The sequence below is a fragment of the Streptomyces spiramyceticus genome, from assembly GCF_028807635.1.
In the GTDB taxonomy this organism is placed as follows: domain Bacteria; phylum Actinomycetota; class Actinomycetes; order Streptomycetales; family Streptomycetaceae; genus Streptomyces; species Streptomyces spiramyceticus.
Window position 1 is genome coordinate 4,047,630 of the sequence record NZ_JARBAX010000001.1, and the last position, 114,576, is coordinate 4,162,205.

General features: G+C 68.8%; 106 protein-coding genes, 4 pseudogenes and 1 riboswitch (2 of these 111 running past the window's edge). Of the genes and pseudogenes, 65 read left to right on the plus strand and 45 right to left on the minus strand.

What is annotated here, in order from left to right; all coding sequences use genetic code 11:
- On the plus strand, positions 1–770 hold the 3' portion of the coding sequence (locus PXH83_RS18580; protein WP_274561501.1) for a ScbA/BarX family gamma-butyrolactone biosynthesis protein. The gene continues 229 nt to the left of window position 1, outside the view; only the last 770 of its 999 coding nucleotides appear in the window; the start codon falls outside the window, past its left edge; it ends in the stop codon at positions 768–770.
- A gap of 177 nt (positions 771–947) precedes the next feature.
- Here PXH83_RS18580 and rocD read toward each other — a convergent pair whose 3' ends face one another.
- Positions 948–2,159, minus strand: a complete 1,212-nt coding sequence (gene rocD, locus PXH83_RS18585; RefSeq protein ID WP_274561502.1) for an ornithine--oxo-acid transaminase — start codon at positions 2,157–2,159, stop codon at positions 948–950.
- A gap of 117 nt (positions 2,160–2,276) precedes the next feature.
- Positions 2,277–2,366: riboswitch (ZMP/ZTP riboswitch) on the plus strand.
- A gap of 41 nt (positions 2,367–2,407) precedes the next feature.
- Between rocD and PXH83_RS18590 the strand changes: the two genes are divergently transcribed.
- Positions 2,408–3,694 (plus strand): serine hydroxymethyltransferase, encoded by a 1,287-nt coding sequence (locus PXH83_RS18590; protein WP_274561503.1) that lies wholly within the window; start codon positions 2,408–2,410, stop codon positions 3,692–3,694.
- Between the two features lie 30 nt (positions 3,695–3,724).
- Here PXH83_RS18590 and PXH83_RS18595 read toward each other — a convergent pair whose 3' ends face one another.
- From PXH83_RS18595 to PXH83_RS18605, 3 genes and pseudogenes are all read right to left on the minus strand, one after another.
- Positions 3,725–4,414, minus strand: coding sequence for a hypothetical protein (locus tag PXH83_RS18595; protein ID WP_274561504.1), 690 nt, complete (start codon positions 4,412–4,414; stop codon positions 3,725–3,727).
- Between the two features lie 85 nt (positions 4,415–4,499).
- Complete coding sequence (locus tag PXH83_RS18600) at positions 4,500–5,399, minus strand: hypothetical protein (RefSeq protein ID WP_274561505.1); 900 nt, start codon at positions 5,397–5,399, stop codon at positions 4,500–4,502.
- Positions 5,386–6,033, minus strand: a pseudogene (locus PXH83_RS18605) (RNA polymerase sigma factor). The gene PXH83_RS18600 and the pseudogene PXH83_RS18605 overlap by 14 nt, the downstream one beginning before the upstream one ends.
- A 54-nt stretch (positions 6,034–6,087) precedes the next feature.
- Between PXH83_RS18605 and trpS the strand changes: the two are divergent.
- Entirely contained in the window at positions 6,088–7,101 is a 1,014-nt protein-coding gene (gene trpS, locus PXH83_RS18610; RefSeq protein WP_214921222.1) for a tryptophan--tRNA ligase, read from the plus strand.
- Positions 7,102–7,254: 153 nt separating this feature from the next.
- Positions 7,255–7,848, plus strand: a complete 594-nt coding sequence (locus tag PXH83_RS18615; protein WP_274561506.1) for a 2'-5' RNA ligase family protein — start codon at positions 7,255–7,257, stop codon at positions 7,846–7,848.
- A 29-nt stretch (positions 7,849–7,877) separates the two neighbouring features.
- Here the strand turns inward: PXH83_RS18615 and PXH83_RS18620 are convergent, their stop codons facing one another.
- Together PXH83_RS18620 and PXH83_RS18625 are read right to left on the minus strand one after the other, a co-directional pair.
- Positions 7,878–8,636, minus strand: a complete 759-nt coding sequence (locus tag PXH83_RS18620) for a decaprenylphospho-beta-D-erythro-pentofuranosid-2-ulose 2-reductase (protein WP_274561507.1) — start codon at positions 8,634–8,636, stop codon at positions 7,878–7,880.
- Between the two features lie 18 nt (positions 8,637–8,654).
- The gene (locus PXH83_RS18625; RefSeq protein ID WP_274561508.1) at positions 8,655–10,031 is read right to left on the minus strand and encodes a decaprenylphosphoryl-beta-D-ribose oxidase; all 1,377 of its coding nucleotides are present in this window, start codon (positions 10,029–10,031) and stop codon (positions 8,655–8,657) included.
- 122 nt (positions 10,032–10,153) lie between these two features.
- On the opposite strand from PXH83_RS18625, the gene PXH83_RS18630 reads away from it, so the two are divergent.
- Genes PXH83_RS18630 through PXH83_RS18640 form a run of 3 tightly spaced genes read left to right on the plus strand, consistent with a single transcriptional unit; the run spans position 10,154 to position 12,574 of the window.
- Complete coding sequence (locus PXH83_RS18630; RefSeq protein WP_274561509.1) at positions 10,154–10,693, plus strand: phosphatase PAP2 family protein; 540 nt, start codon at positions 10,154–10,156, stop codon at positions 10,691–10,693.
- Entirely contained in the window at positions 10,686–11,621 is a 936-nt protein-coding gene (locus tag PXH83_RS18635; protein WP_420803183.1) for a decaprenyl-phosphate phosphoribosyltransferase, read from the plus strand. The genes PXH83_RS18630 and PXH83_RS18635 overlap by 8 nt, the downstream gene beginning before the upstream one ends.
- Complete coding sequence (locus PXH83_RS18640; RefSeq protein ID WP_274561510.1) at positions 11,609–12,574, plus strand: YihY/virulence factor BrkB family protein; 966 nt, start codon at positions 11,609–11,611, stop codon at positions 12,572–12,574. Before PXH83_RS18635 ends, PXH83_RS18640 begins: the two co-directional genes overlap by 13 nt.
- On the opposite strand, the gene PXH83_RS18645 is transcribed toward PXH83_RS18640, so the two are convergent.
- A complete protein-coding gene (locus PXH83_RS18645; RefSeq protein WP_274561511.1) occupies positions 12,522–13,793 on the minus strand; it encodes a D-alanyl-D-alanine carboxypeptidase family protein in 1,272 nt (423 codons plus the stop codon). The two genes, PXH83_RS18640 and PXH83_RS18645, sit on opposite strands and share 53 nt — an antisense overlap.
- 124 nt (positions 13,794–13,917) lie before the next feature.
- Here PXH83_RS18645 and PXH83_RS18650 point away from each other — a divergent pair, with 124 nt between their 5' ends.
- A complete protein-coding gene (locus tag PXH83_RS18650) occupies positions 13,918–14,169 on the plus strand; it encodes an SCO4848 family membrane protein (RefSeq protein WP_274561512.1) in 252 nt (83 codons plus the stop codon).
- An 8-nt stretch (positions 14,170–14,177) separates the two neighbouring features.
- Complete coding sequence (locus PXH83_RS18655) at positions 14,178–15,500, plus strand: metallophosphoesterase (RefSeq protein ID WP_274561513.1); 1,323 nt, start codon at positions 14,178–14,180, stop codon at positions 15,498–15,500.
- A gap of 95 nt (positions 15,501–15,595) precedes the next feature.
- On the opposite strand, the gene PXH83_RS18660 is transcribed toward PXH83_RS18655, so the two are convergent.
- The 9 genes from PXH83_RS18660 to PXH83_RS18705 form a co-directional block, all read right to left on the minus strand.
- Positions 15,596–16,330: a TetR/AcrR family transcriptional regulator gene (locus PXH83_RS18660; protein WP_420803184.1), complete on the minus strand. Its 735-nt coding sequence runs from the start codon at positions 16,328–16,330 to the stop codon at positions 15,596–15,598.
- Positions 16,312–16,722 carry a thiol-disulfide oxidoreductase DCC family protein gene (locus PXH83_RS18665; RefSeq protein ID WP_274561514.1) on the minus strand — a complete coding sequence of 137 codons (411 nt, stop codon included), beginning with the start codon at positions 16,720–16,722 and terminating at the stop codon, positions 16,312–16,314. Before PXH83_RS18665 ends, PXH83_RS18660 begins: the two co-directional genes overlap by 19 nt.
- A gap of 5 nt (positions 16,723–16,727) precedes the next feature.
- Positions 16,728–17,171 carry a hypothetical protein gene (locus tag PXH83_RS18670; protein WP_274561515.1) on the minus strand — a complete coding sequence of 148 codons (444 nt, stop codon included), beginning with the start codon at positions 17,169–17,171 and terminating at the stop codon, positions 16,728–16,730.
- Positions 17,172–17,524: 353 nt separating this feature from the next.
- The gene (locus tag PXH83_RS18680; protein WP_274561516.1) at positions 17,525–18,052 is read right to left on the minus strand and encodes a hypothetical protein; all 528 of its coding nucleotides are present in this window, start codon (positions 18,050–18,052) and stop codon (positions 17,525–17,527) included.
- Between the two features lie 125 nt (positions 18,053–18,177).
- Positions 18,178–18,945: a succinate dehydrogenase iron-sulfur subunit gene (locus PXH83_RS18685; protein WP_274561517.1), complete on the minus strand. Its 768-nt coding sequence runs from the start codon at positions 18,943–18,945 to the stop codon at positions 18,178–18,180.
- Entirely contained in the window at positions 18,945–20,699 is a 1,755-nt protein-coding gene (gene sdhA, locus PXH83_RS18690; RefSeq protein ID WP_274561518.1) for a succinate dehydrogenase flavoprotein subunit, read from the minus strand. The genes PXH83_RS18685 and sdhA overlap by 1 nt, the downstream gene beginning before the upstream one ends.
- A gap of 22 nt (positions 20,700–20,721) precedes the next feature.
- A complete protein-coding gene (locus PXH83_RS18695; protein WP_274561519.1) occupies positions 20,722–21,204 on the minus strand; it encodes a succinate dehydrogenase hydrophobic membrane anchor subunit in 483 nt (160 codons plus the stop codon).
- Positions 21,205–21,211: 7 nt separating this feature from the next.
- A complete protein-coding gene (gene sdhC, locus PXH83_RS18700) occupies positions 21,212–21,592 on the minus strand; it encodes a succinate dehydrogenase, cytochrome b556 subunit (protein ID WP_214921237.1) in 381 nt (126 codons plus the stop codon).
- Between the two features lie 167 nt (positions 21,593–21,759).
- Positions 21,760–22,338: a 2-oxo-4-hydroxy-4-carboxy-5-ureidoimidazoline decarboxylase gene (locus tag PXH83_RS18705; protein ID WP_274562894.1), complete on the minus strand. Its 579-nt coding sequence runs from the start codon at positions 22,336–22,338 to the stop codon at positions 21,760–21,762.
- Between the two features lie 167 nt (positions 22,339–22,505).
- On the opposite strand from PXH83_RS18705, the gene PXH83_RS18710 reads away from it, so the two are divergent.
- Together PXH83_RS18710 and PXH83_RS18715 are read left to right on the plus strand one after the other, a co-directional pair.
- Entirely contained in the window at positions 22,506–24,149 is a 1,644-nt protein-coding gene (locus PXH83_RS18710; protein WP_420803231.1) for a beta-N-acetylhexosaminidase, read from the plus strand.
- A gap of 217 nt (positions 24,150–24,366) precedes the next feature.
- On the plus strand, positions 24,367–24,957 hold the full coding sequence (locus tag PXH83_RS18715; protein ID WP_274561521.1) for a hypothetical protein: 591 nt from the start codon (positions 24,367–24,369) through the stop codon (positions 24,955–24,957).
- 11 nt (positions 24,958–24,968) lie between these two features.
- On the opposite strand, the gene PXH83_RS18720 is transcribed toward PXH83_RS18715, so the two are convergent.
- From PXH83_RS18720 to PXH83_RS18735, 4 genes are all read right to left on the minus strand, one after another.
- On the minus strand, positions 24,969–25,421 hold the full coding sequence (locus PXH83_RS18720; protein ID WP_274561522.1) for a DUF1877 family protein: 453 nt from the start codon (positions 25,419–25,421) through the stop codon (positions 24,969–24,971).
- A gap of 38 nt (positions 25,422–25,459) precedes the next feature.
- Positions 25,460–26,188, minus strand: coding sequence for a hypothetical protein (locus PXH83_RS18725; RefSeq protein ID WP_274561523.1), 729 nt, complete (start codon positions 26,186–26,188; stop codon positions 25,460–25,462).
- Between the two features lie 80 nt (positions 26,189–26,268).
- Positions 26,269–29,034, minus strand: coding sequence for an FG-GAP-like repeat-containing protein (locus PXH83_RS18730; protein WP_274561524.1), 2,766 nt, complete (start codon positions 29,032–29,034; stop codon positions 26,269–26,271).
- Between the two features lie 221 nt (positions 29,035–29,255).
- Positions 29,256–29,666, minus strand: a complete 411-nt coding sequence (locus PXH83_RS18735) for an MmpS family transport accessory protein (protein ID WP_274561525.1) — start codon at positions 29,664–29,666, stop codon at positions 29,256–29,258.
- 490 nt (positions 29,667–30,156) lie between these two features.
- Between PXH83_RS18735 and PXH83_RS18740 the strand changes: the two genes are divergently transcribed.
- Positions 30,157–39,153 (plus strand): golvesin C-terminal-like domain-containing protein, encoded by an 8,997-nt coding sequence (locus tag PXH83_RS18740; protein ID WP_338054719.1) that lies wholly within the window; start codon positions 30,157–30,159, stop codon positions 39,151–39,153.
- Positions 39,154–39,244: 91 nt separating this feature from the next.
- Positions 39,245–39,637, plus strand: coding sequence for a hypothetical protein (locus tag PXH83_RS18745; RefSeq protein WP_274561526.1), 393 nt, complete (start codon positions 39,245–39,247; stop codon positions 39,635–39,637).
- A 640-nt stretch (positions 39,638–40,277) separates the two neighbouring features.
- Here PXH83_RS18745 and PXH83_RS18750 read toward each other — a convergent pair.
- Entirely contained in the window at positions 40,278–40,751 is a 474-nt protein-coding gene (locus PXH83_RS18750; protein ID WP_274561527.1) for an ATP-binding protein, read from the minus strand.
- 276 nt (positions 40,752–41,027) lie between these two features.
- Between PXH83_RS18750 and PXH83_RS18755 the strand changes: the two genes are divergently transcribed.
- The 5 genes from PXH83_RS18755 (at position 41,028) to PXH83_RS18775 (ending at position 43,243) form a co-directional block, all read left to right on the plus strand.
- Entirely contained in the window at positions 41,028–41,882 is an 855-nt protein-coding gene (locus tag PXH83_RS18755; protein WP_420803232.1) for a helix-turn-helix domain-containing protein, read from the plus strand.
- 12 nt (positions 41,883–41,894) lie between these two features.
- A complete protein-coding gene (locus PXH83_RS18760; protein WP_274561529.1) occupies positions 41,895–42,095 on the plus strand; it encodes a DUF397 domain-containing protein in 201 nt (66 codons plus the stop codon).
- A 143-nt stretch (positions 42,096–42,238) separates the two neighbouring features.
- Positions 42,239–42,484 (plus strand): Scr1 family TA system antitoxin-like transcriptional regulator, encoded by a 246-nt coding sequence (locus tag PXH83_RS18765; protein ID WP_274561530.1) that lies wholly within the window; start codon positions 42,239–42,241, stop codon positions 42,482–42,484.
- 14 nt (positions 42,485–42,498) lie between these two features.
- A complete protein-coding gene (locus tag PXH83_RS18770) occupies positions 42,499–42,720 on the plus strand; it encodes a DUF397 domain-containing protein (protein ID WP_274561531.1) in 222 nt (73 codons plus the stop codon).
- Positions 42,707–43,243 (plus strand): hypothetical protein, encoded by a 537-nt coding sequence (locus tag PXH83_RS18775; RefSeq protein WP_274561532.1) that lies wholly within the window; start codon positions 42,707–42,709, stop codon positions 43,241–43,243. The genes PXH83_RS18770 and PXH83_RS18775 overlap by 14 nt, the downstream gene beginning before the upstream one ends.
- 539 nt (positions 43,244–43,782) lie before the next feature.
- On the opposite strand, the gene PXH83_RS18780 is transcribed toward PXH83_RS18775, so the two are convergent.
- On the minus strand, positions 43,783–44,064 hold the full coding sequence (locus PXH83_RS18780; protein WP_274561533.1) for a hypothetical protein: 282 nt from the start codon (positions 44,062–44,064) through the stop codon (positions 43,783–43,785).
- Here PXH83_RS18780 and PXH83_RS18785 point away from each other — a divergent pair.
- A complete protein-coding gene (locus PXH83_RS18785) occupies positions 44,039–44,617 on the plus strand; it encodes a L,D-transpeptidase family protein (RefSeq protein WP_274561534.1) in 579 nt (192 codons plus the stop codon). The two genes, PXH83_RS18780 and PXH83_RS18785, sit on opposite strands and share 26 nt — an antisense overlap.
- A gap of 403 nt (positions 44,618–45,020) precedes the next feature.
- Entirely contained in the window at positions 45,021–45,302 is a 282-nt protein-coding gene (locus tag PXH83_RS18790; RefSeq protein WP_274561535.1) for a hypothetical protein, read from the plus strand.
- A 240-nt stretch (positions 45,303–45,542) separates the two neighbouring features.
- On the opposite strand, the gene PXH83_RS18795 is transcribed toward PXH83_RS18790, so the two are convergent.
- Positions 45,543–45,959, minus strand: coding sequence for a hypothetical protein (locus tag PXH83_RS18795; RefSeq protein WP_274561536.1), 417 nt, complete (start codon positions 45,957–45,959; stop codon positions 45,543–45,545).
- A gap of 103 nt (positions 45,960–46,062) precedes the next feature.
- Here PXH83_RS18795 and PXH83_RS18800 point away from each other — a divergent pair, with 103 nt between their 5' ends.
- Positions 46,063–46,626, plus strand: a complete 564-nt coding sequence (locus PXH83_RS18800; RefSeq protein ID WP_274561537.1) for a TetR/AcrR family transcriptional regulator — start codon at positions 46,063–46,065, stop codon at positions 46,624–46,626.
- Between the two features lie 51 nt (positions 46,627–46,677).
- On the opposite strand, the gene PXH83_RS18805 is transcribed toward PXH83_RS18800, so the two are convergent.
- The 3 genes from PXH83_RS18805 to PXH83_RS18815 form a co-directional block, all read right to left on the minus strand.
- Positions 46,678–47,202 (minus strand): hypothetical protein, encoded by a 525-nt coding sequence (locus PXH83_RS18805; protein ID WP_274561538.1) that lies wholly within the window; start codon positions 47,200–47,202, stop codon positions 46,678–46,680.
- Between the two features lie 178 nt (positions 47,203–47,380).
- Positions 47,381–48,004, minus strand: coding sequence for a hypothetical protein (locus PXH83_RS18810; protein WP_274561539.1), 624 nt, complete (start codon positions 48,002–48,004; stop codon positions 47,381–47,383).
- A gap of 482 nt (positions 48,005–48,486) precedes the next feature.
- Complete coding sequence (locus PXH83_RS18815) at positions 48,487–49,290, minus strand: bestrophin-like domain (RefSeq protein WP_274561540.1); 804 nt, start codon at positions 49,288–49,290, stop codon at positions 48,487–48,489.
- A 211-nt stretch (positions 49,291–49,501) separates the two neighbouring features.
- Between PXH83_RS18815 and PXH83_RS18820 the strand changes: the two genes are divergently transcribed.
- The 6 genes from PXH83_RS18820 (at position 49,502) to PXH83_RS18845 (ending at position 54,541) form a co-directional block, all read left to right on the plus strand.
- Positions 49,502–50,026 carry a GNAT family N-acetyltransferase gene (locus tag PXH83_RS18820; protein ID WP_274561541.1) on the plus strand — a complete coding sequence of 175 codons (525 nt, stop codon included), beginning with the start codon at positions 49,502–49,504 and terminating at the stop codon, positions 50,024–50,026.
- 148 nt (positions 50,027–50,174) lie between these two features.
- Entirely contained in the window at positions 50,175–50,618 is a 444-nt protein-coding gene (locus tag PXH83_RS18825; RefSeq protein ID WP_274561542.1) for a hypothetical protein, read from the plus strand.
- 161 nt (positions 50,619–50,779) lie between these two features.
- Positions 50,780–51,406, plus strand: a complete 627-nt coding sequence (locus tag PXH83_RS18830; RefSeq protein WP_274562897.1) for an RNA polymerase sigma factor — start codon at positions 50,780–50,782, stop codon at positions 51,404–51,406.
- Entirely contained in the window at positions 51,403–52,257 is an 855-nt protein-coding gene (locus PXH83_RS18835; RefSeq protein ID WP_274561543.1) for a hypothetical protein, read from the plus strand. The genes PXH83_RS18830 and PXH83_RS18835 overlap by 4 nt, the downstream gene beginning before the upstream one ends.
- A gap of 416 nt (positions 52,258–52,673) precedes the next feature.
- A complete protein-coding gene (locus PXH83_RS18840; protein ID WP_274561544.1) occupies positions 52,674–53,435 on the plus strand; it encodes an RNA polymerase sigma factor in 762 nt (253 codons plus the stop codon).
- Entirely contained in the window at positions 53,435–54,541 is a 1,107-nt protein-coding gene (locus PXH83_RS18845) for a hypothetical protein (protein ID WP_274561545.1), read from the plus strand. The genes PXH83_RS18840 and PXH83_RS18845 overlap by 1 nt, the downstream gene beginning before the upstream one ends.
- Before the next feature lie 210 nt (positions 54,542–54,751).
- On the opposite strand, the gene PXH83_RS18850 is transcribed toward PXH83_RS18845, so the two are convergent.
- Positions 54,752–55,609, minus strand: a complete 858-nt coding sequence (locus PXH83_RS18850) for a L,D-transpeptidase family protein (protein ID WP_274561546.1) — start codon at positions 55,607–55,609, stop codon at positions 54,752–54,754.
- 199 nt (positions 55,610–55,808) lie between these two features.
- Between PXH83_RS18850 and PXH83_RS18855 the strand changes: the two genes are divergently transcribed.
- From PXH83_RS18855 to leuE, 3 genes are all read left to right on the plus strand, one after another.
- Complete coding sequence (locus PXH83_RS18855; RefSeq protein ID WP_274561547.1) at positions 55,809–57,389, plus strand: acyl-CoA mutase large subunit family protein; 1,581 nt, start codon at positions 55,809–55,811, stop codon at positions 57,387–57,389.
- Positions 57,390–57,473: 84 nt separating this feature from the next.
- Positions 57,474–58,058 (plus strand): Uma2 family endonuclease, encoded by a 585-nt coding sequence (locus PXH83_RS18860; protein WP_274561548.1) that lies wholly within the window; start codon positions 57,474–57,476, stop codon positions 58,056–58,058.
- 72 nt (positions 58,059–58,130) lie between these two features.
- On the plus strand, positions 58,131–58,790 hold the full coding sequence (gene leuE, locus PXH83_RS18865) for a leucine efflux protein LeuE (protein WP_274561549.1): 660 nt from the start codon (positions 58,131–58,133) through the stop codon (positions 58,788–58,790).
- Here leuE and PXH83_RS18870 read toward each other — a convergent pair.
- From PXH83_RS18870 to hemC (PXH83_RS18880), 3 genes are all read right to left on the minus strand, one after another.
- Positions 58,773–59,198 (minus strand): nuclear transport factor 2 family protein, encoded by a 426-nt coding sequence (locus PXH83_RS18870; protein WP_274561550.1) that lies wholly within the window; start codon positions 59,196–59,198, stop codon positions 58,773–58,775. The genes leuE and PXH83_RS18870 overlap by 18 nt on opposite strands.
- Before the next feature lie 30 nt (positions 59,199–59,228).
- A complete protein-coding gene (locus PXH83_RS18875) occupies positions 59,229–60,677 on the minus strand; it encodes an aldehyde dehydrogenase (protein ID WP_274561551.1) in 1,449 nt (482 codons plus the stop codon).
- Between the two features lie 180 nt (positions 60,678–60,857).
- Positions 60,858–61,763: a hydroxymethylbilane synthase gene (hemC, locus tag PXH83_RS18880; RefSeq protein ID WP_274561552.1), complete on the minus strand. Its 906-nt coding sequence runs from the start codon at positions 61,761–61,763 to the stop codon at positions 60,858–60,860.
- A 101-nt stretch (positions 61,764–61,864) separates the two neighbouring features.
- Here hemC (PXH83_RS18880) and hemC (PXH83_RS18885) point away from each other — a divergent pair, with 101 nt between their 5' ends.
- A complete protein-coding gene (gene hemC, locus PXH83_RS18885; protein ID WP_274561553.1) occupies positions 61,865–62,800 on the plus strand; it encodes a hydroxymethylbilane synthase in 936 nt (311 codons plus the stop codon).
- On the opposite strand, the gene PXH83_RS18890 is transcribed toward hemC (PXH83_RS18885), so the two are convergent.
- A complete protein-coding gene (locus PXH83_RS18890) occupies positions 62,787–63,716 on the minus strand; it encodes a hypothetical protein (RefSeq protein ID WP_274561554.1) in 930 nt (309 codons plus the stop codon). The two genes, hemC (PXH83_RS18885) and PXH83_RS18890, sit on opposite strands and share 14 nt — an antisense overlap.
- A 72-nt stretch (positions 63,717–63,788) precedes the next feature.
- Positions 63,789–63,983 carry a hypothetical protein gene (locus tag PXH83_RS18895; RefSeq protein WP_274562899.1) on the minus strand — a complete coding sequence of 65 codons (195 nt, stop codon included), beginning with the start codon at positions 63,981–63,983 and terminating at the stop codon, positions 63,789–63,791.
- 297 nt (positions 63,984–64,280) lie between these two features.
- On the opposite strand from PXH83_RS18895, the gene PXH83_RS18900 reads away from it, so the two are divergent.
- Positions 64,281–65,534: a helix-turn-helix transcriptional regulator gene (locus PXH83_RS18900; RefSeq protein WP_274561555.1), complete on the plus strand. Its 1,254-nt coding sequence runs from the start codon at positions 64,281–64,283 to the stop codon at positions 65,532–65,534.
- Between the two features lie 3 nt (positions 65,535–65,537).
- On the opposite strand, the gene cutA is transcribed toward PXH83_RS18900, so the two are convergent.
- Positions 65,538–65,864, minus strand: coding sequence for a divalent-cation tolerance protein CutA (gene cutA, locus PXH83_RS18905; protein ID WP_274561556.1), 327 nt, complete (start codon positions 65,862–65,864; stop codon positions 65,538–65,540).
- A gap of 149 nt (positions 65,865–66,013) precedes the next feature.
- Here cutA and PXH83_RS32505 point away from each other — a divergent pair.
- Positions 66,014–66,273, plus strand: a pseudogene (locus PXH83_RS32505) (transposase); the annotation flags it as partial.
- 12 nt (positions 66,274–66,285) lie between these two features.
- On the opposite strand, the gene PXH83_RS18915 reads toward PXH83_RS32505, so the two are convergent.
- Positions 66,286–66,804 carry a hypothetical protein gene (locus PXH83_RS18915; protein WP_274561557.1) on the minus strand — a complete coding sequence of 173 codons (519 nt, stop codon included), beginning with the start codon at positions 66,802–66,804 and terminating at the stop codon, positions 66,286–66,288.
- A gap of 275 nt (positions 66,805–67,079) precedes the next feature.
- On the opposite strand from PXH83_RS18915, the gene PXH83_RS18920 reads away from it, so the two are divergent.
- Positions 67,080–69,746, plus strand: a complete 2,667-nt coding sequence (locus PXH83_RS18920) for a CHAT domain-containing protein (RefSeq protein WP_274561558.1) — start codon at positions 67,080–67,082, stop codon at positions 69,744–69,746.
- Between the two features lie 623 nt (positions 69,747–70,369).
- On the opposite strand, the gene PXH83_RS18930 is transcribed toward PXH83_RS18920, so the two are convergent.
- Entirely contained in the window at positions 70,370–70,573 is a 204-nt protein-coding gene (locus PXH83_RS18930) for a DUF397 domain-containing protein (protein WP_274561559.1), read from the minus strand.
- A 4-nt stretch (positions 70,574–70,577) separates the two neighbouring features.
- Positions 70,578–71,429 (minus strand): Scr1 family TA system antitoxin-like transcriptional regulator, encoded by an 852-nt coding sequence (locus PXH83_RS18935; protein ID WP_274561560.1) that lies wholly within the window; start codon positions 71,427–71,429, stop codon positions 70,578–70,580.
- Positions 71,430–71,648: 219 nt separating this feature from the next.
- On the opposite strand from PXH83_RS18935, the gene PXH83_RS18940 reads away from it, so the two are divergent.
- From PXH83_RS18940 to PXH83_RS18950, 3 genes are all read left to right on the plus strand, one after another.
- Positions 71,649–72,083: an ATP-binding protein gene (locus tag PXH83_RS18940; RefSeq protein WP_274561561.1), complete on the plus strand. Its 435-nt coding sequence runs from the start codon at positions 71,649–71,651 to the stop codon at positions 72,081–72,083.
- 112 nt (positions 72,084–72,195) lie between these two features.
- Positions 72,196–73,704: a hypothetical protein gene (locus PXH83_RS18945; protein WP_274561562.1), complete on the plus strand. Its 1,509-nt coding sequence runs from the start codon at positions 72,196–72,198 to the stop codon at positions 73,702–73,704.
- Positions 73,701–76,019 carry a glycosyltransferase gene (locus PXH83_RS18950; protein ID WP_274561563.1) on the plus strand — a complete coding sequence of 773 codons (2,319 nt, stop codon included), beginning with the start codon at positions 73,701–73,703 and terminating at the stop codon, positions 76,017–76,019. The genes PXH83_RS18945 and PXH83_RS18950 overlap by 4 nt, the downstream gene beginning before the upstream one ends.
- Before the next feature lie 121 nt (positions 76,020–76,140).
- Here the strand turns inward: PXH83_RS18950 and PXH83_RS18955 are convergent, their stop codons facing one another.
- Both PXH83_RS18955 and PXH83_RS18960 read right to left on the minus strand, forming a co-directional pair.
- The gene (locus PXH83_RS18955; RefSeq protein ID WP_274561564.1) at positions 76,141–77,487 is read right to left on the minus strand and encodes an alpha-2,8-polysialyltransferase family protein; all 1,347 of its coding nucleotides are present in this window, start codon (positions 77,485–77,487) and stop codon (positions 76,141–76,143) included.
- Positions 77,487–78,470, minus strand: a complete 984-nt coding sequence (locus PXH83_RS18960; RefSeq protein ID WP_274561565.1) for a glycosyltransferase family 2 protein — start codon at positions 78,468–78,470, stop codon at positions 77,487–77,489. Before PXH83_RS18960 ends, PXH83_RS18955 begins: the two co-directional genes overlap by 1 nt.
- 187 nt (positions 78,471–78,657) lie before the next feature.
- Here PXH83_RS18960 and PXH83_RS18965 point away from each other — a divergent pair, with 187 nt between their 5' ends.
- From PXH83_RS18965 to PXH83_RS19065, 21 genes and pseudogenes are all read left to right on the plus strand, one after another.
- Positions 78,658–79,980 (plus strand): DUF6716 putative glycosyltransferase, encoded by a 1,323-nt coding sequence (locus tag PXH83_RS18965; protein WP_274561566.1) that lies wholly within the window; start codon positions 78,658–78,660, stop codon positions 79,978–79,980.
- Positions 79,977–81,251: an acylneuraminate cytidylyltransferase gene (locus PXH83_RS18970; RefSeq protein WP_274561567.1), complete on the plus strand. Its 1,275-nt coding sequence runs from the start codon at positions 79,977–79,979 to the stop codon at positions 81,249–81,251. The genes PXH83_RS18965 and PXH83_RS18970 overlap by 4 nt, the downstream gene beginning before the upstream one ends.
- A 54-nt stretch (positions 81,252–81,305) precedes the next feature.
- The gene (locus PXH83_RS18975) at positions 81,306–82,232 is read left to right on the plus strand and encodes an N-acetylneuraminate synthase family protein (protein ID WP_274561568.1); all 927 of its coding nucleotides are present in this window, start codon (positions 81,306–81,308) and stop codon (positions 82,230–82,232) included.
- A gap of 34 nt (positions 82,233–82,266) precedes the next feature.
- Positions 82,267–83,310 carry a hypothetical protein gene (locus PXH83_RS18980; RefSeq protein ID WP_274561569.1) on the plus strand — a complete coding sequence of 348 codons (1,044 nt, stop codon included), beginning with the start codon at positions 82,267–82,269 and terminating at the stop codon, positions 83,308–83,310.
- A 164-nt stretch (positions 83,311–83,474) separates the two neighbouring features.
- Positions 83,475–84,716: an amidohydrolase gene (locus tag PXH83_RS18985; RefSeq protein WP_274562901.1), complete on the plus strand. Its 1,242-nt coding sequence runs from the start codon at positions 83,475–83,477 to the stop codon at positions 84,714–84,716.
- Positions 84,717–84,853: 137 nt separating this feature from the next.
- The gene (locus PXH83_RS18990; RefSeq protein ID WP_274561570.1) at positions 84,854–85,897 is read left to right on the plus strand and encodes a BMP family lipoprotein; all 1,044 of its coding nucleotides are present in this window, start codon (positions 84,854–84,856) and stop codon (positions 85,895–85,897) included.
- A gap of 238 nt (positions 85,898–86,135) precedes the next feature.
- Positions 86,136–87,662, plus strand: a complete 1,527-nt coding sequence (locus PXH83_RS18995) for an ABC transporter ATP-binding protein (protein WP_274562903.1) — start codon at positions 86,136–86,138, stop codon at positions 87,660–87,662.
- Positions 87,662–88,774, plus strand: coding sequence for an ABC transporter permease (locus PXH83_RS19000; protein WP_274561571.1), 1,113 nt, complete (start codon positions 87,662–87,664; stop codon positions 88,772–88,774). Before PXH83_RS18995 ends, PXH83_RS19000 begins: the two co-directional genes overlap by 1 nt.
- Complete coding sequence (locus PXH83_RS19005) at positions 88,774–90,036, plus strand: ABC transporter permease (RefSeq protein WP_274561572.1); 1,263 nt, start codon at positions 88,774–88,776, stop codon at positions 90,034–90,036. The genes PXH83_RS19000 and PXH83_RS19005 overlap by 1 nt, the downstream gene beginning before the upstream one ends.
- A complete protein-coding gene (locus tag PXH83_RS19010; protein WP_274561573.1) occupies positions 90,033–90,434 on the plus strand; it encodes a cytidine deaminase in 402 nt (133 codons plus the stop codon). The genes PXH83_RS19005 and PXH83_RS19010 overlap by 4 nt, the downstream gene beginning before the upstream one ends.
- 103 nt (positions 90,435–90,537) lie before the next feature.
- Positions 90,538–91,815: a thymidine phosphorylase gene (locus tag PXH83_RS19015; protein ID WP_274561574.1), complete on the plus strand. Its 1,278-nt coding sequence runs from the start codon at positions 90,538–90,540 to the stop codon at positions 91,813–91,815.
- Between the two features lie 132 nt (positions 91,816–91,947).
- Positions 91,948–92,217, plus strand: coding sequence for an STAS domain-containing protein (locus PXH83_RS19020; protein ID WP_338054720.1), 270 nt, complete (start codon positions 91,948–91,950; stop codon positions 92,215–92,217).
- Positions 92,218–92,457: 240 nt separating this feature from the next.
- On the plus strand, positions 92,458–93,666 hold the full coding sequence (locus tag PXH83_RS19025; RefSeq protein ID WP_274567667.1) for a glycosyltransferase: 1,209 nt from the start codon (positions 92,458–92,460) through the stop codon (positions 93,664–93,666).
- Entirely contained in the window at positions 93,663–95,174 is a 1,512-nt protein-coding gene (locus tag PXH83_RS19030; protein WP_274561577.1) for an exopolysaccharide biosynthesis polyprenyl glycosylphosphotransferase, read from the plus strand. The genes PXH83_RS19025 and PXH83_RS19030 overlap by 4 nt, the downstream gene beginning before the upstream one ends.
- 2 nt (positions 95,175–95,176) lie before the next feature.
- Positions 95,177–96,520 (plus strand): O-antigen ligase family protein, encoded by a 1,344-nt coding sequence (locus PXH83_RS19035; protein WP_420803185.1) that lies wholly within the window; start codon positions 95,177–95,179, stop codon positions 96,518–96,520.
- A 491-nt stretch (positions 96,521–97,011) separates the two neighbouring features.
- On the plus strand, positions 97,012–98,931 hold the full coding sequence (gene murJ / locus PXH83_RS19040) for a murein biosynthesis integral membrane protein MurJ (RefSeq protein ID WP_274561578.1): 1,920 nt from the start codon (positions 97,012–97,014) through the stop codon (positions 98,929–98,931).
- Positions 98,932–99,043: 112 nt separating this feature from the next.
- Positions 99,044–99,727 (plus strand): polysaccharide deacetylase family protein, encoded by a 684-nt coding sequence (locus PXH83_RS19045; RefSeq protein WP_274562906.1) that lies wholly within the window; start codon positions 99,044–99,046, stop codon positions 99,725–99,727.
- Positions 99,724–100,521, plus strand: a pseudogene (locus tag PXH83_RS19050) (glycosyltransferase); the annotation flags it as partial. The gene PXH83_RS19045 and the pseudogene PXH83_RS19050, both read left to right, overlap by 4 nt.
- Before the next feature lie 489 nt (positions 100,522–101,010).
- Positions 101,011–101,391, plus strand: a pseudogene (locus PXH83_RS19055) (glycosyltransferase); the annotation flags it as partial.
- A complete protein-coding gene (locus PXH83_RS19060) occupies positions 101,388–102,107 on the plus strand; it encodes a YveK family protein (protein WP_274561579.1) in 720 nt (239 codons plus the stop codon). The pseudogene PXH83_RS19055 and the gene PXH83_RS19060, both read left to right, overlap by 4 nt.
- Complete coding sequence (locus PXH83_RS19065) at positions 102,104–103,297, plus strand: GNAT family N-acetyltransferase (protein WP_420803186.1); 1,194 nt, start codon at positions 102,104–102,106, stop codon at positions 103,295–103,297. The genes PXH83_RS19060 and PXH83_RS19065 overlap by 4 nt, the downstream gene beginning before the upstream one ends.
- Here the strand turns inward: PXH83_RS19065 and PXH83_RS19070 are convergent.
- Complete coding sequence (locus tag PXH83_RS19070; protein WP_274561581.1) at positions 103,242–104,468, minus strand: glycoside hydrolase family 26 protein; 1,227 nt, start codon at positions 104,466–104,468, stop codon at positions 103,242–103,244. The two genes, PXH83_RS19065 and PXH83_RS19070, sit on opposite strands and share 56 nt — an antisense overlap.
- Before the next feature lie 278 nt (positions 104,469–104,746).
- On the minus strand, positions 104,747–106,033 hold the full coding sequence (locus PXH83_RS19075; RefSeq protein ID WP_274562907.1) for a cytochrome P450: 1,287 nt from the start codon (positions 106,031–106,033) through the stop codon (positions 104,747–104,749).
- Positions 106,034–106,241: 208 nt separating this feature from the next.
- Here PXH83_RS19075 and PXH83_RS19080 point away from each other — a divergent pair, with 208 nt between their 5' ends.
- The 3 genes from PXH83_RS19080 to PXH83_RS19090 are packed head-to-tail and all read left to right on the plus strand — an operon-like array spanning position 106,242 to position 107,898.
- Complete coding sequence (locus tag PXH83_RS19080; protein WP_274561582.1) at positions 106,242–106,442, plus strand: hypothetical protein; 201 nt, start codon at positions 106,242–106,244, stop codon at positions 106,440–106,442.
- 52 nt (positions 106,443–106,494) lie between these two features.
- Positions 106,495–107,016 (plus strand): tyrosinase family oxidase copper chaperone, encoded by a 522-nt coding sequence (locus tag PXH83_RS19085; RefSeq protein WP_274561583.1) that lies wholly within the window; start codon positions 106,495–106,497, stop codon positions 107,014–107,016.
- 18 nt (positions 107,017–107,034) lie between these two features.
- Positions 107,035–107,898, plus strand: coding sequence for a tyrosinase family protein (locus PXH83_RS19090; protein WP_274561584.1), 864 nt, complete (start codon positions 107,035–107,037; stop codon positions 107,896–107,898).
- Here PXH83_RS19090 and PXH83_RS19095 read toward each other — a convergent pair.
- Complete coding sequence (locus PXH83_RS19095) at positions 107,895–108,911, minus strand: sigma-70 family RNA polymerase sigma factor (protein WP_274561585.1); 1,017 nt, start codon at positions 108,909–108,911, stop codon at positions 107,895–107,897. The genes PXH83_RS19090 and PXH83_RS19095 overlap by 4 nt on opposite strands.
- Before the next feature lie 83 nt (positions 108,912–108,994).
- A complete protein-coding gene (locus PXH83_RS19100) occupies positions 108,995–110,302 on the minus strand; it encodes an MFS transporter (protein ID WP_274561586.1) in 1,308 nt (435 codons plus the stop codon).
- A gap of 62 nt (positions 110,303–110,364) precedes the next feature.
- On the opposite strand from PXH83_RS19100, the gene PXH83_RS19105 reads away from it, so the two are divergent.
- Together PXH83_RS19105 and PXH83_RS19110 are read left to right on the plus strand one after the other, a co-directional pair.
- Complete coding sequence (locus PXH83_RS19105) at positions 110,365–111,318, plus strand: LysR family transcriptional regulator (protein ID WP_274561587.1); 954 nt, start codon at positions 110,365–110,367, stop codon at positions 111,316–111,318.
- Positions 111,319–111,365: 47 nt separating this feature from the next.
- Positions 111,366–111,638, plus strand: coding sequence for a hypothetical protein (locus PXH83_RS19110; RefSeq protein ID WP_274561588.1), 273 nt, complete (start codon positions 111,366–111,368; stop codon positions 111,636–111,638).
- A 16-nt stretch (positions 111,639–111,654) separates the two neighbouring features.
- On the opposite strand, the gene PXH83_RS19115 is transcribed toward PXH83_RS19110, so the two are convergent.
- The gene (locus tag PXH83_RS19115; protein ID WP_274561589.1) at positions 111,655–112,440 is read right to left on the minus strand and encodes an alpha/beta hydrolase; all 786 of its coding nucleotides are present in this window, start codon (positions 112,438–112,440) and stop codon (positions 111,655–111,657) included.
- A gap of 103 nt (positions 112,441–112,543) precedes the next feature.
- Here PXH83_RS19115 and PXH83_RS19120 point away from each other — a divergent pair, with 103 nt between their 5' ends.
- Together PXH83_RS19120 and PXH83_RS19125 are read left to right on the plus strand one after the other, a co-directional pair.
- Positions 112,544–113,698: an adenosine deaminase gene (locus PXH83_RS19120; protein WP_274561590.1), complete on the plus strand. Its 1,155-nt coding sequence runs from the start codon at positions 112,544–112,546 to the stop codon at positions 113,696–113,698.
- A 125-nt stretch (positions 113,699–113,823) separates the two neighbouring features.
- On the plus strand, positions 113,824–114,135 hold the full coding sequence (locus PXH83_RS19125) for an ATP-binding protein (protein WP_274561591.1): 312 nt from the start codon (positions 113,824–113,826) through the stop codon (positions 114,133–114,135).
- A gap of 103 nt (positions 114,136–114,238) precedes the next feature.
- Here the strand turns inward: PXH83_RS19125 and PXH83_RS19130 are convergent, their stop codons facing one another.
- Together PXH83_RS19130 and PXH83_RS19135 are read right to left on the minus strand one after the other, a co-directional pair.
- Complete coding sequence (locus tag PXH83_RS19130) at positions 114,239–114,439, minus strand: PspC domain-containing protein (protein ID WP_214921284.1); 201 nt, start codon at positions 114,437–114,439, stop codon at positions 114,239–114,241.
- Positions 114,440–114,531: 92 nt separating this feature from the next.
- Positions 114,532–114,576 carry the end of a VanZ family protein gene (locus PXH83_RS19135; RefSeq protein WP_274561592.1) on the minus strand. Its footprint extends 510 nt past the window's final position, so the window shows 45 of its 555 coding nt (coding positions 511–555); the start codon falls outside the window, past its right edge — the gene reads right to left on this strand; its stop codon occupies positions 114,532–114,534.

Consider the following 114,576-nt stretch of genomic DNA (forward strand, 5'->3'; position numbering starts at 1 on the left):
GTCCGTCCTACGGCCTGCACGACCCGCTGCTGCTGGCCGAGACCATCCGTCAGACCATCCCGCTGCTGTCGCACGTCGCATACGGCGTGCCGTTCGGGCACCGGTTGATATGGCAGGACCTGCACTACACGCTCAAGCCGGAGGCGCTGCGCACCGCGGCCGTGCCCGCCGAGCTGGAGCTGCGCGTCAGCTGCCACAACGTCGCCCGAAGATCGGGACGACTGGTCGGTATGCGAATGGAGTTCCTCGTACTGCGTGAGGGCAAGTTCCTCGCCAGCGCGACCGCCCGCTTCACCAGCCATGCCCCCGCCGTGTACCGGCGGCTGCGCGGTGGCTACGCCGACCTGGAGACCGCGCTCGGCGGCATGATCCCGATGCCGCAGCCGGTGGCCCCGCATCTGGTCGGCCGGGACCGGCGCGGCGACGTCGTTCTCGCCCCCGGCGGGGCCGAGGGCCGCTGGCGGCTTCGCACCGACGTCACACACCCGGTGCTCTTCGACCACCCGGTCGACCACGCGCCCGGCATGCTGCTGCTTGAGGCCGCCCGTCAAGCGGTGCAGCTCACCAGCGGTTCGGTACCGGTCGTCCCGGTGGCGATGAAGACGGCCTTCACCCGGTACGCCGAGTTCGACGCGCCCTGCTGGATCGAGACCGAGCGCATGGGCGCCGACGGTCTCGGCCGGTCCCGCGTCCGTGTCACTCTCCGGCAGAACGGCGAGGTTCTCTTCGAGACCATGGTCACCACGGTCTGTGCGACCCAGGTGAACTGAGCCCGGCGCAGACGCGACCGCGCCCCGTGCGTTCGCTGTGACACCACAGCGAACGCACGGCGCGGGCGGTTTCCCAGCCGTACCGGCTTCCCGGCCGTACCGGCTTCCCGGCCGTACCGGCTTCCCGGCCGTACCGGCTTCCCGGCCGTACCGGCTTCCCGGCCGTACCGGCCGCCTCTAGGAGGTGCCCGCCAGCACCTCGCCGAGCTGCTGGAGGCCCCAGTCCAGATCCTCCTTGCTGATCACCAGCGGCGGGGCGATCCGGATCGTCGAACCGTGGGTGTCCTTGACCAGCACACCCCGGTCCATCAGCTTCTCGGAGATCTGCCGGCCGGTGCCGTGCGACGGATCGATGTCGATGCCCGCCCACAGCCCGCGGCCGCGCACCGCGGTGACCGCGCCGCCGCCCACCAGCAGACCCAGCTGGTGATGGAGGTGGTCGCCCAGCTCGGTGGCGCGCTGCTGGAACTCACCGGTGCGCAGCATCGCGATGACCTCCAGCGCCACCGCGCACGCCAGCGGGTTTCCGCCGAACGTCGAACCGTGCTCACCCGGCCGGTACACGCCCAGCACCTCGGCCGACGACACGACGGCCGACACCGGCACGACACCGCCGCCCAGCGCCTTGCCCAGCACATACATGTCGGGCACGACGCCCTCGTGCTCGCAGGCGAAGGTCTTGCCCGTACGGCCGAGCCCCGACTGGATCTCGTCCGCGATGAAGAGCACGTTCCGCTCACGGGTCAACTCCCGTACCGCCGGGAGATATCCGGCCGGGGGCACCAGCACCCCCGCCTCGCCCTGGATCGGCTCAAGGAGCACGGCCACGGTGTTCGGTGTCACCGCTGCGTCGAGCGCCGTCAGGTCTCCGTACGGGACGATCTCGAAGCCGGGGGTGTACGGACCGAAGTCCGCCCGCGCCTCGTGGTCCGTGGAGAAACTGATGACGGTCGTCGTACGGCCGTGGAAGTTGTTGCCCGCCACGACGATCTTTGCCCGGCCGTCGCGCACTCCCTTCACCTTGTAACCCCACTTGCGGGCCGTCTTCACGGCGGTCTCCACCGCCTCGGCCCCGGTGTTCATCGGCAGCACCATGTCCATGCCGCACAACTCGGCGAGCTGCGTACAGAAGTCGGCGAACCGGTCGTGGTGGAAAGCCCTGGAGGTCAGCGTCACTCTCTCCAGCTGCGCCTTGGCCGCGTCGATCAGCCGGCGGTTGCCGTGCCCGAAGTTGAGCGCCGAGTACCCGGCGAGCATGTCGAGGTAGCGGCGCCCCTCGACATCGGTCATCCAGGCGCCGTCCGCCGACGCCACGACGACGGGCAGCGGGTGATAGGTGTGCGCACAGTGCGCCTCCGCGGAGGCAATGGCAGCGTTAGTGGTCGGCACGGGGTCTCCGATCGTCGAGAGAATCCATCCGGTGAGGGGCAGGGGATGGTGCCCCTTTCTATCGTCGCTCGCATGGCGGACAAGGAAACCTTCCGCGGCGGCGCGCCCGCTAGGGTGTGTACGCACGGCGACTGGCGTACGCGGAACGAACCGCGGGGAAGCCGTGCGCGAGAACCGCACGAGGTGCCGCCCGCCTGGGCACCCCGGGATCCCGACCGGACACTGACCGCTCGCCCCCGGAGGACGCCATGACGCTCCCGCTCAGCCACCCCGCCCTGTCTGCGACCGACCCCGAACTGGCCGCCCTGGTCGGCGCCGAGGAACAGCTGCAGGCCGACACCCTGCGCCTGATCCCCAGCGAGAACTACGTCTCGCAGGCCGTACTCGAAGCCTCCGGCACCGTCCTGCAGAACAAGTACAGCGAGGGCTACGCAGGCCGCCGCTACTACGAGGGCCAACAGAACATCGACCAGGTCGAACGCCTCGCCACCGCCCGCGCCAAGGCCCTGTTCGGCGTCGACCACGCCAACGTCCAGCCCTACTCGGGCTCCCCGGCCAACCTCGCCGTCTACCTCGCCTTCGCCGAGCCCGGCGACACCGTGATGGGCATGGCCCTCCCGATGGGCGGCCACCTCACCCACGGCTGGGGCGTCTCGGTCACCGGCAAGTGGTTCCGCGGCGTCCAGTACGGCGTACGCCAGACTGCGAATCCTGAAACGAATGGCCGCATCGACTTCGATGAGGTGCGCGACCTCGCCCTCAAGGAGCGCCCGAAGCTGATCTTCTGCGGCGGTACCGCCCTTCCCCGCACCATCGACTTCGCCGCCTTCGCGGAGATCGCCCGCGAGTCCGGTGCCGTGCTCGTCGCCGACGTCGCCCACATCGCGGGCCTGATCGTCGGCGGCGCTCACCCCTCCCCGGTCCCGCACGCCGACGTGATCTCCACGACCACCCACAAGACGCTGCGCGGTCCGCGCGGCGCGATGCTGATGTCCCGCGAGGAACACGCGAAGGCCATCGACAAGGCGGTGTTCCCCGGCCTCCAGGGCGGCCCGCACAACCAGACCACAGCGGCCATCGCCGTCGCCCTCCACGAGGCGGCCCAGCCCTCCTTCCGTGACTACGCGCACGCGGTCGTGGCCAACGCCAAGGCGCTTGCCGAGGCTCTGCTCGCCCGGGGCTTCGACCTGGTCTCCGGCGGCACGGACAACCACCTGATCCTGATGGACCTCACCAACAAGGACGTGCCGGGCAAGGTGGCGGCCAAGGCCCTCGACCGGGCCGGGATCGTCGTCAACTACAACACCGTCCCGTACGACCCGCGGAAGCCCTTCGACCCCTCCGGCATCCGCATCGGCACCCCCTCCCTCACCTCGCGCGGTCTCGGCACGGAGCACATGCCGGCCGTCGCCGACTGGATCGACCGAGGGGTCACCGCCGCCCGCACGGGCGACGAGGACGCACTGGCCGGCATCCGCGCCGAGGTCGCCGACCTCATGGCCGCCTTCCCCGCACCGGGCCTCCCGACGGACTGACCCCGAGCCGACGCCTCTGCCCAACCTCCTTCACATGTCGATGAGTTGACGTCGTGGTCCCGGTGGGTCTGTGCCCCGCCGGGCCGCGTCGCCGCGCCGCACCAGCACGGTCCCGCCGAAGCCGATCAGAACCCCGGCTGCCAGCCCCGGTATCGACCACCACCAGCCGGTGCTGTCCCCGGGCCCCGTGGAAGCGGCCTCGGGCGGCGCAGCTGCCTCTTCGGATTCCTGAGAGCCGCTCCCGCTCACCCGCGCCGCCGACGGGCCGTCCAGTACGCCGAGTTTCTTCAGCAGTGCGCGTAACTGCGCCGGGTCTTCGGCCTCGTGCCAGCGTTCCCCGTCGGCGGACGGGTCCTCCGTCACCGTGCTGACCCATATCGGTCCGTCCGACTTCGGCAGAAACACATGGTTGACCCGCCACACGGACACGTCGTGGCTCAGCCAGGTCACCGTGACCTGGCGCCATGCGCCGCCCTCTTCCAGGGTCTCGGGGGCGAGCTCCGACGGCCGTTCTGCCACTCCTCCCGAGCGCAAGGGCCCGAGGTTCTTCTCCAACTCCCGGTATGGGGAGGCGGTGTAGTAGAGCGAACTCGTCCGGCCGCTCTCGGGCGAGACCACCAGCACACTGGTCGGCCCGCCCGCCACGGCCTGCGATGCGCACAGCACGGTCGTCGTGAGTACCGCCCCGACAACGGCGGCAAGTCGTTGCAGCAGTCGCATGATTCCCCCATCCGACGTACCCGCACTGCCTGTCTGCACTGCGGTGTCACTTCTCATACACCGCTCGGTCCGCGCAGGTTCCCCCTCAGTCGGCGGATTCCCCAGCAGATTTCGAGGCGGTTTCCGCGAGGTCCACCGCGCGCTCCATCGACGTGACGCCTTCGAGCCGCAGCGTCAGATCCCCGGCCCGCTGCCAGACCAGCGTCGGCCCGGCCGACCTGACCTTCCGCGCGTACGGGCGGCCGTCCTCGTCCACCAGCCGCAGCGTCAGCCGGTGGCGCTCCGGGAACCACAGGGCCGTCCGCCCGTCCACCTCCGTGTACTCGGCGGGCACCGGCGTCGCCTTGTAGAACACGGGGTCGATGGCCGCCCGGAACTCGTCGATCCGGACCGTCCGCCCACCCTCCGTCCGCCAGCACACCGACAGCACCCGCCGGTCACGCGACACCGAGGCCGCGACCGGCTTGCCCAGCCCGCGCGGCAGCACCGGGTCGAAGCCCGCCCGCAGCGCCGCCTCGGCCACCGTCAGCCCGCCCCGGCAGTCGGGCGCCCCGGCCCCGGGCGGCCCGGGCGGCGGCGACGCCGTCGGGTCGTACCGCACGTCCACGCCGCCGAAACCGAACCAGTCCGCGACCGCGGCCCGTACCGGGGGCGTGAGCACCAGCACGACCAGCAGCCCGGACAGGGCAGCGGCCACCGCCCGCCACCTCCGCCGCGCCCAGGCCCGCAGCCGCTCGCCGCGCGCAGGGGGCCGCGCCACCGGTACGGCGACCGCCTCCGCGACGATCTGCGCCAGCACCCGCTCGGCCATCGTCGGCCCGTCGACGTCCGGACTCCTCATCCGGCGCCCCAGCTCGCGAAGCTCGTCGGCCAGCTCATGGCCAGCCTCCGGCAGGCCCGCGTGCCGCCCGTCCTGTCGCCCGTCCCGCCGCGCCTCCTGTCGCCCGTCGCGCCGCTCCTTCGGCCGCTCCTCATTCATGCTCATCACCCCCCTCCCGCTCGCACCGCTCGTCCCGTCCGTCCCACTCGTCCCGCATCCCCGGCAGAATCAGCCCCAGCTTCCGCAGCCCCCGGTTCAGCCGCGACTTCACTGTGCCCCGCGGCCAGCCCAGCGCCTCCGCCGTCTCCGCCTCGTCCATTTCCAGCAGATAGCGGTACGTCACGACCTGGCGCTGGTCCTCGTTCAGCTCATCCAGCGCCGCCAGCAACAGCGCACGCCGCTCCTCCTCCAGCGCCGCCACCGCCGGATCGGCCGATTCCGGTATCAGCGGCTCGGCGGCGAGCAGCGCGGCCTCCCGTCCCGTCGCCGCCCGCAGCCGTACCGCGGACCGAACTGTGTTTCTGGTCTCATTAGCGACAATCCGCAGCAACTACGGCCGGAAGGCCGAGCCGTCCCTGAAGCGCCCCAGCGACTGGTACGCCTTGAAGAAGGCCGTCTGCACCACGTCTTCCGCGTCCGAACCCGCTCCGAACGCCACGGCCGCCCTGAGCGCGATTCCTGTGTACGCGCGCACGAGTTCCGCGTACGCCTCGGGCTCCCCGGACCGTACGCGCGCGATCGCCGCAGCATCGTCGATGCCGATGCGGCCCCCCTCCAGGGTCCCCTCCCGCGTCCTCACACTCTTGATACACCGGAGAACCGAGCTGGGTTCCACACCTGAGAGAATGAGTTCATGGCCTCTGATCGTCCTCGCGTGCTCTCCGGCATCCAGCCCACCGCAGGCTCGTTCCACCTCGGCAACTACCTTGGCGCCGTGCGCCAGTGGGTCGCCCTGCAGGAATCCCACGACGCGTTCTACATGGTCGTCGACCTGCACGCGATCACCGTTCCGCAGGACCCCGCCGCGCTCCGCGCCAACACCCGGCTCGCCGTCGCCCAGCTGCTGGCCGCCGGCCTCGACCCGGACCGCTGCACGCTCTTCGTCCAGAGCCACGTCCCCGAGCACGCCCAGCTCGGCTGGGTCATGAACTGCTTCACCGGCTTTGGTGAGGCGTCCCGTATGACGCAGTTCAAGGACAAGTCCGCCAAGCAGGGCTCCGACCGCGCGACCGTCGGCCTCTTCACGTACCCGATCCTCCAGGTCGCGGACATCCTGCTGTACCAGGCAGACCAGGTCCCGGTCGGCGAGGACCAGCGCCAGCACATCGAGCTGACCCGCGACCTCGCCGAGCGCTTCAACGGCCGGTTCGGCGACACGTTCACCGTCCCGGCGCCGTACATCCTCAAGGAGACGGGCAAGATCTTCGATCTCCAGGACCCGGCGATCAAGATGAGCAAGTCGGCGTCGACGCCGAAGGGCCTGATCAACCTCCTCGACGAGCCCAAGGCCACCGCCAAGAAGATCAAGAGTGCGGTCACGGACACGGACACCGTGATCCGTTACGACGCTGTCGAGAAGCCGGGCGTCAGCAACCTGCTCTCCATCTACTCCACGCTCACCGGCGCCACCGTCGCCGAGCTGGAGAAGAAGTACGAGGGCAAGATGTACGGCGCGCTGAAAACGGACCTCGCCGAGGTGATGGTGGACTTCGTCACGCCGTTCAGGACCCGCACCCAGGAATATCTGGACGACCCGGAGACGCTGGACTCAATCCTGGCCAAGGGCGCCGAAAAGGCCCGCGCAGTAGCCGCCGAGACCCTTGCCCAGGCCTACGACAAGGTCGGTCTCCTGCCCGCCAAGCACTGACCCGCCCAGCGCGGAGCGGACGCCCACAGGGGCCGGGCACAAGGCTCTGACCAAGGACTCTGGCCACAAGGGCGCCGCGCCCGCCACACTGCACACTGGCAGAACCACACAGGACAGCACCACAGGACGTACCGGACTACGGAGGAGAACGACATGGGGACCGTAACGCTCGGCGTTTCGATCGCGGTCCCGGAGCCGTACGGCAGCCTGCTCCAGCAGCGGCGCGCGAGCTTCGGGGATCCTGCCGCGCACGGCATCCCCACGCATGTCACCCTCCTCCCGCCGACCGAGATCGACGCCTCGCTGCTGCCCGCGGTCGAGGCGCATCTCGCCGCGGTCGCGGCGTCGGGCCGCTCGTTCCCGATGCGGCTGTCCGGCACCGGTACGTTCCGCCCGCTCTCCCCGGTCGTCTTTGTGCAGGTCGTGGAAGGCGCGGCGGCCTGCGCGTGGCTCCAGAAGCGGGTCAGGGACGCGTCGGGCCCGCTCGTGCGCGAGCTGCACTTCCCGTACCACCCGCACGTCACGGTCGCCCACGGCATCTCCGAAGAGGGCATGGACCGGGCGTACGAGGAGCTCTCGGAGTACGAGGCGGAGTGGGCCTGCAGCGGTTTCGCGCTGTACGAGCAGGGGGCGGACGGCGTGTGGCGCAAGCTCTGCGAGTACGCGTTCGGGGGTGGCACGGCGGGTGTCGTGCCTGCGCAGAATTCACCGGTCGATGAACCGGCGGCGCCTTCACTGCGGTCCTGAGCCTCTGGGGTCCTCAAGCGCCGGACGGCTCAGTATGCGCTCATGCGCCTGAACAGCGGCCTCGGTACGTGGCGCAGTGCCGACATCACCAGGCGCAGCGCTCCCGGCACCCACACCGTCTCCGAGCGCCGTCGCAGGCCCAGCTCGATCGCCGCCGCGACCGCCTCCGGGGTCGTCGCCAGGGGGGTCTCCGCGCGGCCCGCCGTCATTTTCGACCGTACGAATCCGGGGCGTACGACCATCACGTGCACGCCTGTCCCGTGCAGTGCGTCGCCGAGCCCCTGTGTGAACGCGTCCAGGCCCGCCTTGCTCGACCCATAGATGAAATTCGCGCGGCGGGCGCGCTCGCCCGCCACCGATGACAGTACGACCAGCGATCCGTGGCCCTGCTCCTGGAGAGCGTTCGCACACACGAGGCCTGCCGAGACGGCGCCCGTGTAGTTGGTCTGCGCGACCCGGACCGCCGCCAGTGGCTCCGCCTCGTCGCGCGCCTGGTCGCCGAGGATCCCGAAGGCCAGCAGCACCATGTCGATGTCCCCCTCGGCGAAGACCTTGCCGAGCACCTCTTCGTGCGACGTGGAGTCGAGGGCGTCGAAGGCGACGGTACGCACGTCGGCGCCCAGCGCGCGCAGCCCCGCAGCGGCCGATTCGAGGGCGGGGGAGGGCCGCCCTGCCAGCCAGACCGTACGGGTGCGGCGGGCCACCAGGCGGCGGGCCGTTGCGAGGCCGATCGCCGACGTACCGCCGAGAATGAGCAGGGACTGAGGGGTGCCGAAGGCGTCCTTCATGGATGAGCTCCTGGTACGTCAGAGGGAGAGGCGGCGGGAGAGGTCTGACGTGAACACGCCCAAGGGGTCCAACTCGGCCCTCAGCGCACGGAATCGGGCCAGTTTCGGATACATCGGCGCCAGCATCTCGGGCCGCAGCCGGGAGTCCTTGGCCAGGTAGACACGCCCCCCGGCCGCCGCGACCTCCTCGTCCAGCTCGTCGAGGAACGCGCCGAGCCCGGACAGGTTCGCCGGGATGTCCAGGGCCAGCGTCCAGCCGGGCATCGGAAAGGACAGCCACCCCGGATCGCCGTCGCCGAACCACTTCAGCACGGCGAGGAACGACGGGCACCCCCGCCCGCCGCCCGTACAGGAGGAGATGCGCCGGACGATGCGGCGCAGGGCGTCCTCCTGCCCGTACCCGACGACGAACTGGTACTGAACGAACCCGCTGCGCCCGTAGAGCCGGTTCCAGTGCGGTACGCCGTCCAGCGGGTGGAAGAAGGCCGACAGCTTCTGGATTTCCCCGGTCCGGCGCGCGCGGGGGGCCGTGCGGTACCGGAGCTCGTTGAACAGGCCCACGGTCGTACGGCCGAGCAGCCCGTCCGGTACGAAGCGTGGCGCGGCGGGGAGCCGGCCGGGGCTGAAGGCGAGCGGCGACCGGCGGGCGCGCGACGGGAGCGCGTCCAGCGGGGCGTGCTCCCCGCGCGTGAGGACCGAGCGCCCCGTCGAGGCACCGCGCGCGAGCAGGTCGATCCAGGCGACCGAGTAGCGGTAGCGGTGGTCGTCGGCGGTGAGCCTGGCCATCAGGTCGTCCAGGTCACTTGCCCGTTCGGTGTCGACGCACATCAACGAGGTTTCGACGGGCAGCAGTTGGACGGTCGCGGAGAGGATGACGCCGGTCAGGCCCATGCCGCCCGCCGTCGCGTCGAAGAGATCGGTGCCGGACGGGACGGTGCGTACCTCGCCGTCGGCGGTGAGCAGGTCGAACGACAGGACATGGCGGGAGAAGGACCCCGACCCGTGGTGGTTCTTGCCGTGGATGTCCGCACCGATCGCGCCGCCGACGGTCACATACCGGGTCCCGGGCGTCACCGGTACGAACCAGCCGAGCGGCAGCAGCACTTCCATCAGCCGGTGCAGACTCACGCCCGCGTCGCACACCACGACGCCCGCCTCCGCGTCGATCCTGCGGATGCGGTCGAGGCCGGTCATGTCGAGCACGGAGCCGCCCGCGTTCTGCGCCGCGTCGCCGTACGCCCGCCCGAGGCCGCGTGCGATACCGCCGCGTGCGCCGTGCGCGGCGCATTCGACGACGGCGGCCGCCGCTTCCTCGTACGAACGCGGCCGGATCAGCCGGGCGGTGGTCGGGGCCGTGCGGCCCCAGCCGGTCACTGAGACGGTGTCGACAGACATGGCTCCGACCGTATCGCTCCGCCTGACCCCGTATAGCCCATAAAGGTGTCAATTGCGTGATTCACCCACCTTGTCGTGAATAGTGGGATTAACTGAAGTGGAGAGCGGGAGAGGGGTGACAGATGCGAGAAGCCGATCGCCGTCTGCTGTCGGCCATGCGGGACTGCGGTACGGACCCGCACGTTGCGGCCGCCGCCCGCGGGCTCTCCTGGTGCGGCGAGCACGGCGCCGTCTGGATCGCCGCCGGCCTCCTGGGCGCGGGCGCCGACCACGACCACCGCCGGGCCTGGCTGCGCGGTACGGCACTGATCGGCGCGGCACACCTCGCGAGCATGGCCGTCAAGCTGGCCGTACGCCGCGCGCGCCCCCAACTCCCCGCCCTGGAGCCCCTGGTACGTACCGCCGGGCGGCACTCCTTCCCCAGCTCGCACGCGGCTTCGGCGGCCGCCGCCGCGGTGGCCTTCGGCGCGCTGCGCCCCGGCGGCGGCAACATCGCGGCGCCGCTGGCCGCAGCCATGTGCGTGTCCCGGCTGGTCGCCGGCGTGCACTACCCGACCGATGTCGCGGCGGGCGCCCTGCTCGGCGGGCTCACGGCCGGGCTCGGGGCGGCCTGGATGACGCGGCCGGCCGCCGCGCCCGACGGGGGAGCAGGGAGTGTCTGAGCGCGGCATCACGGCACTGGTCACCCAGCCCCTGCACTCCCCGCCGGGAGACCCCGTCCGCCGCTCCCTGAGCCTGTCCGGAGGGCTGCTGCGCACCGCGCGCCCCCGCCAGTGGGTCAAGAACACCCTGGTCGTCGCCGCGCCCGCCGCCGCCGGAGAACTGGCTTCCCGGCACACCCTCACCCAACTGGCCGTGGTCTTCGTACTGTTCACCGCCGCCGCGTCCGCCGTCTACCTCATCAACGACGCGCGCGACGCCGAAGCCGACCGTGCCCACCCCGTCAAGTGCCGCCGCGCCGTCGCCGCCGGACAGGTGCCCGCATCCGTCGCGTACACCGCAGGGTTCCTGCTCGCGCTGCTCGCGCCCGCTGCCGCCGTCCTGCTCTGCAATCCGATGACCGCCGCCCTGTTGACGGTGTACGTCGTCATGCAACTCGCGTACTGCATATGGTTCAAACACGTACTCGTCGTCGATCTGGTCGTCGTCACCAGCGGATTCCTGATGCGCGCGATGATCGGCGGCGTCGCCCTGCAGATCCCCCTCTCCCGCTGGTTCCTGATCACCGCGGGCTTCGGCGCGCTCTTCATGGTCGCCGCCAAGCGCTACTCGGAGGCCGTGCAGATGGAGGACCGGGCGCAGTCGCCCGGCGCCACCCGGGCGCTGCTCGGCGAATACACCACCGGATACCTGCGCTTCGTATGGCAGTTGGCGGCAGGCGTCGCCGTGCTCGGCTACTGCCTGTGGGCGCTGGAGAGCGGCGGCACCGCCAACGGCAGCCTGCTGCCCTGGCGTCAGCTCTCGCTGATCGCCTTCATCCTCGCGGTGCTGCGGTACGCCGTCTTCGCCGACCGGGGCACGGCGGGAGCACCTGCGGCCAGGACACTGGATCTCGCGACGGAGGGTAAGCGCATCCCATGGACTGGCTGAAGAAACTGCCCGTCGTCGGCCCCCTCGTGACACGGCTGATGGTCACTCACGCCTGGCACACGTACGAGACACTCGACCGTGTCCACTGGACCCGGCTGGCCGCCGCGATCACCTTCATCAGCTTCCTGGCACTCTTCCCGCTGATCACCGTCGGCGCGGCGATTGCCGCGGCCCTGCTCTCCGACGACCAGCTGAACCGCCTGGAAGGAAAGATCGCCGAGCAGGTGCCGGGCATCTCCGGGCAGCTCGACTTCGGATCACTCGTGGACAACGCGGGCACCGTCGGAATCGTCGCGGGCGCCCTGCTGCTCTTCACCGGCATCGGCTGGGTCGGCTCCATGAGGGGATGCCTGCGGGCCGTATGGGGGCTGGACGACGAGGAGGGCAACCCCTTCCTGCGCAAGCTCAAGGACGCCGGAGTGCTGATCGGTCTCGGCGTGACCGGGCTCGCGTCCCTGGCCGCCTCCTCCGTCGGATCGACCGCCGTCGACTGGACCGCCGAACAGCTCGGCATCTCCGGAAGCGGTGCGGGCGGCGTCCTGCTGCAGATCATCGCCATCGCCCTGGCTGTCTGCGCGGACTTCGTCATCCTGCTGTATCTGCTGACGCTGATGCCCGGTGTGCAGCCGGTCAGGCACCGGTTGTTCACCGCCGCGCTCATCGGCGCCGTCGGCTTCGAACTGCTCAAGCTGCTGCTCGGCGGCTACATGAAGGGCGTCGCCGCGAAGAGCATGTACGGCGCCTTCGGCGTCCCCGTCGCCCTGCTCCTGTGGATCAACTTCAGCGCGAAGCTGCTGCTGTGCTGCGCCGCCTGGACGGCGACGCAGCGCGGCGACGAGGAGGCCGGGGGCGACGAGGAGGCCGGCGGCGGGGACGAGCCCGGCGGCGGGGACGAGCCTGCTAGCGGCGGGGACGACGACGTACGAGGGCGGGAAGGGGCCAGCGCCGGTTGACCAGGTACACCCCGCCGACGAGCAGCAGCAGCGCGCCGCCCGTGACGGCGAGCGCGACGCCGGCGCCGCTCGAATCGCGGTCGGTCGAGGCGAGCTGCGCCTCGTTCTTCTCCGACGTGTCCGATCCCTTGCCCTTGGCGTCCTTGCCCGCGCCCGGTTCCTTGGCGGACGGGGCGCCCTTGCTGGTCTCCGCCGACTTCGGCGGCACCAGCTCGCCGACCGGGGCGACCTTCCCGGCCGCCGCGAAGCCCCAGTCGAGGAGGCGTGCGGCCTCCTTGTAGACGGCGTGCCCCTCGTTCGCCGACGGGTTCATGACGGTGACGAGCAGCACCTTGTCACCGCGCTGGGCGACACCGGTGAAGGTCGCTCCGGCGTGGGTGGTGCTGCCGTTCTTGATGCCCGCCACGCCCTTGTACGGCGAGATGCCGTAGTCGCCCGTCAGCAGGCGGTTGGTGTTCTGGATCTGGAAGCTCTCGCGCTTCTTCCCCTTCTTCTTCTCACCGGGGAACGTGGCGCTCGGCGTCGCGCAGTACTCGCGGAAGTCCTTCTTCTGCATCCCGCTGCGGGCGATGAGCGTCAGGTCGTACGCGCTGCTGACCTGGCCCTTCGCGTCGTAACCGTCGGGCGAGACGACAGAGGTGTCCAGCGCCTGAAGCTCTTCCGCGTGCGTCTGCATGTCCCGTACGGTCTTGGACATTCCGCCGTTCATCGCGGACAGCACATGCACGGCGTCATTGCCCGAGCGCAGGAACACCCCGAGCCACATGTCGTGGACCGTGTAGGTGTGGTCCTCCTTGATGCCGACGAGGCTGCTGCCCTCGCCGACGTTCGCGAGCTCGGCCTGAGTCACCTTGTGGACCTGCCGCTTGGGCAGGCGCGGCAGGACCGTGTCCGCGAAGAGCATCTTCATGGTCGAGGCGGGAGGCAGCCGCCAGTGGGCGTTGTGCGCCGCGAGTACGGCGCCCGACTCGGCGTCGGCGACGATCCACGATCTGCCGCTCAGCTCCTTCGGCAGCACCGGCGCACCCCGGCCGAGCTTCACCTGCGTACCGGGCCGGCCGAGCTGTGATCCACCGACCGTCGACATCACGGACGGTGGGTTCGGCTGCTTCCTGCCCGGGTTGTCGTCCGTCGTTGCCGCGTGCGCGGGCAAGGCGGTGAGAGCGGGCAGCAACGCGGTGGCGAGGACCGTCAGTGCGGTCTTTTTAACAGAAGACACGCACGAGAACGTACATGGCGTGATCAAGGATGCCGACAGGGCGTGTGTGACCCGCCGTGGGCTCCGCCGGGACAGCCCAGCCCCCGGGCGGCGGGGGCCCGGGGACGGCGGTGATACTGAGCCTATGAAGCTCAGCCGCTCCGTCTCCTGGTTCCTGCTCGCCTTCGGGGTGTGGAGCTGGTTCATCTGGGTCACTTTCGCTCGGAATCTGTGGAAGGACGCCAGCGGGCTCGCCTTTGACGACGCGGGTGACCCGACCACGTACTTCTGGGTGCATCTGCTGCTTGCCGTTACGTCCTTTCTTCTGGGGACGGCCGTTGGGGTGATCGGGTTGCGTGGAGTGCGGGCCCTTCGACGTGAGCGGAGCCGGGGATAACTGTGGGCATGGTCTTGGGTCTCCTCGCGGGTGCGGTCGTGGTGGTCGCCGTGCTGGGCGGGGCGCACTGGTACGTCTGGCGGCGGCTGGTCCGCGACACCACGGCGCGCGGCGGTCTTGCCCGGCGCGCGGGCACGGTCGCGGTGGTGGTCCTGCCGCTGCTGACGGTGGGTGCGTTGGTCTCGGGGCGGGCGCATGCGCCGTTCTGGGTGCAGCAGGTGGTGGCCTGGCCGGGGTATCTCTGGCTGGCGGTGCTGATGTACCTGGTGATGGCGCTGGTGGTGGGGGAGGCGGTACGGCCCCTGCTGCGGCGGGGGTTGGAGCGGCGGTCCGCCCCTGCCCCGGCGGCGCTTCCCGAGGCGTTGGGGGAGGCCGCCCCCAGTGGCTCGGGGCGTGCGTCCTCGGGCGGTAGCGGTGGCGGCAGCGGTGGCGGTACGGACACGGTGACGATGCCCCCGGCGGCGACGACGCCTGCGGCCCCCACGGCGCCCACGGCCCCGGCCGGTGTTTCGCGGCGCCTGTTCGTTTCGCGGGTGGTCGGCGGAGGCGCGGCGGCCGCGGCGCTGGGGACCGTGGGATACGGGACGTACGGGGTGCTGCGCGGGCCCCGGGTGAAGCGGGTCGTGGTGCCGCTGGCCAAACTGCCGCGGGGCGCCCACGGGTTCCGGATCGCCGTCGTCAGCGACGTACACCTGGGACCGATTCTCGGCCGCGCCCACACCCAGCGCATCGTCGACACGATCAACGCCACCCAGCCCGATCTGGTGGCCGTCGTCGGCGACCTCGTCGACGGGAGCGTGGCCGACCTCGGGTACGCCGCCGAGCCGCTCGCGCAGTTGGAGGCGCGGCACGGGTCGTACTTCGTCACCGGCAACCACGAGTACTTCTCCGGTGCGGAGCAGTGGGTCGAGCATGTGCGTGAGCTCGGGCTGCGGCCGCTGGAGAACGACCGCGTCGAGATCGCGGGCTTCGACCTCGCCGGGGTCAACGACGTCGCGGGCGAGAGCGAAGGGCAGGGACCGGACTTCGTACGCGCGTTGGGGGACCGCGACCGCACGCGGGCCTCGGTGCTGCTCGCCCATCAGCCGGTCGTCATCCACGACGCGGTGAAGCACGGCGTGGATCTGCAGCTCTCCGGACACACGCACGGCGGCCAGCTCTGGCCCGGCAACTTCATCGCCGCCCGGGCGAACCCGACGCTGGCGGGCCTTGAGCGGTACGGCGACACCCAGCTGTACGTCTCGCGGGGCGCCGGGGCGTGGGGGCCGCCGGTGCGCGTGGGGGCGGAGTCCGACATCACGGTGGTCGAGCTGGCTTCACGCCGGGCGTAGGCGCACGCCGGCGCCGGGCCCGGCCGACGGTCGGTCAGCCTCGCTGTCGGTCCGTCTCGCTGTCGGCTCGCCTTGCTTGTCGGTCCGCCTTGCGGTCAGTGCGCCTTGTGCGAGGCCACCGTCTGGGCCATCCCCGGCAGGAAGTCCGTGAACAGCTCGTGCACTTCGCGCACGAGCGGACGCAGCACCCGGAAGCGGGCGAGCGCGACCCCGCGGGCGGTGAGGCGGGCGCCGCGTTCGGCGAGGCGGCGACTGCGTTCCCGGTCCTCGGAGCGGTCGAACACCCAGTACAGGACCAGTCCCATCTGGGAGAGCCACATCAACTCCGGCAGGATGTCCCGCAGTTCCTCGGCCACCTTGGCCTTGGAGCCGGCCAGCACCTCCCGGTGAACGGCGATGGCCGCCTCGCGGGCGTGCTCCGACTCTGGGGAGAAGGGGCTCAGCGGGCTCTCGGGGTCCGCCGCGTTCTTGAAGAACTGGGCCGCGAACTCGTGGTACGGCGCGGCGATGTCCAGCCAGGCCTTCAGCACCCCGGCCATCCGCGCCTCCAGATCTGTCTCCTTGTCCAGTACGGGACGGACCGCCGCCTGGTGTTCGGCGGCGATCCGGTCGTAGAAGCCCTGGACGAGGTGTTCCTTGGAGCCGAAGTAGTAGTACGCGTTCCCTACGGAGACGCCCGCCTCCTTGGCGATGGCCCGCATGGTGGTCTTGTCGTAACCGCGGTCCTGGAAGAGCTGGAGCGCGGTCTCGAGGATGAGCGTGCGGGTCTGCTCGCTCTTGGGGGCCTTGTCTTCTTTCACGGTGTCCGAGCCTAACCGGGTACGGAGCACCGCTCGCCGCAGGGCGTTCCCCCGGCTGCCCCGGCCCCTGTCGCCTCGCGGTACTTGGCCGCCGCGAGCATCGTGACCCGTACGAAGGGGGCGCCCGCCGGGGTGGCGAGCCAGTGGGCTCTGGGCCGGTGCTCGGCCAGGGCCCAGAGGCAGACGACGAAGGCGGCGGGCCCGGCGTAGATCTGGCCCCTGTCACCGATGACGGTGATCTCCCGCAGGGTACGGGCGTGGTCGAGGCGCGGGTACCGGCGCCGCGCCTCGACCGAACCGGCGGGGACCAGGTCCAGCGGTACGAGCTGGCGTTGGCGCAGCAGCCAGCTCCGCAGGTGGACGCAGAGGGAGCACTGGGCGTCGTACAGGACCGTCAGTCTGCGGACCGGTGTGTGGCCCATCGCGCTCACGCCCCGGCGGGACCGGTGGCGGGTGCGGCCCACGGGCCCTGACCGGCCTGGTGCGTCCAGCCCTGCGGCGGAACCGGCGGGACCTGCTCGCGCTCCATGATGCTGCGCCGCCGGATCTTGTTGAGGACCCAGACATTGCCGAGGTGCATGACGCCAAGGACGAGCAGGACGACACCGAGCTTCACCGAGAGCGCCTCGAAGAGCCCACGGGCGTCGTCGACGGCGTCCGCCGCCTTGAGGTAGAGGGCGACGAACCCGAGGTTGACCAGGTAGAAGCCGACCACCAGGAGGTGGTTGACCGCGTCGGCGAGCTTCTCGTCCCCGTGCAGGACGCTCGCGATGAAGATGCGTCCGTTGCGGCTCAGCGTCCGCGCGACCCAGATGGTGAGCGCGACGCTGATCAGCAGGTAGACGACGTAGGCGACAACAGTGAGGTCCATACCCCACCCCTTCTTGAACGTGTTCAAAAGGCTGGCAGGAAGGAATCTAGACCTCTTTTTGAACATGTTCAAGCGCGGAGCCCGGGGCGTCAGGGCGTACGGCGGTGGAGGACGGCCCGGCGGCGCTCGGGCGCGGCGAACGCAGGCATTCGCCGACGTTCAGTCGTCGGCGTGGAGGGGGGATTCGGCGGACGCCTTCGCGGCGATCCCGGCGATCCAGGAGGCGCACTTCATCGCAGGCAGCAACTGCGGGACGTACTACGCCGGTTGTACGAGCTCGACGGTGTCAGCGGCACCCGGGCGACGGTGTCGCCGGAGAGGCTCTTCGAACGGCCGGTGACACCGCACGAGCCTCAGACGCTGAGCGAGCGGGCGTAGTTGATCTGGCCCATGATCATGTGGAAGGAGTGGGGACCGACGGCCGGGACCATCGTCGAGTGGTGCCGACCGCCACTGGTGACCGTGACCTGGATGAAGCCGGTCGTCTGCTTCTCCTTCATCAGGAGGAAGAGCAGGCCGATCAGGCAGAGCAGGGCGAAGACGATGGCCAGCACGATCGCGACCGTCGGGATCTTCTCCTCCGTGCGCGACATGTCGGTCGCCGTCCACACCGCGCCCTTGAGGGGCATCGTGCCCGACGGCGTCACGATCGAGTCGTTCATGACGGTGATGTCACCGATCGACATCAGCGGCGCACCACCGCCGACCCCCGCCGGAGGCCCGGCGTAGGGCATCGGCGTACCGTCTGCCACCGTCGGCTGCTGCGGATAGCCGTACCCGGGCGCGTTGTTGGGGTATCCGTAACCCGGAGTCGGACCCCACTGGTAATTTCCGTTCGGGTCACCGTCCGCCGCGTACGGATTCGGATTCTGCTCGCTCATGTTCCCCGTGCTCCCCTCGGCGCGCGTGCAATACCCCTGATCCTGGCACACCATGGCGAAAGCCCGCCCCCCGTTCGCACCGGGGGCGGGCCTTCGTACAGAAACAGCTCAAGCGCCGGGAACAGCTAGAAGCGGCGCGTGATCAGCGCACGCTTGACTTCCTGGATCGCCTTGGTGACCTCGATGCCGCGCGGGCAGGCGTCCGTGCAGTTGAACGTCGTACGGCAACGCCACACGCCGTCCTTGTCGTTCAGGATCTCCAGCCGCTGCTCGCCGCCCTCGTCACGCGAGTCGAAGATGAAGCGGTGCGCGTTGACGATCGCCGCCGGGCCGAAGTACTGGCCGTCGTTCCAGAACACCGGGCACGAGGACGTGCACGCGGCGCACAGGATGCACTTGGTGGTGTCGTCGAACCGCTCGCGGTCCTCGGCGGACTGCAGACGCTCGCGCGTCGGCTCGTTGCCCTTCGTGATGAGGAAGGGCATGACATCGCGGTACGCCTGGAAGAACGGGTCCATGTCGACCACGAGGTCCTTGAGGACCGTGAGGCCCTTTATGGCCTCGACCGTGATCGGCTTCTCCGGGTTGATGTCCTTGATCAGCGTCTTGCAGGCGAGCCTGTTCTTGCCGTTGATCCGCATCGCGTCGGAGCCGCAGATGCCGTGCGCGCACGAGCGACGGAACGTCAGCGTGCCGTCGGTCTCCCACTTGATCTTGTGGAGACCGTCGAGCACCCGCTCCTTCGGGTCGATCTCGATCTGGAAGTCCTGCCACTCGGCCTCGGCAGAAATCTCCGGGTTGAAGCGGCGGATCCGGAAGGTGACCGTGATGTACGGGGAGGCGACCGACGCGGGCTTCGCGTCCTCGACCTTCTCCAGAGTCGTCGTAGACATCAGTACTTACGCTCCATCGGCTGGTAGCGGGTCTGGACGACCGGCTTGTAGTCGAGCCGGATCGACTCGGAGCCGTCGTCGCCCACCTCGCGGTACGCCATGGTGTGGCGCATGAAGTTGACGTCGTCGCGGTTCGGGTAGTCCTCGCGGTAGTGACCGCCGCGGGACTCCTTGCGCGCCAGGGCGGACACGGCCATGACCTCGGCCAGGTCGAGCAGGTTGCCCAGCTCGATGGCCTCCAGGAGGTCGGTGTTGAAGCGCTTGCCCTTGTCCTGGATCGAGACGTTGAGGTAACGCTCGCGCAGCTCGCCGATCTTCTCGACCGCCGTCTTGATCGTCTGCTCGGTACGGAACACCATCACGTTGGCGTCCATCGTCTCCTGCAGCTCCCGGCGGATGTCGTGGACCCGCTCGGTGCCGGTGTTGCTGCGCAGGCGCTCGACCTGCGCGACGACGAGCGACGCCGGGTCCTCGGGGAGCTCGACGTAGTCGCTCACGGCCGAGTACTCCGCGGCGGCGATGCCTGCACGCTTGCCGAAGACGTTGATGTCGAGCAGCGAGTTGGTGCCCAGACGGTTCGCGCCGTGCACCGAGACGCAGGCGACCTCACCGGCGGCGTACAGACCCGGAACGACGGTGGTGTTGTCCGCGAGGACCTCACCCTTGACGTTCGTCGGGATGCCGCCCATGGCGTAGTGCGCGGTCGGCTGGATCGGGATCGGGTCCGTGTACGGCTCGATGCCCAGGTACGTACGCGCGAACTCCGTGATGTCCGGGAGCTTGGCGTCGAGCTGCTCCGGCGGCAGGTGCGTCAGGTCGAGGAAGACGTGGTCGCCCTCGGGCCCGCAGCCGCGGCCCTCGCGGATCTCGGTGTAGATGGAGCGCGAGACGACGTCACGGGACGCGAGGTCCTTCATGACCGGCGCGTACTTCTCCATGAAGCGCTCGCCGTCCTTGTTGCGGAGGATGCCGCCCTCACCACGGGCGCCCTCCGTCAGCAGGATGCCCATGCGCCAGATGCCCGTCGGGTGGAACTGGAAGAACTCCATGTCCTCCAGCGGCAGACCGCGGCGGTAGGCCGCTGCCTGGCCGTCACCGGTCAGGGTGTGCGCGTTCGACGTCACCTTGAAGAACTTGCCGGTGCCGCCGGAGGCGAAGATGATCGCCTTCGCCTGGAAGACGTGGATCTCGCCGGTCGCCAGCTCGTACGCGACGACGCCCGCGGACTTGCGGACCCCGTCGACGTCCTGCATCAGCAGGTCGAGGACGTAGAACTCGTTGAAGAACTCCACACCCTCCTTGACGCAGTTCTGGTACAGCGTCTGGAGGATCATGTGGCCGGTGCGGTCCGACGCGTAGCAGGACCGGCGGACCGGGGCCTCACCGTGGTTGCGGGAGTGACCGCCGAAGCGGCGCTGGTCGATGGTGCCGTCCGGGGTGCGGTTGAACGGCAGGCCCATCTTCTCCAGGTCGAGAACGGAGTCGATGGCCTCCTTCGCCAGGATCTCAGCGGCGTCCTGGTCGACCAGGTAGTCGCCGCCCTTGATCGTGTCGAAGGTGTGCCACTCCCAGTTGTCCTCCTCCACGTTCGCCAGCGCGGCGGCCATGCCGCCCTGCGCGGCGCCCGTGTGGGACCTGGTCGGGTACAGCTTCGTCAGCACGGCGGTGCGGCTGCGCTTCGTCGACTCGATGGCCGCGCGCATGCCGGCGCCACCGGCGCCGACGATGACGGTGTCGTACTTGTGAATCTTCATGGTGGTTGCCTCAGCCCCGGGCCTAGCGGATGTTCGGGTCGAAGGTGAAGATCACCAGCGTGCCCAGAAGGACGGTGAACACCGTGGCGGTGTACAGCAGGTTCTTCAGCCAGAAGCGGGTGTTGGGCCGCTCCGCGTAGTCGTTGATGACGGTACGCAGGCCGTTGGCGCCGTGCAGCATCGCGAGCCACAGCATGAGCAGGTCCCAGGTCTGCCAGAACGGCGAGGCCCAGCGGCCGGCCACGAAGGCGAAGCCGATCTTGGACACGCCGCCGTCCAGCACGAGCTGGATCAGCAGGTGGCCGAGGACCAGGACGACCAGCACGATGCCGGACAGCCGCATGAACAGCCAGCCGTACAGCTCGAAGTTCGTGCGGGTGGCCTTGGGCGTCTTCTTGGTACGAACGCGTGGGGCTTCGATGACGGGAGCCGGGTTGTCGATATTGAACGGTCCCACAGGCTCTACGCCCTCGACGGGACCGACTGCGGAAGTGGTCTCAGACATGTCTGCGTCAGCTCCCGAAGACTTCGCGTACGGCGTGGCCGAGCACGGGGTAGAGCGCGCCTGCCATCAGCACGATCCAGATGCCCATGACGGTCCAGAGCATCTGCTTCTGGTAGCGGGGGCCCTTGGACCAGAAGTCCACGGCGACGACCCTGAGGCCGTTCAGCGCGTGGAACAGGATGGCGGCGACAAGGCCGTACTCGAGCAGTGCCACGAGAGGGGTCTTGTAGGTGGCCACGACATCGTCATACGCCTCGGGAGAGACGCGGACGAGAGCGGTGTCGAGGACGTGTACGAACAGGAAGAAGAAAATGAGGACGCCGGTGACTCGATGAGCCACCCAGGACCACATACCTTCCCGGCCGCGATACAGCGTTCCAGCCGGCACGGAAAAACCCTCCGGGAGCGGGGATCAGGGCCATGCCGGCTTCTGTGTCGGTCTGGCCCGGCCGGGTACGGTCCACCGGCCCCGGCCATCGTAGCGACGACTTGTCGGTTCGTTCGCGCGGGGTCCACAGGTGTGATCAAAGTGGCAATCAAACAGCCACGGACGGGCTATCGGGCCGGTCGGGGGCGGCCCGTGTGGCCAGGATGATCAGCATTTTCCCGGAAATCGACGGATTTCTGAGGTTCGGATACGAGGTGCGCGAGCCGTCCGCGTGCCAGCCTGCGCAGTTCGTCGGCGGCGACGGCCCGCTCCTCGTCCACTTCGTTGCCCAACCGGGTGCGGATCCCGCCGAGCACCTGGTTGAGCTGCTCCTCCGGGCGCAGGCCGTCCAGACAGATCACGAAGGCGTGCCCGAAGCTGCTCTCGTACGCGGCGTGGGCGGCGCGCAGCGCGGTGTGCGCGCTGGCGGGGGCGCCGTCGCGCAGGCCCGCGGAGGACTCGTCGGCCAGGGCGTCGGAGATCTCGTCGCAGGACAGGTCGTACGCCGCCTCGTCGGCCGCGGCGAGCAGGGATTCGAGATCGGGGTACGGGCGGTGCGCGACCAGCCGCTGCGCCCAGCGGCGGCTGCCGCAGCAGGCGAGCAGGGCGGCTTCGGCGGCGCCGGCGGGCGCGGCGTTGAACCGGTCCAGACCGGCTGCGACCGCCGGTCCGTGCTTCTGCTGGGGTACGGGCGTTCGACCGGACAGCGTGAGCTCCTCGAATGGGACCGACGAGAAGGGCGGTGCGGGTGTGCCCCAACGCTATCGATGGTCCGGGAGGGCTGTCCGACGGATGCGGCGATTTCACCCGGACGGGAGAGTTTGGGCACACATTGTGGAAGTTTGGTGGCCCATTCGGCATCGTTCGCCCAATGATGTCGCAATTCCGGGGTCCCCTGGCCGTGGCCGCCGTCTCCCTGTCCATCCCGCTCATAGCCCTCGCCGTACCGTCCAAGCCGTCCGCGCCGACGGCGGCACCGGCAGCACCCTCCAAGTCGGCGTCCCCCAAGCCGGCGGCGCCCTCGAAGCCGGCAGCGGCACCCTCGAAGCCGGCAGCGGCACCCTCGAAGCCGGCGGCACCGTCCGCGCCTGCGGGGCCGTCCAAGGCGCCCGGCGCCATCCCGTCGGTGCGGGAGTACGACGCCGCGACCGGCCCCGGCTGGCAGCCCGGCCGTGGCACGCGGGTCGTCGTGGCACCGGACAACAGCCGGGTGCTCGCCGACGAGGGAAGGCTCCTGGCCCAGGAACTGAAGCGGGGCTTCTTGCCCGCCGGGTCCGGCCGCGCGGGTGACATCGAGCTCGCGATCATGCCCGGGGGCGCCCCCGAGTCGTACACCCTCACCGTGCGTGACGGGCGTGTACGCGTCACAGGCGCCGACGAGGCCGGTGTCTTCTACGGGACCCGCACCGTCAAGCAGGCGCTGAACGCCGACGGCCGGCTGTCGGAGGGCGTCGTCCGCGACCGCCCCGCCAAGCCGCAGCGCGGGCTGATGCTCGACATCGCACGCAAGCACTTCACCGCCGGGTGGATCGAGGACACCGTCCGCGAGATGGCCGACCTCAAGCTCAACCAGCTCGGCCTGCACTTCTCCGACGACCAGGGCTTCCGTATCGCATCGGACAGCCACCCCGAGGTGGTCTCCGAGCAGCACCTCACCAAGGCCGAGGTCCGGCGCATCGTGAAGCTGGCCGCCAGCCGCCACATCACGGTGATCCCGGAGATCGACTCGCCCGGCCACCTCGGAGCGGTGACGCGCGCGCACCCCGGACTCCAGCTGCGCGACACCAGCGGCGTGGCGGCGCCCGGCGCCGTGGACATCGCCAACCCCGAATCGGCGCGGATCGTGGACGACCTGCTGCGCGAGTACGCCGACGTCTTCCCCGGCCGGTACTGGCACCTCGGCGGCGACGAGTACCAGGCACTGATGAAGCGGGACCCCGAGGCGTCGTACCCGGGACTCGCCCGCCAGGCCGTCCGCTCGTACGGCCCCGACGCGAAGATCCAGGACCTGGCCACCGGCTGGCTGAACGACCGCGCCGAGACGCTGCGCCCCCACGGCAAGCGCCTGAAGGCATGGAACGACGGCCTCCACGCCGGCGGCGTCGTCAAGGCTGACCAGGACCGCGAGGTCGAGTACTGGACCGGCAAGGAGCTGGGCGCGCGGCAGCCGGTGGAGTACCTGAACGAGGGACGCGAGCTGGTCAACGCCAACGACGAGTACCTCTACTACGTACTCGGTGAGCCGAACACCTTCACCTACCCGACGGGCCGCCGCATCTACGAGGACTGGACCCCGCTCGTCCTGCGCGGCACGACCCCCGTACCGGCGCGCTACTCGGACCAGATCCTCGGCGGCCGCCTCGCCGTCTGGTGCGACCTGTCGAACGCCCAGACGCAGGAGCAGGTCGCGCGCGGCATCCACCTGCCGCTGCGCGCCCTCGCCCAGAAGACCTGGGACTCGGGCAAGCCGGCCCTCGGCTGGGAGGGCTTCAAGGCGCTGGCCGGGCGTACGGGCTGAGCTGCGGAATCGTGATGGACGGCCGGTACGCGCGCTGACGCGCATGCAGCACCTCAAGGCCACGGCAGGGCCCGCTGGTTCAACTGAGCCGCCGCTTCCTGGACCGGCTGGGACTGTGATCGTCGGTGAGCGGGCTGTGACGTAAACGCGGCGCTGTACGCAGTCGGAAGGAGAGGGTCCGCAATCGTGCGGGCCAAGCAGTGCCTATGGAGGCATCGTGACCCTGGTGGAACTGATCGGCCGCGCCGATGAACGGAGCCTGGCCGCGAGCGCGGTCGCCTGCCTGGACCGCTGCCTGCCGCTGCTGGAGTACGTCGAAGGCGCCGGGCGCATAGGCCTCGACACCGACGAGGCGCTCAGACCCCTGTGGGTCGCGGTCGAGGGCGGCGACGCCTGGCTCGGCCAGCTGCGCAGGGTCGCGGCCGTCGTGCAGCGCGTCGCGGGTGCGGCCCCCGGCGAACTGGCTCCTTTCGCCATCCGCATGGCCTCGGCGGTCCCGGCCGCGTACCACGGTCCCGAACTGCGCGACTGGGCCGAGGACTGCTCGGCCGCGGTGCTGGAGGTCCATCTGCGGCTGGACGGGGTGGCGACGGGCAACGACGAGGCGCGTGTGAAGGCGTACCGGAACGGCGAGACCGACGGCATCAGCCCGCTCACGTCCGGCGAACTGCGCCGCCAGGCCCAGCTCCTCGAAATGCTCGCCGAAGGCTCGGGCGGCGGCGGGCTGAACCACGCCCTCCAGCTCTCGAACGAGGGCAAGCGCGTACTGCGGGCCGCGGCCTCACGCCGGGCCCGCAACAAGGGCTGAGCGGCTCTGCCTCAGACGAGCAGCCACTTCACGACCGCACGGCCCTCGTCGGCGGCGCGCGCGTAGAAGGCGCGGAGCTCGCCGTGACAGCCGGCGAAGTGGTCCCGGACTTCCGACGCGTCGTAGGGCTGCCCGTACAGCCTCGTCAGGTCCTCGCGTCCGGCCTGCCACAGCGCGTCGAACGACACCGTGGCCAGGTACGCGGCGGCCTCCGCCACCTGCGGCGGGGTGAGGACGACGAACGGCGGCAGCTGGTGGTCCGGGTAGTGGACCGGCCGCCCGCCGAGCACCGGCAGCTCCTCGGGGCCGGGCGGGCCCGGACGGGCCGGCGCACCCGAGTACAGGCGCTCGACGTCGAGGTAGTCCTTGTCCAGTACGGCTTCGGTCGCGGTCCGGCACCGGGCGCGGACGACGTCCCAGTCGTCGGCGAACAGTGCCCGCAGGTGGTCGGGATCGTCGCTCACGACCTCCTGGGGCACCGAACGCAGATGGAAGCAGAGGCTCAACTCGCCGCCTTGCCCGCGTGCTCAGCCAGCTTGGTGACCTGGCTGGTGAAGAGATCCTGCGGGAGCTTCGCCTTCGCCGGCTGGGCGAGGTGGATGGTGAAGAACGACGCCACGGTGTTGTCCTCGCGCACGAGCGTGAAGCGCATCGGGACCTGCGTGCCCTGGACCTCGCCCGTCATCACGAAGGACAGCGAGTCGTCGCCGGCCTTCGCGTTCTGCTCCGGCTTCACCGAGACGTACTTGACCGTCGCACCGCCGTTGTTGCCGGTCGTCGAGAAGCCGCCCGCGCAGTTGGTCATCGCCTTGCGGACACCGTCGAGGGTCTGCTGGGCGCCTTCCCCTTCGTACGAGAGAAGGCCGGTCGTCACGGCCAGGCCCGGCGCGGTGGCGGAACCGTAGGTGCGGCTGGCCCAGGCTTCGGCCTCGGGCGTACGGCCCGTGCCGGACGCCGTCATGTCGGCAAGGGCGGTGCACTCCGGCTTGTCGGCCTTGGGGCGCACGGCGGGGGCGGTGTTGTCCTCGGCCTCGTAGGCCTTCGCGTCGGCCTTGCCGACGAGGGCCGCCTTGAGCTGGGCCTCGGTCAGGACGGCGCCCTGAGACTCCTTCGCGGGCTGGTCGGTCTTGGGGGAGTTGGCGTCCGAGCTCGAACAGCCCGTCGTCAGGGCCAGCAGGGCGGCCGCAGCGGTGACGGCCGGGACGAGAGTGCGTGAAGCGAGGGTCTTCATGACTGCCTTACTGGTGGGACCTACTGGCCGAAAGGGCCGGGGCCCCTCCTGAGAGAAGGGGCCCCGGTGATGTGCGTGACTTACGGGTTGAGGACCTTGCCGATCGCTGCGCCCGTGGGGGCGCCCAGCGCCGTAGTGCCGTAGTAGATCCCGGAAGAGGTGACTACGCCGCTCGTGCTGCTGTTGTCGAGCTGGAGGACGGTGCCGTTGCCCGCGTCCTCGCCGTCCGCGCCGATCGCCAGGTCCGCCCGGGTGTAGCCGGACAGGTCGGTCAGCGATACCGCCGAGCCGAAGCGGTCGTTGGCCTCGGCCGTGCCCGGAACACCCGAGGTGTCCTGGGAGTACGCGACAGAGCCCGTGCCGGTCGGGCCGGTGGACGTGCCGAGCAGCAGGACGGTCTGGCCCGCATTGGCGTACGAGACGCCGCTGCGGGTCAGGTCCTCGCCGGGCTGACCGGCGAGGATGTCGCCGTACCCGTCGAGGTTGACGTCGCCGACCGAGACGGACGCGCCCAGGTCGTCACCGGTCTCGCCGCCGCCGGGGACGCCCGCGGTGTCCTGGTGGAGGGTCTTGACGCCGGTGGACGTCAGTCCGGTCGAGGAACCGAACACGGCGCTGACCGCTCCGCCCTTGGCGGTGTGACCCGACTCGGTGGCGGAGGGTTGGCCGACGGCGAGGTCGGTGTAACCGTCGCCGTTGATGTCACCGCTCGCGAGCGAACGGCCGCCGCGCGCGGTCAGGATGCCGACCCGCTGGAGGCCGGACGACGAGCCCTTCAGCCACAGGAGGCGTCCGGCGCCCGCCGGGTCGCGGTAGGAGACCGCCACATCGGCGTAGCCGTCACGGTTGAAGTCGCCGCTCGCGGCGGACGCGTAGGAGACGGCGCCGGTGTACGCCGCCGTGTTCAGGTAACCGTTCTTCGCGGCCCCGGTCTTCGAGTCCCAGGCCCACCAGCGGCCCGGCTTGCCCGGGGCGACGGAGAAGACGTCGGACCTGCCGTCGGCATTGAAGTCGCCGGTGGCGACGGTCGCGCCGAGTGCCTCGCCCGAGGTGCGGGTGGCCGCGTTGGTCCAGTACGAGGTGCCGGTGGTGAGCCCGGGGCCGTACATGACGGTGACGGAGCCGGTGTTGACCTGCGTCGACGTGCCGTTCTCGCCGGGGGCGCCGACGACCAGGTCGGCGAAGCCGTCGCCGTTCACGTCGCCGTACGCCGACGTGGAACCGAAGCGGTCGTCGCCCTCATTGCCACCGGGCACACCGGGGCTGTTCTGGCTCAGCGTGCGGCGGGCCGCGGCGACCGGGCCGTCCGTGGAGCCGGGCAGCACGGTGATGGTGCCGCTGCCGCTCGCGACCTTCGGCGTACCGACGGCGAGGTCGGTGATGCCGTCGCGGTCGAAGTCGGTGGTCGGGATCGCGGAGTTGCGGCCGGCGCCGGCGGCGAACTTACGGATCGCGGGCAGCTTGCTGTACAGGTTCGCGCCGGGGCACGCGGTGGCGAAGCCGTCGCGGTGGCCGGAGATGGTGTTCAGCGTGGCCATCTGGCCCTTGTTGTACTTGCCGGTGTTGGCGGCCGCTTCCAGCGTGACCGTGCCGGTCGGGCTGACGCCGTACTGGCCGAGCTTCCAGGCGGCGACGCGCGCGGCCGAGTCCAGGGCGGCCTGGGTGGGCTTGCCCGACTCGAAGTTGCCGAGCAGCGCGATGCCGGTGGAGTAGGAGTTGAAGCCGTACGTGTGCGCGCCGAGGACGGGCAGGTCGACGCCGCCCTCACGGCCTTCGAAGATCTGGCCGCACTTGTCGACGAGGAAGTTGTAGCCGATGTCCTTCCAGCCGTCGTAGCCGGCGCTGGGACGCGGCGTCACGTGGTACGCGTAGATCGCCCGGATCATGGCGGGGGACTCGGCGCAGCTGTAGTTGTTCGAGTCGACCGTGTGGTGGACGAAGACGGCCTGGACCTTGTCGATGTACTCGGGGTCGCTGTAGTTCGTCGCGAGCGACTTGTCCGGGCCCCAGCCTGCGCGCAGGGTCATCGGCGGCCGCGTCACGGTCGACGGCGGCGCGGTGGGGATGGTCGGCGTAGGCGACGGGCTGGCGGTCGGGCTGCCGGTGGCGGTCGCGGACTCGGTGGCCGTGGCGGTGTCCGTCGGCGTGGCGGTCGCACTCTCGGTGGCCGTGGCCGTGGCCGTGGCGGTGTCGGTCGGCGTGGGAACCGCCGTGTCGGTCGCCGGGTCGGACGGAGTCGCGGTCGCGGCCGGGGTTTCGGTCTCCTCGACGGCGTACGCCGCAGACTGGGCGTCCGCGCCCGGGGCCTTGGCCTCCTTCGGGGTGACGCCCGGGTCCACCAGGGTCAGCTCAAGACCCTTGGGCAGCCCGGCGGTGGAGGTGCCGTCGGCCTTCAGGATGCGCCCCTCGACGCCGTCGGAAGCCCCGACCCACAGCGGCTCGGACATACCGGGCAGCTTGGCCTTGGCGTCGCGCTTCTCGGCCAGGTGCTGGTCGAGATGCACCTCCAGCCACTTGCCCCACTCACCGGTCTCGCGGCTGCGCGTACGCACCTCCGCCGTGCCGTCGATCTCGGCGTCCGGGTCGGCCCAGGTGACGCCGACCAGCGAGAACGGGTCCGTACCTGTACGCGGCAGATCCCGCTTCGTGCTGCCGGTGCCCTTGAAGGCGAGGGCATGCACCTTGGCCTTGCGCGGCTTGACCCTGTCCTGTGCGGGGTCGGCGTCGGGATTGGCGATGGCGACGGTGACCGCCCCTGCACCGCCGAGTACCACCGCGCCGATGGTCAGCCATGCTCGGCGCTTCAGGCTCAGCGGTCTGTAGGCGTGCGACTTGCGCGGGCTCAAATCCCTTACCCCTCATGAGAGTTCATTTGCGGCACACCAGTCACAGGGGCCGCCTGTTATACCCAGCGCACCGCCCTGCGGAAACGTCACACACGACGCTTCGGCGAGGACGGCGCGCAGGAAACTTGCCGGGAATGCCGAGGTACCGCGTACGGCTCAGGGAGTCGGCACCTCGTCGACGTGCGAGCCCGCGGACGCGGCGAGCGCCACTGGGACGGTCATCAGCCGATGGTCCCGTCGCCCTTGGGCAGCGCGCCGGTGCAGGTGGCCCGGCCGAACTTGCCCATGGCGGTGGCGCGCTGGACGTGCTTGCCGCGAATGGCGAGTGTGCAGCTGGCCTGGCCGCCCTTCTGGTCCAGGGTGACGTAGACGGTGGGCGCCTTGCCGATCGGGACCTGTACGGACTTCTTCCACGGCAGCCGGACCCCGGACACGACGGTGGCGTCGCCGGCCTCGTTGCGGGCGAGGTAGGAGATGTCGGCGGTGCCCTCGCCGGTGACTTCGTAGGTCACCTCGGCGGTGGGGACGGCGCGGGGCTTCGGCTCGTCGGGGGTGTCGAGGATGCCGTAACCGACGAGTCCGCCGCAGGCGACAAGAAGCGTCAGGGCGACGGCAATTGCGCGCCGGTCCATTCCCTTTGGCTCGTCAGTCGAAACCTCTGAACTTTCGACGATATCCGTCGTCGCTGGCGGCATGGGAAGTCCATCTTTCAATCGGCTGGAAAATTCGGAACCGGCCGGTTATACACCAGGCGATCCGGCGCGCGCGAGCATGCGGAAGAAGCGGACGTATCCGAATTGTTCGTGGGGTTGACGTGGTGCCGTCAACCTGACTAGACATCACCCTGCTCCTGGCCAGGGGTGATGCAAGTTCACCCCGCAAGCCGGTCCTGCAATTCGGGGCCGGCGTAATCGGCGTGCCCTCATTTTGGGCCGCCCCAGGAAGGGCATTGTGAATATAAGGTTGGGGAGATTCATCTCCTGCCTTGTGGTGTCGGCGGTCGCAGGTACTGCGCTACCGCAAGTGGCTTATGCCGCGCCGGCATCCGGGGACGACGACGGAAAGGGAGTCGTCGATACGGTAAAGGGTTGGTTTTCGGACGAGGATGATTCCGAAAGGGAATTGGCCAAACCGCCCGTCGGCGGGAAGCTCGAGATACCGAGCCGGGAGAAGCTGCCGAAGGGCAAGAAGCTTCCGAAGGCCAAGCGCGTCAAGGAGCTGACCGGGCAGCGCACCGCGCAGGCGCGTTTCTGGCAGATGTCGGACGGCCGGGTGGAGGCCGAGCTGTCGGCCGTCCCGGTTTCGTACAAGGCCGGCAAGTCCTGGAAGTCGATCGACACCTCCGTCCGTGCGACGGACGCGAAGGGCTTCGACTTCGCCAACACCGCCAACTCCGGGCGGAGCTGGTTTGGTTCGGATCCGAAGAAGCTGATGCGCTTCGAGGCACCGGACGGCCGCTCGGTCAGCCTGGGCCTGGAGGGAGGCAAGAAGGATCTCGCTCCCACCTCCAAGGGCGACACCGTTTCCTACAAGGACGCGGTGGCGGGTGCCGACCTGGAATACAAGGTGGGCCGCGGCAAGGTCAAGGAGAACATTGTCCTTGATGCGGCTCCTTCCAAGCCGGTGTCTTTTGTGTTCACCCTGGGCACCGAGGGGCTGACGCCGAAGGCGCGCAAGGACGGCTCGATCGCCCTGTTCGGCGAGGCGCCGAACACTCCTGTCCTGGTGATTCCGGCGCCGTATATGACGGACGCCAAGAAAGACGAGCTGTCGCCGACCGGTGGTACGTATTCCACCAAGGTCACCCAGAAGCTGACCCGCTCGGATGACGGCAAGAGCTGGAAGCTCAAGATCACGCCGGACGCCAAATGGCTTGCGGCCAAGGAGCGCCAGTACCCGGTCGTGATCGACCCGACGATCACCATCGCGCCGTCGCCGTCGGCGTCGCAGGACGTGATGGTCCTGTCGGATCAGTCGGCGGTGAACTTCAACTCCACCTGGAAGCTGTCGGCGGGCAAGACCGGCACGGGCATCTCGCGGTCGCTGATCAAGTTCCCGCTCACCGAGATCCCGTCGGGTGTGAAGGTCGATGCCGCCCAGCTGAGCCTGTACTTCGACCAGGCCCACACCACCAACGGCAACAACGTGGACATGGCGGTCCACCGGGCCACGGGCGCCTGGGACGAGGCGACGGCGACCTGGTCCAACACCAGCGCGCTGGTGGGCGAGCAGTCCGCCAGCACGGTCCAGCTCGACGACGGTGATGTGGGCACGGCCGCCGTCGGCGAGTGGCCCAAGGGCGCGACGACCGGCGGCGCCGCCGTCAACGACGACTACGCGTACAACAAGAACACCGCGACCGGCGAGTCCTACACCTGGCAGCCGCGGATTGCCGACACGGCCGACTACAAGGTCGAGGTCCGCACGCAGGCACTGGCCGACGCCACGACGGTCGCCCCGTACACGGTCACGTCCGGTGAAGGCACCTCGACGTATACCGTCAACCAGACCGGTACCGCGGCATGGAAGCAGCTGGGCACCAGCCAGCTCGACTTCGCCAAGGGCAATGCCGGCAAGGTCGTGCTCGGTGACACCGGCGACTCCACCAAGAAGACCGTCGCGGATGCGATCCGCCTGGTCAATCCCGCCCAGATCCGCAAGGACACGGGCGAATACAACCAGTGGCACAACTTCCGGGTCGCCGACACGGTCCAGAAGTGGGTGTCCGGCACCGCGTCCAACCACGGCTTCGTCATCAAGGCCGTCGACGAGTCCTCCACCGCGCTCACCGGTGGTCCGCGCTACGAGGCCGGCGACGGCGACTACGGCGGCGAGACCTCGACCATTCCGCGGCTGACCGTCAGCTACGGCAAGGTCGGCACCGAGCTGAACTCACCGACTGTGGTGCACTCCACGGGCCCGGAGCTGTCCTGGACGAAGTACACCAACAACACCGGCAGCACGGACAACGACATCGCCGAGTACCAGCTGCACCGCTCCACGCAGCAGGTCTTCACACCGTCCGCCGCCACGCTGATTGCCCCGATCGCGTCCACGGCGACGACGTACACGGACACCACGGCGGTGCCGACCCCGGACTCCAGCTCTGCGGAGATCGGCAAGTCGTACTTCTACCAGCTTGCGGTCAAGACCAAGACCGGTGAGGTACTCGGGTCTCCGACCCGGGTGGTCGGCATCCCGAAGGCCGGCCGGACGATGAAGATCATCCAGGCTCCGCCGACAGGGGGCCAGTACGACACCACGCTGTCCTCGGGCCAGCCGACCACCAACCAGGACAAGATCAAGTCCTGGGACATCGGCCAGACCTGGCTGAGCGTCGGCAACAACTCCTCGACGTACGGAAAGACCCGCGCCGTCGTCAAATTCCCCACCAGCGACATCCCCACCACCGCAACGGTGCTGGAGAACAAGATGTACATGTGGGGAGCGGAGACCACCAGCACCAGCAACGGCGCGGTCTACGAACTCCACGCCCTCACCCGCGACTTCACCGAAACCGCCGCCACCTGGAACAACGCCCACGCCACGACCCCGTGGACCACGGCAGGCGGCGACTACTCGGCCACAGTCGCCGACACCGTCCCGCAGATCACCGACGAAGTCGGCCGACACTGGTGGGGCGCCACCTCCCTGATGCAGTCCTGGGTCAAGACCCCGGCCAGCAACAAGGGCGTACTGGTCAAGCTCAAGGACGAGTCGACCACCGGCCCCCAGGAACGCACCCTGTTCCTGTCCTCGGAGGCCTCGGACCCGCAGCTGCGCCCGTACATGCAGGTCATCTACGTCGACTCGACGACCGAGGACACGTACTACGCCCCGCAGACGCCTGCCCGTATGACCCCGAACTCCACCTACACGGTGGACATGACGGTCACCAACACCACGGCCTCTACCTGGGCCACCGGTGAGCGGGAGATGTCGTACACCTGGAAGCTGCCCGACGGCACGGACGTCACCAACGGCGGCAACCAGGTCTCGACAGCGATCCCGACCCTCGCGCCCGGCCAGTCCGCGACGATCAAGGCGCAGGTCAAGACCCCGATCAACTCCGACTCGGGCAACAAGCGCAACGACTACGTGCTGGGCTGGGACGTACGCAAGATCGCGGACGGCAGCTGGCTGTCGGCGGGCACCGGCGGCATCCCGTCGCTGAAGCAGAACGTGGCGGTGGAGGACCCGACCTCCAACCAGCTGGGCCTGGAGAAGTTCTACTCGTACGCGGGCAAGAACACCGGCGCGGGTTCGTCGCTGATGAACAACACCGCGTCCGGCAACAGCGTCTGGCAGTACAACGCCATCAACAACCCGGGCCGCGGGGTCAACACCTTCGCCCGTCTCGCGTACAACACGCTGGACACCTCCGACAGCCTCCTCGGCCACGGCTGGTCCGCGCAGGTCTCCGGGCCGACCCGGCTCGGCGCGCCGCTCGACTTCCACCCGAAGTCGAACCCGACCGAGATCAGGCTTCCGGACGGCGACGGCACGACGCACACCTTCCGCAAGGAGCCGGACGGCACCTGGAAGGCCCCGGCGGGCGTGCACTACAAGCTCGCCCCGAAGGCGAACCTGGACTGCACTCCGGCGAAGGACCCGATCCCGGACGCGTGGACGATGACTCGTCCCGACGGCACCCGGTTCCTGTTCGGCTGCGACGGCTACATGACGTCGGCCGTCGACAACGACGGCAACACGCAGACGTACACCTACGAAGAGCGCAAGGCCCACGGCAAGCCGGCCAAGTTCCTTGCGTACATCACCGACCCGTCCGGCCGCCAGTCGCTGACGCTCGACTACTACAACAAGGGTGACGCGACCTACGAGTACATCGACGCCACCGGCGCCAAGGTCGCCGGCACCAAGCCGCTGACCAACCACAAGATCTACGACCACGTGAAGTCCATGACGGACATCTCGGGCCGCAAGATCTCCTTCTACTACACCGAGGAGGGCCTGCTCGGACAGTTCACCGACGGTGAGTCGTCCTCGCAGCCCAAGGTCTTCAAGTTCACCTACGACGCCGTCCAGGGGAACAAGAACGTCAAGCTGGTCAAGGCCACCGACCCTCGGGGCAACTCGACCGACCTGGCGTACTACTTCCCGAAGGAAGGCGACGACCCGAAGTACCACTGGTGGACCCAGACGATCACCGATCGTCGTAAGTTCGCCACCGATTTCGCGTACAAGCCGAACGCGGCGAACATCAAGTTCACCGACACCAAGGTCACCGACGCCGAGCTGAAGGCCACGGATCACGTGACCGACGACTTCGGCCGTCCCGTCCAGATGACGAATGCCAAGTCGCAGACGACGAAGCTGTCGTGGGACGCGGACAACAACGTCGTCTACATGGAGGAGAACAACGGCGCCAAGACCGCGTCCTGTTACGACCCCAAGACGGGCTACCCGCTGCGCCAGTGGGACGCCGAAGTCACCAAGTCGTGGACGCAGTTCAACCAGACGGACTACTGCAACCCGTCGACGTACCCGGACAAGGCTACGAAGTTCGAGTACCAGACCCGGCTGGATGGCTTCTCCGCCGATCTCTTCAGGAAGACGTCGCCGCTCGGCAACGCCTGGGAGTTCGGATACGACCAGTTCGGCAACCAAACGTCGGTCACGGACCCGGAGGGCGTCGCCTCGGCGACGGCCGACGACTACATGTCGACGACCACGTATGACGGTTACGGTCAGCCGCTGAAGCAGACCGATGCGAACGGCCACGCCACGACGTACGCGGACTTCGGTCCGGCGGGCTACCCGGCGAAGATCACGGACGCGCTGAACCACAGCACGTCCTTCGTCTACGACGAGCGCGGCAACACCACCGAGGTGGTCAACGCCAAGGGCGCCAAGGTCACGCAGACATACGACTACTTCGGCCGCCCGCTGGAGCAGAAGTCGCCGAAGGACCAGGCCGCCGGTGTCATCATCACGACCCCGGCTCCGGTCTACGACGCGAACAACAACATCCAGAAGGCCTTTTCGCCGAACGGCACGGAGTCGTCGTCGGTGTACGACGAGGCCGACCAGGTCACGGCGTCTATCGCCCCGAAGGACCTCGCGACGGACGACGAGCGGCGCACGACCACGACGTACGACAAGGTCGGCAACGTCAAGACCGTCACGGAGCCCAAGGGCAATCTGACGGCGACGGTGGGCGACTACACGACGTCGTACACCTATGACGAGATCTACCAGCCGGTCTCGGTGGTCAACGCCAAGGGCGACAAGGTTTCCAGCGAGTACGACAGTGTCGGCAACCTGGTCACCGTCGTCGACCCGAGGAAGAACGCCACGGCGGACACGGCGGACTTCACCACGAAGTACGTCTACGACCTGAACCACCGCGTCACCAGGACGACGGACGCGGCGGGCAAGTTCACTTCCGTCAACTACGACCTCGACGGGCGCACCGACAAGGCGACGGACGCCGAGGGCAACACCAGCGAGACGGTCTTCGACCGGCGTGGCCTCACCAAGGAGGTGAAGGTCCCGTACTCGAAGGACGGCGCCGGCACGGTCACGTACCGGACGACCAAGTTCGAGTACGACGAGGTTGGCAACCAGACGAAGGAGATCAGCCCGCGCGGTGTCGCCACGACGGACGACGCGGCGGACTTCACGTCGGAGACGATCTACGACGAGCTGAACCGGGTCAAGGAGAGGCTGTCGCCGTTCGACAAGGACGACGTCAAGTACGCCACCCCGGACAAGACCTTCTTCTTCTACGACTCCGTCGGCCAGATGGAGCGGGTCTCGGCTCCGCCGTCGCAGGGCCAGTCGGTCCGTAACGACACCGAGTACACGTACTACGACAACGGCTGGGCGAAGACGGCCAAGGACGCCTTCGACATCACGACGGCGTACGACTACAACGTCCTGGGCCAGCAGACCAAGAACACGCTGACCTCGGCCGGTGGCTCCTCGCAGCGGACGATGACGTGGGACTTCTACCCGTCGGGCAACCAGAAGGCGCGCTCGGACGACGGCGTTCCGGTCGGCAAGCAGGTCGTGGTCGTCGACTCCACCGACGTCAACAACACCGCTACTCAGGGCAACTGGGACGCGTCCCAGGCCATGGGCCAGTGGGGTTACGACGTCCGTACGCACCCGAAGGGCCTGGGCCTCTCGTCCTTCACCTGGCAGCTGAACATCCCGCAGGACGGTACGTACGAGGTCCTCGTCCGGCACGGTGACGTGACCGGCGCGGCGACGAACGCCCCGTTCAAGATCACTCACTCGACCGGTGAGGTCACCAAGCCGGTCAACCAGTCCACCGGGTCTGGTGAGTGGGTCTCCCTGGGCTCGTACTCCTTCACGGAGTCGGGCACCCAGAAGGTCACTCTCTCCGACCTGGCCGACGGCACGGTGGTGGCCGACGGAATCAAGCTGGTCCGTTCCAACACGGGCGAGACCGACAACGAGAAGAAGGACTTCACCTACCGCTACGACGTCAATGGTCTGCTGGCCGAGGTCAAGGACCTCTCGCCGGGCGCCAAGGCCGACGCGTACGCGATGACCTACGACGAGCTGAACCAGCTCGCGAAGGTCGAGGAGAAGCTGGGCACCACGGTCAAGAACACGACCGCGCTGGCCTATGACGTCAATGGCAACCCGGTCTCGACCACGCACGATGTGACGTGGACGAAGGCCGAGTACGACATCCGCGACATGGTCGACAAGATCACGAACGCGGATTCGCCGACGGTCGGCAACCAGCAGATCACCAGCTTCACCTACACCGACCGCGGCCAGCCGCTGAAGCAGACGAAGCCGAACGGCAACACCGTCGACTACGGTTACTGGCTCAACGGTGCGGTGAAGTCGCAGATCGAGAAGAAGAGCGGCGGCACGGTCGTCGCTTCGCATGACCTTGAGTACGACCTGAACGGGAACCGTTCCAAGGACACGGCGAAGGTGATGAACGCCGACAATGCGGCGGCGTACGTCAGCACGGTCTCGGCGTTCGACTACGACCCGCAGGACCGGATCGCGAAGGTCACCAAGACCGGCGATGCGGCGGGTACTGAGGAGTACACCTACGACGGGAACTCCAACATCGTCGAGCAGACGGTGGCCGGGGTCACGTCGACGTCGACGTACGACCGCAACCGTCTGCTGAAGACGTCTGCGGGCGGTGTTGCCTCGACGTACAACTACGACCCGCTGGGCCGTCTGGACACGGTGTCCTCGAACGGCTCGGTGCAGCAGAAGAACACGTACGACGGCTTCGACCGGATCGCCAAGAGCACGGCGGGCACCGGGACGTCGGCGAAGACAACGTCCTACGTCTACGACGCTTTCGACCGGACGGCGTCGCAGACGGTCTCGGGCACGGGTGGCAAAACCACTGCCTTCACGTACCTGGGCATGGAGGACAAGGTGCTGCTGGAGGAGGTCGCCGGCAAGGCGACCAAGTCCTACCAGTACTCGCCGTGGGGCCAGAAGCTCACCCAGATCAAGCACAACACCGACGCCACGAAGGAGTACTCGCAGTTCCTCTACCACCCCAAGGGTGATGTCGAGGCGATCACGAAGGACGACGGCAACACGCGTGCCACGTACGGGTACACGGCGTACGGCTCCGACGACGAGAAGCAGTTCACCGGCGCGGACAAGCCGGACGCTGCCAATCCGGACAAGGAGCAGTACAACGACTACCGCTACAACGCGGCGCGTCACGACGACGGTTCCGGCACCTATGACATGGGCTTCCGGAACTACGACCCGGGCCTGAACCGCTTCCTGACGCGTGACATGTACGGCGGCGCCCTGGACGACATGTCCCTGGCCACTGACCCGTACACCGGCAACCGCTACGCGTTCGCGGGCGGCAACCCGATCTCCTTCGTGGAGCTCGACGGCCACCTGTTCGGCATAGACATCTCGCTGTCGGACGTGGGTCACGCGGCCCTGGACGTGGCGGGCATGGTCCCGGTCCTCGGCGAGGTGGCGGACGTCGCCAACGGCGTCTGGTACATGGCCGAGGGCAACTACGCCGACGGCATGCTCTCGATGGCCGCAGCAGTCCCGGGCGCCGGCAACGTGGCCACGGCCGCGAAGTGGGCCAAGAAGGGCGCGGCGGCGGCCGACGCCATCAAGGCCGGCGCAAAGAAGGGCGGCAAGAAGGCCGCGGGCAAGGCCAAGGCCGGTGCCAAAAAGGCGAAGCAGGCCGTCAGCAAGGGCAAGGGCAAGCACCGCGGGCCCAAGGAGACCAAGTCCAAGACAACCTGCAAGAAGAAGAACAGCTTCGTCGCAGGCACTCAGGTCGTCATGGCCGACGGATCCACGAAGAACATCGAGGATCTGAAGACCGGCGAGTACGTCTTGGCCTCGGACCCGGAGACGGGCGAGCTGCAGGCCCGCGAGGTCACCAACACCCGTAACCATGCCGGTGTGAAGGACCTGGTCACCCTGACCGTCGACCCCGACGGCAAGGACGGCAAGGCCAAGCCGAGCAAGATCACGTCGACTGATGCGCACCTTTTCTGGCTTCCCGACTTTGGGAAGTGGGTCGAGGCAGACCATCTCGAACCCGGAATGTGGCTGCAGACCGCAGCCGGCACCTGGGTTCAGGTCACCGTGGTCGACGATTCGCACCGCGACGAGCGTGTCTACAACCTCACCGTCGACGGGCTCCACACGTTCTTTGTGCAGGCCGGTGCGAGTCAGGTCCTCGTTCACAACTACTGTGAACGGCAGGTCGATTACAACAGTGACGAGCTGAGCAACGAGGCATTTGAAATTCGTCAGAACGCCGGACTCTGGGGCGCGGACCACAATGTCGCTGTGGCCAGGGTGCAAGGTGCTGACGGAACGGTTAGGCCGGTCTCGGCGGTCAGTGGACCGAAGGGACATTCCGAGGAGTCGATTCTCGACCAGCTGAAGGCCAACGACAAGATCCTCGAGCTCTACAGTGAGCGTCAGCCGTGCCCCGATATTTGTGGCCCGCTGTTGCGAAATGATCCCCGGGCTGCGGGGGCGAACGTCACGTATTCCGTCCCGTACTTCACCAACAAGACCAGGGGCGGTAAGCTGATGAACTCAGCGTCGAAGGAAATGCTGGCTGACATGATTCGGTTGGCAAAGGGCTTCTAGCAGGACCGCCCGACTGGAGGTGGAGGGGGAAGCGGCATGAGCTTCCCCCTCCACCGCTTTCTCTGTGCTTTTCAATGGAAGGGATGGCGTGATGATTGAGAGAGTGGCGCAGAGCGTAGCTGACGAATATGAGGCTCTCGCGGCATCGGTTCGGCAGGATTTGTGGCTGGCTGGTCTCCCGGTGGTCGACTCCGATGGCCATTCTGGGGCAAACGTCTACGTCGACCCTTTTCGGATTGGTGATTCGGAGGGTGTATTTGTCGAATGGCGGATTAGTTCCGAGCTGATGGATGTATTCAAGGGCTGCGTTACGCGTGGCGAGTTGGACCATCCGGCAATCCCCTTCGGCGGGGCAGTCCTCGACACGATGAAGGAAGCCCTCCAAGGGGTTCTGGAAGGGGCTGGCTGGCATGTGGACGCCCAACGTGTGGGCGTACATGAGTCGTCGATCAAGGTTGTGGGGCGCGCCATCAGTGACGCATGAAGCGTGGCGCTACAGGCCGGGAGGGGCGATGGTCGCATGCCGGCGGTATTCCCGAGCCCCCCGGCAGGGGAATTGCGGCAGGCGGGCGCATCACCGGGATTACCATCGCCGCAGAGAGGTGACCATGCCGAACAGGAACCAGGTAGAGGGAGCGGCGGACGTCGCACGCGCGCTCGTTGGGGAGACCGGCCCGTTTCGATTCGCCGGCCGACTGGGGATTTACCGATCTTGTACGCCGCTTTTCGGAGATCAGTTTGAGGTCCTAGACGTCCCTGATGCCGGACGGATACCTTTTTCGGTATGGGCGCCACCAAGATTCAAAATCTGGCAAGAGCATGCTTGACACGGGAGATCCTTTAGGGGTGGTTCCCGGAGACCGCACGAGAACAATGGGGGCGGCGCCGAGCTGGGTGCCAAGGGGCTGTTCCTGCGTCACAGAGCGGCCATGGTCAAGCGATATCAATGCAGCAGTTGAGTGAGCGGAGCCCTGTTCCAGTCGGTGTCACGACCGGAGCAGGGTCCACTTTTTTCTTGAGGAACGCCGCCGACCAGCCGCAAGGTCCCGGGGGGCCGACGCTGACGCCAGGTCCGTCCAGCTGTCGTCGTTCGGTCGCCCATCCCGGGGCTGTACAGGCCTCGGTCAGTTGGCGAGGGCGGGTGGGGGTGGTCCTGAGCTGAGGGTGAGCTCGAACCAGATGGTCTTGCCGCCGGGTCCGTACGGTGCCTCGCCTATGGCGCACCCGCCCCAGCGGTCGGCGACGAGTTCAAGGATGGCGAGTCCGCGCCCTGCCTCGGCGTCGGCTGGTGGTGCGTACGGTTTGGGCATGTCGGGGCTCATGTCCCAGACGCTGACCCGGAGCACGGGGTGCAGCCATTGAAGCCGTACGGCGGCCGGTCCTTTGGTGTGCCGTACAGAGTTGGTGGCCAGCTCAGTCGCCAACAGTTCGGTGCGGTAGCTGAGTTCGGCCAAGTTATGCGCGGCGAGGATGGTGCGGAGAGTGGTGCGGGCGATGCCGGGGCTGCGCGGGTCGCACGGGATGGTGAGTTCGTATTGCCAGGGGTCCGCGAACGGGATTGGCGCGGGGTGGACGTAGGGGGCGGGCTCTGTCCTCACGAGGGCACTCCTGGGGGTGCGTGCGAGTGGTGACAAGTGGACTTGCGCCGCAGGCTGTTGCGGTCGGACGGTGGCAATGCCTGCCTCCTGCCTCCCGAGTGGGCAGGAGGAACGGCGCTTCCGCTGGCGACAGCTGAGCGAGTGGCGTGGCTCACAAGCTAGGCCATGAAAGCTCATATGTGAGTTCATTTTCACGAATGAGTGAGTAGTTAGTTGACTCACTGGACCGCGCAACGGAGCCCCTGCGAGACTGTGCGCGCGCACGAGAGAGGACCCATGGCTCCACGGAATGCACCCACAGGCCGTCAGCGCCGCTTGGCAGTCGAGGTACGCCGCATGCGCGAGCAGGCCGGCATCTCGATCCAGGAGGCGGCCGCGATACTCGGCGCAGACCGCACAATGATCTCCAACATCGAGGCAGGCCGCACCGGGCTCAGCGAGGATCGAGTGCGGCAAATCGCCTGCCACTACAGATGTCCAGACGCAGCGTTGGTCGACGCGCTCGCGGCGATGGCGGGCAGCCGACGAACACGGCACTGGTGGGACGAATTCCGGGGCAAGCTCCCCGACGGGTATCTCGACGTCTCCGAGATCGAGCACCATGCCACGCGCATCCGGACGGCACAGACTGTGCACTTGCCGGGCCTCTTCCAGATCGAAGAGCATGCACGGGCGATCTTCGACTTCGCGGTTCCGCAGTTGCCACGGCTGGAGGTGGAACTGCGAGTAGCCCACCGCATGGGCCGCCAGGCCATCATCACGGGAGAGAATCCGACTCCCTACGTCGGGATCATTCATGAGGCCGCTCTGCGTCTGGAGTTCGGCGGCAGGGATGTGGCCCGCAGGCAGTTGGGTTACCTGGCGGACGCATCCAAGCAGGATCACGTAACGCTACTGGTCATCCCGTTCAGCGCGGGGCCCTTCCACGGCGCGGGTCAGTCGATCCTGTATGCCGAAGGCGCTGTGCCGCAGTTGGACACGGTTCAGCTGGACACATCGTTCGGCGGCCAATTCGTGGATGCTCCGACGCCGTTGGCGAACTATCGTTCCCTTCTGGACCTGATGGAGCGCTCCGCGCTTCCTCCCGATGAGTCACAGAAGCTCATCCGGTCCATCGCCCGCGAGCTGTGAGAGGCCAAAGAGATGCCCGAACATGACTGGCAGCGCTCATCTTTCTGCGCAGGTGGCGGCAACAACTGTGTCGAGGTGGCCCCGTCTGGAAGCGACGGCGTCGCGATACGGGAGAGCGAGACCCCGGCCGACATCGTTTCGACGAACAGGACCGCCCTGAAGGCGCTCGTGCTAGGAGTGAAGGCCGGGGAGCTCGGGTCTCCTCGCGCCTGACTCACGGGGCTATCAGCCAGCAGCCACAGCCGCCCGGCTTATCGTGGGACGTTGCCGAGCCGACCGCTTGCGTGCTGTCGCAGAGGACGACCGCCTGACCGGGCGCTACGCAGCGCAGCGGCTCTGCGACGGAGCGGGAGGACATGGAAGTCTACGTGATCCCATTCGAGGTGGGCGGGTTCGTGGGCCCGGGGCAGACGATCATCCCTGCCGAGGGCGCGGTGCCCCAACTCGACACGGTTCAGCTGGACGCCTCGCACGGGCCGGAGTTTCTGCATAACGAGGGTCAGTTGGAGAACTACCGGAGCCTCCTCGATCAGATGAGGGAAGCGGCGCTCGGTGTCGAAGCGTCCCGGGAATTGATCCGATCGGTGGCTGGGAAACTGTGACGAAGGGTGGAGCGATGGGCAGCGACTGGCAGAAGTCTTCTTACTGCGCGCAGGGCACCAACTGTGTTGAATTAGCCCGGGTGCGGAAGGGCGTGAGCATCAGGGAAGGTGAGGACCCGGATGTGATACTCGGCGCATCCGCCGCCGCCCTGCAGGTGCTGATACGGGGAGGCCAGGCCGGGCAGGTGAGGGGAGACGTGGGAAACAGCACGGTGGTGACCAATGGGCCCCGATGACCTCCGCCGGACGGCGGCTGCGCTCCTTGTCTCGCTGACCCTGATCAGTGGGTGCGGCAGCGGCATGGCCAATTCCGCGAGCAGCCGGAATGCAGCGAGTCCGTCGACGCACTCGGCCGAGAAGGGGCAGGCAGAGGGCGCGATCCAGCGGGACAAGGCGCCGGTGCTGGAGCGATTCCCGCAGCTCGGGAACATCACCGGCGTCGAATGGGCCACCGCTCCGCTCGGCTCCCCAACCTCCGATGTGCCTGGCCCCTCCGACTTCCGGGTATCCGGCGTAGCGCATCTGGCCAAGGAGGATCTTCTGCTTCTCCAGAGGGAGTACGACTGGGTGCCGTCCGCGCAGCCGCTGGGCGCACTTGAGAGCATCGCTCCCCTGGTGCTCAAGGGCGTCGCGTGGAAGGCGAGCGAGGAGTTCACCTCCGTCGTCACCGGTGGCGGGTACACGGCCGCGTTCCATCTCGATCCCGACGCCGGGGTCGTGATCTTCGACGCCGTTAATCCAGAGGTCGCGGCTTCTTAGGCTCCTCTGAAGATTTCTGAGTGAGACGGCCCAGGGATGAATCCGGCGGGCTGTTCCGACCGCGCTCGTACGCCTCCGTATCGTCGCTGATTCGACGGATCGCTCCAGTACGCGTGCGTGCAATCTGAGTTTCCGGGTGCCCGAGATTTCTGCCGACGGCCGTGTCTTTCTCCAATGCCTACCGGCGAAGCCTTCCGGCTGCCCGGCCCGGAGCTCTTCGAGTGCTCACCGAATTCTCGGAACGTATCGCGGTATCCGCGGATGCTGGACCATGCGCATCTTGAGATTGATCCGCAGTCAAGTGCCCGAAAATTCGGGCCCTTCGCCGACGATTCCAGAGGGTTTGGTGCGAATGGTCCGCAGGCTCGCATCCAGGTATCGGCCTCATGTATAACCGGCCCGATTTCCCGCGCTGCTCTCGGCGGTGCAACCAACAGCAACCCGAAGGATTACATCGTGCTGCCCTCGCCCAATAGGTTCTCCGCTGCACTGGCCGTCACCGGCGCGATATTCTTGGTGTCGGCATGCGGGGAGCAGGATCAGGCTGCCCCGGCTGCAGATGCCGCGCCCACTTCCCAGAGCGTGGCGCCGGACGCGCCCGCCTCGTCTGCCTCTCCGAGCGGCTCCTCCTCCGCATCTCCCTCCGCCTCCGCCTCTTCGTCCGCATCTCCCTCCGCCTCCGCGACGCCGTCCGGCGGTGTGTCACCGTCCCCCAGTGGCTCCCGTACCACGGCGGACGGCGGTGCGGGAAAGGCGCAGGCGGCCCCGTCACCCGCCGCGGCTCCGTCCTTCCCCGTGCCGGTCGTCGTGGGCAACGCCACCCAGGTCATCACCGTGAAGGCCAACGGCTCGTACGCCACGGTGACGGCCTGGGCAAAGGGGGCGTCCGGGTGGAAAGCGGCCATCTCCGCGGACGGCAGGGTCGGATCGAAGGGCGTTGTCGATGGCGCCACCCGCAGGCAGAGCACCTACACCACGCCGTCCGGCACCTACACCATCACCGAGGGCTTCGGCGTAGAGGCCGGCGGCACGAGCATGCCGTACACGCAGGTCAACTCCACCCACTGGTGGGTGCAGGACCCCGAGTCGAAGTTCTACAACTCGATGCACACCGAGGAGGGGGCCGACTTCCCGCTCACCGAGTCCGGCGAGCGGGGCAGTGAACATCTCATCAACTACCCGACGCAGTACGCCAAGGCCTTGGTCATCAACTTCAACCGCTGGCCGGCCACGCCGGGCCGCGGAGCCGGGATCTTCCTGCACGTCAACGGGCAAGGGGCGACCGCGGGTTGCGTATCGGTGCCACGCGTCACCATGGACCGGATCATGACCTGGATCAACCCCGCCGCGCATCCGCGCATCAGCATCGGCTGACGGAAATGCGCCGGCTGCTGGACCGGGAGCAACTCCTTGCGGAGGTCCAAGCGCCCTCACAGTGGATCGTCCGGAGGCGGCTGCCGGTGTGGGCTGAGGTGCTCCTGAAAGTGGATGGGACGTCACCGACGGAGCTGGAACCGCTGCTTGAGCGAGTAGGGCTCGGATATCCGGTGGCGGACGAGTTCATCGCGTGGCCGCGCGACTGTGCGGCCAACCGGGCTGCAGACGTGTAGCGGGTGTGGATTCGCTCCTGTCTGTGTCGTACGGGTACCTGCCCGGCGGGAGACACACCTCAGCCGCCGAAGCCCGGGCGCGCCTGCGAGTGTTCGGGCAGGGAGCCGGGGAGGATGGGCGAATCTACCGGAATTTGCTCGATACGAGGCACTGTCACGGAGGCGCCGTGGACACCTGGGCGACGTGGACCACCCAGGGAATCATCGCCGGCTCAGGCGGTGTGATGACCACCGAGGGAGGCCCGATTACGGGTGACCTGACGGTACACACTTCCTGGATCGACGGCCTGGCCCGGGTGACCGTGCAGCACACCGGCGCGACAGAGTGGTATGCCATGCTGGGCAGTCCCGTACCCGCGGCCAACGAGGACACCGGCAGGGCCGTGCATCAGGCGGCCGTGGAGGCGGTCAATGAGGGCGGCGGCGCCACCCTCACCTTCCCTGCCTGAGCTTGCCGTTCAACCTCGATAGTTGCGCGGTCCGGGCCGCCGGTTGAAGGCTGCTTCGATCCGCGAGGACCGTGAGCGCTACGCCCCGGCTTCGGCCCGCTGACCGACGCTGCGGACACCAACCCGTACATGAGGCGCATCAACGACGCGCTCGGCTACGTACCGACGTAGGCCCGGGGCGCGTCGTAGCCCCGGGCCGCTCACCACCGGTTCCCCCGTAAGGGAAACCGGCGTGATCCCCTAGCCTTCGCTGATCGCAGCTACGAGCTGGTCGCCGGTGTAGGCGCGCCCGCCGATTCCCCAGCCGCCGTCGGGGGCGTTGAGGATGTTGACCCAGATGTCTTCCCTGCTGTGGCCGTCGATCGTCAGGGATTCGGTGATGCCCGTGGCCGCCGCGATGAAGGCGGCGCGGGCCTTCGGGTCGGCCAGGCCGATGTTCGGCAGCTTCAGCTCGATGATGACCGCCGGACGGTTGACGCCTCCGGTGTAGATGTCTTCGGGCGCCAGGAGGTGCACCGTCCCTCCGACGATCGCGGTGAAGAAGCGGTTGCCGGTCAGGCCGCTCACTTCTATGAGTGCGGCGGTGAGCCGGGGGACGATCTCGCGTTCGCCGGTGTGGGTGAGTGTTCCGCGCGGGGCTGTGACGGTGATCGGCATGGAGGTGGTGTCTCCTGTCCAAAGAATAGCTAGTACGTGCGTACTAGTTCCTAGAGTGTGCAGTAGGATGACCGTCCTAGTCAAGCGGGAAGGGCAATGGCACATGGCGAAGGAGACGCGAGCGCGGATGATCGACGCCGCCGTCGTGGCGTTGCAGCAGCGTGGCCTGGAGGGAATGTCGTTCACCGACGTGCTTGCCCGCAGTGGCGCGGCCCGCGGAGCCATTTACCACCACTTCCCCGGGGGCAAGAGCCAGCTGGCGGCTGAGGCGGCGGCCCAGCACGGCCGTGATGTACTTGCCCGGTTGGCAGACCTCTCAGCGACCACGCCTCGAGCAGTCGCGGAGGCATTCGTTGACTTCGCCCGCCCGGTCGTCGAGGCGTCAAGCCGCGGCAGCGGATGCGCCATCGCTGCGGTGACCCTGCCGGTTGGCGAGGACGGCGACGAGCTGTGCCACGTCGCCGCCACTGCGTTCGCTTCCTGGTCCGGGCAACTGGCTGCCGCTCTCAGCGGCGCCGGCCTCTCGGCCGAAGACGCAGCTGACAAGGCGGCCTTGCTGATCACCCTGCTCGAAGGCGCTCAGGTACTCAGTCGCGCGGCAGGCAGTACGGCTCCCTTTGACCGCGCTGTCCGCGCGGCCTTGACCTTGTTCGACGCGAAGCCTTAGAGCTGCCCGAGGTCGAGCGTCAGGGGAAGGATCTCCTCGCCGCGGGCCGCTTCAGAGCACTGTGCGTAGGTCCACGAGTGGCGTGCCCTTCTCTGGCTCAGTGGCGAGGTGGTCACAGTGGCGTCCTTCGGTGAACAGGTCGCGCAGGTACATGCCGGGGAAGTCCAGCGGGTCCTTCCGGCCGGCCAGCGCAATGCGTACCCGATAGGCCGTGTCGCCGTCGCGCACCAGCACATCGCACCAGTGAGGGTGCGGTGACTCAACACCGACCAGGGTGACGTGTTCCTCCGCCAACGCCACGATCCAGGTGGCTAGATCTTCCAGCAGCCACGCCATGTTCATCCACGCCGGTGCGTCGGTGGCGGGCTGCCAGTCGTATTCGCGCCGGCCTTCGCGTCCCGGTACGGGGGGCGGCTCGCCTTCCGCGTAGAGCGGCGGATCGGGTGTGATCCCGGTGTCGGTGAAAGCAATATGCCGAGACCTGATCGTCACTGCGGACAGGCGGAAGCCATCTGCGCCGAGCTCGAAGGCGGCCTCGGACGCGCGGGTGAGGAATTCACTGTCGGGACTGACCACGAGTCTCCTTCCAAGAACGGGAGAGCGCGCCGCCCCCGATGCCTGATTGCCATCGGGGGCGGCGCTATGAACTGAGCAGCACCAAATGCCATCGCAGCACACAGCGCTTGGCTCTGCGTATCGATGCAACTGCATGTCGGAGCACAGGAAACGGCCTGCCAGCCGACTGATGAGGTTCCTACCTTGCGGCAGCCTTCTCATTGACGCCGGCCTTCACGTCCGTGGACTGCACCGTTCGCGCGAAAGGCTCGTACGAACCAACAAACTTGTTGTTGCCCTCAGTCGCTACGGAGCGCCTGTTGGACTTGGCCAGTGCCTTGGTCACCCAGTTCGGGCACCTGGTGATGCCTACGCAGTACTGGGTGATTACGCCCTTGTCGTGGTTGTCGCGGAGCTTCTTCTCGTTGGCCGTCAGGAGAACCTTGTACTGTTTGACAAGCCTGCACACACCGTTGCGGCACTCATACTTACCCGCGTAACCCGTGTGCCGGTAGGACTGGCCACCGATGTGGTTGCGCGTCGGCGACTTCGCGATGTACTCGACGGCCGAGTACTTCGTGATGTTGTGCTTCTTCTTGACCTTCGTCCAGCCAAAGCCCTTGTCGGACGCTGCGTTGTAGTAACCCAGCCGCAGCGATACCCGCCCCGGGCCCCGGTATTCCAGATGCTTGAGGATCTTGTACGCCGGGTCTGCCTGAGCCTGTACCCCTCCGTTGGTCGAGGCTGAAGCCGTGCTGCTCCCGATGGCTCCCAGAGTGGCTGTGGCCGCGAGCGCGACCGCGGCTATCTTTATGCGGTTCATTCGAGCTGTTCCCCCTTCGTGAACCATACGCACCGGTCCAGTGCGCTTCATCAGCCTAGGAAGACCAGTCGGCAGGACCAACTCCTTTACGCGCACGGCGTGTTGCGCCACATCTGCCCATCCAACAGCAGCGGCCAAGGACGCCATGCCCTGTGCGATCGGACCTCCGGAGGCCACCTGACCGTGATCCTCCGCGAGGCGGCGCGCGTGTCCGGGAAGGGCACCTGGACCATAGGTTCGTTCCCGGACGAAGGACCCGGAATGCGCATCGAGTTCGAGCCGAAGGGCGGCCGACCGGTCAGAAGTTGCCGGATTTGGAGCGTATTCACTGGCAAGAAGCCGTTGTCCGAGATGTATCCCCTGAATGACGATGGCAAGGGCGAGCGATATCGCCGCCAGAAACCCGTATCTCGCGGTCAGGCGGATCGAAGTTCCGTGAGCGGCCGCCGGGTCGGGGCGGGTGGCCCGCTGCCCAGCGGTTGTCACGCCGTCGGCAGCTTTTGGCCTTCGGTGTCGCAGGGGAGTCTGCTCTCGCCGTAGGCCCCGGCGAAGTCGTCGGCTACATCGCGCTCGGTCTCGGCAATTGCCGTGGGTGGGACGTCGATCAGGCCGTCGAAGGGGCGGTCGACGTCGTGGATGATGAGCAGCGACGCGGTCAGCAGCGTGGTGAGCACGATCAGCAGGGTGATCTCCGTGCCGCATTTCCTGCGTGGAAGGCAGAAGGCGAGCACGATCACGGTCACCGCGAGGGTGACGAGCATGAACCAGTAGAACAGCGGTGCAATGGCCGGAGTGGACTCTGCGATGCGGGTCTGCCGTGCCTCGGAGCGGTCGCGGTCTGCGGTCACCAGGATTTCGAAGACGGAGTCTTGCGTGTCCATCTGCTTGAGCTGCATGCGGAAGTCGGTGCTCCACGTGCTCGGTGCGGAGGATCCGTTGCCGTTCATCATCGCCGGCCACTCCCGGCTGTGCACGGCTCGCGCGTAGCAGACTGCGTCGGCCTGCAGGCGTTCGCGTTGGGCATCGGGCGCGAAGTCGGACACCTCGAAGAGGTGGTCCACCACACCTGCCTCAGCGCGTGCGGCGTCCTCGGCGTTGCCGTAGGACTCGGCGGCCAGCACCATCACGAAGGCCAGCACCAGCACGGCCAGCGTCAGCAGCGGCTCCAGGAAATCCCGGACGGTGAGCGCTTCGGCGTCCTCGCCCAGCAGCCTGTGGCGCAGCAGCCGGTTCGCTGCCATGCCCAGTACCAGCGCCAGCCCGACCACGACGAGCGTCGTCACCATGTCAGCGGTACCGTCGCCTCTCGCACGGTCCCAGTCCCTGTCATCTCTCCGCCATCCTCCGTGGTCACCTTGTCGGCGATCACTTGGATAGCAGTCATGGCCTGTCGCATCGCGTAACGCGAGCGTGTTCCGTCCGTATGCAGCGGGAGTAATCGATTCGCCGTTCACGTGCGGGTGACTGGTTTGCGGCGTCATGAGTAACAGTGGCGCCATGAACAGCATCAGGCCCGAGGCCATCGCCACCCCCCGGCTGGATCTCCTGCCGCTGAGCGTCGCGCACGCCGAGGAGATGGCCGTCGTACTGGCCGATCCCGTCCTGCACACCTTCATCGGCGGTGCTCCCGCAGAACCCGACGCGTTGCGGGCGCGCTACGCCGGTATGGTCGCGGGCTCGCCCGATCCCGCCGTTTCCTGGTGCAACTGGGTCGTCCGCCTCCGTGGCGAAGCGGTTCTTGTGGGGACCGTTCAGGCCACCGTGACGCCCTCCGGCGATGGAACCGTCGCCGAGATCGCCTGGGTGGTGGGGACCCCCTGGCAGGGGAGAGGTATCGCGTCCGAAGCCGCCTCGGGGCTCGTCGCGTGGCTTCGGGAGCAGGCGGTGGAGACCGTCATCGCTCATGTTCACCCGGATCACCGGGTGTCCGCCGCCGTTGCCGCTGCCGCAGGGCTCGCGCCCACCGAACAACTGCATGAGGGCGAGGCCAGGTGGCAGTGGACGAGCTGTGCAGACGCCTGAGTTGCCTCAAAGGTTGTACTGCAGTGGAAGATTTAGCTGGATCCAGGGCGTGAGAACTGCCACATGCCCATCCGTGTGATGTTCCTGAAGCCCCCGGCGCTTGATCAGTGAAGGCGTGGATCGGCTGCGCCGAAAGGGCGTGGGGAACATGGCTGAGCGCGTGCGGGAGTTGGAGCTCCCTGTGGCCGGTGCGTCCGGCATGCGTGCGTACGTCGCCGAATTCGTCGCGTACCTGACGGAGCGGAACCGGCTGCCCCTCGACTACTCGGTGGCCAGCCTCCGGCTCGTCGACCTCGTCGTCGACGGCCTGCGGCGCAACGGGCCCGGGCGTGAGGAGATCGACGCGGTGCTGCAGGGGCTCGGGGCGTACACCGGGGAGGTCGTCGTCCGGAGAGCCGGGGGCCGTTGGGTGGATTTCGGGGCCGAGCAGCAGGAGCTGTTCCGGCAGCCGGTCGGGGTGCGGATGCCCGACGGGCGGGTCTGGAATCCGCTGGGGAAGGTCGTCAACCGGTTCGAGGCCGGGTCGGAGGAGTCGGTGCAGCGGTTCTATCTGCTGCTTCACGGGCGTGCCCGTAAAGCCGTCTGTCACTAGGGCACTTGGCTGGAAAGTGGCCTCCGGATGTGGGCCTGAGTCGGGTCTGGCGGCGAAGCTGTGACGTTTCTGTGTCCCCCGGCGCAGAGCTATGGGGGGCCATGGCCACCCAGGGGGCATGGGCACGGTGACCAGTGCCGCGTCGGCACGAAGAGGGACGTGTGGTCAGGGGCGGGGAGCGGCGTCGTACACAGGTGTACGACGTGGAACTTGGCGTTGCCGTCGAGCGGGCTCAACAGGGGGACGAGGACGGGTTCGCAGCGGCGTACCGGCTCGTGCATCCCGGGCTGCTCGGATACGTACGGGGGCTGGTGGGGGAGGACGCCGAGGACGTCGCGTCCGAGGCGTGGCTGGAGATTGCCCGGGATCTGGGACGGTTCCGTGGCGACGGGGCGGGATTCCGCGGCTGGACGGCGACGATCGCCCGCCACCGCGCGCTCGATCATTTGCGCAAGCAGAAGCGAAGACCCCGTACGTCTCTGATCGAGCAGGACGTACTTGACCTGCCCGGCCGGCAGGACACCGCGCTCGACGCCCTCGAATCGCTCTCGACCGAACATGCGCTGGCGATGATCGCCACCCTGCCGCGCGAGCAGGCGGAGGCGGTGCTGCTGCGCGTCGTCGTCGGGCTGGACGGGCCGGCGACGGCACGGGTGCTGGGCAAGCGCAGCGGATCCGTGCGTACGTCGGCGTATCGCGGACTCAAGCGGCTGGCCGAGCAGTTGGCCTCGCGCGGGGCGGGCGCTGTGACGTCTGTGGCGCCGCGCACGCTGAAGGATGAGACATGAGTCGGGAAAGCGAACACGAAGCAGTAGACGCGGTGGCAGGGGCAACGGCGGACGGGCGGGTCCCGGCGGAAGTCGAGGCGTTGCTGGCCGCCGTACGACGCCCTGGTGCGGCCGATGCCCAGGTCCTGGAGGCGACCCTCGCCGCCTTCCGCGAGGCGCGCGACACGGGTGCGCATGTGCCCCCGGGGCGTTGGTGGCGGATGCGCAGGCGCGACGACTGGCGGCCGGCACGGCGGCGCGGCGCACTTCCGGTGCGGGCGGCGTTCGCGTCGCTCGCCGCGACGGTGACGCTGGGCGGCGTGGCGCTGGCCGCCCAGACCGGGGCGATCCCGGCGCCGTTCGGCATCGGAGACGGTGGCTCGGGTGGCGGCGGGGCGGGGGACCGGCCGGGTACCAGTGCGCCGGCGACGCCGGGAGTGGCACGGGGGAGTGCGGAGGGCGCGACGGAGGGGCCGGCGTCCCGCAGCCCTTCGGCTGCCGTGACGCCGTCGGGGTCGGCGCGTCCTGCCCAGGCCCGGGAGGACGAGGCGCGCTGCGTGGCGTACTTGGCGGGGGAGGGGCGCGGTGCCGGTGGGGGTGCGGGCCCTGGCGCGGGGCGCGGTACCGACACGGGTACTGCCTTTGAGCGCCTCGAAGCGGGCGCTGCGGACGCCGGGGTGACGGTTCAGGCGTACTGCGAGGGGCTGTTGGGGGAGGCGACGAAGCGCCCTGCGGCGAACGCGTCCAAGTCCGCGCCCGCGCCCGCCGAGGCGCCGAAGCCGCCGGGGCCGGCAGGGAGCGGTGAGAACTCGAAGCCCGGGGGCAAGAGCGGGAGCGGAGCGGGGAGCCAGGGCGGCAGCCGCGGTCAGTGAGTGGGGATTCTCCACCCGCCCCTTTTCCGGCTGCGACGTTTCCGGCTGCCGCCGTGTGGGGCTCCGCCCCAGGCCCGGTCTCCTCAAACGCCGGACGGCTTGAGGCAACACTTGAGACAAGACTTGAGACAACAAGCCCGTCCCGGGGTGCAAAGGGACCGCCGCCAGTCCGGAAGGACGACCGGGGCCGCCACCCCCCACAGGAGAGGCCCCGGTCGCCGTCCGTACGGACCGTGCGGCGGCCCGTACTTCTCTCAGCGCCGCGGGTGCGTTTTCTGTCACACCGCTCTGTGTCAGCATGCAGTTGCGCGTTGTACAAGACATGGACGCGACCCCGTCGGACGTCGTAGCGTGCTGACTCGCGCTGGGCTGCGCGGCAGTGGTGACCAGCTGCGACTTTGGAACAGGTTGAGGGAGTGCTGGGGGACGACGCGGAGCTGACCGCCGCGGTGCTCGCGGCACAGGACGGAGACGAGAACGCCTTCCGGACTGTGTACCGCGCCGTGCACCCGCGGCTGTTGGGCTACATACGAACGCTGGTCGGTGACCCGGAGGCCGAGGACGTCGCCTCCGAGTCATGGCTCCAGATAGCCCGCGACCTCGAACGGTTCAGCGGTGACGCCGACCGTTTCAGGGGCTGGGCGGCGCGAATAGCGCGCAATCGCGCCCTCGATCACATCCGGATGCGGGGCAGGCGCCCCGCCATCGGCGGCGATGAGACGGAGCTCACAGGCAAGCCCGGCGACTCCGACACCGCGAGCGAGGCGATGGAAGCCCTCGCCACCGGTGACACGCTGGCCCTCATCGCCCAGCTCCCGCAGGACCAGGCCGAGGCCGTCGTCCTGCGCGTCGTGGTCGGACTCGACGCGAAGAGCGCCGCGCAGACACTGGGCAAGCGCCCCGGGGCCGTACGGACGGCCGCGCACCGAGGCTTGAAGCGGCTGGCCGAGCTCCTCAGCGCGGCGGAAGCAGCAGCCGAAGCCGAAGCCGAAGCCGAAGCGGAAGCCGACGCAGCGGGCCACCGCGGCGGCAATGCCCACGGCAGCGGCCACGCCGGCGGGTCCGTCGGTGACCGGCCGGAACTCGACGCCGTACCTCCACAGCGCGGCCCACGACAGGGCAGGGTGACGTCCGCCGGTGTGACGCAATCGTGCGTGCGGACGCAGAAGGACATGTGATGGCCGACGAGCGTTATGAATGGCTCGACAAGAACACGGCGGAGCGGCTGCTCCGCGGAGAACCTGTCGGGCCTGTCGGCGACCACGCGCGCGCCCAGGCCGACCGCCTCTCCGCCGCCCTGGACGGCATCGCCCGCGCCGGCAGCCCCGAGGCGGGTGAACTCCCCGGCGAGGCGGCCGCGCTGGCAGCGTTCCGCAAGGCCAGAGCCGCATCCCCGGAAGCGTTGCCCGGCATACGCATCGGCTCCTCCGCCGCCTCCGTACGCCCCAGGCGCAGGGGCGGCGCTCCCGTCCGCTGGGGGCGTCCCGTACGCATCGGCCTGGCCGGTGCGCTCGCCGGTGTGGCCCTCGGCGGCGTAGCGGTGGCGGCCGGTACGGGCGTACTGCCGAGCCCCTTCGGGCGCAGCTCCGACCCCACGCCCGCCTCCTCCGTATCGGCAGCCGCGACACCGGATCCGCTCCTTTCCGGGTCACCCACCGGCGAACCCGGCAGCCCCGGAGAGAGCACGCCGGGCACCGGCACCCCGAGCGGGCCCGGCGAGACGCCGGACGACGGCTACCCGGGCAGCGGCGACGGTACGGACCAGTCCGCACCGGGGACGGACGGCGGCACGTCCACCACCGACCCGGGCTCCGGCGAGGGCGTCACAAGCGACCCCGCGGCGGGTATCGACGGCGGCGCCGGATCCGGCGACCTCTACCGCAGGACCGTCCAGGCCTGCCAGGACTACCGCAGTGGCAACATCGCCGCCGACCGCAAGCGTCGCCTCGAAGCGGCGGCCAAGGGCTCCGAAGGCGTGGACCGCTTCTGCGACCGCGTGCTGGACGGCGCGGACGGGCGGGACGCCGACGGCGAGAGCGACAACGGCGACAGCGGCAGTGGCGACGGCGCAAACGGCGACGGCAGCGGCCAGGGCGGTGACGGCAGCGGCGGCGAAGACGGCGACAGCGGCAGTGGCGATGGCGACGGCGGCAGGAGCGGCGGCGCCCAAGGTGCCCCCGGCGCCGAGGGAAGCCGCGCCCTCCCGCCGATCTCCTACACCCTCCCGCCGTCCCCGACGGTCGCCCCCTCCACCACCACGGCGCCCACGCCGCAACCGGGCTGACCTGCGCCTTTCTAATTCTTTCCGTACTTCGCCCGCGCCGGTGTGACGTTTTTCGAGCCGGTGACGCAGTAATGAGTGAGCCGACTGGTCATCGGCAGCGCGACGAGCCGGGGTTCCCCCCGTACCTTCGGCTCCGCGCACTAGGCGCGGGCGGGACACGTTCCCCCGGTCCCGCCCGCGCCACATCTTCTCTTCGGACCGTCACCGGCGTCACCAGTAAATAACCACCTTGTCGCCGTTGCGCACCTGCGCGAACAGGCCGGCGATCTTCCCCTCGTCCCTGACATTCACACAGCCGTGCGAGGCGCCGCTGTAGCCGCGGGCCGCGAAGTCCGACGAGTAGTGGACGGCCTGCCCGCCGCTGAAGAACAGGGCGTACGGCATGGGGGTGTCGTACAGCGTCGAGACATGGTGCCGGGACTTCCAGCACACGTTGAACGTCCCCTCACGCGTGGGCGTGTACTGCGACCCGAACCGCACGTCCATCGCCGTGACGACCTTCCCGTCGACCATCCACGAGAGCGTGCGGCTCGTCTTGCTGATGCACAGGACCCGGCCCGTCATGCAGCGCGGATCCGGTGTGGCGACCGGGTTGGCGGTCGACGGGTACAGCTCGGCGCGCGTCGGCTTCTTCGTCATCCCCAGGAGCCTGTCCCAGGTGACGGTGTCCGTCGTGCCTGTACGGTCCAGGCCGCGCTTGCCCTGGAAGGACGAGACGGCGGCGGCGGTGACCGAGCCGTAGTGGCCGGTGGGGGTGCGGTTGAAGTGGCCGATCTGGCGGAGCCTGGCCTGAAGCTCGCGCACCTGGGCGCCCTCGGCGCCGCGTGCGAACAGCGTCTTGGGCTCGGGCGTGGGCGTAGCTTCGGGCTTCGGTTTCGACTCCGCTTTCGGCTTCGTCGGCGAGGGGGCAGGCGTCGCGTCGTGCGCCGGTGCCAGCAACGGCGGCTTCGTACGCGCGGCGCCCGCCCCGGCCCCAGTCGCCTGCGCCGTGCATCCCGCCGTAACAGCGAGCACAGCGGCCGTGGCGACCGCTCTGCCTGTGGGTACGTTCCGCTTCTTCTGGCGCATTTCAGCCCCCGGTCTTCCGTCTGTCCCTTAGGACTGTTTTCCGCTCTGCCCGGTTGCGTAAGCCACCGCATGATGGGAAGAGCGACGTTGTGAGCAAGGTCCCAGCCTGCGACTCTCCACCGGCCGCACGCCCGCCGCTACAGTCCGTCGCGAGGGTCGGTTAATTACCAGCCAGTACGTTCAGCGGGAGGCACAGCAGATGGCGCGCGAGTCGGAGTCGGGACTGCCTATTGAGCCGGTGTACGGGCCGGACGCCCTGGAGGGCTGGGACCCTGCGGAGAAGCTGGGCGAGCCGGGCTCCTACCCCTTCACGCGCGGCGTATACCCGTCGATGTACACCGGGCGTCCGTGGACGATGCGCCAGTACGCGGGCTTCGGCACCGCGACCGAGTCCAACGCCCGCTACAAGCAGTTGATCGCCAACGGCACGATGGGCCTGTCCGTCGCCTTCGACCTGCCGACCCAGATGGGCCACGACAGCGATGCGGCGATCGCGAGCGGCGAGGTCGGCAAGGTCGGCGTTGCCGTCGACTCGATCGACGACATGCGGGTCCTGTTCGGCGGCATCCCGCTGGACAAGGTCTCGACGTCGATGACGATCAACGCGCCGGCCGCGCTCCTCCTCCTGATGTACCAGCTGGTGGGCGAGGAGCAGGGCGTACCGGCCGACAAGCTGACCGGCACGATCCAAAACGATGTCCTCAAGGAGTACATCGCACGCGGGACGTACATCTTCCCGCCCAAGCCGTCCCTGCGCCTGATCGCGGACATCTTCAAGTACTGCAAGGCCGAGATCCCGAAGTGGAACACGATCTCGATCTCCGGCTACCACATGGCGGAGGCCGGTGCTTCGCCCGCGCAGGAGATCGCGTTCACGCTGGCCGACGGCATCGAGTACGTCCGTACGGCCGTCGCCGCGGGCATGGACGTCGACGACTTCGCGCCGCGCCTCTCCTTCTTCTTCGTGTCCCGTACGACGATCCTCGAAGAGGTCGCCAAGTTCCGTGCCGCGCGCCGTATCTGGGCGAAGGTCATGCGCGACGAGTTCGGCGCGAAGAACCCCAAGTCGCTGATGCTGCGCTTCCACACGCAGACGGCGGGCGTGCAGCTCACCGCGCAGCAGCCCGAGGTCAACCTGGTGCGCGTCGCCGTACAGGGCCTGGCGGCGGTCCTCGGCGGCACGCAGTCCCTGCACACCAACTCCTTCGACGAGGCGATCGCGCTCCCCACCGACAAGAGCGCCCGCCTCGCCCTGCGCACCCAGCAGGTCCTCGCGTACGAGACGGACGTCACGGCCACCGTCGACCCCTTCGCCGGGTCGTACGTCGTCGAGAAGATGACGGACGAGGTCGAGGCCGCCGCCGTCGAACTGATGACGAAGGTCGAGGACATGGGCGGCGCGGTCAATGCGATCGAGCGCGGCTTCCAGAAGAACGAGATCGAGCGCAGCGCGTACCGCATCGCCCTGGAAACGGACAGCGGCGAGCGCGTCGTCGTCGGCGTGAACCGCTTCCAGCTGGAAACGGAGGAGCCGTACGAGCCCCTCCGCGTCGACCCGGCGATCGAGGCCCAGCAGGCGGAACGTCTCGCGAAGCTCCGCGCCGAGCGCGACCAGGCTGCGGTGGACGCGGCCCTGGTGGAGCTGAAGAAGGCGGCGGAGGGCACGGACAACGTGCTGTACCCGATGAAGGACGCGCTGCGGGCGCGGGCGACGGTCGGCGAGGTGTGCAACGCGCTGCGGGAGGTCTGGGGGACGTATGTCCCTACGGACGCGTTCTGAGGGATGCCGCGAACGAGTGATCCCGTGCGGATTGTCGGTGGCGGCGGATACGCTCGTGAAGAGTGCTCTCGAAAGGAGGTTGCCGTGGCCGTAATACTGCATGAGATGACGACCGCTGAGGCTGCCGACCGTCTCTCCAGCCAGCTGCCCGGGCACCGCGTGGAGATTCTCAAGGGGAGCATTATTGTGACGCCACCGCCCGATGGTCCCCATCAGGAGTCGTTGGGCGAACTGAGCTACGAGTTTCGGCGCTCAGGCGGCAGGGAGACTGGGCTGAAGGAGATCCAGGGGATCGGGCTGTGGCTGCCAAGCGGTCCGGACGACTATGCGATCCCGGACCTGTCCATCGTCGACGCGGACTACAAGGACGCGCTGGTCGAGAAGAACTGCTACGCGCCCCACGTCTTCCACCTAGTACTGGAAGTGACGTCTTCCAACTGGGGAAATGACCTGGCAACCAAGGTCGAGACCTATGCCGAGTCACGGATTCCGGTGTACGTCGTCGTGGACCGCAAGCATGATCAGGTCCTCGTGCACACCGACCCCGAAGGTGACAAGTACGGCACGGTCGTGCCGTACAAGCGTGGAACCAGCGTCCCCCTGCCTGCCTCCCTGGGCGTCGATGTGGCCTTCTCCGTGGACCTGCTCCTCGACGGCGGCGAGGACTGACAGCCGCCCGCCTGCTGCCTGGCATGTGAAACGCATGGGCGGAATGTCGTACCTACGTGCGACACTCCGCCCATGCTGGGTGTAACCGATCTGCCGACCTACCTCGTCGGGCTCGTCCTGATCATTCTTCTGCCGGGTCCGAACTCCCTCTACGTCCTGTCCGTCGCCGCGCGACGCGGCATACGTACGGGCTACACCGCCGCCGCAGGCGTCTGGAGCGGGGACGCCGTCCTGATGGTGCTGTCCGCGGCCGGTGTCGCCTCGCTGCTGCAGGCGAACGCGCTGCTGTTCGGGATCGTGAAGTACGCGGGCGCGGGCTATCTGACCTGGCTGGCGATCGGGATGGTGCGGGCGGCCTGGTCGATGTGGCGCACCCGCGACGAGGCCACACCGGACGCGGCCTCCGAGTCCGCCTCCGCTGCGGCTGCCGCAGAGCGCCCGTACCGCCGTGCCTTCCTGATCAGCCTGCTCAACCCGAAGGCGATCCTCTTCTTCATCTCCTTCTTCGTGCAGTTCGTCGACCCGGGGTACGCCCACCCCGCGCTCTCCTTCCTGCTGCTGGGCACCCTCGCGCAGCTCGCCAGCGTGCTGTACCTCTCGGCCCTGATCTTCGGCGGCACCCGCCTGGCCGCCACTTTCCGCCGCCGCAAGCGCCTGTCGGCGGGCGCGACGTCGGCGGCGGGAGCGCTGTTCCTGGGCTTTGCGGCGAAGCTGTCATTCAGCAGCGTCTGACGCGCTCCCGGCCGTGGTGTCGGCGAACGAGTGGTGTTCGTGTGCGACCACCCACCGGCCCTGCTCCTTGCGCAGCCCGACCGTGAGCCGCAGGCGGCTTTCCGGATGCTCGGCGAGCTCCTTCGGAGTGCCGCACCGCAGCAGCGCCTGCGCATAGGCGACGTCACTGCCGGCGGTCACGTCCAGGGACAGGATCTCGAACGCGGCGCCCTGTGCCTGCCACTCGAAGAAGGGCGGCCACGTCTCCCGGTAGGCGTCGATGCCGCGCACGCCCTCGTGGGGCGGCGGCACGTCGTACATCACGATGTCGTCGGTGTGGTCCGCGAGGACACCGTCGATATCGCCACGGTGTACCGCTTCGGCCCACTGCTCGATCAGCGTCCGGATCTGTCCCTCGTCATCGGGCATTGCTTGTTCCTTCCGATGCCACCGTCCCTGTCAACTACCAGGGAGATTGATCGTCTTGTACTCCAGGAACGAGCTGAGGCCCTCGGGGCCGAACTCGCGGCCGATCCCGGATTCCTTATATCCGCCGAAGGGGGCGGCGAACTCGATCCGATACCCGTTCAGCGTCAAGGTTCCGGTGCGCACTTGGCGGGCGATGCGCATGGCCCGGTCCGGGTCGTTGGTCCAGACGCTTCCCGACAGGCCGTACTTCGAGTCGTTCGCGATACGGACCGCGTCGTTGTCGTCGTCGAACGGGATCACGACGAGCACGGGGCCAAAGATCTCCTCCTGCGCGATGCGCATGGAGTTGTCGACGTTGGCGAAGATCGTCGGTTCGACATACCAGCCCTTTGTCTGGCTCGCGGGCCGACCGCCGCCGACCGTGATCGTCGCGCCGTCCTTGCGTCCGTCGGCGATGTAGTCCTCGACCCGCCGCCGCTGGCGCTCGGCCACCAGGGGGCCGACCTCGGTCGAGGGGTCGTCCGGATCGCCGACCCGCAGCCCAGCAGCTGCTTGCGACACCGCATCGACGACCTGCCGGTAGCGGCTGCGATGAGCGAGGATCCGGGTCTGTGCCAGGCAGTGCTGGCCGGACATCATGATCGCGTACGGCATGAGGGCGGGCACGACGCTGTCGATGTCGGCGTCCTCGAGGATGATGGCGGGCGACTTCCCGCCGCATTCGAGGGTGACGCGCTTGAACTGCTCGCCGCACAGCGCGCCGACCCGCCGGCCTACGGCGGAGCTGCCTGTGAAACTGATCTTGTCGACCAGCGGGTGCCGCACGAGCGCCTCACTGTTGTCCCGGTCGGCGGGCACGATGTTGAGGACACCGGGCGGCAGACCGGCCTCCATGGCAGCGTCGGCGAGCAGATACGCGTCCAGCGGGGTCTCCGGCGCGGGCTTCAGCACGACGGTGCAGCCGGCGATCAGCGCGGGGGCAAGATTGACCATCGTGAGGATGAGCGGCGCGTTCCACGGCACGATCTGCCCCACGATGCCCACAGGCTCCCGAAGGATCCGCGCGGGACCGCTGAGGCCTGCTCGATCCTGCTCGAAGGTGAACGTCGCGGCAAGTTGCCGGTAGTAGTCCAGAACCATCACGGGAAGCGGTGCCTGGAGTTGGTTTGAGAAGGTGATCGGAGAGCCCATCTCCGTGGTGATGAGCTGTGCGATCTCGGGGACACGTGTGCGCAGGTACTCGCTGAACGGCCCCAGCGCGTCCGCCCGCTCCTGTGGAGACATGCGGGGCCAGGGACCATCGTCGAAGGCGGCGCGCGCCGCGCGTACTGCTCGGTCGATATCGGCAGGCGTCGATGAGGGAGCGGTACCGACCCGCTCCTCCGTGACCGGAGAGATGACCTCGATCAGGTCTTCCGAGGACGGCGTGACCATGTCCCCGCCAATGAACAGCCGGTCCTGAACCATGCGGCTGGTCATGGCCGCTCCTTTCGTCGTGTCAAGACGGCCCCACGTGGATGGCCGTCGGGCGCGAAGCAGCCAAGCCGTCACCGCGTGATGTCGCCCTCAGCCGACCACGTCCGGGCCTCGGCCGCGCGCGGGCCTGCACCAGACGGAGGACCGATGCCGACATGCGGCTGCGCTCCAGAAGCGTCCTCCTTAAGCTGCCTTGGCCCCCAGTTCACGGGCGCCGTGGTGCACAAGTCGCTGGCAAACGACCATGGCAGTCTGAACGGCGTCGTTGCCGGTGTGCCGCACGTCGATCAACACGCTCCCGTCACGCGAGAACGCCACCGCCCGCACTGTGACCTGCCCGTCGTTCGAGATCGTGGCGTAGCCGGCCAGCGGGGCGTTGCAGAAACCGTCCATCTCCCGCAGCACGGTCCGCTCAGCGGTGGCCTGGATCTCTGCGGCAGGATCGCTGAGGCTGGCCGCGACGGCCAGGGGGGCCTCGTCGCCTTCCCGGCACTGGAGGACGACGGACGCAGCACCAAGGGGCGGGCAGAGCAGGTGTGGCGAGATCCGCTGGCTGATGCGGTGCGACAGGCCGAGCCGGTCCAGGCCCGATGTTGCCAGGATCAGGCCGTCGACCTCTTCGGCGTCGAGAGCGGCAAGCCGCTGGTCGGCAGGCCCGCGCATCGGGGTGATCTCCAGGTCGGGCCGCAGCATCCGAAGGTGCGCCGTGCGGCGGATGGAGGCGGTGCCGATCCGGCTGCCCCCGGGGAGGGCGTCGAGGGTCATCTGCGGATCGCGGTGTATGAGGGCGTCGCGGATGTCGCCGCGGCTGCGGAATCCTCCCAGGATCAGGCCGGGTGTGTCGTGGGTGGGGGTGTCCTTCAGGCAGTGCACGGCGATGTCGATGTCGCCGGTCAGCAGTGCCTTCTCGATCTCGTCGGTGAACACGCCGTCGGACTCGAGGGCTGACCGAGTGGTTCCCTCGCGGTCACCACCTGCGTCGTAGAAGGGGACGAGAACGGTTTCGGTGGGGGCCAGGGCAGTCAGCAGCGGGGCAGTCTGGGTCAGGGACATCAGCGAGGCGCGGGCGCCAATACGAAGGCGGGACACCGGACCGTCCTTTCTTGGTGACAATCTGTCGGAAAGTGCACGCTTATGGTGCAAGTAGGATTGCGTGTCAACGCGCCCTCAAATGCGAGGAGTTGACTGGGATGAGCGACGTGGTACGGATCGGTTCCAGAGCGAGCAAACTGGCGAGGGCGCAGGTCACGGAGTGGCTCGGCCCCATCGCCGAGCGACTCCCCGATGTCCGGTTCAAGCGCGAGATCATCCTCGAAGGCGGCGACCAAGACCGCGTCACGCCCACCCTCGCCGAAGTGGCGAAGACCGCTGGCGGTTCGGCGTTCTCCACCAACCAGGAGGAGGCCCTGGTCGCTGGGAGAGTCGATGTGATCGTGCACTCCCTCAAAGACCTCCCGACCACTGTTCACGAAGGCACCTCGCTGCTGACCACCCCGGGACCGCGTGAAGACGTCCGGGACGTGCTGTGCGGCGCGACCCTGAACGACCTGCCCCAGGGCGCCCGCGTGGGCACCGGAGCACCCCGTCGAGTCGCCCAGCTCCTTGCGCTTCGCCCGGACCTGGAGGTCATTCCGATCCGGGGCAACGTGCCGGGCCGCCTGGCACGCGTGAAGGGCCGGGACCATCTCCACGCGGTCGTTCTCGCGGCAGCGGGCCTCAACCGGCTCGGCCTGATGCCCGAGATCCACCAGGTCCTCGACCCGGTCGCCTTCCCACCGTCGCCCGGCCAGGGCGCGCTCGGCATCCAAGTCCGCACCGATTCCCCGGCCGCCCAGCTCCTCGCCGGAACCGGTGACCCGCAGGTGGATTGGTGCGTGCGGGCCGAGCGCTCTCTGCTGGCCGAACTGCATGGAGGCTGCTCCGTCCCTGTGGGGGCGTGGGGAAGGGTCGGGCCGGACGGTCTGCTGCACCTCTCGGCGGTCGTCACGTCCCTGGACGGGATGACGCAGGTCACCGCAGCCGGTGCCGGGCCGGCCGACGACCCGGAAAAGCTCGGTTGCTCGGTCGCCGCCGAACTTCTTGCGCAAGGGGCCGCAGGCATCCTGGCCGAGATCAGGAAGCCCTGAGCGCGCGGGCGATCTCCAGGGCGCCGTACGTGATGATCCGGTCGGCGCCGGCCCGCTTGAGGACCGTGTACGCCTCGACCAGGCCCCGCATGTCCCGGCTGCCGTCCGAGGCGAGATCGGTCAGCCGCAGGTACTCGCCCGACACGGAGAACGGCATCACCGGGACCGGGATCTTGTCCTTGAGGTGCATGAGGGTGTCCACGGTGTGCAGCGCCGGTTCGGTGAGGATCATGTCCGCGCCCTCGTCGACCATCTCCCGGGCGGTGTGTACGGCCTGCTCGGGCTGCCTGGGACTGATCTGGAAGGCCCGCGTTCCCGAGCGGGGGGCCGCGCTCATCGTGGCCCGGTAGCCCTCGTAGAGGGACGACTCGAAGATCAGGTGCGGCATGATCGCGACATCCTTGTTGCCGCCCGTGTCCAGGGCCTCGCGGACCGCCCGGACCGAGCCGGGGATCATCGCCGCCGGGCTCACGATGTCCGCACCGGCTTCGGCCTGCATCACCGCCTGCGCAGCCATGACCTCGGCGGTCTCGTCCAGGTCGGCCATGCCGCGTGTGTCCGCGAGCCAGCACTCACCGGAGTCGTTGTGCGAGCACACGCATGTCTCCGTCATCACCGCGATCCCGGGCCGGGCCTTCTTCACTGCCCGGATGGCCCGAGCCATCAGGCCGGTCGGGGACACCCCCTGAGAGGCGCGGGTGTCACGCACACGGGAACCGGCGAAGATCTTTACGGATCGCACGCCGAGGTCGTCCATGGCCGCGACGGCGTCCGGAACCTCGCGCACGGTGAACGTCGGCATAGGACGCTGGGCGCTGTCGTCGTCCTCGCGCATCAGGAACACCATCGTCAGGTCGGCGGGCGTCAGGCTCGGGCCGCCGAGGAAGTTCCGAACGGCTAAGCGATGGGTGGGCACAGGTTCCTCCTGGAAGGTCAAGAACGTCGGAAGCAGAAGACCGGGCGCAGACTGAAGGGAATTTCCAGACGATCAGCGGACGATCTGGAGGTTGTCGGCGGCCGTGGTCCACTCGACCCCGGACTCGGGACGGATGTATGCGACGCGCACGACGCGGCCCCTGGTCGCCTCGTGGACCACAGCGGTCAACTCTCCTTCGCCGCACGAGGCGATGTCCCGCACCTGCTTGTGCAGCCACGGGTGTTGCTCGTGGCCGAATGAGTCCATCGGATTCACGTCCGCTCCTCATCGGTGCCCGGCGCGTGGCGAGGGAGGGGCGTGGTCATGGCGCTCTCCTCGGTCGAGGGGTGCAGCGGGCCGCAGGAACGACGGGAGACGGACCAGGCGGCCCGCTGCTTCGGGGGAGCTGCCCGGAGGGTCCTTCAGCCTCCGAGCGGCGTGGAGTAATGAAACCGCTGGGTACAACTCTTGGGAGTGGGATACCTGTTGGCTGTTTCCGGTGTTGGCTTGTGGTGTTGGCTTCTACGTCAACGAATTCGGTGAAGAGTCCAGGGGGGCCGGACTATGCGAGAGCACACCATCGGGCCGCTACTGCGGGAGTTGCGGCAGCTCGCGGGGAGATCCCAGCAGGAGCAGGCCGACGAGCTGAACGTGATCACGGGCCGGAGCACCGACCGGCACCAGGTCTCGGACTGGGAACGCGGAGTAATCCCCGGTCCGTACTGGCAACAGCACATGGCGGCGTCGTTCGGCGTCCCGGTGGAGTTGCTGCGGAAGGCATGCACGGCGGCCCGGCAGGAGCGCCGGTTAATGAAGCTGTCCCTCTCGGGGGACGTTACGGAGGACCCGGTGAAGCGGAGGTCAGTTCTCGGAGCTATCGCGGTGGCGGCCGGCGCGGCGTCGGAGCCGTGGGGGCGTCTCGCATTCGCCCTCGGCGGAGGGAGCGTTGACGCTACGACCGTGCGGCAGCTCACCGCGGCCACGGCGTCGCTCTACACCGACGAGGAGCACACCCCGGCTCGTGTCCTCGCCGCACGCATCACAGCTCACCTGGACGCCGTCACGGCCTTGATCCCGCACGCGGGCCGGCACCGAGCCGACCTGGTTGTCACGGCCGGGGAGACGGCCGCGCTGGCGGGTTGGGCGGCCTGGGACCGGGGAGACACCGATGTGGCCGGTCACTACTACCGCACGGTCCGCGACGCTGCCCATGAAGTCGGGCATCCTGCTGTCGAAGCCCTTGCCCTGGCCTACGCCTCCTACGGAGCCGCGCCCGCCAAAGCTTCCGCCATGCTCGTGGCGGCCCAGGAGAAGGTCACCGGTCCCGGGTATGCCACCGCATACGCCTGGACGGCCGCGAGGGAGGCGGAGGAGCGAGCGAAACTCGGCGCCGAGGCCGAGGCGGTGAGGGCGTTGGACCGGGCACGTACCGCCTACCAGTACGCGCGGCCGGAGGCAGAGCAGGCATGGGTCGCTTTCTGCCGCCCCTCCAGGCTCGACTCGATGGCCGTCTCGACGTACACCAAGCTGGGCCACCGCGAGGCCGTCGCACAGGCTCACGCGTCCCTTCGTCATCTCGACAGCGGGAACCCGAAAATCAACGTGGCCGTTCTGACCGACGCCGCGATGGCGTTTCTCGGGACCAGCGACGATGAACGCGGTTTCGACGCCGCACGTCGGGCGCTGGAGACCACGGACGTCTGCGGGTACGCGGGGGTGACAATGGTCAACGCCCGGTTGCGGGACGTGGCGGGTGCGCTGCCGGACAGCGCGGCGGCGCGGAGCCTGCGAGAGGACATCCGCGCCGCGCTGGCCTGAGCGTCAGTCCTGGACGGTCTCGGCTTTCACCCACTCCAGGTAGGCCGTGCTGCCGGTCACCACGGGGACGCCGACGACTTCCGGGGTGTCGTAGTCGTGCTTGTCGTTGATGAACTTCGTGAGACGGTCGGCCAGATCGGCGCGGGTCTTGAAGTCGATCCGCCACTCGCTCTCGCTCTGCACATCTCCGTCCCACCAGTACACGGAGCTGATCGGGTACACCTGGGCGCAGGCGGCCAGGCGCTCGCGGACCACAGCGGCGGCCATGGCACGGGCCTTGTCCTCGGCATCATGGGTCGTGGTGACCACGATGAAGTCACGGTTCGTCATGTCCCGCAGCGTAGGCCGTTCGTGGGACGTGACGAAGGCCCCGCTGGCGATGTTGCGGACATGGAGGCCGATACGGCTGCCCCTTCCTGGCGAACGTGTCGGTGGTGGTCACGCCGTCTTTCCTCCGGTCAAGTGGAGGGCGGCCCACCCGCGCGATCCAAAAGGGGGACTCCGCACGGGGCCCGTCGCCGGTCGACCGGGGCCGAGCCGGCTCGAAACACCACCTGATCGCGAACGGTCACGGCACCGGACTGGCACCTGCCGGTGGGTGGTTGAGCGGACCTTCGCCTGGCTCCACGGCTTCAGGAGACTCCGCATCCGCTGGGAAAGACGAGCCGACATCCACGAAGCCTTACTCCGCCTTGCCTGCTGCCTCATCAGCTACAGAAAGATCATCTCATTGCATTAGGGATTGCAAGAATCAAATCGCCGAGGCAAGCAGCACAATAACTGCCGCAGCCAGCGTTAATACGGCCACGAGTTGCGTGCTGAGACCCGCTAGGAGAAGCCATGCCTTGCCGTTATTTCCCTTACGCAGTGTCAACACGGTATTGGTGCGGTACCACATTACGACGTTAAGCGCTGTTGGGGCATCGTGACCCCAGTGCTCGGTCCGCAGTTTTTCGAGCGACGCACCGTCGATAACGCTATAACTGACGCTCTTGCTTGCGAGGATTCCGAGGGCGGCGGCAATCACGAAAAGAACCAGCCCGCAACCTGACAGAACAACAACGGCTGGTGCGGGCGAGTATGCCGCATCGCGCCTGCCGGTAACTAGGGCAGCAACCCCGAATAGCAGTGTAACAAGCACACCCGAGGTAGTAATGACACTAAGGGCTCGCGAATCGATACTTGTGCGCCTACCATGCTCCCATTTGAGTTCGTCCTCAACAAACGCAGCGTAGACTACACCTTGCTCATTAACCGGCTTCTCCTCCATTTGCGCTGCCACTATCCTCCTCTCGAGCTTCCTCGAACCGCCGCGGCGGAACATCTCTAATACGTGAAGGTCAAGCCCAGCGCAGACGGGTCTACGACACCCTTCGGCAATTCTTGCTCCTCGTCACCGTCATTTTCCGGGGTGGATTCGCTGTTTCCGTTGCTCACTCGCCGCCTCCTTCGAGTTCAGTGTGACAATGCCGCCTCCGTTTATCCAAGACCGACTGGACATCGGCGCGTCGTGGACGCATGGTTGACGTGTCGGGAGGAGGAGGAATGTCTAGCCCGATCGAGAAGTTCGTCGCCGAGTTCGAGTCGCCCGCCGTCCCAACCGCCGCCTACTCGACCGCTTGGACAGCGATTGACCGCGCGCTCAGTCAACCTACCGAAGAGGAAGGACGACGAGTAATACTTAACGCGCTCGTTGACCAGGGCCCCTGGCTGCTTCGCATAGTCAACACGTGTGCGGCACAACAACCGGGTAATCTCCGGATGCAGGTAGCAGAACGCATGGTCAACGAGTTTGCGCTGGAGTTTATTGCCTCCGCTTCCACCGTCGGCCGGGCCGACGAAGGGGAGGCTCGCGCGGTGATCGGTGTTTGGCATGCACGGCGTGAACCGTCGTCCCCTGCGGTTCTATGCTACGCCGGGAACGCGATCGATAGTTTGCCACGAGGACACCCGTGGCGCGACGAAAATCTGGTCTCCCGTTATTTCGAAACGGCAGAAGGTCTCGCCCGCGAATCGGGAAGCAATGACCTGGCGCTTTGTCTGTTCAGTCAGATAACGCGTGACGAGCCGACAGAGGGTACTGATCAGCGAGCCTTGGAGCTCGTTTCTCTTATAGAGAACCTTGCACCTGGTCAGCGCAAGACGGCACTGCTCGGGATCGTGTCCCACGCCATAAAAAGGGACGAGACGCCGCAGCATGGCAGCCAACCTGCCGCGAGCGGCTCGTTGCTGGAGGCAGCGTCGATCGCTTTGGAAACACTGGTCCGTGACTATACCGAATCGGCCCACGACCTTGCTTTGACCGGGCGATCCGCGATCGCACTCGGCCTACCTGAGATAGCTGATAGCGCTTTTAAAGCGGCACTCTCCATCGCCGGTGAAGAACTTGATGCCCCCACCGCCGAGTTCCTTATAGACTATCTGAGACTACTCTGGGCTTCTGACCAGCACGAAGAAATTACCGAAGTCGGGACGCGCCTGATCGACATCCTGGAACACGCTTATCGCGAGGCCGTTGACCCGATTCAGACTGAGAGAATGAGCTACGCTTACTGGCATGCTGTTGCCTTCTCGGCCATGGCATTGATAAGGCAGGACAGTATGAGCTCGGCCCGCAGAGCAGTGGCCCTCATAGATAGATCTGCCGGAATCCGCTTCCGGCGCGATATAGATCTGCGCCTGTCTCACTTCGGCCCGCGAGCGCGAGAAATCGAACGGGCTCTCCGTATCACCGCGCGAGGCGGGAAGATTGCAACAGAGGATTGGCCAAGTGGCCCCTCCTTTGGCGGCAACTTGACGACGAGCATGAGCCCAGAAGTGCAGCTTCGCGAGAAATACCGCCGCCTCCTGATGGAAAGCGAGCAACGCGCTCAGCAAGCTGCTAATTCAAATCTCGTTCACGAAAGTCGAGTCATTACACTGTCCTTCCTTCAGGACTCTCTTGTAATGGGTGACTATGAAGACACTAGAGCCACCCAGCCCTCAAGGGTCCAGGTTTTGCAACGAGATGATCTTTTGCTCCCGTTCCGACACGGCTCGAGCTCATGGGTAGACCAATTTCGAGGCATACGCGCTCCTCAATCGCAGGCTGAACTCGAGAAATTCATCGACACGTTCGAACCTGTCGCGGCGGTTATTCGAAATTGGCTGAGTGGCTCTACGGGAGCACTGCACGTCGTTCTGGAGGCACATGGCGGGCTCGGTCTGGTGCCCTGGTGGGCGTGCTCTTCCCTGGTTGACGTGGATGTGCGGATGCGGCTTGCAAGAGATACTCCTGCTCGGCGCCAAGCTGACGGCCCGAAAGTTGCAGTAGTCGTCGGCGATCCGTGCGGCGACCTGGATGCCGCACGCCTTGAAGGAAGTTACGTCACCGCAAAGCTCAGACAGAATGGGTGGGCTGTCACGCATCTTACGGGGGCCGACGCATCTCGTCAGAGCGTACTAACCGCCGCAAAGGATGCACGGCTACTGCATTATGCAGGCCACGGACTCAGTCGGCCCTGGGACCCAGGCGCGAGCGGATTGCTTCTAGAGAGCGGCCTGACGCACGACCCGTTCCCTTCGGCATTCCAACGTATCGAGGAATGGGCCGAACTGCGAACCGACTTGGCAACATACATCCGATACGGAAGCGCCAATGGAATTCTTCTGATTGAGCGCTACCATGGCCAGCAACTGCTTGAACGCGTTTTGGAGACCGAAGAGCAGGTGCTTTTCGGCCACTACAACGAGGACGGTCAACTCGAAGGGATCGCCGATCTCCTCGCAGCCCGGGAGCTTGCGATGTCGGACGGCCTTGAGCATTGCGAGCTTGCCTTCCTCTCGGCGTGCAGCAGCGGAGTTCCGGCGATCTCGCGCCACCTACATGAACCGGGAGGCCTGTCGGCAGCCCTCTCGCTGGCGGGGGCGCGTACGGTGGTCGGCGCACTGTGGCCGGTGCGTGATCTGGACGCGCTGGTCTTTGCCCAATCGTTCTATGACGAGCTGCTTGGCTCCGAAGAAAAATCTGACGTGCAGCATCTCATCGGCAGAGTACGACGCAGCCTCCGTCATATGTCTGGCTCTGACGCGGCAAAGCGAATAATGACTCTCCTCCCGTATGCGAAGGACGCCGAGGAGTTCGCATGGCTGGGGAGGTATGCAGAGGGGATCAGCTCGGTGCACCGGCCGTTCGAAGCTCGGCTCTCTCACGCGGGATTCTATGCCGTTTGACCAAACACGCCGGTGGGGACGGCTGGCCGTGTCTGACGGGCGTGTTGTGCATTGTCCGGCTCGTGGGGGCGTCGCCACGGATTGTGTCGGACGGACTGTGGGAGCGATCGAGCCGCTGCTTCTAAAAAAGGAACGGCGGTTTCGGCATTCGGGTTGTAAACCGCTGCCGGACCAACAGTCCTGTTCGGGATCCTGAAGTGCTCCACACCGGGTCCAGTGGAGTACCTGCCCGGCGAGCTGGGCTTCGACTCGGGGACGACCTGCTGGCAACGGTTGCGGGACTGGAACGAGGCCAGCGTCTGGCAGCGGTTACATAAAGTGCTCCTGGCCGAGCTGAACGCGGCCGCCCGCCAGGTCAATCGACTCCAGCCAAGTCAGAGCCCTAAAAGGGGACTCCACACGGGGCCGTCGCCGGTCGACCGGGGCCGGGCCGACTCAAAATACCACCTGATCACGAACGGTCACGGGCACCTGACGGGGTGGTCGAGCGGACCTTCGCCTGGCTCCACGGCTTCAGGAGACTCCGCATCCGCTGGGAAAGACGAGCCGACATCCACGAAGCCTTCCTCCGCCTCGCCTGCCGCCTCAGCCCACAGACAGACCGCTCATTTTATTAGGCATTGTTAGCCGAGGAATTGGTCGAAGGCCCCGGCCTTGACGCTCCGGATAAAGGCTTCGAGCTTGGTGCGGCTGGTGGTGACCACTGTGCCCGGGGCGTCGCTCTCGCGCATCACGATGCTTCCTTCGTGCTGGGCGAGTTCGAGGCAGTTGCCCTCCGAGTCGGTCGAGAAGGAGGACTTACGCCATTGGATTTCCACTATGCCCATGCCTTCATACTCCTTGTGCCACCTCATGGATGAAGTCTCGTGAACGGTCCGGGGCGAGGGACCTCTCCTCCGTACGATCCAATACCGCCCGGTAGTTGGCGAGAGGCGTTTCAGCGTCGATGAATGCCGACCCGGCCGGGGTGTCCGTCTGGACGGTGTCGAGTTGCGGCACGGGACCCGATACGTAGAGCGTCGAGCTTCCGGCGTGGGGGAAGCCGCCGACGGAGAAGGGGATGACCCGGACCGTGACGTTGTCCCGCTCGGATTCCTTCAGCAGATGGTCCAGTTGGGCGCGTGTCACCTTGCGGCCTCCGAACTCCATGCGCAGCGCGGCCTCGTGGATCAAGAACGTACAGGTGGGCGACTGTGGCCGGTCGAGTACGTCGCGGCGCTTGAGGCGGTGCGAAAGCCTGCGGCGGAGGTCGACGGGGCTGAGGGGTGGAACCGCTTCCTCGAAGACGGAGCGTGCGTAATCCTCGGTCTGGAGCAGCCCCGGCATGTGCATCACCTGTACGGCGCGTAGGGCGCTGGCGTGGTGCTCCAGTTCGGCAAGGTCGAGGGCGCCGCTGGACAGGGTGCCGTGGTAATCCGCCCACCATCCCTTGCCCCGCTCTTCTGCCATGGCTGCGAGTGCGTCGACGTAATTTGCGTCGGGACAGCCGTAGTTGGTGGCCCACGCACGCACCCGCTCCCCGCTGACCCCGAACCGGGCGGATTCGGTGTTGCTGATGGTCGTCCGGTCGGTGCCGAGCAACTGGGCGGCGTCAGCGGCCGTCAGTCCTGCGTGTTCGCGCAGCTTGCGCAGCTCCGTTCCCAGGCGACGCTGCCGCGCAGTCGGGGCCTTCCTCGGTGGCATCTGCCCTCCCCTTCTGTCGAGTCTCAGTGTGGCCCCCTGTCCCGACAGGGGGCCACTAAAGGGTGAATGTGAGACCGAGAGGTATCACTAGTGATACGCGAACTCTATCGTTGCTCCGGTAACGCGCAGTGAGCCAGTAAACCCGCAGTGCAGTCGCCCGCCCGGGTGGCCCGGCCACGGTGGCGATGCGCAGCCATACACGCGTTGGGAGACGTACGTATGACCACTACCGCGACAGACAAGCCGCAGCGAGACGATCAGCACCGGACTCAGTCCTACCGATTGACCACGCCGAACACACTGTCCGCCCCAAAGGTGGCGCGCGAGATGCTTGCCGGGGTGCTCTTCGCCACCGGGCATCCCCGACTCGTCGACGCCGCCCGGATCTGCGTCTCCGACATCGTGTCCAACGTCGTCACGCACACCACCGTCCCGCTCATGCTGATCGACGTCACAGTGACGCACGACCGGGTCCTCGTCGGCGTACGGGACAACGATCCCGACGGGCGGCCGTGCCCGCGCACGGCGCATGCCGACGAGGAGGGTGGGCGTGGTCTGGCCCTCGTGCGGGAGCTGAGTGACAGCTTCGGCGTGACCTGGATCGGTGGCGCGGAGCCCACCGCCAAGCGAGTTTGGTTCGAACTGAGGGAGTAGGGCCCTGCCGTTATCCCGGCCGACCGGGGGAGTTCACCCACGAGTCGTGCTCGGTTCCTAGGGTGACGCGGACCCGCCACCAGTCAGCGGGGCGGAAAGACCTTGGAGCATCATGACGAAGGCCCGCAACCGATGGCCGAGACCGCGCGACGGGGAGAATTCCGCTGCCGCGCCGGACAGCGGCCAAGTGAACCAGGTCGAACTGGACGAGTGCCTGCGCGCATGCGCCGTGCACAGCGGCAAGCTGGTCGCCGGTCTCGACCGCAGGCGCATCGAACTCGCCGAGAAGTTGCGGCAGTTGCTCGCCATACAGGCCATGGCGCAGAACCCGGCGGCCGTGCCGGCCGCCTCCAGTGCCACGGCCCTGATCCGGCGTGCCACCAAAGGTGCCGCCGGCCCCGGCGAAGCACTGGGCGGTGAGCTGCTCGACGCGCTGCTGGCCGTCGGCAGTAAGGCGCTTGAGTGCGGCTACGACGACGAGCTGAGGCTCGCCCTGCTCATCAGCGACACCGTGCTGACCCGGCGCAAGAACTCGCGCGCCGGCTGGCGGCTCCGCGCCCGGACGCTGGAGGCCATCGGGGACGAGGCCGCCACCATCGAGGCGTACGAGCGCTACCTCGCGCTGACGGACGACGACGGGTTCGGGGTGGCGCCCAAGATCGCGGGCATGCGGGCGGGCGGGCGGCGGCAGGAGGAGCTGCTGCGGCTGCTGGAGCGCGAGTGCCCGGAAGCGGCAAAGTACTCCGCCGGGCCCGCCACCGATGTCTGGGCCGAAGGGCTCGCGCTTCACGCGCGCGGGGAGTGGGCGCAGGCCGAGGCCCGGCTCGTGGGCGCACTGCTCGCCATGGAGCGGAGCGAAAGCCCTGTCCAGGATCTCCAGGAGACCGTAAGCCAGTACCTCGACCTGCGGATCTCGGCCGACGGGGGCGAAGCCGCCGGGCTGCGCGAGATCATCACGCTCTACGCCGAGCAGCGCAGGAACCGGATGCGGGGGCCGGTCGCCGACCCGACGTTCGGCGGGGTCGACTGGATCAGTCTCGGCGAGTTCCGCAATCAGATCGCCGGCAAGTCCATCTGCCTCATCGCCAACTCCCAGCGGGTGGGGCGCAGTTCGTTGGGCCGCGAGATCGACGCGTACGACCTCGTCGTCCGCTTCAACTCGTACAAGATCGACGCGACCGCGACCGGCAGCCGCACCGACATCCACGCCACCATCCACAAGCACGGCTTCAACTGGGACCAGCCGGTGACCACGAGGCTCGTCTTCGGCGGCGTCTCCGGGGACTGGAAGCACTCGCTGCGCAACCGGCTCGTGCCCGGCGCCCAGAAGTACCTCGGCGACGAGTCGCTGCGCTGGCCCCTGCGCAATATCGGCAAGGTGGGCTCGGACGTGTGGTCGTCCATCCCCACCAGCGGCTTCAACATGCTGTGGCTGCTGGACTTCCTCGATGTCAGCCCGACGCTCGACCTCATCGGCTTCGACTTCTACGAGAGCGGCGCCTACCGCCTCCAGGAGGCGATGCGCATGCCCATCACCTCAGTGCACGAATACACCAGCGAAAAGGCGTGGGTCATGGAACGCGCCCAGAGCGTCAGCGACATGAGGATCTCCCTGCGATGACATCCACCACCCCGGCCGTCAGACCCGCCAACGCGCTCACCGGCAAGCGCCGCATCGCCTTCGCCAGCTTCGTCGACGAGAACTACCTGCCCGGCTTTCTCGTACTGCTGCGCAGCCTCGCCCTGTCGAATCCGGGGCTGTGCGAGGACTTCATCGTCCTGCACGACGACCTGAAGCCCTCCTCCGTCGCCCGGATACGCGCACTGCACCCGCGCATCGAGCTGCGCCGCGTGGACGCCGCCCACTACGACTCGTACGCCAAGGGCGACCAGGACAACTACCTGGTCCGCAAGGCGTACTTCATTCTCGACGTCTTCCGCATACGCGACTACGACACGGTGATCACCCTGGACACCGACATGGTGGTCCTCGGTGATCTGGGCGAGCTGCTGAAGCTGCGCGAAGGGCTGGCGGCCGTACCGCAGTTCTTCTACGGACAGCACAAGCTCAACAGCGGTCTCCTCGTCATCCAGCGCGAATACCTGAGTGACGAGTTCTGTGCGCGCATCGACGCCACCGGCCGCAGCGGCGACTACGAACTCGACAAGCACGACCAGGGCATTCTCAATGCCGTACTGGACGGGGACTTCGTCCAGCTCGACGCCCGCTACAACTTCGTCAAGCGGCGGCTGTCCGGCGACCTGCCCGTGCCCGACGACACCGCGATCCTGCACTTCACCGGCCGGCACAAGCCCTGGCAGGGCGGCGAGGCGGGATACGGGAAGGCCGAGGAGCGCTGGCGCGAGTACGAGCTGTCCGACGCGCAGTTCCACGCTGCCTACCTGGCGCTGTCCAAGGGCATGCACCACGACCTGCTCGTCCACTTCGGCACCCCGCACGTCGAGCGCACCAGCGACGTGGAGAGCGCCCGCAAGGTCGCCGCGGCCCACATCGCGGCGGGCGAGTACCAGGAAGCGGTGGATCTGCTCGGCCGCGTACGTATCCCGGTGGATTCGGCCTGGCCGCACGAGGTGCTGGGGCACGCGCTGATGAGCGTGTCCCGTTACGAGGAGGCCAGAGCACAGCTGCTGCTCGCCACCGCCGCGCCGAACCGGGCCGCCACCGCCTTCGGGCGGCTCGCCCAGATCGCCTGGATCCACGGCGACGACGAGGCGGCCCAGCAGCACGCCCTGGACGGGCTCCGGGTCGACCCGACGCACCGGGCCGGCCGCTTGATGCAGCGCCGTACGGAGGGTCCGCGGGCTCAGCAGGAGGGCGTTGCCGAAGAGCAGTTGGCGCACGTCGCCTTCTACATGGAGCGCCAGGGCAACGCGGGTGACAAGCTGCTGCCAGAGAGCGTACGGCTGGCCTTCGACGCCGACCCCGGCCCGCGGAAATGGCACTCCGTCCACGCCCACCGGCTCTTCGACGAGGCCGCCCTGGAGCGGGTCAACGCCCGGCGCGGCCTGGTCATCGGCGGCGGCGGACTGTTCATCCCCGACACCGCGCCCAACGGCAACAGCGCCTGGCAGTGGAACGTCCCCGACGCGCTCCTGAACCGTATCGACGTCCCCGTCATGGTGTACGCGGTCGGCTTCAACGCCTTCGACGGCCAGTCCTACCGGGCCGGACGCTTCAACGCCGCCCTGCGCGCCCTCGTCGAGCGCGCCTCCTTCTTCGGGCTCCGCAACCACGGCTCGATCGAGAAGGTACGCGCGCTGCTCCCCGCCGAGCTGCACGACAAGGTGCGCTTCCAGCCCTGCCCGACCACCGTCACCCGGCAGCTCGTGGACGGCTGGGCCGACCCCCTCCACCGCGAGAACACCGTGCTGGTCAACGCGGCGTACGACCGGGCGGGCCTGCGCTTCGGCCACGACTACGGGCACTTCCTCGCCGAGATGGCGAAGGCGGTACGGGCGCTCGGCGCCCACGCCGAGGTCAAGTGCGTGGCGCACTCGCTCGACGACGAGCGGATCGCCTTCGACCTGCGGCGCGAGCACGGCATCTCGCTGCCGGTGATCCCGATGTACGACTTCGACAACGAAGCGATCAGGGACACGTACGCCCGTACCAAGCTGGTGATCGGCATGCGCGGGCACGCCGGGATGATCCCGTTCGGCTGCGGAACGCCGATCATCAGCCTGATCTCGCACCCCAAGATGGCGTACTTCCTGTCCGACATCGAGCGGCCCGAGTGGGGCATCTCCGTCCACGACAAGGACCTGGGGGCGCAGCTCACCGAGAAGGCGCTCGGGCTGCTGGGCGACCATGCCGCGGCTGTGGCCGATGTGCACGGCCGGCAGCAGGAGCTGTGGAAGGTGACCGAGGCCAATGCGGCGGATCTGCGGGTGATTCTCGGCAGCCCGGCCGTTTGAGCCAGGGGGTGTCCGGTCGGTCTCCGCGACGCCGCGGAGACCGACCGGACACCCCCCTAGGCAGGGAGGGCGGGCCACTGGTCAGTGGCCCGCCCTCGGCGTCGTACTGCGAGACCGGCCGTCAGCCGAGTGCCGCCCTCTTGAGCGCGGCCCTCTTGAAGGACCGGGCCCTGCGCGCCACCCGCCGCAGCGTCGCATTGCGCGGGACGAACGCGAACTGCTTCGGGATCGCGCCCGGCAGGGCGAGCGTGGTCAGACGGCGGCGCTTGAAGTAGCGCCAGGTGCTGCCGTTGAGATGCTCGGCGAGATAGCGTTCGGCCGCCGGTCGCAGGTCCGCGCGGATCTGCGGCTGCATCGCGAAGCCGACCGCCCGGACGAGGCCCGCCAGGTCGGGCGGGGCGGTGTGGTCGCCCTCCTCCGGGCCCGCCCCCGCCAGGTCCGGGACCAGGGCGTCGACGATCGTGACCGGGACGCGGTTGCTGTTCTGGTACGGCGCCAGGCGCTCCAGGAGCCGGTCCGTGCCGGTCCGGGCGACCGGGATCGAGTAGAACGTGCTCGCCGTCAGCAGCGCCGTCGAGAAGCAGCCGACCACGAGCGCCGGTCGGATCCGCTGGTAGAGCACCTCGGCAAGCAACGGGTGGTCCAGGACGGTCAGTTCGACGCCGAGGGACTCCGCCTCGCGCTCCAGCATGCGCGACCAGCGGGCCGGGGCCGTCGGGTGCGGCTTGAAGACGATCCGGCGGTGGCCCCGGGTGACGGCGCCGCGCAACATCGTGACGTGCAGCTCCTCTTCCTCCTCGGCGGTGAGGATCGAGAGCGCCGACAGATACTGGCCGAGGAGCAGGGCCGCGTCTGCGGGCAGGTCCAACTCGCGTTCTGCGTCGGAGAGTTCCGTGAGGACCTTCAGGAACGCTTCCGTCGGTACGACCTCCGGCGTGACGCCGTACTCGCCCAGCAGCAGCGGCTCCAGGCCCGGCACCAGGTCCAGATGGAGCAGGCGGCGTACGCGCGTGCCCACCAGTGGGTCGATCTTGTTCCGGGTCGGGCCGTAGCTCATCAGGCCGTCGGCGTAGACGTCCAGCGGAGCGTCCGTGAACAGCTGGGTGAGCGCGAGCGCCGGGTTGACCTGGATGGACTCGACGATCAGCTCCACCGTGTCGTCGCCGAGACCCCACAGAAGCCTCAAGTGGCGTTCCCACAGCGGGATGTCGTCGGCCCGCGGCGCCCAGGCGCCCGGGTGGAAGGGGGCGATGGTCTCGTTCCAGGACAGCAGCCCGTCGAAGCGGCCGCGCAGCCGCTCGAAGCCGGGCATCTCGTCGAGCGAGGGGGTCGTCTCGGGCGTCGCGGCGTTGTTGCTGACGAGGAGCAGCCTCCGGTCGGCCCGGCCGAAGCAGTCGCTGTCGATCGCGGCGGCCAGCGTCGCGGCGCCGTACAGCGTGGAGGCGAAGAAGATCTGCGTCGTGGGCATCAGGCCGCTGCCCCCGCCGCGATCACGGAACGACGGCGGAGAAGGCGGCGCAGGCGCACCGAACGCTTCATGTCCATCGAATCCAGTGCGTCTCTCAGAATGTCCTGCGGCATCCCCTTGAGGGCCGCCGCACTCATCGTCCGCAATTTCCGTGCCACGGCCGGTTCGAACCTTTCGATACTTCCCAAGTGATGGGAAATGATGGCGCAGTATGTGCGTACAGCTTTCGGCAGAAGACGGTCCGCATCCGGGTCTTTCGCCGTTTCCTCGATGACCTGATCGAAGGCGCGGATGAAATCCAGCTGCCGCACATCACCGATCTGTGTGAGCGAAGAGGAGACACCCCGCCGGTAGAAGACACCCAGCGAGGCGACGGTGGCGAAGGATTCCGCCTCCCGGTGCAGCCGCCAGATCCAAGGCCGGTCCTCGGCCGTCCGCAGGCCGTCGGTGAAGTGCAGCAGCCCCCGGTCGGCGAGCCGCCGGTGGTACATGCCGGCCCAGGCGTACGCGTAGTCCACGGACGTCGACCGGTCGGCGGGCAGGATCGCCTCGCGCGGCGACATGACGACGCCGCGCCGGCCGTGCGGGACGCGGTGGACCGTACGGGAACGGCCCGTGCACTGCACATGGTCCGTACGGACGAAGTCGCAGCCCAGCGTCTCCATGGTGGCGAGCAGCCCGGTGTAGTGGCCGGGGGCCAGCCAGTCGTCGCCGTCGAGGAAGGTCAGGTACTCGCCGCTTGCCGCGTCGAGGCCCGTGTTGCGGGCGGTGGCCAGGCCGCCATTGCGCTCATGTCTGACCAGGACCGCCCCCGGAAGGTCCTGTTCCGCACGCTGGAGGATCTCCGGCGTCCCGTCGGTCGAACAGTCGTCGACGAGAATGAATTCGAAGTCGTCACGCGCGTTCGCACGGAGACTTCGAAGGGTGTCGGGGGCGTATGTCTGCACGTTGAAGAACGGCACGATGACGGAGAGCTTGACCACCCCCGCGACGCTAGGGCGTACTCCGGCATTCGTTGCGACACCCGGGGAGATGCCGGGTGAACGAAGAATGGCGGAATGGTTAACCAGCCTGTTTTCCGGGCGCCGACGCCGATCGTCGATGTGCTGTTAACCCTTTGTTGCGGCTGAGTTGGGCCGTGAATCGGAATGCCTCCCTAGTTTCATCGATGTGCCAGCAAGTACCAGCAAAGCCCTGCGGATCGCCGTGATCGCCGATTCCGACACGCGATGGAAATGGGGCGCACTCACCGCCCGTCGCATCGCGCCGGAAGCCGAACTCAGCGGATTCCTGCTGCGTGGCCGCGCCACCCCCACACCCCGCCAGCTCGCCGAAGTCGGCGTACCGGTGGACGGAGTGCGGGAAGTGACCGCCGCGGAATTCATCGGCGAGATCGAGCACGAGTCGTACGACGTCGTCCTGCTCGCCCTCGTCGGCGGCGCCGTACAGGCGATGCTGCACGGCCTCGCGCCGCTGTGGCCCAAGGCCGCGAGACGCCCCGTCATCGGCACCGGTTACGTCGGCGTCGTGTACGAGAAGCTCGCCGACGGGCTGCTGCTGCGTCACGGCGCCGACATCGTGCTCGCCAACTCCCGCCACGACGCGGAGCGTTTCCGCGCGGTGTACGAGGGCGTGGGCGCGGATGCTTCGGCCGTGACGGAGGCGGCGCTGCCGTTCCTGGGCGGTGCACGGTACGAAGGCACAGACACCGCCACCGTCGTCTTCGCCGCCCAGCCCTCCGTCCCGCAGTCCCGAGCCGACCGTACGTACCTGCTGCGCCGCCTGGTCCAGCACGCCAGGCTGCACCCCGGCCGCGAAGTCCTCCTCAAACTGCGCAGCAAGCCGGGCGAGCACACCACGCACATCGAGGAACTGCCCTACCAGAAGCTCGCCGCCCGCACAGAAGGCGGCGTGCCCCCCAACTTCCGCCTCGTCTACGGGCACATGGGCGAGGTCCTGGACCGCACCGACCTCCTCGTGACGGTCAGCTCGACCGCCGCCCTGGAATCGCTGCACCGCCGCATCCCGACCGCCGTCCTGACCGACCTGGGCGTGCGCGAAGTCCTCGGCAACCACCACTTCCTCGGCTCCGGATGCCTGACGTCCTGGGACCGGCTCGACGCCGGGCACCGGCCGCAGGCCGACGAGGAGTGGCTCGCGCGACAGGGCGTGGCGGCTGGGGGTCCCCCCACGCCGCCAGGCGTAGGGGGAGGCTCGTACGAAACGGCCTTCGACGCCGTACGCAAACGGGTCACCGCACTCCTGGAGCGCCCCGGACTCCCGCCCCTGGCCCCCTACTACACACCCGCCACCGCGCCGGGCTACCTCCCCGGCATCCTCGCCCGCCACCGCCTCGACGGGTCGGCGGCCACCACCGACGTCACGGGCGTACGCCGCGTCGTGCGCGACGCCGTACGGGAAGTGGCGCGCGGGGCGTACCGCCACGGGGTGCAGCGCGTGGCCCCCGTCATCCGCCGCATGGGAGAACTATGAGCAGCCAGCCGCAGCCCCTCGAAGACGCGTCCGCGTCCGCGTCCGCGACCGCGAGGGCGACCGCGACCGTACGCCGCGTCCTCGCCGTAATCCCCGCACGCGGCGGATCCAAGGGCGTACCCGCCAAGAACCTCGCCGCCGTCGGGGGCGTGCCGCTCGTCGCGCGCGCCGTCCGGGCGTGCCGGGGCGCCGGTCATGTCACGGACGTCGTGGTCTCGACGGACGACGCCGCGATCGCGGAGGTGGCACGCGGCGCGGGCGCCGAAGTGGTGCTGCGCCCGGCGGACATCGCAGGTGACACGGCGACCAGCGAGGCGGCCGTACTGCACGCCATGGACGCCCACGAGGCAATCCGGGGCTCGGCGGCGGACGTGGTCCTGCTGGTGCAGTGCACCAGCCCGTTCCTGACGAGCGAGGACATCGAAGGCGTCTGCGCGGCGGTGATCGAGGACGGCGCGGACACGGCGCACACGGTGGCCCCCTTCCACGGCTTCGTCTGGCGGGAGGACACACCGGACAGCCACGGCGTCAACCACGACAAGGCCTTCCGCCCCCGCCGCCAGGACCGCCCCCAGGACTACCTGGAGACCGGCGCCGCGTACGCCATGGACGCCGCCGGATTCCGCGAGGCCGGGCACCGTTTCTTCGGGCGTACCGCGCTCGTACGCACCGACCCCGCCCGGGTCCTGGAGATCGACGACCCGCACGACCTGGCACGGGCCCGTGCCCTCGCGCCGCTCTTCGACGCACAGGCCACCACGCTCCCGACGCGCGACGACATCGACGCCGTCGTCATCGACTTCGACGGCACCCAGACCGACGACAGGGTGCTGATCGACTCCGAAGGACGCGAACTCGTCGCCGTGCACCGCGGCGACGGACTCGGCATCGCGGCCCTGCGCAACGCGGGGCTCAAGCTGCTGATCCTGTCCACGGAACAGAACCCGGTCGTCGCCGCACGGGCCCGCAAGCTGCGTATCCCCGTACTCCACGGCATCGACCGCAAGGACCTCGCGCTCAAGCAGTGGTGCGAGGAACAGGGCGTCGCCCCCGAGCGGGTCCTCTACGCCGGCAACGACGTCAACGACCTCGCCTGCCTGGCCCTCGTCGGCTGGCCGGTGGCGGTCGCCAATGCCCACGACACGGTCCGCGGCGCCGCACGCGCCGTCACGACCGTGCCCGGGGGCGACGGCGCGATCCGCGAGATCGCCGCCTGGGTCCTCGGCCCGTCACTGACCACCGCTCCTCAAGCCCCTCATCCCCACCCGTAACTCCCCCTCATATCACCCCTGTTACTCCCCCATACCCCCGTTAGGAAAGCCCACATGAGCAGCAACTCCCGCCTCCGCGCCCTCGGTTCGAAGACCGCCGGCCCCGGCAACCCCGTCTACGTCACCGGCGAGATCGGCATCAACCACAACGGTGAGCTGGAGAACGCCATCGCGCTGATCGACGTCGCCGCCGACGCCGGCTGCGACGCGGTCAAGTTCCAGAAGCGGACCCCGGAGATCTGCACGCCGCGCGACCAGTGGGACATCGAGCGCGACACGCCCTGGGGCCGGATGACGTACATCGACTACCGCCACCGCGTCGAGTTCGGCGAGGACGAGTACCGCGCCATCGACGAGCACTGCAAGAAGCGCGGCATCGACTGGTTCGCCTCGCCGTGGGACACCGAGGCCGTCGCCTTCCTGGAGAAGTTCGACCTGCCGGCCCACAAGGTCGCCTCCGCGTCCCTCACGGACGACGAGCTGCTGCGCGCCCTGCGCGCCACCGGACGCACGGTCATCCTGTCCACCGGCATGTCGACCCCGCGCCAGATCCGCCACGCCGTCGAGGTCCTCGGCAGCGACAACATCCTGCTCTGCCACGCCACGTCGACGTACCCGGCGAAGGCCGAGGAGCTCAACCTGCGGGTCATCAACACCCTCCAGGCCGAGTACCCCAACGTCCCGATCGGCTACAGCGGCCACGAGACCGGCCTCCAGACGACCCTCGCCGCCGTTGCCCTCGGCGCCGCGTTCGTCGAGCGCCACATCACCCTCGACCGCGCCATGTGGGGCTCCGACCAGGCCGCGTCCGTCGAGCCCGGCGGCCTGACCCGCCTGGTCCGCGACATCCGCACCATCGAGGCCTCGCTCGGCGACGGCGTCAAGAAGGTGTACGAGTCCGAGCTCGGCCCGATGAAGAAGCTGCGCCGCGTCGCGGGCGTCGTCGCTGAGGGCGCAGACCGCGAGCCCGCAGCGGTCTGACAGAAATCGGAAAACGGAAACCGGTCGAGTCGCCGTGAACGGCACCCCCGCGCCCGACACTCTCGCGTTCGTCGAGAGTCCGGTCCAGCTCCTGAACGTCCTGGAGTGGGCCCACACCAGGACGAGCGACCTCACGGTCGTCGTCCTGTCACCCACCGACCCCATGACCCGCGGCCAGCTGCGGCGCATGGCGGAACTCGCCCGCGAAGAAGGCATGCGGGTGCGGTGGGAGGAGGCGCGCGGTGGGGCGGGGGCGCCGTTCCACACCATCGGCGGGCTCGCGGGCGCCCTGCGCCGGGCCCGCCGCATAGTCATCGGCGACCCGTTCTCGCGGTACGTACAGCTGCTGCTGACCATCACGCGTGCCCGGGACCTGGTCGTCGTCGACGACGGCACGGCCACCATGGAGTTCATCGCGCAGCTCGCAGGCGGCGAGCGACTGGTGCGCTGGCACCGGCGCGGCGGCCGGCGCGGGCCGCGCGACCTCGTCTTCGGGCCGGTGTCGGCGGCCGCGCGCCGCCGCCTCACCCCGTCCCCTGCCCGGATCGTCGAGGTCTTCACCTCGATGCCGCTGGAGGAGGCCGCCCCCGGGATCACCGTCACCGCGAACGACTTCGCGTGGACCCGCAGCCGCTTCGGCCCGCCCCGTATCACGCGCGGCGCCGACCTGGTCGGGACCTCGCTGGTCGAGACGGGCGTCGTGGACCCCGACCGGTACGTCGAGGCGGTCACCACCCTGGCCCGCACCCACGGCGCCACCCGCTACTTCGCCCACCGCCGCGAGAGCACCGAAAAGCTGCACCGCCTGGCCGTCGAGACGGGCCTGGAGATCGTCCGCCCCGAGCTGCCGCTGGAGCTCATCGCACGGCGCGGCCCCATCGGCCGTACGATCCTGAGCTTCCCGTCCACGGTGGTGCACACGCTCCCGCTCGCCCTCGCGGGCACGGGCGTACGCGTCGCGGTCTGCGACGTCTCACCCCAGTGGCTGCGGGACACGGCCTCGCCGCGTGCCCAGGGCTTCCTGTCGGGCGTCACGACGACGGCCCGCGACGTGCAGCGCCTCCCGGCCCTGAACTGACGGCCTTGGAGTAACCGGCCTTGAAGTAACCCCATGGTTTACCCTGCGCCGGTAACGCCCATGCGCAGCACGCCAGTTTATTTTCCCCTATGCGGCTGAACTTTTGTTGATCGCTGGTTAGTTGCACCCCGAATGGGCCTACTCTTCCAGGGGTGAACCAGCTGATGTCCCGCGCGTCCGAAGAAGCAGACCGGCCAGGAGCAGACCGGCCGGGGGAGGCTCCGCTGCCCGGTGCTCTGCCCATGAGCCTGCGTGTCGAACTGATCGCCTTCCGCCGGGACTTGCACATGCATCCTGAGCTCGGCAACCAGGAGTTCCGCACGACCGCGGCGATCAAGGCCCGGCTCGAAGAGGCCGGACTGGAGCCGCGTGTGCTCACCACCGGCACGGGCCTGATGTGCGACATCGGAGACTGGGACGGCGTACGCCCCCTGCTGGCCATCCGCGCCGACATCGACGCACTCCCCATCCCCGACACGAAAACGGGCGTCCCGTACCGCTCCACCGTCCCCGACCGCGCCCACGCCTGCGGCCACGACGTCCACACCGCCGCGGTCCTCGGCGCCGGGCTCGTCCTCGCCGACCTGCACACCCGGGGCCTGCTGCCGCATCCCGTACGGCTGATCTTCCAGCCCGCCGAGGAAGTGCTGCCCGGCGGCGCCACCGACGCGATCGAGGCCGGGGTGCTGGAAGGCGTGGGCAGGATCATCGCGGTGCACTGCGATCCCAAGGTGGACGCGGGCCGCATCGGCCTGCGGCCGGGCGCGATCACCTCGGCCTGCGACCGCCTGGAGGTCTCGCTCGACGGCCCCGGCGGCCACACCGCCCGCCCGCACCTCACCACCGACCTGGTCACCGCGGCCGCCAGGGTGGTCACCGACGTCCCGGCCCTGATCGCCCGCCGCATCGACGCGCGCGCGGGGCTCGCGGTGACCTGGGGGCGTATCGAATCGGGCCACGCCTGCAACGTGATCCCGCAGCGCGCCGAGCTGTCCGGAACCGTTCGCTGCCTGGACCTCCAGGCCTGGCGCGAGGCCCCCGACCTGGTCCATGCCGCGATCGACGAGATCGCGAACCTGCACGGCGCAAAGTCGCAGATCAACTACATCCGCGGCGTCCCGCCCGTTGTCAATGACCCGGCCGTCACCGACCTGCTCGCCGCCGCCATGACGGCCAGGCGCGGATCGTACGCAATCGAGGACACCGAGCAGAGCCTCGGCGGCGAGGACTTCTCCTGGTACCTGGAACAGGTCCCCGGCGCAATGGCCCGTCTGGGCGTACGGGCTCCGGGCGACACTGCCCGGCGTGACCTGCATCGTGGTGATTTCGACGTGGATGAGCACGCGATCGAGGCCGGGGTCGAGCTCTTCACGGCTGCCGCGCTACTCGACGGACACCGTTCGTAATCAGCCACGGCGCCTTCCGTTCACGACGATCCGATAACAGCTGTCGTACGGGCTCTTATCCGGCATCTACGCGCGTTACGATCGCCGCGAAACCAGCGCCGGCAGAGGCGCTTCGGTCAGGTTGAAGGAGCCCTCCCTTGCGCCGCGTAACCAGGATTGCCACTGTGGCCATCGCGTCCACGGCCCTTGCACTTTCCGCCACCGCGTGTGGCAAGACGTCGGACTCCGGGTCCGACTCGAAGGAACCCAGCGCCGCCATCGCGTACGACATCGGCGGCCGCGGCGACCAGTCCTTCAATGACGCCGCCTACGCGGGTCTCACGAAGGCCGAGAAAGACCTCGACATCATGGGCAACGACCAGGAGCCCTCCGAGGGCGAGTCGGACGCCGACAAGGTCCAGCGCCTCACCGAGCTGGCCCGCTCCGGCAACAACCCGGTGATCGGTGTCGGCTTCGCCTACGCCCCGGCCATCAAGAAGGTCGCGCCGAAGTTCCCGAAGGTCACCTTCGGCATCATCGACGACACCTCGGTGACCGGTGAGAACATCGCGAACATGGTCTTCAACGAGGAGCAGGGTTCGTACCTCGCCGGCGTCGCCGCCGCCAAGGCCACCAAGACCAACAAGGTCGGCTTCATCGGTGGTGTCGAGGTCCCGCTGATCAAGAAGTTCGAGGCGGGCTTCGCCCAGGGCGTCAAGGACACCAACCCCAAGGTCCAGGTGCTCAAGCAGTACCTGACGCAGCCGCCGAACACTGACGGCTTCTCCAAGCCCGACCTCGGCAAGGCCGCTGCCCAGGGCCAGCTCGACAAGGGCGCCGACGTGATCTACCACGCCGCGGGCCTCGCGGGTTCCGGCTCGATCGAGGCTGCCGCCTCGGCGGGCAAGTGGGCCATCGGTGTCGACTCGGACCAGTACAACCAGGCCGGTCTGGCGAAGTACAAGGCCAAGATCCTGACGTCCGTCACCAAGGACGTCTCCGACGCGGTCTACAACCTGATCAAGTCGGTCAAGGACGGCAAGCCGCAGTCCGGCGAGGTCCGCTACGGCCTCGACAAGGACGGCGTCGGCCTCTCCGCTTCCAACCCGGAGTACAAGAAGATGGCGGACCTCGTCGCCGCCGTCGACAAGGCGAAGGCCGACATCATCGCCGGCAAGATCAAGGTCAAGACCGCGCCGTAAGGCCGCTGGTCACGACATGATCCCGGGGGTCCGGTGAGGCGGTTCCCGCCGCCTCTCCGGCCCCCGGGCCGCATTCCCTGCTCGGTCTTTTCGATATTTGGCATTGCTACGCGCGTAGACAATCTCTCAGCACGATAGTTTCACCGCGCCCTGCCTTCTGCCCCGCTCCCGCCCTCCCGCTCCTTTCCGCCAAGGAGAGTGCGTCATCAACGCGTCCAGCCCGCCCCCCGCCGTAGAACTGCACGGCATCACCAAGCGCTTCCCCGGCGTCGTCGCCAACCACGACATCGACATCACCATCCGCAAGGGCACCGTGCACGCCCTCGTCGGTGAGAACGGTGCCGGCAAGTCGACCCTGATGAAGATCCTTTACGGCATGCAGAAGCCGGACGAGGGCACCATCACCGTCGACGGGGAGCAGGTCAGCTTCCACAGCCCCGCCGACGCCATCGCACGCGGCATCGGCATGGTGCACCAGCACTTCATGCTCGCCGACAACCTCACCGTCCTGGAGAACGTCGTTCTCGGCGGCGAGAAGCTGTACGGCATCGGCAGCAAGGCCCGCACGAAGATCAAGGAGATCTCGGACGCGTACGGCCTGAATGTGCGCCCCGACGCCCTGGTCGAGAACCTCGGTGTCGCCGACCGCCAGCGCGTGGAGATCCTCAAGGTCCTCTACCGCGGCGCCCGCATCCTCATCCTCGACGAGCCGACCGCGGTGCTCGTACCGCAGGAGGTCGACGCGCTGTTCGCCAACCTCCGCGAGCTCAAGTCCGAGGGCCTGACGGTCATCTTCATCTCGCACAAGCTGGGCGAGGTCCTGTCGGTCGCCGACGACATCACCGTCATCAGGCGCGGCACGACCGTCGGCACCGCCGACCCCAAGAAGACCACCACCAAGCAGCTCGCGGAGCTGATGGTCGGCACCGAGCTCCCGTCGCCCGAGACCCGCGAGTCGACGGTCACCGACGTACCGATGCTCCGCATCCAGAACCTCTACCTGAACGCCGTCGACCCCGACGGCGTCGTGCGCGAGGTGCTGGCCGGGATCGACTTCACCATCCACAAGGGCGAAGTCCTCGGCATCGCGGGTGTCGAGGGCAACGGCCAGGCCGAGCTCGTCGAGACGATCATGGGCCTGCGCGACCCGGACGGCGGCGTCATCACGCTCGACACCGCCGACATCTCGCACGCGCCGACCCGCAAGCGCCGCGAGAGCGGCATCGGCTACATCCCCGAGGACCGCCACCGGCACGGCCTGCTTCTCGAAGCCCCGCTGTGGGAGAACCGCATCCTCGGCCACGTCACCGAGGAGCCCAACTCCAGGCGCGGACTGCTCGACCTGAAGGCCGCCCGCAGCGACACCGAGCGGATCGTGCGCGAGTACGACGTCCGTACGCCCGGTATCGAGGTCACCGCGGCCTCCCTGTCCGGCGGCAACCAGCAGAAGCTGATCGTCGGCCGCGAGATGAGCCACGCCCCCACGCTGCTGATCGCCGCACACCCCACGCGCGGTGTCGACGTCGGCGCCCAGGCGCAGATCTGGGACCAGATCCGCGAGGCACGCCGCGAGGGACTGGCCGTACTGCTGATCTCCGCCGACCTGGACGAGCTCATCGGGCTCTCCGACACCCTGCGGGTCATGTACCGCGGCCGCCTGGTCGCGGACGCCGACCCGGCCACCATCACCCCGGAGGAGCTGGGCTCGGCCATGACCGGCGCCGCCAGCGGTCATCTGGAGCACGCCCCGGAGGACGAGGCCTGATGAAGAAATTCGACAAGGACCGGCTGATCCTGGGCCTCGCCGGCCCAGTGCTCGCCCTGGTCGTCGCCATCGCGCTCACCTCGGTGGTGCTGCTCGCATCGGGCCGCGACGCGATCGAGCCGTACACGCTGATGATCGAGAGCGCCCAGTTCGCCGACATCCAGGTTCTGATCCTCAACCAGGCCGGCACGTACTACCTCGCGGCGCTCGCCGTGGCCGTCGGCTTCCGCATGAACCTCTTCAACATCGGCGTCGACGGCCAGTACCGTCTCGCCGCGATGATGGCGGCCCTCGCCGGCGCCGCCGTCGAGCTGCCCGGCCCGCTGCACATCGCGCTGATCGTGATCGTCGCGATGCTGACCGGCGCCTTCTGGGCCGGTATCGCAGGTGTTCTCAAGACCCTGCGCGGGGTGAGCGAGGTCGTCTCCACGATCATGCTCAACGCGATCGCCACCAGCCTGATCGCCTGGCTGATCCTCACGGACAACTTCGGCGTGCAGCTCCCGGGTTCCAACGACCTGACCACCGGCGAGATCTCGGAGTCCGGCTGGTTCCCGAGCGTGAGCGCGGGCGCCGGCGGCGAGATCTACGGCTTCACGTTCGTGGCCTTCGCGCTCGGCGTCGTCTACTGGTTCATCCTCAACCGCACCCGCTTCGGCTTCGACCTGCGCGCCACCGGCGCCAGCCAGACCGCCGCCGCGGCCTCCGGTGTCGACGCCAAGAAGATGGTCCTCACCGCCATGCTGATCTCGGGCGGCGTCGCCGGCCTTGCCGGTATGCCGACGCTGCTGGGCGACACCCACACGTACAGCCTCAGCTTCCCGACCGGCATCGGCTTCACGGGCATCACCATCGCCCTGCTCGGCCGCAACAACCCGATCGGCATCTTCTTCAGCGCGCTCCTGATCGCCTTCCTGGACAAGGCGTCCGCCGCGCTCGACCAGCACGGTTACGAGAAGGAGATCGCCACGATCATGCAGGGCCTGATCGTGATCGCGGTCGTCGTCAGTTACGAACTCGTCCGCCGCTACGGGCTCCGACGCCAGCAGCAGAAGGTGGGCGAAGAGCTCGCCGCAGCCGCCCGCAAGAACCGTGAGGAGGTGGCGGCGTAATGAGTACAAGCACTGTCTCCGCCGTGAGCGCGGCGCCCAAGAAGAGCGCCCGCCGCAAACTGTCCACCCCTGTCGTCCTGCTGATCATCGCGGGCGGGCTCGCCCTGGTCTCGCTGGTCCGCATCATCAGCGGCGCAGACGACCTGACCTCCGTCGGCCAGGTCTCCGGCGCGCTCCAGCTCGCCATCCCGATCGGCCTCGCCGGTCTCGGCGGCCTCTGGGCCGAGCGCGCGGGCGTCGTCAACATCGGCCTCGAAGGCATGATGATCCTCGGCACCTGGTTCGGCGCCTATGCCGGCTACCAGTGGGGCCCGTGGACGGGTGTCGCCTTCGGCATCCTCGGCGGCGCGATCGGCGGTCTGCTGCACGCGATCATCACGGTCACCTTCGGCGTGAACCACATCGTCTCCGGCGTGGCCATCAACATCCTCGCCGTCGGCGCCACCCGCTACCTGTCCAACTTCACCTTCGACAAGGTCGAGGGCGGTTCCTCCAAGCAGTCCCCACGGATCGACTCGATCACCTCGGTCACGGTTCCAGGGCTGTCGGACTGGCTACGGGACCTGCAGGGCAAACACTGGTTCTTCATCTCGGACGTCGCCGGCGTCCTCGGCGGCCTGGTGACCAACCTGTCGCTGCTGACCATCGTCGCGCTGCTGCTGATCCCGGCCACCATCTGGATCCTCTGGCGCACGGCCTTCGGCCTGCGGCTGCGCTCCTGCGGCGAGAACCCGATGGCCGCCGAGTCCCTCGGCGTCAACGTCTACAAGTACAAGTACATCGCCGTCGTCGTCTCCGGCGGACTCGCCGGTCTCGCGGGTGCCTTCCTGGCCATCGTCGCCACCGGCATCTACCAGGAGGGCCAGACCGGCGGCCGCGGCTACATCGGTCTCGCCGCGATGATCTTCGGTAACTGGATGCCCGGCGGAATGGCGCTCGGCGCCGGACTCTTCGGCTTCACCGACAGCCTCAAGCTGCGCGGTGGCGCCGAGAACGTCCACGCGATGCTGCTCCTGCTGGCCATCCTCCTGGTGGTCGTCGTGCTCTGGCAGCTGTACAAGAAGAAGTACCTGCCCGCCCTGATCTCCGCCGCCGTCGCCGGGCTGCTGTTCACCTGGTACGCGCTGACGGACGAGGTCCCGAGCCAGTTCGTGGACGCCGCGCCGTACGTCACCACGCTGCTCGTTCTGGCACTCTCCGCCCAACGGCTCCGCATGCCGAAGGCCGACGGCATGCCGTACCGCAAGGGCCAGGGCAAATGACGGACGCCGCGGTCAAGGCCGAGTGGGACGCCCTGAAGGAGGCGGCGCGCGAGGCGATGTCCCATGCGTACGCCCCCTACTCGGGCTACCCGGTCGGCGCCGCGGCCCTCGTCGACGACGGCCGCACGGTCGCCAGCTGCAACGTCGAGAACGCGTCGTACGGCCTTTCGCTGTGCGCCGAGTGCGGCCTCGTGTCGCAGCTGAACGCCACCGGCGGCGGACGCCTGACGCACTTCGTGTGCGTCGACGGCCGGGGCGACATCCTGATGCCGTGCGGCCGCTGCCGTCAGCTGCTGTACGAATTCGGGGGTCCCGCACTCCTCCTGGAGACGTCGACGGGCATCCGTACGCTCGCCGACATGCTTCCCGACGCGTTCGGGCCACACCACCTGGCATGACGAACCGGCCCTTCCGACACGGCATCATCGGTCGGAAGGGCCGCCGCGTTTTCCCATCTCTATGCGCGTAGAAACACTCCGTACGCCGGAAGGAACCCACTCCATGGACGTCATCTCCGTCATCCGAACCAAGCGTGACCGTGGCGAACTGAGCCCCGAGCAGATCGACTGGGTCATCGACGCGTACACCCGCGGCGAGGTCGCCGACGAGCAGATGTCCGCCCTGGCCATGGCGATCCTGCTCAACGGCATGAACCGCACCGAGATCGCCCGCTGGACGGCGGCGATGATCGCCTCCGGCGAGCGCATGAACTTCGACTCGCTCTCCCGCCCCACCGCCGACAAGCACTCCACCGGCGGCGTCGGCGACAAGATCACGCTGCCGCTGGCCCCCCTCGTCGCCGCGTGCGGCGCGGCCGTGCCCCAGCTCTCCGGACGCGGCCTCGGCCACACCGGCGGCACGCTCGACAAGCTGGAGTCCGTCCCCGGCTGGCGCGCACTGCTCTCCAACGAGGAGATGCTGGGCGTCCTGGAGTCCACCGGTGCGGTCATCTGCGCTGCGGGCGACGGGCTGGCCCCGGCCGACAAGAAGCTCTACGCGCTGCGCGACGTCACGGGCACGGTCGAAGCCATCCCGCTGATCGCCTCCTCCATCATGTCGAAGAAGATCGCCGAGGGTACGGGCTCGCTCGTCCTGGACGTCAAGGTCGGCTCCGGCGCCTTCATGAAGAACATCGAGGACGCCCGCGAGCTCGCCGCCACGATGGTCGGCCTCGGCACCGACCACGGCGTACGCACGGTCGCCCTCCTCACCGACATGGGCACCCCCCTGGGCCTCACCGCGGGCAACGCCCTCGAAGTCCGGGAATCCGTCGAGGTCCTGGCCGGCGGCGGCCCCCAGGACGTCGTGGAGCTGACCCTCGCCCTGGCCCGCGAAATGCTCGACGCGGCCGGCCTCAAGGACGCCGACCCGGCCAGGGCGCTCGCCGACGGCTCCGCGATGGACGTCTGGCGCCGCATGATCAGGGCCCAGGGCGGCGACCCGGACGCGGCGCTCCCCGTCGCCCGCGAGCAGCACATCGTGCACGCCGCGTCGACCGGCGTCCTCACCACCCTCGACGCCTACGCGGTCGGCGTGGCCGCCTGGCGCCTCGGCGCGGGCCGCGCCCGCAAGGAGGACAAGGTCCAGGCCGGCGCGGGCATCGAGCTCCACGCGAAGCCGGGCGACAAGGTCACGGCCGGCCAGCCGCTGATGACCCTGCACACGGACACGCCGGAGAAGTTCGAGTACGCCCTTGAGGCGCTCGACGGCGGCGTCCAGACCGCCCCCGAGGGCACGGAGTTCACCCCGAACCCGATCGTCCTGGGCCGCATCGCCTGACGGCTTCGTAGAGCTTCCTACAGCACTGAACGGGACCGGTGGATCACTCCACCGGTCCCGTTCTGCTTTCCCGGGGAGCGCGCAGCGATGAGTTACGGCCGCCGCGCGGGTCTCCCTGGTGTGGATGCCCCGATGCCGATCGTTCTCGTAGTCTCCGGCCGCTTGACGCCGGGCGACGTACCCAGGCTGTGCGACGAACTCGACGAGCTGCTGTACGGATCCGCGGCCACCGAGGCGATCTGCGACGTCGGCGCGCTCGCCGACGCGGATCTCACCGCCGTCGAAGCAGTGGCCCGGCTGCGCCTCACCGCGCGCAGAGCGGGCTGTCGAATGCGACTGCGCGGCGCCCGGCGGGAACTGCTGATGCTGCTTGAACTACTCGGGCTCGGCGAAGTCGCATAGGGGCCGTTCAGCGGACTGTACTTCTTTCGCGGTGATCACCCGATTGGCTATTTCCGCAGAAGCGCACAGCGGATGATCGCGCACGTCAGCGCCCTGGTAGAGCCATATTGGGGCGTGATCCAAATGGCCGTACGGGCGCGTTCGGCGTGATTTTCCAACTAGCTTTCTGCCAAAGTGCACTCCTGATTTTGTCGCCCTGATTCCATGCCGAAATCCGCGGTTACTTTCTCGGCCAGTTCTATGGTCCACGTACGAAGAGAGCCGCACGTGCTGCAAAGAAGTTGGACTGAGAACAGCCAACTGACGGTTTTTCATCTGGTTCAGCCGGTCGAGGGGGGAGTCGCACGCGTTGTCACCGACCTTGTCCGGGCGCAGGCCGGCGAAGGTCTGCGGACCGTCGTGGCCTGCCCGCCGGGTGGTGCGCTGGCGTACGAGGCCGCCCAGGCCGGAGCGCGCGTACACACCTGGCCCGCCGTACGCGCCCCCGGCCCCCGACTGGCCAGGGAAGTCATGACCGCAGCCCGCCTGATCCGCGAAGCCCGCCCCCACGTCGTGCACGCCCACAGCGCCAAAGCCGGGCTCGCCGGCCGCCTCGCCGTACGCGGACGTGTCCCGACGGTCTTTCAGCCGCACGCCTGGTCCTTCGACGCCGTACACGGCCGCGAGGCCGGTATGGCGCTGAAGTGGGAGCGGTACGGCGCCCGTTGGAGCACCCGCACGCTGTGCGTCAGCGAGAGTGAACGCCGGGCGGGGGAGGAGGCCGGTATCGCCGCCCACTGGTCGGTGATCCGCAACGGCATCGACCTCCGCCACTTCCGCCCCGACGAGGGCGCGAGCCGCGCGCCCGCCCGCGCCGCCCTGCCACTGCTGTCCGGGATGCCTGCCGGGGCGCCGCTGGTGGTCTGCGTCGGACGGCTGTGCCGGCAGAAGGGCCAGGACGTCCTGCTGCGCGCCTGGCAGCGGGTGGCATCGGCCGTGACCGGCGCCCGTCTTGTGCTGGTCGGCGACGGGCCCCAGCAGGAGCTTCTGAAGAGCCTCGCCCCGCCCGGCGTGCTGTTCGCGGGGGCGAGTCGGGACGTCCGGCCCTGGTTCCACGCCGCGGACGTCGTCGTACTGCCCTCGCGCTGGGAGGGCATGGCCCTCGCCCCGCTCGAAGCGATGGCCTGCGGCAGGCCCGTCGTGCTGTCCGACGTCAGCGGCGCCAGGGAGAGCCTGCCGCCCGGCCACGCGGCGCACTGTCTCGTACCGCCCGAAGACCCGGCGGCGCTCGCGGCGGCGCTCGCCGGGCTGCTGGCCGACCCGAAGCTGCGGGACGACCTGGGGCGCCGGGCCCAGGCCCACACACGGGCGGCCTGCGACGTACGGACGACAGCGGCAGCCGTCTCCGGTCTCTATCAGGAACTTCTCAGCCTGCCCCAGCCCAAGACGAGGAGGCGCACCAAGCGATGACGACGGAGAGTACATTCGCGCCCCGCACCGACCAGGCCGCATCCGTGTCACGCCCGGCCGCCTCGATCCGTCCGCAACGGAGCGTCGCCCGCCACAAGGCCGCCCCGCTCCCTGCGCGCGGCATCCGCCGGCACGGAGCGGTGGCGGGTCTGCTCGCGGCCGACGCTCTCGCGCCGGTTCTCGCGCTGGCGCAGGTGCCCGGACCGGCCTGGCCCGTAGGCGCGTTCGCCCTGCTCCTGACGGGTCAGCTGGTGCTGCACAGCTGCCGGGGCCTCTACCGGCCGCGCCTGTCCCCGTCGGCGATCGCCGAACTGCCGACGCTCTTCGTCCTGGCCCTGATCCAGTGGTACGCCGCCGCCGAGGCCCTCACGGCGTACGACTCCCGGTACGCCATCGGCTGGACCGCACTGGCCTGCGCGGTCGCGGCGCAGGCGCTGTTCGGCTGCGCCGGGCGGGCCGTGGTCCACGAGGCCCGGCGCAGGTCGGGCGCCCGGCGGCCGCAGTCGGCGCTCGTCGTGGGCCACGGGCCGGTCGCGCGGCGCGTGACGGCGGCGCTGTACGAGCGCGCCGAGTACGGGCTGCGCCCGGTGGGCCAGGTCGCGACCGCGCAGGTCCCGGCACACGGGCCCGCGCGCATCGCGGCCGCGCGAGCGGCACAGGCCCAGGCCGCGCCGCTGCCCGTCCTCGCCACCCTGGAGGACGTCAGCCGCGCGGTCGTCCAGAACACCGTGCGCCACGCCGTCTTCACCCACCCGCCCGCATCGGCTCCTGACACGGCCGCGCTCGTCGATCTCTTCGCCGAGCACGGCTGCCGGCTGTGGCTGGTCGACAGCACGGTGGCCGGGACGGTCACCCCCCGCCGCACAGCGGACACCGACCACCTGTGGGGATTCGCCGTACAGCCGCTCCACACCGGACTCCACCGGCCGTTCGCACGCGCGGGCAAGCGGGCCATGGACGCCCTGCTGGCCGCCGTCGCCCTGGTCGCGACGGCCCCCGTCATGGGCCTCTGCGCACTCGCCGTACGGCTCTCCGACGGGCCCGGCGTCATCTTCCGGCAGGAGCGCATCGGCCTGCACGGCCGGCCCTTCACCCTGCTGAAGTTCCGGACCCTCTGCCCGGCCAACGAGCACGAGTCCGCGACGCGCTGGAGCGTCGCACTCGACCGGCGGATGAGCCACGTCGGCAGTCTCCTGCGACGCTCCTCCCTCGACGAACTGCCACAACTGTGGAACGTGCTGCGCGGCGACATGAGCCTGGTCGGTCCACGGCCCGAACGCCCCTACTTCGTCAACAAGTTCACCCACAGCTACCCCGGCTACCGGGCCCGCCACCGGATGCCCGTCGGCATCACCGGTCTCGCCCAGGTGCACGGGCTGCGCGGCGACACCTCCATCGAGGACCGCGCCCGCTTCGACAACCACTACATCGAGACCTGGTCGCTCTGGCAGGACGTGTGCATCCTCGCGCGCACCGCCGCTTCCCTGTTCCGGCTCGGAGGCAGCTGAGCATGACCTTCGCATGGACCGCGGCGCCGGCCCTCGTACCGCAGGAGCGCACCAACCGGTGGTGGCCACCGTTCCGGCTCCTCCCGCTGATCGCCATCGTGCTGCTGCTGACGGCCCCGGTCGAGACCCCGGGAGCCGGAGCGACGAGCCATGTCACCCCGGCCGACGTCGCGTCCGTCGTCGCGGTGGCCTTCTGCGTGGGGTACGCGGTGCGCCGCAGGGCCCGGCCGCTGACACCGGCCGCCGCCGCCGTCCTGGGCATCCCCGCCGTGGGCTTCGCCGTGGCGACGGTCACCGCCGCCGACCCGGCGGCCGCCCTCCCCGGCCTCGTCCGCTACCTCCAGGTCTTCGTCCTGGTCCCGGCCACCGTCGTACTTCTGGTCCGCGATGCGCGCGACTTCCGGATCATCACGTGGTGCGTGATCGCGCTGGCGCTCTTCCAGGGCGCGACGGGGGTCTACCAGTACGCCACCGGGACCGGCGCGTCGTACATGGGCGCGGACGTCCGGGCCGTGGGCACCTTCGGCCCGTCCGACGTCATGGGGATGGCCACGGTGGTCGCCTACGGCCTCCTGGCCGCCATCGCCCTGACACTCCGTACGCCCGCGAACCCGCCCCCCTGGCTGCGCCCCTGCGCACTCGCGGCCGCCGCCGCCCTCGTCGTCCCGCTGGCGCTGTCCTTCAGCCGCGGCGCGTGGATCGCCACGGCGGTCGCCGTCCTCGCCGTGATCCTGCTGACCGGCCTGCGCCAGGCGGTACGCGCGCTGGCCGTACTCGCCGCCGTCGCCGTCATCCTCGTCGGAGGCCTGGGCATCGGCTCCGAGATGATCTCCCAGCGCCTCACCAGCATCACCCAGGTGACCGACGCCCCCGACCGCTCGGTCAACGACCGGTACATGATGTGGGCGGCGGCGGCGGGCATGTGGCGCGAGAAGCCCGCCGCCGGGGTCGGCCTCAAGGGCTTCCCCGCCCACCGCGACGGGCACGCGTCGATCGGTCTCTCCTCGGGCAGCGACACGGCGGGCGCGGGCCAGACCTTCCAGAAGCAGCCGCTGCTCTCGCCGCACAACATGTACCTGCTGGTGCTCGGCGAGCAGGGCCTGATCGGCCTCACTACGTTCGTGGGCAGCCTGGCGGCGGTCCTCCTCGTCGGCCTGCGCAGACTGACCCGCTCCCGCGGGCCGGCCACGGACTGCGGCCTCGTAGCCGTCGGCCTGATGATCTGGCAGACCGTCGACTTCCTGTACGCCGACATCGGTGGGGCCTCGACGGTCCTGACCGGAGTGGTGCTGGGCCTGGCGGCATGGTGGGCGCTGGCGGAGCCGGACGAGGCGGTCACCCCATGACGCAGGAAGACCCCGGCAAGGTGCTGTGCGCAGTCCAGGACGAGCCGCGCGTTTCGCAGGCGGAGGTGCCGGACGTAGAACACAGCGCACCAGCACAGGCACCCATTCGCCCCCCGAGGAGACGCCCCAGCGCGGCACTGCCCCCCGGCACGACGTCCGTGCCCACCACGTTCCCGCGAAGCGCACAGCCTTCGGAGGCCACGACGCGGGGCACAGCGTTCCGTCGAACGGGCCAGGACGAGCCCCACGCCGTTGCGGACACGGAGCCGCCGGGAGGGGACGTGCAGGGGCGCTCCCCGCAGGGTGTCGAACACAGTTTGGGCGGCGTACAAACACACCCCCCCGCCCGTTCGGCACCCGAGGAGACGCCCCAGCGCGGCACCGCCCCCGAAGCCACCGCGCCGCGCCCCGCCCGGCGGACGGAGTCCGGCGCAGCCGCACGAAGCCCGAGAGGCCCCCAGGGGCCGAACGGCGCGAGCGCGGCATCCGGAATGGGTTCGCCCCGGCGCGGCACCGCCCCCGAAGCCACCGCGGCGGCGCCCGCCACGCCCCCGCGAAAGACATCGCGTACCGCACCACACTCAGGCGCCGCGTCTGCGCCCGCCACGCCCCCGCCAAGCGCACCGCGTACCGCACCCGCACCACGCACCAAACCCACCACCCCCGCTCCGCCGAAGCTGGGGCGGTTTCTGGTCCAGGCCGCCGCGGTAACCGCCGGGCTGACCGCAGTAGGGGCGCTGCTCGGGCTCCTGCGGGATCAGGCGATCGCCCACCTCTTCGGCGCCAGCCTCGACAGCGACGCCTTCCTGATCGCCTGGACGGTGCCCGAGATGGCGTCCACGCTCCTCATCGAGGATGCGATGGCGCTGCTGCTCGTCCCCGCCTTCAGCTACGCCCTCGCCCGCCGCGCAGCCAACCCCGCGCAGGCCGGCCGCGCCCCGTCGCAGGACCCCGTACGCGCGCTGGTCGCCGCCAGCCTTCCCCGGCTGTTCGCCCTGCTGGCCTGCGCCGCCGGGCTGTTGATCCTGGGTGCGCCCTTGGTCGTACGGGCCCTCGCGCCGGGGTTCAGCGACCCCCGGCTGGCCGTGGACTGCACGCGCCTGACGGCGGTGACCGTAGTCACCTTCGGCATCACCGGATACTTCAGCGCCGCCCTTCGCGCGCACGGCAAGTTCGTCCCGCCGGCCGGCGTCTACGCCGCGTACAACGTCGGGATCATCGGCACGATGCTGGCCCTCCACTCCCTGTGGGGGGTGCGCGCCGCCGCGGCCGGGGTCGCCGTGGGCAGCCTGCTGATGATCCTGACCCAACTGCCCACCTTCGTCCGCCTCGTGCGGCTGAAGCACCGCCGAAGCGCCTTCCGCGACCTCCGCGCCTTCCGCGACCTCCGCGCCTTCCGCGACCTCTGCGACCTCCGCCACCTCCGCGCCTTCCGCGACCTCCGCGCCTTCTGCCACATCCTGGACCTCCGCCACCTCCGCGCCTTCCGCCACCTCCTGGACCTCCGCCGCCTCGGCCGCCCGCGCCGCCCCCGCCGGACCACCTCCGCCCCTCTGCTCGGGGCCGCCGTCCTCGCCCCGGTCGTGCTCTTCGCGCTCAGCCGCCAGTCGCAGGTCCTCGTGGAGCGCTTCCTCGCCTCCTCGCTGCCCGCCGGCGCCATCTCCCATCTGAACTACGCGCAGAAGGTCGCGCAGATGCCGATGACGCTGTCGCTCATGATCTGTACGGTGACCTTCCCGGTCGTCGCCCAGGCGATGGCCGACGGCGACCGGGAAAGGGCCCGCCGCAGGGTCGAACGCGATCTGGCCCTGGCCGGCGCGGTCGTCCTGCTCGGGACCGCCCTCGTCCTGGGATACGCGCCCCAGATCATCGAAGTCCTCTTCGAGCGGGGCGCGTTCGACGCGCAGGACACCACGACGACCGCCACCGTGATGCGGGTCTACGCCGCCGGGCTGCTCGGCCACTGCCTGGTCGGCGCCCTGAGCAGGCCGTTCTTCTCCACGGGACGGCCCACTTGGTACCCGGCCGCCGCGATGGCCACCGGACTCCTGGTCACCGTGGCCGTCGGCGCGGCCGCGGTCGGCCGCTTCGGCGTCCACGGCATCGCGGCGGCCAACGCCGTCGGCATCAGCGCGACGGCACTGCTGCTGCTCAGCGGTCTCGGTTCGCGTGTGGTCTCCATCCAGGTGCGGTCCGTCAGCGCCGCGCTCGGCCGGCTGACCGCGGCGGCGGCAGTGGCGGCCGCGGTGGGCTGGACGACCGGCCCGCTGATCGCCGACCCCCTGCTGAGCGTGGCCGCCGGCTGCCTCCTCGTTCCTACCGCATTCGTCCTCACCGGAGTCGCCGTAAGAGCTCCAGAGGTCGTTCAAGCGCTGGCCCTCATCCGACAGAGGTTCCGTCATGGCTCCTGAAACGGCGACCAGTAGCGCCGCACTCCCCAACCCCAACGCCAAGCCCAACACCAAGCCCCAGCCCCGCCCCGCCAAGGCCCGCCCTCCGGAGATCGCCCCGCCGTGGATCCTGATGTACCACTCGGTGGGCGACCCGACGGACGACCCGTACGGCATCACCGTCGCCCGGGACCGGCTCGACCACCAGCTGGCCTGGCTGCGCCGCCGAAGACTCACCGGCGTCGACGTCGGTACGCTCCTGCGCGCCCACGCGACCGGCCGCTCCCGGGGCCTGGTCGGCCTCACCTTCGACGACGGTTACGCCGACTTCCTCCACGAGGCACTGCCGGTGCTGCGGCGGCACGACTGCACGGCGACCGTGTTCGTCCTGCCGGGCCGCCTCGGCGGCTCCAACGAGTGGGACCCGCTGGGCCCCCGCAAGCCGCTGCTGACGGGGGACGAGATCAGGACGGTCGCCGAGTCCGGCATGCAGATCGGATCGCACGGCCTGTACCACCAGTCCCTGACCGAGGCCTCCGACGACGTACTGCGCCAGGAGACTCACCACAGCCGGGAGTTGATCCGCGACCTCACGGGCACCGCCCCGGACACCTTCTGCTATCCGTACGGCACCGTCGACCGGCGGGCGGCCGACGCGGTGCGCGACGCCGGCTATACGTACGGCTTCGCCATCGACCCCGGCCCGCTGCTCGGCCCGTACGCCCTGCCCCGTACGCACATCAGTCACGCCGACCGGAGCGTCCGCCTCGGCGTGAAGCATCTGCGGCACCGCTTCGCCCGCCGGACCGCCAGGTGAAGGCGCTGCACATCATCACGGGTCTCGGCGTCGGAGGCGCCGAACAGCAGTTGAGGCTGCTGCTGCGGCATCTCCCACTGGCTTGCGACGTGGTGACGCTGACGAATCCGGGGGCGGTGGCGGAAGGGCTGCGCGCGGACGGCGTCCGGGTCACGCACCTCGGGATGAGCGGCAACCGTGACGTGACGGCGCTGCCGCGCCTGACCCGGCTGATCCGGCGGGGACGGTACGACCTCGTGCACACGCACCTGTACCGCGCGTGCGTCTACGGACGGATCGCCGCGAAGCTGGCCGGGGTCCGGGCGACCGTCGCGACCGAGCACTCCCTGGGCGAGGCGGAGATCGAGGGCCGCCCGCTGACGCCGGGCACGCGCGCGCTGTACCTCGGCACCGAACGCCTCGGCTCGGCGACCGTCGCCGTCTCCGCCACGGTCGCCGCCCGCCTGCGCGACTGGGGCGTGCCGGCGGAGCGAATCCACGTCGTACCGAACGGAATCGACGCGGCCAGCTTTCGCTACGACCCCGAGCTCCGCCGCTCCACCCGCACGCAACTGGGCATCCCCGCCGACGCCTTCGTGGTGGGCGGCGTGGGCCGACTGGTCCCCGGAAAGCGCTTCGACGTACTGGTACGCGCGGTGGCGGCCCTGCCCGACGCATGGCTGCTCCTGGCAGGCGAGGGCCCGGAAGGCCCCGCGCTGAGAACGCTGGCGACCCGGCTGGGAGCGGCACACAGGATCCGCTTCCTGGGCGAATGCGAGGCGGGGGAGGGGGCGAGTCCCGACGACGCGCCGGCCGGCCGTACGGGCGACGCATGTGCAGGCGAATCCGGCGTCAGCCCTCCTGCGGCCCGTACACGCGCCGCCGGAATCCGGGGCAGCGGCATCCGCATGGCCACGAGCACCGTGCCAGGCAGCCGCACGCCCGACAGGGGAGCCCCGTACAGCCACACCGGCGTCGCACCCGGCCCGGCGGCGGCCGACGGTATTCGCACCGGCGCAGCCCCCGACAGCAGTGCCGTCCGCAGTCGTACGCCCGACAGGGCCACCCCCGTCGCACCCGGCCCGGCAGCGGCCGACGGTATTCGCACCGGCGCAGCCCCCGACAGCAGTGCCGTCCGCAGTCTTACGCCCGACAGGGCCACCCCCGTCGCACCCGGCCCGGCAGCGGCCGACGGTACGCGGACCGACGCCGCCCGGTGCAGCGGCTGTTCCGACGCAGCGGCCTCCGCCCCCAGCCGCAGTGCCCCCCGCAGCGGCATTCCCCGCGCGACCCGCCCGCACCCCCCGTCCCCCCGCATCCCCGCGCTTCTCTCCGCGATGGACGCCTTCGTCTCCACGTCCCGCGAAGAGGCGTTCGGGCTGGCCGTCGTGGAGGCGCTGGCCGCCGGGCTGCCCGTACTGCACAGTGCCTGCCCCGCCATCGATGACCTCCCCGCCGGTCAGTCGCCGGGAGCCCGGCGTATCGGCAGCGATGCCGGCGAACTGACGGCGGCCCTCCAGCAGCAGCGGCAGCAGATGCGGACGGAGGGTGTCGTACGCCGGTTTTCGCCGCCCCCCGTCGTCAGCCACTACGACATCGCGCGCAGCAGCGAACGCCTCATGGAGGTCTACGCGCACGCCCTCGCCAGCACGACCACCCCCTCAACCAAGGGAGCATGCCAATGACCGAGTCGCCCGAGCAGCAGCCCGCCGCCGCCCCCGGACGGATCAGCCGGCTCCTCGCGAGGATCACCCCCCAGCCCCGGCCTCTGCCCCTCTGGTGGCCCCTGCCCCTGTGCGCAGTCCTCGGCACGGCGTGCGGTGTTTCGTACGGCGTCCTCAAGGCGCCCGAGTACGCCGCCACCAGCTACGTCGTCGCCGTGCCCGCCCAGAACGCCGAGCCCGGCTCGGCCCTCGGGTACGCCCAGGCCTACGGCCGTATCGCCACCAGCGACTCGACCATCGCCTACGCGAGCGTCGCCGCAGGAGTACCGGACACCCGCACCCTCCGTACGCACGTACAGACCGAGACCTCCCCCGACTCGCCGATGATCGCCATCACCGGCACATCCACCAAGCCGAGCCAGGCGGCGCGCATCGCCAACGCCGTCGCCGACGCCGTCTACCTGAGCAGCAATCACATCTCCAAGAACACCGGAGTAAAGCTGCTGGTCTTCTCCCAGGCCATCACCCCGACGGAGCCGGCCTCCCCGTCCGTCCCGATCGGCGCGGCCGTGGGCACCTGCGCCGGCGGCCTCATCGGCGGCCTTGTCCTCCTCGTACGGCCGCGCCGCACACACCGCACGCGCCGCACCGCACCGGCCTCGGTACCTGCCCCGGCCCAAGGCCAGGCCCAACACCACGAACACAACAACGCCTCCTCCGAGCGGGAGCTGGTGTGATGGCCGCACGACAGGAAGGGCTCGCCGTCACGCTGTGCCGTGACCCCCGGCGCTTCGCCGATCTCCAGGCGGAGTGGGACGCGCTGCACCGCCGCTGCGCCACCGCCACGCCGTTCCAGAGCCACGCCTGGCTGCACTCGTGGTGGCTGTCCTACGGGACGAACGGGCTGCTGCGCGTCGTACTGGCCCGCCGGAACGGGCGCCTGATCGGCGCGGCGCCGCTGATGCTCGTACACCGCCCGATGCCGCTGCTCGTACCCATGGGCGGCGCGATCTCCGACTTCTTCGACGTCCTCGTGGACGACGAGGACGCGAAGAGCGCGATCATCGCCCTGGAACGCGGCCTGGACCGCGCCGCCCGGCAGGCGGTGATCGACCTCCGGGAGGTACGGCCGGGCGCGGCCGCCGAGCTGCTGTACGACACCTGGGCCGGAGCGCGGCGCCGCCTCACCGACTCGGTCTGCTTGGAGCTCCCGGCCGAGCCCATCGACGAGCTCGTCAAGCGGATGCAGACGAACCGGGCCCAGCGCGTACGGGCCAAGCTGCGCCACATCGATGCGCTGAAGATCGAGAGCCATGCTGTGCGGGAAGCCGAAGTGCCCGGCGCCGTCGCCAATCTGCTGCGGTTGCACAGGCTTCAGTGGCGGGGCCGTGGCGTCAACGTCGAGCACCTCCGGCCGCGCTTCGCCGAGCACCTGGTGCGCGCCACCCGGCGGATGCTGCGGGACGGCGACGCCGCGGTCACGGAGTTCCGGCTGGCCGGGGATGTGGTGGCCGTCAGCATGACGCTCCAGTCGGGCCGGCTGACCGGCGGCTACCTGTACGGCGCCGACCCGGGGCTCAGGGAGAAGAAGGTTGACGTGTCGACGATGCTGCTGCGCCAGGAGGCGCACCTGGCTGTCTGTACGGGCCGCAGCGTGCTGAGCCTGCTGCGGGGCTCGGAGCCGTACAAGAACCAGTGGCGGCCGGAGACGGTCACCAATCAGCGCCTGCTGCTGGCCCGCTCCGGCCTCGAACCCCTGATGCGTCTGCGCCGGTTGCAAGTTACCGCGCGCGACCGGGTCGCCGAGAGCGTGACCACTTGGTTCCCGGCCGCGCGCCACTGGCGTGGCCGCCTGAACGACCTGCGGGCGGCTACTGGGACGGGGAGGGCCGGCCGGCCGGCGAGCGGAGCTTCACGCAGAACTTGAAGTCCTCCACCCACTGGTTGAGCCACTCGTCGAGCTTCACGGGCACGCACCACTCGTCGGAGTTCGGCTTGTGCCCGGGCTTGTCCGGCTTGGGCTTCTCCGGCTTCGTCCCGGGGGGTACGGGCAGAGTCGGCGTGGGCGGAGGAGTCGGTGTCGGAGAGGCGAACAGCTTCGAGCGGAACACCTCCGACGACTCGGGGTTCTCGTCGCACTGCCAGACGCCGTGCGGACAGTAGTCCGTGATCGTCTGGTAGAGCGGCTTGTGCCGGTCGATCCAGTCGAGCATGCGGCGCATGTACTCGGGGTTGTCACCGTTGCGGAAGAGCCCCCACTCCGGATACGAGATCGCCTTGTGGTGCTCGGCGGCGAAGTCGACCTGCTTCTGCAGCCCGTACGGATCGTTCACATGGTCGTCGAAGTTCTGACCGGGAGGCTGGTCGTACGAGTCCATGCCGATGATGTCCACGACATCGTCGCCCGGATAGCAGTCGGTCCAGGGCACCGCGTCCAGCCCCCGGTTCGGAGCGAAGTCGAAGCGGAACTTCTGGCCGGGAACAGACCGCATGGTCGTGACGATGCGCTTCCAGTACGCCTTCCACGCCTTGGGGTCCGGCCCGCAGCGGTGCGTGTACGTCGTGCCGTTCATCTCCCAGCCGAGGACGATCACCGTGTCCGGCACGCCCAGATCCACCAGGCGAGTGGCCAGTGTCCGGTAGTGGTGGTCGAAGGTGCCCTCGGCGCCCGACTGCAGCAGCTCGCGGACTTCGTCGTCGGAGACGCGGGCCTCGTTCCGCTCCATCATGGGCACATTGAGTACGAACATCCGGTCGTCCGCACCGCGTCGCCAGTCCGCCCACGCGTCCAGGAATCCGGGGAGGCCTTCGATGTTCGACCAGAGGTCGCCGGGCAGGTAGGTGTGACCCACCTTCACCTCCGTGCCGCCCAGCCAGCGCGACAGCTCGGCCATCCGCTCGATGCCGGCGGGTCCGTAGTCGAGGTACGCGCCGAAAGCGGGCTCGGGGCTGGCAGGGGGAGTGGGAACGGGAGTCGGGGGTGGCGGCTCGGGTTCGGCAGGCGTCGCGCGCGCCATACCGAGAACACCACCGGCAGCGAGGATGCTCACGACAACCGTCCCGATGCAGGTGCCGGTGAGACGGCGCCGTCTGGGCATGACTCCTCCTAGGACCTGTCGCTCGTACCGACCTGTACGACAGTAGGCAGGAAATCCTATTAATGAGTCGCCTGAATGCTCGTTAGTAGGCCATTGGCGACACAGAAGGCATCCATCGGGGCCATTCGGGTGAATCGTGGGCAGCTCACGGAGTAACAAAGACCATGCGGCGTCGTTGATCCCTGTGTCGCATGGAAGTGAGTTTTCGCAGCGGTGCAGCCCAAGGGAGGTCAGGCCTTGGGCTGCACCGTTTTGTGGCGGGGAGGGGCAGGTCCGGATCAGCCACCGGTTGAGAAAGTGAAGGGCAGCGAACGCACGCGGTTGTCGAAACTTGAGTCGACCAGGTCCGGGATTCCCACCGCCCGCAGATCGCGCGGCCTGGTGAGAAGCTCGTGGAACAGGGCCTTCATCTCCTGCCGCGCCAGATGTGCCCCCAGGCAGTAATGCGGCCCGCCCCCGCCGAATCCCAGATGCGGGTTCGGGTTCCGCGTGATGTCGAAAGCATCGGGATTCGCGAACACCGTTTCGTCGCGATTGGCCGATGTGTAGAAGAGCACCACCTTCTCGCCCGGAACGAACACCCGTCCGCCCAGAGCGCATTCGCCGACAACTTTCCGGCGGAACTGGATGATCGGCGTCGAATGACGGACGATCTCCTCCATCGCACCATCGGCGTACTTGTCGAATTCGGACACCAACAGGGCGCACTGCTCCGGGTGTTCGGTCAACAGCGTCAGCCCATGGGCCATCGCATTGCGCGTCGTCTCCACACCGGCGACCAGCAACAGCGAGAAGAAGGAACCGAGTTGGCGAGACGAGAGTGCCTGCCCGTCGACATCCGCGCACACCAGGGCCGAGATGAGATCGTCCGTGGGGTTACGGCGGCGCTCACGGGCGAGTTTCGCCATGACGAGCTGCATATGGGCCAGGGCGCGCAACCCGCGCCCCGGCACCCGCAATCTGGCGCGTACGCCGCGCTTCACGCCGGTGTTCTCGGACGCCTGGTCGACGCGGTGGGCGATCTCCGTGCGGTAGCGCTCGGGGACTCCCATCAGGTTGCAGATGACGTCGAACGACATGCGAGAAGCGACCGAAGCGACGAAGTCGGGGGGCCGCTGGGCGATCATCTCGTCCACGATGCGCCCGGCGACTTCCCGTACGTTCGCCTCCGCCGCGGCGAGCAGGCGCGGCGTAAAGGCGTGGGAGACGATGCGGCGCATCGTGGCATGCTCGGCGCCGTCCATGTTGACCATGGAATTCCCGAACACCGCCTTGGCCCATGCGGCCGGCTCCGGCGTGGTGACACCCGGAGCGCTCGCGAAATGCCGCGGCAGCCTGCTTGCCTCCCTTACGTCGGCGTACTTGACCAGCGCGTAGAAGCCCTTGCCCGCGCTGCGGGAGGAGCCCGGGCCCTCCCCGAAACGCATGGGGGTGTCGAGTCGGCGCAGCAGCGCGAAGGCCGCCAGACGCTCGGGGCGCGGCAACTGCCAGAACAGCGGGTCGGCGAGATCGACACCCCGCACCCGCCCAATGTGCCCCGCGGACGCCTGCACATGGATGTTCATTGCTTTCACCCTCCTGGATTCCGGACGGCCATGCTGGCCCAAGCCGAAACGGATTCTCCGCGCCGCATTGCTGCGGACGGGGGAACTTTGCACTGGTTCAGCCATCCGGCTCGTTCTTGCAGGGCGAAAGAGCATCCGTGAACCAGAGAGGGCGTACGTAGCAATGAAGTTGACCACCCGCGGTTCTGTAGCGGCACTCATGGCATGCATGGCGGCGGCTGTGGCCACCCCTGCCACCGCCGCCGAGTCGGCGCCCGCCGGCCAGCCGCTGACGAGCCGCCTGCTGCCCGACCACGCGTCGTTGCCCCCCGTGCCGTCCGCCAACTTGCTGCCGGACCACATCGTCGAGGCCCCCATGAAGAAGCCGCTCGGGGAGGGCTACCTGGGCACCGCTGCTGGCCTGGACTGAGTTGTAGCGTCGCGGTGTCGTTGTCAGCGCCGGACCGTCAGGGGTGTACGGCATGAGCCTGATCAAGCACAGCAGCGCCACGACCATGCGGCGACGGGGCTTTTCGACTCGCCGCACAGTGCTGCGCACGGTTTTCGCGATCGGCATGGTCGCCGGCACTGCCGGGGCGCTCGCGCCGATCCTCACCAAGGATCCGGAAGCCGGGCCCCGGTCGGGGCTCGGGGCCGGAGCGGGACCGGGGGCCGGCGCGGGCCCGGCGAACGGATCGGATCCCGCGGCGGGGCCGGAGCTGGAGCGGTTCGCCGAGACGTACCGCGGCAGGCACATCCAGGGGACGGCGAGGAGGACCGGCGGCTCCGGCCGGTCCGGCCGTGCCAGAGCTGTCCCCGCGGTGCCGAGCGTCGAGGTCCTCATCGACGGTCGGCCACTGCATGTCATGAGGCGGGCCGACGGCAGCTATCTGAGCGTGGTGAACCATTACGAGTCCTTCCCGACGCTGCACGACGTCGCGCGCGCCGCGGTCGACGCCCTGGGCGACGCCCAGCTGTCGATGTCTCCCACGCACAGCCTCTGAACCGGGAGGGCAACACCGGTGTACACCCGAAAGAACCAGCGGAACCTCACCCGTACGGAGAAGAGACGCCTGGTCGACGCCATCCTGGAGCTCAAGCGCTCAGGACGGTACGACGAGTTCGTCAGGATCCACGGCCAGTACTACGTCACCGATGCCGAGGAACGGCAGCGGGCCGCCCATATGACCCCCTCCTTCTTCCCGTGGCACCGCAAATTCCTCCTGGAGTTCGAACGCGCGCTGCAGGCCGTCGATTCGGGGGTGTCCGTTCCGTACTGGGACTGGACGACGGACAACACCCCCGCCGCGTCGCTGTGGGCGGACGACTTCCTCGGGGGCGACGGCCGGACCGGCGACCGGAAGGTCATGACGGGGCCGTTCGCCCACGCCAACGGCAAGTGGAACATCGAGACGCGGGTCTCCGACAACCGCTTCCTCACCCGCAACTTCGGCAACGGCCCCGCCGACCCGCTCACGCTGCCCACCAAGGCGGACGTGGCCGAGGCGCTGCGCGACCCGCTGTACGACTCCGCGCCGTGGGACTCCACCGTCACCAGGGGCTTCCGCAACAAAATCGAGGGATGGGAGGGCAACGGGGGTGAAAGGTGGCTCAATCACAACCGGGTCCACCGCTGGGTCGGCGGCCTGATGCTGGGCGGCACCTCTCCCAACGATCCGGTCTTCTGGCTCCACCACGCCTTCATGGACCTGCTCTGGGACCGATGGCAGAAGGCCCACCCCAAGTCCGGCTACCTGCCGCGCAACAAGCTGCCGGCATCGGATCCCCAGGCAGGGCGCGTCTTCACCCTCAACGATCCGATGCCCCCGTGGAACGTGTCGCCCTCGACGCTCCTCGACCACTCGCGGCTGTACCGCTACGTCTAGGGGGTACCCCTACGTCTAGGGGGTATCCCCTGGCTTTCGAGGCGCTCCGGAAGGTCGAAGAGCGGGAACCAGCGCTTCGTGTCCAGGAACGACGTGATCCCGCTGACCCTGCCGTCCACGATCTCGATGACCATGAGCGCCCACGGGTCGAAGCTGCCGTCGCCCGACTGGCTCGGGTGGTAGTGGGCGAACGCGGGCGTGCCGTTCGCCACGACCGGGACCAGTTTCGAGCCCCGGCAGACCTCTCCGACGCCCAGCATCCAGCCGACGATGTTGTCGTGGCCCTGCAGCCACAGGTCGTACGGCGGCATGGACAGCGTCGCGTCCTCATGGAGCAGCGCCGTCAGGGCCGCCATGTCGTACCCCTCGAACGCCGCGACGTACCGTTCGAGGAGCTTGCGCTGCTCCTCGTCGAGCGGGTCGGCGGTGTCCGTCTCGCGCGAGCCGTGCTCGGCGATCGTTGCACGGGCCCGCTGCAGCGCGCTGTTGACCGAGGCGACGGTCGTGTCCAGCAGCTCCGCGACCTCGCTCGCCTTCCAGGCCAGCACCTCGCGCAGGATCAGCACCGCGCGCTGCTTCGGCGGCAGATGCTGCAGCGCGGCGACAAAGGCGAGCCGCACGGTTTCGCGGGAGACGGCGGTTTCCGCCGGGTCGGCCACCGAGGGCAGCACCCGGCCGTCCGGCACCGGCTCCAGCCAGGTCATCTCGGGGCGGGAATTCAGCGCGGCCTGCGCCACCGGCGTCGCGGCCGTGAGGTCCATGGGCCGCGCCCTGCGGTTGCCCGCGTTCAGCATGTCCAGGCATACGTTCGTCGCGATGCGGTAGAGCCAGGACCGCAGCGACGACCGGCCCTCGAACTTGTCGAAGCTGCGCCACGCCCGCACCATCGTGTCCTGCACGGCGTCGTCCGCCTCGAAGGCGGAGCCCAGCATCCGGTAGCAGTACCCGGTCAGCTCGACCCGGTGCTTCTCCAGCCGGGAATCCAGGTCCTGCGTCTCTACGACATCGCTCATCGAGTCCACCCCACTCGCCTTTGGCACCAGCCCTTCGGAAGTTACCGCAGGCCACTGACAATCGGAGTGAGAACGGGCTGTTCTCAGCTCTCAGCGAGCCGCCGCGTCTCAGCGAGCCGCCGCGCCGGCACCGGCCGCCGCCGCTCGACCCTGGCCGCCCGGGTCCCGTACAGCGTGATCGATACGACCCCGAGCACCGCGACCAGCCCGAGCAGCACCGTGCCCGCCCAGCCCCCGGCGTGGAAGGCGATCGCGCCGAGCGTGCCGCCCGCGCTGCTGCCCAGGTAGTACGCCGACTGGTAGAGCGCCGATGCCTGCGCCCGGCCCGTCTTCGCCGTACGGCTCACCGAGGACGACGCCACCGCGTGCCCCGCGAAGAACCCTGCGGTGATCAGGACCAGGCCGAGGAGCACCACGGCCAGCGCGTCCGAGAGGGACAGGAGTAGCCCCGCCGCGGTCGTCGACACCGCGAGATACAGCGCCCCGCGGCGGCCCGTGCGCGCCACCAGCTTTCCGGCCGCGGCGGAGGAGACCGTACCGACCAGGTAGACCAGGAAGACAGAGCCGACGACGCCCTGCGGGAGGCTGAACGGGGCCTCGACCAGCCGGTATCCGATCACCGTGTAGACCGCGCCGAAGACGGTCATGAACAGCGCGCCGATCGCATACAGCCGCATCAGCAGCGGGTCGGCCAGATGACCGCGGACCGTCTTCGCCAGCGCCCGGGGGTTCAGCGAACCGGGCGCGAAATGACGGGCCTTCGGCAGCATCAGCCGGAACACCACCACGCACACCACGGCCATCAGGCCGACGGCGGCGAGCGCCGCACGCCAGCCCCACAGCTGGGCCACCCAGCCGGTGACGATGCGGCCGCTCATCCCGCCGATCGAGTTGCCGGCGACGAACAGGCCGATCGCTGCGACCAGCGCCTTCGGCCGTACTTCCTCCGCGAGATACGCCATCGCAGAGGCCGGCAGACCGGCCAGCGCCGCACCCTGCACGGCGCGCAGCGCCACCAGCCACTCCAGGGAGGGCGCGAAGGGCACCAGCATTCCGACCACGACGGCGATCACCAGCGAGGCCGTCATCATCCGGGCGCGCCCGAAGCGCTCGGAGAGTGCGCTGAGGGGCAGTACGAAGAGGGCCAGCGCACCCGTCGCGGCCGAGACGGTCCAGCTGGCGGCGCTCGCGCTCACACCGAAGTCGCCGGAGATCAGCGGCAGCAGGGCCTGGGTGGAATAGAGGAGGGCGAACGTCGCCACTCCGGCGACGAAGAGCGCGAAGCTCATGCGGCGGTAGCCGGGGGCGGAAGGGGCGAGACGCGAGTCGGCGTCAATAACGGCGTCGGCGCCCACGTGGGTGGTGGACGCCTTGGTACTGGCAGGAGGCATGCATCGAACGTAGGCCGGGCGGCGTCATGCGTCCAATGCACAGAGCGGCAATAATCGTTCCCATGCTGCATAACCCGAGCTCACAGCAACGCCTGTCACCCAGCAGTTACGAAGAAGACATCCAGCAGGTACTCGCCCCGCGGCTCACGTACTTCGCGGCGGTCGCCCGCCACGAGCACGTCACGCGCGCGGCGCACGAACTCGGCGTACCGCAGTCGACTCTCTCGCGCGCCATGGTCAGGCTGGAAGAGGACCTGGGAGTCGCCCTGTTCGCGCGCAAGGGCCGCACCGTCTCGCTCACCCCGGCCGGCCGCACCTTCCTCACCACCGTCGAACGCGCACTGGCCGAGGTCGAGCGGGCGGCGGATTCCGTACGCGCCGACGCCGACCCGGCGACCGGCAAGGTCGCCTTCGGCTTTCTGCACACCATGGGCTCCGAGACCGTCCCGGGACTGATCCGCGCCTTCCGCGCCGATCATCCCCGCGTACGGTTCCAACTCGTCCAGAACTACGGCGAAGCGATGATCGAGCGCCTGCGCGCGGGCGACCTCGACCTCTGCCTGACCTCGCCGGTCCCCGACGCCCCCGATCTGGTGGCCCGGCGCCTCGACGAACAGCGGCTGCGCCTGGTGGTCCCCGACGACCACCGCCTCGCCACCCGCAAACGCGTCCGCCTGGCCGAGGCGGCGGACGAGACCTTCGTGACGCTGGAACCCGGTTACGGACTGCGCCGTATCACGGACGACCTGTGCGCCGAGGCGGGCTTCAAGCCGAAGGTGGCCTTCGAGGGCGAGGAGGCCGAGACCCTGCGCGGCCTGGTGGCGGCCGGACTCGGGGTGGCCCTGCTGCCACCGCCGGCGGTGGCCCGCCCGGGCGTCGTAGAGCTGACGGTGACGGCTCCCCGCGCGGTACGGGAGATCGGCGTCGCCTGGCTGGACGGCCACCCGGACACGCCTCCGGTGGCGGCCTTCAAGCAGTTCCTGCTGTCCCGCAGGGGCCGCCTGCTGCCGGAATGACCGCGCCGAGCGCGCGTCGCGGACCTGCCGGGCGCTAGCGTCGACCCATGTCGACTACTCCTCCTTCGCACCCGGACCGCTACACGGTGGAGATCAAGCCCCGCGCGGCCGACGCCGACGGCCACCCCAATCACGGAGCCACGCTGCGCACGGCGGTGGTGGAGGCGACGGGGAGGACGGGCGAGAGTGGCTACCCGCGCTATGAGGGGGAGGGGGTGCAGGCGGAGATCGACCCCGAGACTCGTACGGTCGAAGCGATCACCTTGGACGGCGAGGAGCTGCCGTACGGGTGGATGGCGGAGTTGTCGGGCGGAACGTGAGGGGCTTTCTGTTCCCCTACCGCTGCAGCGCCCGCCCGAAGCCCGCGGCCAGAGGCATCCGCAGCCCCAGCGGCGGCGGCGCCGCCAGCGCATCCGCCACCGGCCGCGCGTACCCGCGCCCGAACAGCGCCCCCAGCACAAAGTCGGACGCCAGCGCCAGTACCTCCGGCCGGTGCTGGCGCAGAGCGTGGCCGTCCGAGTGGACCTCGAAGCGGCACGTGTCGCGGTTGACCTTCTTGGCCCGCGCCGCGAGCCGGTACGACAGCTCCGGGTCCGTACGTTCGTCGTTGGTTCCGTGCACGATCAGCACATGCCGCCCCGCAAGCTGCTTCACCGGCTCCGGCTCCGCCGCGACGTCGTCCTCCGGCAGCCACGGCGCCACAGCCAGCACCGAGTTGACCGCCGGGTGCCCCGCCGCGTGCAGTGCGGCCCGGCCACCCATGTCGATCCCCGCGAGGCACACAGGTACGTCGCCGTAGCGCCGTACGACCTCGTCCGCCGCCCACTTCGCATCCGCGGCGAGCTGTGCGTCCGTCCCGTTCCAGCCCCGGCTGCGGTACCGCACGACGTGCGCGGCCAGCCCGTCCGTGCGCCCTGCCCCGGCCAGGCTCCGGGCCAGCGGAAGTGCGCCGGCGTAGGCGAAGGGGGACGGCTTGCGTGCCGAGAGGGACTCGCCCGCGGGAAGCAGCAGTACTACGGCGTTGACGCTGCCGTTGACGCTGCCCCTGCTCCTGTTGCCCCCGGCAGCCCCGTAAGCCCGTCCGAGGCGGGGCTCCGGAAGCGGGATTGCTTGCTGTGCCATGACAGAACAGTCTCAGAAGCCCAGGTGTACTCCACCCGTCCGCACGGTCACTGTTACGTATCGACAGGAGGCGATCTACGCGCGTAGGCATTAGAGTGCGCAGATGACGAGCGAGACCCCGAACACCCCGACCGCGGACCAGATCCGCCGCGCCCCGAAGGTGCTGCTCCACGACCACCTCGACGGTGGTCTGCGGCCCGGCACGATCATTGATCTCGCCCGCGAGGCGGGTTACGAGGCACTCCCGGAGACCGACGCCGACAAGCTCGGCATCTGGTTCCGCGAGGCGGCCGACTCCGGATCCCTGCCCCGCTATCTGGAGACCTTCGCGCACACCTGCGCCGTCATGCAGACGCGTGACGCGCTCATCCGCGTCGCCGCGGAGTGCGCCGAGGACCTCGCCGAGGACGGTGTCGTCTACGCCGAGATCCGGTACGCACCCGAGCAGCACCTCGAAAACGGCCTGACCCTCGAAGAGGTCGTCGAGGCCGTCAACGAGGGCTTCAGGGAGGGCGAGCGCCGCGCGAAGGCGAACGGCCACCGCATCCGCGTCGGCGCCCTGCTGACCGCCATGCGGCACGCCGCCCGCGCCCTCGAAATCGCCGAACTCGCCAACCGCTACCGCGACCAGGGCGTCACCGGCTTCGACATCGCGGGCGCCGAGGCGGGCTTCCCGCCCACCCGCCACCTCGACGCCTTCGAGTACCTCAAGCGCGAGAACAACCACTTCACGATCCACGCGGGCGAGGCCTTCGGCCTGCCGTCGATCTGGCAGGCCCTCCAGTGGTGCGGCGCCGACCGGCTCGGCCACGGTGTGCGCATCATCGACGACATCCAGGTCGCGGAGGACGGCAGCATCCAGCTGGGCCGCCTCGCCTCGTACGTGCGCGACAAGCGCATCCCGCTGGAGATGTGCCCCACGTCGAACCTCCAGACGGGCGCCGCGGACTCGTACGCCGCCCACCCGATCGGCCTGCTGCGCAAGCTGCACTTCCGGACCACGGTGAACACCGACAACCGGCTCATGAGCGGTACCAGCATGAGCCGCGAATTCGAGCACCTGGTCGATGCTTTCGGTTACACGCTCGACGACATGCAGTGGTTCACAGTCAATGCGATGAAGTCGGCATTCATTCCTTTCGACGAACGACTCGCCATGATCAATGACGTGATTAAGCCCGGATATGCCGAGCTGAAATCCGAATGGCTGTTCCGTCAGACCGCCACGACCAGCGGTTCTTCCTCGTTCGGAGGCTGATCGCACCTATAGTAAGGCGGCCGGGAAGGGCATTTCCTGGCCGCTTTTCTGTGTTTGCAGGCGGCATGATTGCCTGGCTAGCTTGCAGAGCCGCTCACAATCCCCGTCGCAAGGACATTTCTTCCATGAAGCAGTCTGCTGCCAAGACTCTCGGCGTCGCCGCCCTGGGTGCCGCCTTCGCCGCTGCCGCCGCCGGCAGCGCCACCGCCGCCCCGGCGGTCCCGGACGCGCCGTCCGCGCTGAACACGATGACCAGCACGGTGCCCGTCGGGACGGCGACCGCGCTTCTTCCCCCCGGCGCCGCCGAGGGCCTGGCGGCCGGTCAGGAGGGGCTCGGTCGGGGCCTCTCCCACCTTCCTGTGAATCTTCCTCTGAACGAGCGGGGTGGCGTCCTGGTCGGCGGCCTTCCCGTCGGGCTGCCCGTCGTCGGAGGCTGATTCACCGCACGTCACCCGTACACGGCATGCAGAAGGGGCGCCACCGGATTCCGGTGAGCGCCCCTCGGCGTCGGAGTGCGGGACTGCGTACGGACTACACGGACTACCAGGCGGTCGTCGCGGTCTTCTCGCCCGGCAGGAACACCCACAGCGCCAGGTACAGCAGGAACTGCGGGCCGGGCAGCAGGCACGAGACCAGGAAGATCACCCGCATCGTGCTCGCGGAGGTACCGAAGCGCCGTGCCAGCGCAGCGCACACTCCGCCGATCATTCGGCCGTTACGGGGGCGGACAAGGGCGGTCATGGCGGGCTCCTCGCGAGCTGGTCCGGGGGTCACTTCCGGTGTGCCTCCCGATGCCTCAATACTGCTCCCGGAGACCCCCGCGGGGCGTCGCTCTACGGGGCGATCCCGACCCTGGGAATCGTCGGGGTACGCCCCTG

Coding starts and splice junctions, on each gene's coding strand:
- PXH83_RS18590 (WP_274561503.1), top strand. CDS start 2,408: ATGACGCTCCCGCTCAGCCACCCCGCCCTGTCTGCGACCGACCCCGAA.
- PXH83_RS19035 (WP_420803185.1), top strand. CDS start 95,177: ATGACCTTCGCATGGACCGCGGCGCCGGCCCTCGTACCGCAGGAGCGC.
- cutA (WP_274561556.1), bottom strand. CDS start 65,864: ATGACGAACCGTGACTTCATCGTGGTCACCACGACCCATGATGCCGAG.
- PXH83_RS18900 (WP_274561555.1), top strand. CDS start 64,281: ATGCGAGAGCACACCATCGGGCCGCTACTGCGGGAGTTGCGGCAGCTC.
- PXH83_RS18975 (WP_274561568.1), top strand. CDS start 81,306: ATGAGCAGCAACTCCCGCCTCCGCGCCCTCGGTTCGAAGACCGCCGGC.
- PXH83_RS19020 (WP_338054720.1), top strand. CDS start 91,948: ATGCCGATCGTTCTCGTAGTCTCCGGCCGCTTGACGCCGGGCGACGTA.
- PXH83_RS18970 (WP_274561567.1), top strand. CDS start 79,977: ATGAGCAGCCAGCCGCAGCCCCTCGAAGACGCGTCCGCGTCCGCGTCC.
- PXH83_RS18735 (WP_274561525.1), bottom strand. CDS start 29,666: ATGGACCGGCGCGCAATTGCCGTCGCCCTGACGCTTCTTGTCGCCTGC.
- PXH83_RS19085 (WP_274561583.1), top strand. CDS start 106,495: ATGAGCCTGATCAAGCACAGCAGCGCCACGACCATGCGGCGACGGGGC.
- PXH83_RS18815 (WP_274561540.1), bottom strand. CDS start 49,290: ATGGTGACGACGCTCGTCGTGGTCGGGCTGGCGCTGGTACTGGGCATG.
- PXH83_RS18685 (WP_274561517.1), bottom strand. CDS start 18,945: ATGTCTACGACGACTCTGGAGAAGGTCGAGGACGCGAAGCCCGCGTCG.
- PXH83_RS18795 (WP_274561536.1), bottom strand. CDS start 45,959: ATGCCGATCACCGTCACAGCCCCGCGCGGAACACTCACCCACACCGGC.
- PXH83_RS18640 (WP_274561510.1), top strand. CDS start 11,609: ATGGACTGGCTGAAGAAACTGCCCGTCGTCGGCCCCCTCGTGACACGG.
- PXH83_RS19125 (WP_274561591.1), top strand. CDS start 113,824: ATGAAGCAGTCTGCTGCCAAGACTCTCGGCGTCGCCGCCCTGGGTGCC.
- PXH83_RS19025 (WP_274567667.1), top strand. CDS start 92,458: ATGGTCCACGTACGAAGAGAGCCGCACGTGCTGCAAAGAAGTTGGACT.
- PXH83_RS19130 (WP_214921284.1), bottom strand. CDS start 114,439: ATGACCGCCCTTGTCCGCCCCCGTAACGGCCGAATGATCGGCGGAGTG.
- PXH83_RS18985 (WP_274562901.1), top strand. CDS start 83,475: ATGTCCCGCGCGTCCGAAGAAGCAGACCGGCCAGGAGCAGACCGGCCG.
- PXH83_RS19110 (WP_274561588.1), top strand. CDS start 111,366: ATGTCGACTACTCCTCCTTCGCACCCGGACCGCTACACGGTGGAGATC.
- PXH83_RS18615 (WP_274561506.1), top strand. CDS start 7,255: ATGGGGACCGTAACGCTCGGCGTTTCGATCGCGGTCCCGGAGCCGTAC.
- PXH83_RS18930 (WP_274561559.1), bottom strand. CDS start 70,573: ATGGGCATAGTGGAAATCCAATGGCGTAAGTCCTCCTTCTCGACCGAC.
- PXH83_RS19100 (WP_274561586.1), bottom strand. CDS start 110,302: ATGCCTCCTGCCAGTACCAAGGCGTCCACCACCCACGTGGGCGCCGAC.
- PXH83_RS18595 (WP_274561504.1), bottom strand. CDS start 4,414: ATGCGACTGCTGCAACGACTTGCCGCCGTTGTCGGGGCGGTACTCACG.
- PXH83_RS18800 (WP_274561537.1), top strand. CDS start 46,063: ATGGCGAAGGAGACGCGAGCGCGGATGATCGACGCCGCCGTCGTGGCG.
- PXH83_RS18810 (WP_274561539.1), bottom strand. CDS start 48,004: ATGAACCGCATAAAGATAGCCGCGGTCGCGCTCGCGGCCACAGCCACT.
- PXH83_RS18600 (WP_274561505.1), bottom strand. CDS start 5,399: ATGAGCATGAATGAGGAGCGGCCGAAGGAGCGGCGCGACGGGCGACAG.
- PXH83_RS18945 (WP_274561562.1), top strand. CDS start 72,196: ATGACGAAGGCCCGCAACCGATGGCCGAGACCGCGCGACGGGGAGAAT.
- PXH83_RS18760 (WP_274561529.1), top strand. CDS start 41,895: ATGCCCGAACATGACTGGCAGCGCTCATCTTTCTGCGCAGGTGGCGGC.
- PXH83_RS18650 (WP_274561512.1), top strand. CDS start 13,918: ATGAAGCTCAGCCGCTCCGTCTCCTGGTTCCTGCTCGCCTTCGGGGTG.
- PXH83_RS19115 (WP_274561589.1), bottom strand. CDS start 112,440: ATGGCACAGCAAGCAATCCCGCTTCCGGAGCCCCGCCTCGGACGGGCT.
- PXH83_RS18855 (WP_274561547.1), top strand. CDS start 55,809: ATGGCGCGCGAGTCGGAGTCGGGACTGCCTATTGAGCCGGTGTACGGG.
- PXH83_RS18770 (WP_274561531.1), top strand. CDS start 42,499: ATGGGCAGCGACTGGCAGAAGTCTTCTTACTGCGCGCAGGGCACCAAC.
- PXH83_RS19005 (WP_274561572.1), top strand. CDS start 88,774: ATGAGTACAAGCACTGTCTCCGCCGTGAGCGCGGCGCCCAAGAAGAGC.
- PXH83_RS19010 (WP_274561573.1), top strand. CDS start 90,033: ATGACGGACGCCGCGGTCAAGGCCGAGTGGGACGCCCTGAAGGAGGCG.
- PXH83_RS19075 (WP_274562907.1), bottom strand. CDS start 106,033: ATGAACATCCATGTGCAGGCGTCCGCGGGGCACATTGGGCGGGTGCGG.
- PXH83_RS18625 (WP_274561508.1), bottom strand. CDS start 10,031: ATGTCTGTCGACACCGTCTCAGTGACCGGCTGGGGCCGCACGGCCCCG.
- PXH83_RS18725 (WP_274561523.1), bottom strand. CDS start 26,188: ATGAAGACCCTCGCTTCACGCACTCTCGTCCCGGCCGTCACCGCTGCG.
- PXH83_RS18935 (WP_274561560.1), bottom strand. CDS start 71,429: ATGCCACCGAGGAAGGCCCCGACTGCGCGGCAGCGTCGCCTGGGAACG.
- trpS (WP_214921222.1), top strand. CDS start 6,088: ATGGCCTCTGATCGTCCTCGCGTGCTCTCCGGCATCCAGCCCACCGCA.
- PXH83_RS18665 (WP_274561514.1), bottom strand. CDS start 16,722: ATGGGCCACACACCGGTCCGCAGACTGACGGTCCTGTACGACGCCCAG.
- PXH83_RS19080 (WP_274561582.1), top strand. CDS start 106,242: ATGGCGGCGGCTGTGGCCACCCCTGCCACCGCCGCCGAGTCGGCGCCC.
- PXH83_RS18920 (WP_274561558.1), top strand. CDS start 67,080: ATGTCTAGCCCGATCGAGAAGTTCGTCGCCGAGTTCGAGTCGCCCGCC.
- PXH83_RS18835 (WP_274561543.1), top strand. CDS start 51,403: ATGAGTCGGGAAAGCGAACACGAAGCAGTAGACGCGGTGGCAGGGGCA.
- PXH83_RS18850 (WP_274561546.1), bottom strand. CDS start 55,609: ATGCGCCAGAAGAAGCGGAACGTACCCACAGGCAGAGCGGTCGCCACG.
- PXH83_RS18845 (WP_274561545.1), top strand. CDS start 53,435: ATGGCCGACGAGCGTTATGAATGGCTCGACAAGAACACGGCGGAGCGG.
- murJ (WP_274561578.1), top strand. CDS start 97,012: ATGGGTTCGCCCCGGCGCGGCACCGCCCCCGAAGCCACCGCGGCGGCG.
- PXH83_RS18950 (WP_274561563.1), top strand. CDS start 73,701: ATGACATCCACCACCCCGGCCGTCAGACCCGCCAACGCGCTCACCGGC.
- PXH83_RS18755 (WP_420803232.1), top strand. CDS start 41,028: ATGGCTCCACGGAATGCACCCACAGGCCGTCAGCGCCGCTTGGCAGTC.
- PXH83_RS18940 (WP_274561561.1), top strand. CDS start 71,649: ATGACCACTACCGCGACAGACAAGCCGCAGCGAGACGATCAGCACCGG.
- PXH83_RS18620 (WP_274561507.1), bottom strand. CDS start 8,636: ATGAAGGACGCCTTCGGCACCCCTCAGTCCCTGCTCATTCTCGGCGGT.
- PXH83_RS18765 (WP_274561530.1), top strand. CDS start 42,239: ATGGAAGTCTACGTGATCCCATTCGAGGTGGGCGGGTTCGTGGGCCCG.
- hemC (WP_274561553.1), top strand. CDS start 61,865: ATGAGCGACGTGGTACGGATCGGTTCCAGAGCGAGCAAACTGGCGAGG.
- PXH83_RS18655 (WP_274561513.1), top strand. CDS start 14,178: ATGGTCTTGGGTCTCCTCGCGGGTGCGGTCGTGGTGGTCGCCGTGCTG.
- PXH83_RS19015 (WP_274561574.1), top strand. CDS start 90,538: ATGGACGTCATCTCCGTCATCCGAACCAAGCGTGACCGTGGCGAACTG.
- PXH83_RS19060 (WP_274561579.1), top strand. CDS start 101,388: ATGACCGAGTCGCCCGAGCAGCAGCCCGCCGCCGCCCCCGGACGGATC.
- PXH83_RS19095 (WP_274561585.1), bottom strand. CDS start 108,911: ATGAGCGATGTCGTAGAGACGCAGGACCTGGATTCCCGGCTGGAGAAG.
- PXH83_RS18670 (WP_274561515.1), bottom strand. CDS start 17,171: ATGGACCTCACTGTTGTCGCCTACGTCGTCTACCTGCTGATCAGCGTC.
- PXH83_RS18695 (WP_274561519.1), bottom strand. CDS start 21,204: ATGTCTGAGACCACTTCCGCAGTCGGTCCCGTCGAGGGCGTAGAGCCT.
- PXH83_RS18820 (WP_274561541.1), top strand. CDS start 49,502: ATGAACAGCATCAGGCCCGAGGCCATCGCCACCCCCCGGCTGGATCTC.
- PXH83_RS18710 (WP_420803231.1), top strand. CDS start 22,506: ATGTCGCAATTCCGGGGTCCCCTGGCCGTGGCCGCCGTCTCCCTGTCC.
- sdhA (WP_274561518.1), bottom strand. CDS start 20,699: ATGAAGATTCACAAGTACGACACCGTCATCGTCGGCGCCGGTGGCGCC.
- PXH83_RS18775 (WP_274561532.1), top strand. CDS start 42,707: ATGGGCCCCGATGACCTCCGCCGGACGGCGGCTGCGCTCCTTGTCTCG.
- PXH83_RS18630 (WP_274561509.1), top strand. CDS start 10,154: ATGCGAGAAGCCGATCGCCGTCTGCTGTCGGCCATGCGGGACTGCGGT.
- PXH83_RS19030 (WP_274561577.1), top strand. CDS start 93,663: ATGACGACGGAGAGTACATTCGCGCCCCGCACCGACCAGGCCGCATCC.
- PXH83_RS19105 (WP_274561587.1), top strand. CDS start 110,365: ATGCTGCATAACCCGAGCTCACAGCAACGCCTGTCACCCAGCAGTTAC.
- PXH83_RS18870 (WP_274561550.1), bottom strand. CDS start 59,198: ATGCCCGATGACGAGGGACAGATCCGGACGCTGATCGAGCAGTGGGCC.
- PXH83_RS18680 (WP_274561516.1), bottom strand. CDS start 18,052: ATGAGCGAGCAGAATCCGAATCCGTACGCGGCGGACGGTGACCCGAAC.
- PXH83_RS19070 (WP_274561581.1), bottom strand. CDS start 104,468: ATGCCCAGACGGCGCCGTCTCACCGGCACCTGCATCGGGACGGTTGTC.
- PXH83_RS18955 (WP_274561564.1), bottom strand. CDS start 77,487: ATGCCCACGACGCAGATCTTCTTCGCCTCCACGCTGTACGGCGCCGCG.
- PXH83_RS18745 (WP_274561526.1), top strand. CDS start 39,245: ATGATTGAGAGAGTGGCGCAGAGCGTAGCTGACGAATATGAGGCTCTC.
- PXH83_RS18875 (WP_274561551.1), bottom strand. CDS start 60,677: ATGACCAGCCGCATGGTTCAGGACCGGCTGTTCATTGGCGGGGACATG.
- PXH83_RS18895 (WP_274562899.1), bottom strand. CDS start 63,983: ATGGACTCATTCGGCCACGAGCAACACCCGTGGCTGCACAAGCAGGTG.
- PXH83_RS18915 (WP_274561557.1), bottom strand. CDS start 66,804: ATGGAGGAGAAGCCGGTTAATGAGCAAGGTGTAGTCTACGCTGCGTTT.
- PXH83_RS19000 (WP_274561571.1), top strand. CDS start 87,662: ATGAAGAAATTCGACAAGGACCGGCTGATCCTGGGCCTCGCCGGCCCA.
- PXH83_RS18825 (WP_274561542.1), top strand. CDS start 50,175: ATGGCTGAGCGCGTGCGGGAGTTGGAGCTCCCTGTGGCCGGTGCGTCC.
- PXH83_RS19120 (WP_274561590.1), top strand. CDS start 112,544: ATGACGAGCGAGACCCCGAACACCCCGACCGCGGACCAGATCCGCCGC.
- leuE (WP_274561549.1), top strand. CDS start 58,131: ATGCTGGGTGTAACCGATCTGCCGACCTACCTCGTCGGGCTCGTCCTG.
- PXH83_RS19045 (WP_274562906.1), top strand. CDS start 99,044: ATGTACCACTCGGTGGGCGACCCGACGGACGACCCGTACGGCATCACC.